Annotated in this window: 108 protein-coding genes, 1 tRNA gene and 1 riboswitch (2 of these 110 cut by a window edge); of the genes, 46 read left to right on the forward strand and 63 right to left on the reverse strand. The window is 49.6% G+C overall.

What is annotated here, in order from left to right; translation table 11 throughout:
* From BMW93_RS09305 to kduD, 4 genes are all read right to left on the reverse strand, one after another.
* On the reverse strand, positions 1-565 hold the start of the coding sequence (locus BMW93_RS09305) for a glycoside hydrolase family 88 protein (RefSeq protein ID WP_090375090.1). Its footprint begins 1,274 nt before the window's first position; only the first 565 of its 1,839 coding nucleotides appear in the window; it begins with the start codon at positions 563-565; the stop codon falls past the left edge of the window.
* 109 nt (positions 566-674) lie between these two features.
* A complete protein-coding gene (locus BMW93_RS09310) occupies positions 675-1,031 on the reverse strand; it encodes a cupin domain-containing protein (protein WP_090374934.1) in 357 nt (118 codons plus the stop codon).
* On the reverse strand, positions 1,031-1,861 hold the full coding sequence (gene kduI, locus BMW93_RS09315) for a 5-dehydro-4-deoxy-D-glucuronate isomerase (RefSeq protein ID WP_090374935.1): 831 nt from the start codon (positions 1,859-1,861) through the stop codon (positions 1,031-1,033). The genes BMW93_RS09310 and kduI overlap by 1 nt, the downstream gene beginning before the upstream one ends.
* Before the next feature lie 42 nt (positions 1,862-1,903).
* Complete coding sequence (gene kduD, locus BMW93_RS09320; RefSeq protein WP_090374936.1) at positions 1,904-2,674, reverse strand: 2-dehydro-3-deoxy-D-gluconate 5-dehydrogenase KduD; 771 nt, start codon at positions 2,672-2,674, stop codon at positions 1,904-1,906.
* 265 nt (positions 2,675-2,939) lie between these two features.
* Between kduD and BMW93_RS09325 the strand changes: the two genes are divergently transcribed.
* Together BMW93_RS09325 and BMW93_RS09330 are read left to right on the forward strand one after the other, a co-directional pair.
* Positions 2,940-3,974 (forward strand): LacI family DNA-binding transcriptional regulator, encoded by a 1,035-nt coding sequence (locus BMW93_RS09325; RefSeq protein ID WP_090374937.1) that lies wholly within the window; start codon positions 2,940-2,942, stop codon positions 3,972-3,974.
* 19 nt (positions 3,975-3,993) lie between these two features.
* Entirely contained in the window at positions 3,994-4,470 is a 477-nt protein-coding gene (locus BMW93_RS09330; protein ID WP_090374938.1) for an NUDIX hydrolase, read from the forward strand.
* Positions 4,471-4,473: 3 nt separating this feature from the next.
* Here BMW93_RS09330 and BMW93_RS09335 read toward each other — a convergent pair whose 3' ends face one another.
* Entirely contained in the window at positions 4,474-6,615 is a 2,142-nt protein-coding gene (locus BMW93_RS09335) for a TIM-barrel domain-containing protein (RefSeq protein ID WP_090374939.1), read from the reverse strand.
* A gap of 148 nt (positions 6,616-6,763) precedes the next feature.
* Here BMW93_RS09335 and BMW93_RS09340 point away from each other — a divergent pair, with 148 nt between their 5' ends.
* The 4 genes from BMW93_RS09340 (at position 6,764) to BMW93_RS09355 (ending at position 9,625) form a co-directional block, all read left to right on the forward strand.
* Positions 6,764-7,372 (forward strand): peroxiredoxin, encoded by a 609-nt coding sequence (locus BMW93_RS09340; RefSeq protein WP_090374940.1) that lies wholly within the window; start codon positions 6,764-6,766, stop codon positions 7,370-7,372.
* Positions 7,373-7,474: 102 nt separating this feature from the next.
* Positions 7,475-8,635: a methionine aminotransferase gene (locus BMW93_RS09345; protein ID WP_090374941.1), complete on the forward strand. Its 1,161-nt coding sequence runs from the start codon at positions 7,475-7,477 to the stop codon at positions 8,633-8,635.
* A 76-nt stretch (positions 8,636-8,711) separates the two neighbouring features.
* The gene (locus tag BMW93_RS09350) at positions 8,712-9,146 is read left to right on the forward strand and encodes an antitoxin Xre/MbcA/ParS toxin-binding domain-containing protein (protein WP_090374942.1); all 435 of its coding nucleotides are present in this window, start codon (positions 8,712-8,714) and stop codon (positions 9,144-9,146) included.
* A complete protein-coding gene (locus BMW93_RS09355) occupies positions 9,143-9,625 on the forward strand; it encodes an RES family NAD+ phosphorylase (protein WP_090374943.1) in 483 nt (160 codons plus the stop codon). The genes BMW93_RS09350 and BMW93_RS09355 overlap by 4 nt, the downstream gene beginning before the upstream one ends.
* On the opposite strand, the gene BMW93_RS09360 is transcribed toward BMW93_RS09355, so the two are convergent.
* Positions 9,615-10,850, reverse strand: a complete 1,236-nt coding sequence (locus BMW93_RS09360; RefSeq protein WP_090374944.1) for an FtsX-like permease family protein — start codon at positions 10,848-10,850, stop codon at positions 9,615-9,617. The genes BMW93_RS09355 and BMW93_RS09360 overlap by 11 nt on opposite strands.
* Before the next feature lie 136 nt (positions 10,851-10,986).
* Here BMW93_RS09360 and nadE point away from each other — a divergent pair, with 136 nt between their 5' ends.
* The gene (nadE, locus tag BMW93_RS09365; protein ID WP_090374945.1) at positions 10,987-13,047 is read left to right on the forward strand and encodes an NAD(+) synthase; all 2,061 of its coding nucleotides are present in this window, start codon (positions 10,987-10,989) and stop codon (positions 13,045-13,047) included.
* A gap of 3 nt (positions 13,048-13,050) precedes the next feature.
* Here the strand turns inward: nadE and BMW93_RS09370 are convergent, their stop codons facing one another.
* Genes BMW93_RS09370 through BMW93_RS09380 form a run of 3 tightly spaced genes read right to left on the reverse strand, consistent with a single transcriptional unit; the run spans position 13,051 to position 16,549 of the window.
* Complete coding sequence (locus BMW93_RS09370) at positions 13,051-14,868, reverse strand: hypothetical protein (protein ID WP_090374946.1); 1,818 nt, start codon at positions 14,866-14,868, stop codon at positions 13,051-13,053.
* A 20-nt stretch (positions 14,869-14,888) separates the two neighbouring features.
* Entirely contained in the window at positions 14,889-15,926 is a 1,038-nt protein-coding gene (locus tag BMW93_RS09375) for a FecR domain-containing protein (protein ID WP_090374947.1), read from the reverse strand.
* 2 nt (positions 15,927-15,928) lie between these two features.
* Positions 15,929-16,549 (reverse strand): RNA polymerase sigma-70 factor, encoded by a 621-nt coding sequence (locus tag BMW93_RS09380; protein ID WP_090375091.1) that lies wholly within the window; start codon positions 16,547-16,549, stop codon positions 15,929-15,931.
* 172 nt (positions 16,550-16,721) lie between these two features.
* On the opposite strand from BMW93_RS09380, the gene BMW93_RS09385 reads away from it, so the two are divergent.
* A complete protein-coding gene (locus BMW93_RS09385; RefSeq protein WP_090374948.1) occupies positions 16,722-17,441 on the forward strand; it encodes a head GIN domain-containing protein in 720 nt (239 codons plus the stop codon).
* A 5-nt stretch (positions 17,442-17,446) separates the two neighbouring features.
* Here the strand turns inward: BMW93_RS09385 and BMW93_RS09390 are convergent, their stop codons facing one another.
* The 12 genes from BMW93_RS09390 to fumC all read right to left on the reverse strand — a co-directional run bounded on the left by BMW93_RS09390 (position 17,447) and on the right by fumC (position 26,948).
* Positions 17,447-18,142, reverse strand: a complete 696-nt coding sequence (locus BMW93_RS09390) for a M15 family metallopeptidase (RefSeq protein WP_090375092.1) — start codon at positions 18,140-18,142, stop codon at positions 17,447-17,449.
* Between the two features lie 60 nt (positions 18,143-18,202).
* A complete protein-coding gene (locus BMW93_RS09395) occupies positions 18,203-19,240 on the reverse strand; it encodes a LiaF transmembrane domain-containing protein (protein ID WP_090374949.1) in 1,038 nt (345 codons plus the stop codon).
* A 4-nt stretch (positions 19,241-19,244) separates the two neighbouring features.
* On the reverse strand, positions 19,245-19,430 hold the full coding sequence (locus tag BMW93_RS09400) for a LiaI-LiaF-like domain-containing protein (RefSeq protein WP_090374950.1): 186 nt from the start codon (positions 19,428-19,430) through the stop codon (positions 19,245-19,247).
* Positions 19,431-19,463: 33 nt separating this feature from the next.
* Entirely contained in the window at positions 19,464-20,087 is a 624-nt protein-coding gene (locus tag BMW93_RS09405; RefSeq protein WP_090374951.1) for a PspC domain-containing protein, read from the reverse strand.
* Positions 20,088-20,225: 138 nt separating this feature from the next.
* On the reverse strand, positions 20,226-20,849 hold the full coding sequence (locus tag BMW93_RS09410; RefSeq protein ID WP_090374952.1) for a hypothetical protein: 624 nt from the start codon (positions 20,847-20,849) through the stop codon (positions 20,226-20,228).
* A 23-nt stretch (positions 20,850-20,872) separates the two neighbouring features.
* Positions 20,873-21,235 (reverse strand): DUF2442 domain-containing protein, encoded by a 363-nt coding sequence (locus BMW93_RS09415; RefSeq protein WP_229240306.1) that lies wholly within the window; start codon positions 21,233-21,235, stop codon positions 20,873-20,875.
* Complete coding sequence (locus tag BMW93_RS09420) at positions 21,192-21,428, reverse strand: DUF4160 domain-containing protein (RefSeq protein WP_090375094.1); 237 nt, start codon at positions 21,426-21,428, stop codon at positions 21,192-21,194. Before BMW93_RS09420 ends, BMW93_RS09415 begins: the two co-directional genes overlap by 44 nt.
* A 105-nt stretch (positions 21,429-21,533) precedes the next feature.
* Positions 21,534-22,676 (reverse strand): aldose epimerase family protein, encoded by a 1,143-nt coding sequence (locus tag BMW93_RS09425; protein WP_090374953.1) that lies wholly within the window; start codon positions 22,674-22,676, stop codon positions 21,534-21,536.
* Positions 22,677-22,710: 34 nt separating this feature from the next.
* Positions 22,711-23,898 (reverse strand): galactokinase, encoded by a 1,188-nt coding sequence (locus BMW93_RS09430; RefSeq protein ID WP_090374954.1) that lies wholly within the window; start codon positions 23,896-23,898, stop codon positions 22,711-22,713.
* A 16-nt stretch (positions 23,899-23,914) separates the two neighbouring features.
* The gene (locus BMW93_RS09435; protein WP_090374955.1) at positions 23,915-24,856 is read right to left on the reverse strand and encodes a D-2-hydroxyacid dehydrogenase; all 942 of its coding nucleotides are present in this window, start codon (positions 24,854-24,856) and stop codon (positions 23,915-23,917) included.
* A gap of 100 nt (positions 24,857-24,956) precedes the next feature.
* A complete protein-coding gene (locus BMW93_RS09440; RefSeq protein ID WP_090375095.1) occupies positions 24,957-25,472 on the reverse strand; it encodes a hypothetical protein in 516 nt (171 codons plus the stop codon).
* Between the two features lie 75 nt (positions 25,473-25,547).
* Positions 25,548-26,948, reverse strand: a complete 1,401-nt coding sequence (gene fumC, locus BMW93_RS09445; protein WP_090374956.1) for a class II fumarate hydratase — start codon at positions 26,946-26,948, stop codon at positions 25,548-25,550.
* A 147-nt stretch (positions 26,949-27,095) separates the two neighbouring features.
* Between fumC and BMW93_RS09450 the strand changes: the two genes are divergently transcribed.
* The 7 genes from BMW93_RS09450 (at position 27,096) to BMW93_RS09475 (ending at position 35,385) form a co-directional block, all read left to right on the forward strand.
* Positions 27,096-27,827, forward strand: a complete 732-nt coding sequence (locus tag BMW93_RS09450) for a 6-phosphogluconolactonase (RefSeq protein WP_090374957.1) — start codon at positions 27,096-27,098, stop codon at positions 27,825-27,827.
* Between the two features lie 170 nt (positions 27,828-27,997).
* A riboswitch (cobalamin riboswitch) is annotated at positions 27,998-28,221 on the forward strand.
* Positions 28,222-28,441: 220 nt separating this feature from the next.
* Entirely contained in the window at positions 28,442-30,763 is a 2,322-nt protein-coding gene (metE, locus tag BMW93_RS09455; protein ID WP_090374958.1) for a 5-methyltetrahydropteroyltriglutamate--homocysteine S-methyltransferase, read from the forward strand.
* A 214-nt stretch (positions 30,764-30,977) separates the two neighbouring features.
* Positions 30,978-31,361, forward strand: a complete 384-nt coding sequence (locus tag BMW93_RS09460) for an acyl-CoA thioesterase (RefSeq protein ID WP_090374959.1) — start codon at positions 30,978-30,980, stop codon at positions 31,359-31,361.
* Between the two features lie 321 nt (positions 31,362-31,682).
* Entirely contained in the window at positions 31,683-33,545 is a 1,863-nt protein-coding gene (locus tag BMW93_RS09465) for a carbamoyltransferase (RefSeq protein WP_090374960.1), read from the forward strand.
* Between the two features lie 26 nt (positions 33,546-33,571).
* Complete coding sequence (locus BMW93_RS09470) at positions 33,572-34,693, forward strand: SGNH/GDSL hydrolase family protein (RefSeq protein ID WP_090374961.1); 1,122 nt, start codon at positions 33,572-33,574, stop codon at positions 34,691-34,693.
* A 74-nt stretch (positions 34,694-34,767) separates the two neighbouring features.
* Positions 34,768-34,917 (forward strand): DUF5989 family protein, encoded by a 150-nt coding sequence (locus BMW93_RS35395; RefSeq protein WP_015812275.1) that lies wholly within the window; start codon positions 34,768-34,770, stop codon positions 34,915-34,917.
* A 99-nt stretch (positions 34,918-35,016) separates the two neighbouring features.
* Positions 35,017-35,385, forward strand: a complete 369-nt coding sequence (locus tag BMW93_RS09475; RefSeq protein WP_090374962.1) for an SxtJ family membrane protein — start codon at positions 35,017-35,019, stop codon at positions 35,383-35,385.
* 40 nt (positions 35,386-35,425) lie between these two features.
* Here BMW93_RS09475 and BMW93_RS09480 read toward each other — a convergent pair whose 3' ends face one another.
* From BMW93_RS09480 to BMW93_RS09490, 3 genes are all read right to left on the reverse strand, one after another.
* On the reverse strand, positions 35,426-36,310 hold the full coding sequence (locus BMW93_RS09480; RefSeq protein WP_090375096.1) for a Ppx/GppA phosphatase family protein: 885 nt from the start codon (positions 36,308-36,310) through the stop codon (positions 35,426-35,428).
* Between the two features lie 92 nt (positions 36,311-36,402).
* The gene (locus tag BMW93_RS09485) at positions 36,403-37,755 is read right to left on the reverse strand and encodes a hypothetical protein (RefSeq protein ID WP_229240307.1); all 1,353 of its coding nucleotides are present in this window, start codon (positions 37,753-37,755) and stop codon (positions 36,403-36,405) included.
* 85 nt (positions 37,756-37,840) lie between these two features.
* Positions 37,841-38,455 (reverse strand): RNA polymerase sigma factor, encoded by a 615-nt coding sequence (locus BMW93_RS09490; RefSeq protein ID WP_090374964.1) that lies wholly within the window; start codon positions 38,453-38,455, stop codon positions 37,841-37,843.
* A 221-nt stretch (positions 38,456-38,676) separates the two neighbouring features.
* Here BMW93_RS09490 and BMW93_RS09495 point away from each other — a divergent pair, with 221 nt between their 5' ends.
* Positions 38,677-39,294, forward strand: coding sequence for a PepSY-like domain-containing protein (locus tag BMW93_RS09495; protein ID WP_090374965.1), 618 nt, complete (start codon positions 38,677-38,679; stop codon positions 39,292-39,294).
* Positions 39,295-39,368: 74 nt separating this feature from the next.
* On the opposite strand, the gene BMW93_RS09500 is transcribed toward BMW93_RS09495, so the two are convergent.
* A complete protein-coding gene (locus BMW93_RS09500) occupies positions 39,369-39,845 on the reverse strand; it encodes an Lrp/AsnC family transcriptional regulator (protein ID WP_090374966.1) in 477 nt (158 codons plus the stop codon).
* Between the two features lie 188 nt (positions 39,846-40,033).
* Between BMW93_RS09500 and metH the strand changes: the two genes are divergently transcribed.
* The 4 genes from metH (at position 40,034) to BMW93_RS09520 (ending at position 47,029) form a co-directional block, all read left to right on the forward strand.
* Positions 40,034-43,858 (forward strand): methionine synthase, encoded by a 3,825-nt coding sequence (metH, locus tag BMW93_RS09505; protein WP_090374967.1) that lies wholly within the window; start codon positions 40,034-40,036, stop codon positions 43,856-43,858.
* A gap of 199 nt (positions 43,859-44,057) precedes the next feature.
* The gene (locus BMW93_RS09510; RefSeq protein WP_090374968.1) at positions 44,058-44,612 is read left to right on the forward strand and encodes a nuclear transport factor 2 family protein; all 555 of its coding nucleotides are present in this window, start codon (positions 44,058-44,060) and stop codon (positions 44,610-44,612) included.
* A gap of 95 nt (positions 44,613-44,707) precedes the next feature.
* The gene (locus BMW93_RS09515; RefSeq protein ID WP_090374969.1) at positions 44,708-45,946 is read left to right on the forward strand and encodes a NupC/NupG family nucleoside CNT transporter; all 1,239 of its coding nucleotides are present in this window, start codon (positions 44,708-44,710) and stop codon (positions 45,944-45,946) included.
* A gap of 159 nt (positions 45,947-46,105) precedes the next feature.
* A complete protein-coding gene (locus BMW93_RS09520; protein ID WP_090374970.1) occupies positions 46,106-47,029 on the forward strand; it encodes a YihY/virulence factor BrkB family protein in 924 nt (307 codons plus the stop codon).
* Positions 47,030-47,080: 51 nt separating this feature from the next.
* Here the strand turns inward: BMW93_RS09520 and sppA are convergent, their stop codons facing one another.
* Positions 47,081-48,847: a signal peptide peptidase SppA gene (sppA, locus tag BMW93_RS09525; protein WP_090374971.1), complete on the reverse strand. Its 1,767-nt coding sequence runs from the start codon at positions 48,845-48,847 to the stop codon at positions 47,081-47,083.
* A gap of 200 nt (positions 48,848-49,047) precedes the next feature.
* On the opposite strand from sppA, the gene BMW93_RS09530 reads away from it, so the two are divergent.
* Together BMW93_RS09530 and BMW93_RS09535 are read left to right on the forward strand one after the other, a co-directional pair.
* Positions 49,048-49,557: a histidine phosphatase family protein gene (locus tag BMW93_RS09530; protein WP_090375097.1), complete on the forward strand. Its 510-nt coding sequence runs from the start codon at positions 49,048-49,050 to the stop codon at positions 49,555-49,557.
* Between the two features lies 1 nt (position 49,558).
* Entirely contained in the window at positions 49,559-49,765 is a 207-nt protein-coding gene (locus tag BMW93_RS09535) for a hypothetical protein (protein ID WP_090374972.1), read from the forward strand.
* Between the two features lie 4 nt (positions 49,766-49,769).
* On the opposite strand, the gene xerD is transcribed toward BMW93_RS09535, so the two are convergent.
* Positions 49,770-50,666 (reverse strand): site-specific tyrosine recombinase XerD, encoded by an 897-nt coding sequence (gene xerD, locus BMW93_RS09540; RefSeq protein ID WP_090374973.1) that lies wholly within the window; start codon positions 50,664-50,666, stop codon positions 49,770-49,772.
* Positions 50,667-50,700: 34 nt separating this feature from the next.
* On the opposite strand from xerD, the gene aroQ reads away from it, so the two are divergent.
* The gene (aroQ, locus tag BMW93_RS09545) at positions 50,701-51,117 is read left to right on the forward strand and encodes a type II 3-dehydroquinate dehydratase (protein ID WP_090374974.1); all 417 of its coding nucleotides are present in this window, start codon (positions 50,701-50,703) and stop codon (positions 51,115-51,117) included.
* A gap of 196 nt (positions 51,118-51,313) precedes the next feature.
* Here the strand turns inward: aroQ and BMW93_RS09550 are convergent, their stop codons facing one another.
* Entirely contained in the window at positions 51,314-53,812 is a 2,499-nt protein-coding gene (locus BMW93_RS09550) for a M14 family zinc carboxypeptidase (protein ID WP_090374975.1), read from the reverse strand.
* A gap of 254 nt (positions 53,813-54,066) precedes the next feature.
* Between BMW93_RS09550 and BMW93_RS09555 the strand changes: the two genes are divergently transcribed.
* The 3 genes from BMW93_RS09555 (at position 54,067) to BMW93_RS09565 (ending at position 57,850) form a co-directional block, all read left to right on the forward strand.
* Positions 54,067-54,138: transfer RNA gene (locus BMW93_RS09555), tRNA-Glu, on the forward strand.
* Positions 54,139-54,339: 201 nt separating this feature from the next.
* A complete protein-coding gene (locus BMW93_RS09560) occupies positions 54,340-55,317 on the forward strand; it encodes an NAD-dependent epimerase/dehydratase family protein (RefSeq protein ID WP_310590233.1) in 978 nt (325 codons plus the stop codon).
* A 361-nt stretch (positions 55,318-55,678) separates the two neighbouring features.
* A complete protein-coding gene (locus tag BMW93_RS09565) occupies positions 55,679-57,850 on the forward strand; it encodes a T9SS type A sorting domain-containing protein (protein WP_090374976.1) in 2,172 nt (723 codons plus the stop codon).
* 93 nt (positions 57,851-57,943) lie between these two features.
* Here the strand turns inward: BMW93_RS09565 and BMW93_RS09570 are convergent, their stop codons facing one another.
* Positions 57,944-58,216 (reverse strand): hypothetical protein, encoded by a 273-nt coding sequence (locus tag BMW93_RS09570; protein WP_090374977.1) that lies wholly within the window; start codon positions 58,214-58,216, stop codon positions 57,944-57,946.
* Positions 58,217-58,315: 99 nt separating this feature from the next.
* On the opposite strand from BMW93_RS09570, the gene BMW93_RS09575 reads away from it, so the two are divergent.
* The 4 genes from BMW93_RS09575 (at position 58,316) to BMW93_RS09590 (ending at position 59,673) form a co-directional block, all read left to right on the forward strand.
* Positions 58,316-58,651 (forward strand): helix-turn-helix domain-containing protein, encoded by a 336-nt coding sequence (locus BMW93_RS09575; protein WP_090374978.1) that lies wholly within the window; start codon positions 58,316-58,318, stop codon positions 58,649-58,651.
* Positions 58,652-58,722: 71 nt separating this feature from the next.
* Positions 58,723-58,908 (forward strand): type II toxin-antitoxin system HicA family toxin, encoded by a 186-nt coding sequence (locus BMW93_RS09580; RefSeq protein ID WP_090375098.1) that lies wholly within the window; start codon positions 58,723-58,725, stop codon positions 58,906-58,908.
* A gap of 7 nt (positions 58,909-58,915) precedes the next feature.
* Positions 58,916-59,323 carry a hypothetical protein gene (locus tag BMW93_RS09585; RefSeq protein ID WP_090374979.1) on the forward strand — a complete coding sequence of 136 codons (408 nt, stop codon included), beginning with the start codon at positions 58,916-58,918 and terminating at the stop codon, positions 59,321-59,323.
* A gap of 14 nt (positions 59,324-59,337) precedes the next feature.
* Positions 59,338-59,673 (forward strand): HigA family addiction module antitoxin, encoded by a 336-nt coding sequence (locus BMW93_RS09590; RefSeq protein ID WP_090374980.1) that lies wholly within the window; start codon positions 59,338-59,340, stop codon positions 59,671-59,673.
* Between the two features lie 6 nt (positions 59,674-59,679).
* Here the strand turns inward: BMW93_RS09590 and BMW93_RS09595 are convergent, their stop codons facing one another.
* The 5 genes from BMW93_RS09595 to BMW93_RS09615 form a co-directional block, all read right to left on the reverse strand.
* Positions 59,680-59,874, reverse strand: coding sequence for a hypothetical protein (locus BMW93_RS09595; RefSeq protein WP_090374981.1), 195 nt, complete (start codon positions 59,872-59,874; stop codon positions 59,680-59,682).
* A 27-nt stretch (positions 59,875-59,901) separates the two neighbouring features.
* On the reverse strand, positions 59,902-60,099 hold the full coding sequence (locus BMW93_RS09600) for a hypothetical protein (protein ID WP_090374982.1): 198 nt from the start codon (positions 60,097-60,099) through the stop codon (positions 59,902-59,904).
* Positions 60,100-60,171: 72 nt separating this feature from the next.
* Positions 60,172-60,543, reverse strand: a complete 372-nt coding sequence (locus tag BMW93_RS09605; RefSeq protein ID WP_090374983.1) for a hypothetical protein — start codon at positions 60,541-60,543, stop codon at positions 60,172-60,174.
* Between the two features lie 7 nt (positions 60,544-60,550).
* Positions 60,551-60,736 carry a type II toxin-antitoxin system HicA family toxin gene (locus BMW93_RS09610; RefSeq protein WP_090374984.1) on the reverse strand — a complete coding sequence of 62 codons (186 nt, stop codon included), beginning with the start codon at positions 60,734-60,736 and terminating at the stop codon, positions 60,551-60,553.
* Between the two features lie 69 nt (positions 60,737-60,805).
* Positions 60,806-61,912, reverse strand: a complete 1,107-nt coding sequence (locus BMW93_RS09615) for an MBL fold metallo-hydrolase (RefSeq protein ID WP_090375099.1) — start codon at positions 61,910-61,912, stop codon at positions 60,806-60,808.
* Between the two features lie 123 nt (positions 61,913-62,035).
* Here BMW93_RS09615 and BMW93_RS09620 point away from each other — a divergent pair, with 123 nt between their 5' ends.
* Genes BMW93_RS09620 through BMW93_RS09630 form a run of 3 tightly spaced genes read left to right on the forward strand, consistent with a single transcriptional unit; the run spans position 62,036 to position 67,748 of the window.
* Complete coding sequence (locus BMW93_RS09620) at positions 62,036-63,943, forward strand: CocE/NonD family hydrolase (protein WP_090374985.1); 1,908 nt, start codon at positions 62,036-62,038, stop codon at positions 63,941-63,943.
* A 37-nt stretch (positions 63,944-63,980) separates the two neighbouring features.
* Positions 63,981-64,757, forward strand: a complete 777-nt coding sequence (locus BMW93_RS09625) for a ThuA domain-containing protein (RefSeq protein ID WP_090374986.1) — start codon at positions 63,981-63,983, stop codon at positions 64,755-64,757.
* A gap of 6 nt (positions 64,758-64,763) precedes the next feature.
* Positions 64,764-67,748: a glycosyl hydrolase family 28-related protein gene (locus BMW93_RS09630; RefSeq protein WP_090374987.1), complete on the forward strand. Its 2,985-nt coding sequence runs from the start codon at positions 64,764-64,766 to the stop codon at positions 67,746-67,748.
* A 55-nt stretch (positions 67,749-67,803) separates the two neighbouring features.
* On the opposite strand, the gene BMW93_RS09635 is transcribed toward BMW93_RS09630, so the two are convergent.
* Positions 67,804-69,207, reverse strand: coding sequence for a metallophosphoesterase family protein (locus BMW93_RS09635; RefSeq protein WP_090374988.1), 1,404 nt, complete (start codon positions 69,205-69,207; stop codon positions 67,804-67,806).
* A gap of 96 nt (positions 69,208-69,303) precedes the next feature.
* Here BMW93_RS09635 and BMW93_RS09640 point away from each other — a divergent pair, with 96 nt between their 5' ends.
* A complete protein-coding gene (locus BMW93_RS09640; protein ID WP_090374989.1) occupies positions 69,304-70,554 on the forward strand; it encodes a serine hydrolase in 1,251 nt (416 codons plus the stop codon).
* A gap of 5 nt (positions 70,555-70,559) precedes the next feature.
* Here the strand turns inward: BMW93_RS09640 and BMW93_RS35400 are convergent, their stop codons facing one another.
* From BMW93_RS35400 to BMW93_RS09650, 3 genes are all read right to left on the reverse strand, one after another.
* A complete protein-coding gene (locus tag BMW93_RS35400; protein ID WP_177194053.1) occupies positions 70,560-70,706 on the reverse strand; it encodes a hypothetical protein in 147 nt (48 codons plus the stop codon).
* Positions 70,703-71,179 (reverse strand): hypothetical protein, encoded by a 477-nt coding sequence (locus tag BMW93_RS09645; RefSeq protein ID WP_218147681.1) that lies wholly within the window; start codon positions 71,177-71,179, stop codon positions 70,703-70,705. The genes BMW93_RS35400 and BMW93_RS09645 overlap by 4 nt, the downstream gene beginning before the upstream one ends.
* Positions 71,180-71,250: 71 nt before the next feature.
* Positions 71,251-72,024, reverse strand: a complete 774-nt coding sequence (locus tag BMW93_RS09650) for a Fic family protein (RefSeq protein WP_090374990.1) — start codon at positions 72,022-72,024, stop codon at positions 71,251-71,253.
* A 93-nt stretch (positions 72,025-72,117) separates the two neighbouring features.
* On the opposite strand from BMW93_RS09650, the gene BMW93_RS09655 reads away from it, so the two are divergent.
* Positions 72,118-74,316, forward strand: coding sequence for a radical SAM protein (locus BMW93_RS09655; protein WP_090375101.1), 2,199 nt, complete (start codon positions 72,118-72,120; stop codon positions 74,314-74,316).
* A 3-nt stretch (positions 74,317-74,319) separates the two neighbouring features.
* On the opposite strand, the gene nagA is transcribed toward BMW93_RS09655, so the two are convergent.
* The 18 genes from nagA to BMW93_RS09745 form a co-directional block, all read right to left on the reverse strand.
* On the reverse strand, positions 74,320-75,429 hold the full coding sequence (gene nagA, locus BMW93_RS09660) for an N-acetylglucosamine-6-phosphate deacetylase (RefSeq protein WP_090374991.1): 1,110 nt from the start codon (positions 75,427-75,429) through the stop codon (positions 74,320-74,322).
* A 59-nt stretch (positions 75,430-75,488) separates the two neighbouring features.
* On the reverse strand, positions 75,489-76,052 hold the full coding sequence (locus BMW93_RS09665) for a pentapeptide repeat-containing protein (RefSeq protein ID WP_090374992.1): 564 nt from the start codon (positions 76,050-76,052) through the stop codon (positions 75,489-75,491).
* 16 nt (positions 76,053-76,068) lie between these two features.
* Positions 76,069-76,365: a thioredoxin gene (trxA, locus tag BMW93_RS09670; protein WP_090375102.1), complete on the reverse strand. Its 297-nt coding sequence runs from the start codon at positions 76,363-76,365 to the stop codon at positions 76,069-76,071.
* A gap of 91 nt (positions 76,366-76,456) precedes the next feature.
* Positions 76,457-77,506: an acyltransferase gene (locus BMW93_RS09675; RefSeq protein WP_090375103.1), complete on the reverse strand. Its 1,050-nt coding sequence runs from the start codon at positions 77,504-77,506 to the stop codon at positions 76,457-76,459.
* 52 nt (positions 77,507-77,558) lie between these two features.
* Complete coding sequence (locus tag BMW93_RS09680; protein WP_090374993.1) at positions 77,559-78,905, reverse strand: hypothetical protein; 1,347 nt, start codon at positions 78,903-78,905, stop codon at positions 77,559-77,561.
* Complete coding sequence (locus BMW93_RS09685; protein WP_090374994.1) at positions 78,902-79,780, reverse strand: glycosyltransferase family 2 protein; 879 nt, start codon at positions 79,778-79,780, stop codon at positions 78,902-78,904. The genes BMW93_RS09680 and BMW93_RS09685 overlap by 4 nt, the downstream gene beginning before the upstream one ends.
* An 18-nt stretch (positions 79,781-79,798) precedes the next feature.
* Positions 79,799-80,752 carry a hypothetical protein gene (locus BMW93_RS09690; protein WP_090374995.1) on the reverse strand — a complete coding sequence of 318 codons (954 nt, stop codon included), beginning with the start codon at positions 80,750-80,752 and terminating at the stop codon, positions 79,799-79,801.
* Positions 80,753-80,758: 6 nt separating this feature from the next.
* On the reverse strand, positions 80,759-81,514 hold the full coding sequence (locus BMW93_RS09695) for a DUF5672 family protein (protein WP_090374996.1): 756 nt from the start codon (positions 81,512-81,514) through the stop codon (positions 80,759-80,761).
* Positions 81,514-82,497 (reverse strand): glycosyl transferase, encoded by a 984-nt coding sequence (locus tag BMW93_RS09700; protein WP_090374997.1) that lies wholly within the window; start codon positions 82,495-82,497, stop codon positions 81,514-81,516. Before BMW93_RS09700 ends, BMW93_RS09695 begins: the two co-directional genes overlap by 1 nt.
* Positions 82,494-83,717, reverse strand: a complete 1,224-nt coding sequence (locus BMW93_RS09705) for a glycosyltransferase family 4 protein (protein ID WP_090374998.1) — start codon at positions 83,715-83,717, stop codon at positions 82,494-82,496. Before BMW93_RS09705 ends, BMW93_RS09700 begins: the two co-directional genes overlap by 4 nt.
* 41 nt (positions 83,718-83,758) lie before the next feature.
* Entirely contained in the window at positions 83,759-84,415 is a 657-nt protein-coding gene (locus BMW93_RS09710) for an acetyltransferase (RefSeq protein ID WP_090374999.1), read from the reverse strand.
* Positions 84,416-84,417: 2 nt separating this feature from the next.
* Positions 84,418-85,116, reverse strand: coding sequence for a WbqC family protein (locus BMW93_RS09715; RefSeq protein ID WP_090375000.1), 699 nt, complete (start codon positions 85,114-85,116; stop codon positions 84,418-84,420).
* 8 nt (positions 85,117-85,124) lie between these two features.
* Positions 85,125-87,182 carry a glycosyltransferase family 39 protein gene (locus BMW93_RS09720; RefSeq protein ID WP_090375001.1) on the reverse strand — a complete coding sequence of 686 codons (2,058 nt, stop codon included), beginning with the start codon at positions 87,180-87,182 and terminating at the stop codon, positions 85,125-85,127.
* A 4-nt stretch (positions 87,183-87,186) separates the two neighbouring features.
* A complete protein-coding gene (locus BMW93_RS09725) occupies positions 87,187-88,269 on the reverse strand; it encodes a DegT/DnrJ/EryC1/StrS aminotransferase family protein (protein WP_090375002.1) in 1,083 nt (360 codons plus the stop codon).
* Positions 88,262-89,518, reverse strand: coding sequence for an ABC transporter ATP-binding protein (locus tag BMW93_RS09730; RefSeq protein ID WP_090375003.1), 1,257 nt, complete (start codon positions 89,516-89,518; stop codon positions 88,262-88,264). The genes BMW93_RS09725 and BMW93_RS09730 overlap by 8 nt, the downstream gene beginning before the upstream one ends.
* Before the next feature lie 17 nt (positions 89,519-89,535).
* Positions 89,536-90,369, reverse strand: coding sequence for an ABC transporter permease (locus BMW93_RS09735; RefSeq protein ID WP_090375004.1), 834 nt, complete (start codon positions 90,367-90,369; stop codon positions 89,536-89,538).
* 2 nt (positions 90,370-90,371) lie between these two features.
* Entirely contained in the window at positions 90,372-91,460 is a 1,089-nt protein-coding gene (locus BMW93_RS09740; RefSeq protein WP_090375005.1) for a hypothetical protein, read from the reverse strand.
* A gap of 2 nt (positions 91,461-91,462) precedes the next feature.
* Positions 91,463-94,012, reverse strand: coding sequence for an SLBB domain-containing protein (locus BMW93_RS09745; RefSeq protein ID WP_090375104.1), 2,550 nt, complete (start codon positions 94,010-94,012; stop codon positions 91,463-91,465).
* 274 nt (positions 94,013-94,286) lie between these two features.
* On the opposite strand from BMW93_RS09745, the gene BMW93_RS09750 reads away from it, so the two are divergent.
* Both BMW93_RS09750 and pheA read left to right on the forward strand, forming a co-directional pair.
* Positions 94,287-96,158: a DNA topoisomerase IV subunit B gene (locus BMW93_RS09750; protein WP_090375006.1), complete on the forward strand. Its 1,872-nt coding sequence runs from the start codon at positions 94,287-94,289 to the stop codon at positions 96,156-96,158.
* 109 nt (positions 96,159-96,267) lie between these two features.
* Positions 96,268-97,341 carry a prephenate dehydratase gene (gene pheA / locus BMW93_RS09755; protein ID WP_090375007.1) on the forward strand — a complete coding sequence of 358 codons (1,074 nt, stop codon included), beginning with the start codon at positions 96,268-96,270 and terminating at the stop codon, positions 97,339-97,341.
* A gap of 70 nt (positions 97,342-97,411) precedes the next feature.
* On the opposite strand, the gene BMW93_RS09760 is transcribed toward pheA, so the two are convergent.
* Genes BMW93_RS09760 through BMW93_RS09770 form a run of 3 tightly spaced genes read right to left on the reverse strand, consistent with a single transcriptional unit; the run spans position 97,412 to position 100,865 of the window.
* The gene (locus BMW93_RS09760) at positions 97,412-99,580 is read right to left on the reverse strand and encodes a hypothetical protein (RefSeq protein ID WP_090375008.1); all 2,169 of its coding nucleotides are present in this window, start codon (positions 99,578-99,580) and stop codon (positions 97,412-97,414) included.
* Between the two features lie 10 nt (positions 99,581-99,590).
* Positions 99,591-100,250, reverse strand: a complete 660-nt coding sequence (locus BMW93_RS09765; RefSeq protein WP_090375009.1) for an OmpW family outer membrane protein — start codon at positions 100,248-100,250, stop codon at positions 99,591-99,593.
* A 3-nt stretch (positions 100,251-100,253) separates the two neighbouring features.
* Positions 100,254-100,865 carry a DUF4136 domain-containing protein gene (locus tag BMW93_RS09770; protein WP_090375010.1) on the reverse strand — a complete coding sequence of 204 codons (612 nt, stop codon included), beginning with the start codon at positions 100,863-100,865 and terminating at the stop codon, positions 100,254-100,256.
* Positions 100,866-101,151: 286 nt separating this feature from the next.
* On the opposite strand from BMW93_RS09770, the gene BMW93_RS09775 reads away from it, so the two are divergent.
* The 3 genes from BMW93_RS09775 to BMW93_RS09785 all read left to right on the forward strand — a co-directional run bounded on the left by BMW93_RS09775 (position 101,152) and on the right by BMW93_RS09785 (position 103,967).
* Positions 101,152-101,712 (forward strand): DinB family protein, encoded by a 561-nt coding sequence (locus BMW93_RS09775; RefSeq protein WP_090375011.1) that lies wholly within the window; start codon positions 101,152-101,154, stop codon positions 101,710-101,712.
* Between the two features lie 210 nt (positions 101,713-101,922).
* Positions 101,923-102,600 (forward strand): response regulator transcription factor, encoded by a 678-nt coding sequence (locus tag BMW93_RS09780; protein ID WP_090375012.1) that lies wholly within the window; start codon positions 101,923-101,925, stop codon positions 102,598-102,600.
* Positions 102,597-103,967, forward strand: coding sequence for a HAMP domain-containing sensor histidine kinase (locus BMW93_RS09785; protein WP_090375013.1), 1,371 nt, complete (start codon positions 102,597-102,599; stop codon positions 103,965-103,967). Before BMW93_RS09780 ends, BMW93_RS09785 begins: the two co-directional genes overlap by 4 nt.
* A 289-nt stretch (positions 103,968-104,256) precedes the next feature.
* Here BMW93_RS09785 and BMW93_RS09790 read toward each other — a convergent pair whose 3' ends face one another.
* The 3 genes from BMW93_RS09790 to BMW93_RS09800 form a co-directional block, all read right to left on the reverse strand.
* A complete protein-coding gene (locus BMW93_RS09790; RefSeq protein WP_090375014.1) occupies positions 104,257-105,336 on the reverse strand; it encodes a mechanosensitive ion channel family protein in 1,080 nt (359 codons plus the stop codon).
* A gap of 7 nt (positions 105,337-105,343) precedes the next feature.
* A complete protein-coding gene (locus tag BMW93_RS09795) occupies positions 105,344-106,162 on the reverse strand; it encodes an N-acetylmuramoyl-L-alanine amidase-like domain-containing protein (protein WP_090375015.1) in 819 nt (272 codons plus the stop codon).
* A 132-nt stretch (positions 106,163-106,294) separates the two neighbouring features.
* On the reverse strand, positions 106,295-108,034 hold the full coding sequence (locus BMW93_RS09800) for an alpha-amylase family protein (RefSeq protein ID WP_090375105.1): 1,740 nt from the start codon (positions 108,032-108,034) through the stop codon (positions 106,295-106,297).
* Positions 108,035-108,166: 132 nt separating this feature from the next.
* Here BMW93_RS09800 and pgmB point away from each other — a divergent pair, with 132 nt between their 5' ends.
* The 3 genes from pgmB to BMW93_RS09815 all read left to right on the forward strand — a co-directional run bounded on the left by pgmB (position 108,167) and on the right by BMW93_RS09815 (position 113,547).
* Entirely contained in the window at positions 108,167-108,817 is a 651-nt protein-coding gene (gene pgmB, locus BMW93_RS09805; RefSeq protein ID WP_090375016.1) for a beta-phosphoglucomutase, read from the forward strand.
* Positions 108,814-111,129: a glycoside hydrolase family 65 protein gene (locus BMW93_RS09810; protein WP_090375017.1), complete on the forward strand. Its 2,316-nt coding sequence runs from the start codon at positions 108,814-108,816 to the stop codon at positions 111,127-111,129. The genes pgmB and BMW93_RS09810 overlap by 4 nt, the downstream gene beginning before the upstream one ends.
* A 306-nt stretch (positions 111,130-111,435) precedes the next feature.
* Positions 111,436-113,547 (forward strand): tetratricopeptide repeat protein, encoded by a 2,112-nt coding sequence (locus BMW93_RS09815; RefSeq protein ID WP_229240309.1) that lies wholly within the window; start codon positions 111,436-111,438, stop codon positions 113,545-113,547.
* A 126-nt stretch (positions 113,548-113,673) separates the two neighbouring features.
* On the opposite strand, the gene BMW93_RS09820 is transcribed toward BMW93_RS09815, so the two are convergent.
* On the reverse strand, positions 113,674-114,051 hold the full coding sequence (locus BMW93_RS09820) for a response regulator (RefSeq protein WP_090375019.1): 378 nt from the start codon (positions 114,049-114,051) through the stop codon (positions 113,674-113,676).
* A gap of 208 nt (positions 114,052-114,259) precedes the next feature.
* Here BMW93_RS09820 and BMW93_RS09825 point away from each other — a divergent pair, with 208 nt between their 5' ends.
* From BMW93_RS09825 to rpoN, 3 genes are all read left to right on the forward strand, one after another.
* Positions 114,260-114,547 carry a YtxH domain-containing protein gene (locus BMW93_RS09825; RefSeq protein WP_090375020.1) on the forward strand — a complete coding sequence of 96 codons (288 nt, stop codon included), beginning with the start codon at positions 114,260-114,262 and terminating at the stop codon, positions 114,545-114,547.
* A gap of 11 nt (positions 114,548-114,558) precedes the next feature.
* Positions 114,559-114,870 carry a hypothetical protein gene (locus BMW93_RS09830; RefSeq protein WP_090375021.1) on the forward strand — a complete coding sequence of 104 codons (312 nt, stop codon included), beginning with the start codon at positions 114,559-114,561 and terminating at the stop codon, positions 114,868-114,870.
* A 461-nt stretch (positions 114,871-115,331) separates the two neighbouring features.
* Positions 115,332-115,343, forward strand: partial view of an RNA polymerase factor sigma-54 gene (gene rpoN / locus BMW93_RS09835; protein WP_090375022.1) — the beginning only. Its footprint extends 1,431 nt past the window's final position; the window shows 12 of its 1,443 coding nt (coding positions 1-12); its start codon is at positions 115,332-115,334; its stop codon lies beyond the right edge, outside the window.

Genomic DNA, 115,343 nt, shown 5'->3' on the forward strand with positions numbered 1-115,343 from the left:
CCCATTTCTGCTCGCGGCTTTCGTCATAGGCGTGGTAAACGAGCCCTGTTTTTTCGTCGACGGCATATTTTTCAATTAATGCAAATTGCCTGACGATGTCGTCGAAATGCTCGGGATGGTGGAAAATGGCGCTATACTCGGCGGCGAATGGCTCGCCCATGAAAAGGCCGTCCAGCCACATTTGGTTGGGGTAGCGCTTTTTGTGCCAGTAACCGCCTTCTTTCGTGCGGGGCTGCTCTTCGAGTTGCTTCCAGAGCAGGTCGGCGGCTTTTTTGTACTTCTCCTTGTCGGGCTGGGATTGCTGGTACAAGGTCAGCAATGCACGACCGGGCGGGATGTTGTCGATGTTGTATTCGTCGGAGCGGTAAGTGCGGATGCTGCCGTCGGGGCGCACGTATTGGTCGATGTCCTTACGGATGTATTCGAAATATTTGCCTTCACCCGTCCGGTACCACACTTTTTCAATAGCTTTCAGCATCAGCCCCTGCTCATAGTCCCATTTCGTCGCCGTGTTTTTGCCGACGAGGATCGAATCCTTATGATTAGCCATAAAGGAATCCGCCATTTGCCGGGAAAGCGGCAATTCCTGGGCTGTCGACCAGGTAGTTGCGAGGCAGGCGATCCAGAGTGGAAAAGAGCGGGTACGGGGTAGCGAAATGGCCATCTGGAACAGTTTATACCTTTGGAATATTGACAAAATCTTCCCGCATTGGGGTAAAAATATCGACCAGCATGCCGGCCGAAAGGCACAATGCACCATGCACGACATGGGGAGGAATGTGATAGACATCGCCCTGCCGCAAAACCTGCTTCCGCTCACCGATTGTTATCTCGAATTCGCCGCTTTCGACATAGCTCATCTGGGTATGGAAATGGCTGTGCAAGGTCCCGATCCCGCCTTTTTCAAATGCGACTTTCACCATCATCAGGTTGTCGTCATAGGCCATGATCTTGCGTTTCAGGCCGCCTCCAAGGTCTTCCCAGGCGATTTCGCCGTCGGCGATGAATTCTTTTTCTTTGAATGCTTCCATTATCTGAGATCGCCGATCAATACCGGGTCCATGTCTGTATAATCCTTATTTTCACCCGCCATTCCCCAAATGAATGCGTAGTTGGACGTGCCGCAGCCGGAATGGACCGACCACGGTGGCGAAATAACCGCCTGCCGATTAGCCACCCACAAATGCCGGGTTTCCGAAGGTTCGCCCATTAAATGCAATACCCTTTGATTTTCAGGGACATCGAAATAGCAATAGGCTTCCATGCGCCTGTCGTGTACGTGTGAAGGCATGGTATTCCAAACGCTACCCGTTTGTAATACCGTAAGGCCCATTACCAGCTGGCAGCTCTGAATGCCGTCCAAATGAATGTATTTGTAAATGGTACGGTGGTTCGAAGTCTCCATACTGCCCACGGTGGCCGGCGTCGCGTCTTCCTTTGTGAATAACCGGGTCGGGTGCGTGTGGTGCGCGGGCGAGGACAGCAGGTAGTAAGCGGCTGGTTCCGAAGGATTTTTGCTGGTAAGCAACACCTCTTTTGTGCCTTTTCCAATATAGACACAACCCAGCTTGCTGATTGCGAAATGCTCTCCGTCGGCAATGACTTCGCCGTCGCCACCGATATTGATAATGCCTATTTCGCGCCTTTCGAGGAAATAGGAGGCTTTCAATGCATCGAATACGGGGATTGCCAGCGGCGTGGCCAATGGAATGGCGCCGCCGATGATCACGCGGTCGTAATGGCTGTATACGAAATGGATTTCGCCTTCCTGGAAAATATCTTTAACAAGGAAATTGTCGCGCAGGGCATCGGTGTCCATTTGCGCTACTTCTTTCCGGCTGCTTTCAAATCTGATTTGCATGTTATGCGGCTACTTTTGAATTTCTTTGGATTAATAGTTTGGTTAACGGCCCATCCAGCCGCCATCGACGACCAATGTGGTTCCATGCACGTAACTCGCGGCTTCGGAAGCCAGGAACAGCGTCGGACCTTTGAAATCTTCCGGCAATCCCCAGCGCCCCGCCGGAATGCGGTCGAGGATCGACTTGCTGCGTACCGGGTCGTTGCGTAATGCCTCGGTATTGTCGGTGTTAATGTAACCCGGCGCGATGGCGTTCACATTCACGCCTTTACCGGCCCATTCGTTGGCCAAAGCCTTCACCAGGCCACCGATAGCACTTTTCGAAGCGGTATATCCGGGCACATTAATGCCTCCCTGAAAAGTCAGGAGCGATGCTGTAAATATGATTTTGCCCGACCCGCGCGCGATCATTTCCCTGCCCAGCTCGCGGGCGAGTATATATGGCGCGTCCAGGTTGATGTTCAGTACCTTATCCCAATATTCGTCGGGGTGTTCGGCTGCTGGCTCGCGTAGGATAATTCCCGCGTTATTGACAAGAATGTCGATGACCGGGTGATCCTTTTTGACCTGGTCGATGAACTGGTAAAGCTTTGCGCGATCGCCCAGATCGGCCTGGTAGGGATAAAATTTCCGGCCGGTTTGCCGAATTGCGCGTTCTGTTTCGCTACCTTCCCTGAATTCAGAAGAGGCTACGCCGATAATATCCGCACCGGCTTCGGCGAGCGCTTCGGCCATGGCTTTCCCAATGCCGCGATTGCAGCCGGTTACCAAAGCGGTCTTTCCGGTCAGATCAAATAAATTAACGGTATTCATTAATGGGTTTGTGATTTGTCTTTTTCGGGGTATCCGATAATTTTAGCGTCGGTAGTAAATAGACCCCAGCCAAACGATGTTAGACTGAATAATCAGAAAAATCAAATAACGAATTGTCTTTTTTTGTGCAATCGTTATCGGGAACGTTGTCAGTTGAGCCGGATGATTGTAAATTTTAAGATAAATTGGCAGTCCGGCAGCGCAGGGAAGAAAGGCGGGGGATATTTTGAAACGAATAATAAGTTGGAATAAACCAATTTTTCCATTGGAAACCATCACCATCAAGGATATTGCAAAAGCACTGAACCTGTCGACCTCGACGGTTTCACGTGCATTGAGAAATAGTTACGAGATTAACCCTGAGACTAAAAAACTGGTCATGGAGTACGCCGAGCGGATGAATTACCGCCCGAATCCCATTGCATTGAGTTTGAAGGACAGTAAAAGCAAGTCGATAGGCGTCATCATCCCCGAAATTGCGAACCACTTTTTCTCGCAGCTTATTAACGGAATCGAATCCATTGCCTATAACCTGGGCTATCACGTCGTGATTTTTCAAAGCCATGATTCCTATGAAAGGGAAGTGGCAAATACCAACTATCTGGTTTCCAGGCGTGTGGATGGGTTGCTGGTGTCGCTGGCGAGCCTTACGACGAATCTCGTGCATTTTCAGGAGCTAATGGAAAAAGGGCTGCCGATCGTGTTCCTCGACCGCGTACCTAACGATATCGAGACGCACAAGGTGGTGGCCGACAATTTCACCGGAAGTTACGAGGCTACCGAGCATCTGATCCTTTCCGGCCGCAGGCGTATCGCGCATTTGACGAGCCCTATTTATTTATCAATTACAACGGAACGGCTCGCCGGTTACAAGAAGGCATTGGAAGATTACGGCATTCCATTTGATGAGTCGTATGTTAAATACTGTTTGTACGGAGGGAAAATAGAGGCGGAGAACGAAGCCGCGATCGATGAACTGCTCACGCTGCCGGAGCCACCCGATGCCATATTTACTGCCAGCGACCGCCTTACGACCGGGTGCATGTCGGTATTTCAAAGAAAAGGCATCCGCGTGCCCGATGAAGTTGCGATCGTCGGTTTTACCAACATCAGCGTGGCCAATTTGCTCAATCCGCCATTGACGACCGTCATGCAGCCTGCTATGGAAATGGGACAACAGGCCGTCGAACTGCTGATCCGGTTGATAGAACATCCCCAAAAGGACGAGAAATTCGAAACGCGCTCACTCAAAACTGCATTGACAATACGGGAATCGTCTGTGGGAAAAACCGTAGTTTAGCGGAAAAACCACATTACTAATGATCAGCCTGCGTATCGATGGAGCATTGTTCAATTACAGGGTCGCCGGCGTGGCGGTGCTGAATGGCAAGGTGCTTCTGCATAAAGCCCCTTCCGACAATTTCTGGACGCTCCCAGGCGGACGCTGCGAATTGTTTGAGTTTTCCAAAGACACTTTACAACGTGAAATGCAGGAAGAAACCAGCCTGAACGCCGAGGCCGGTGAAATGCTGTGGGTTTCCGAGAATTTCTTCCTTTACAATGGCGATAAGTACCACGAAATAGGTTTCTATTTTGAAATGCAGATCAAGGACCTGCCCGATCAGGAAGATTTCCTGGGCGTCGAAGGGCAGGATGAGCTGCTTTTTCACTGGCATGCCGTCACCGACCTGCATTCGATCCGTGTCTATCCCGAGTTCCTGGCCGATGCTTTGGCGAAAAAGCCGCTTGAAAAGGGGCATTTCAGCTCCCCATTCCGCGATCTCGACGCCGGGTAGCTGCTATTCCGTCATAAACCGCCAGGTAACTTGGCCGATCGTATTCGGCTTGCCGGTTTCAGGCTGAGATATGCTGCCGGTCAGTTTTCCTCCCTGCCGTTCGACTTTGACTGTACGCCAGGAGAATGTGCCTTTTTCGTATGCAAATGTCTCGCCATCATCATCGTAGAGGTTATAGGTCGCGTTCTTTTCGCCATAATGCCGGATTTCAATAGCGGTTTTCGCGCCTGAACGCGGCGCGTGGAGCATGGCAGGCATCATGGGAATAATGCCCCCGTCTTTGACGAAAACCGGGATCTGGTCCATTCCTGGATTAATGGTGATCACTTCGCCGTCGCCTGCCAGTTTGCCGGTGTAGAAATCGTACCATTTGCCTTTGGGTAAAATAACTTTCCGGGAAGTTTGTCCCGTGAACAGCGGAGCCACCAGCAGGTATTCGCCGGCCATGTACTGATCTTTCACCTCGCGGGTAACAGCTTCCTCATACGGGTTTTCTTCCAGGTTGGTCGCCGTTTTCTCTTTTTTCATATTGATTCCAAAACCTTCTTCGAGGTTCATCCCGCGGAATGGTGGCGTGCCATTGTAATGATATTTGGCGAATTCGGAATACCAATAGGGCATCATGCGCATCCGCAGCTCGGCCAATGCCTTGATTTGCGGCGCTACCTCGGGGAATGTCCACGGCTGCATGCTGCTCGACCAGGCATTGATCATCGCCATGGGAGAGAAGCAAACCGTCTGGAAACGTCGGAGCCATTCTTCGGCGGTTTTCGATGCGCGTACTTCGGGCGTCCACAGCACACCGGCATAGCCACTGTTGATCAGCGCGGTAATGAAATCTTCGTGGCTGTAATTATCATTGTAAATCACATAAGGAAACGGCGCTCCGCCCGCGTTGGATGCGCGCACGAGCCCGTAAGTACGCATGTTGTTGCGGCGGAACATTTCGAAGCTGTGTTTCTGTACGAGCAGCCCGTAAGTCTGGCGGATCTGCTCCGACGAACGGCCGGACGGAAATGTGGCCACGTCGGGCCACAGGTATGAGTCGAAGCCATCCACTTCATCGATCTTGTAGCCGCTGACGCCGATTTTAACATGTTCCTTTTCGAACTGATCGAATAATATTTTGCGTGCTTGCGGCATGGATAGGTCCGGTACAATGCCGTTCCAGACCGTGTGCGTGCCGGTATAAGGGGCTATTGCCTTGTAAATCGAAGCATCGGGGGAGACGTACGGGTTTGTCCAGAGATTGATTTTGACACCCATTTGATCCATATCCTTTACAAAAGCCGCCGGATCGGGGAAGCGGGAGCGGTCCCATTCGAATGTGCAGGGGTAGGATTTTGTTTGCCAACCGGGTTCAAGACCGATGAAATCGAGCGGGAAGCCTTTTTCTTCAAATGCCTTCGCTTCCTGCTTCACCTGATCGGCCGTATAGAGGCGGTGGACGCGCTGCGTGAAGCCCAGTCCCCATCGCGGCGGCAGGCAGCCCCCACCGCTCAGCAAATTGAAACGCTCGATCGCATTGACTGATTTCGGGCCTGCAAAAACATATATTTCAATGCCTTCGGCCGGAATCAGCATTTCGACCGCGTCGGAATAGGGGTGTGCTTCCCAGTTTTTATCGGTATTGCGGTCCATGACCTTCGGTGGGTTTTGGCTGTCCTTGCGTACGCCCGAGCCTGCATACACGTCGATGTATTTGGCAGAGTTTACAAAAACACCATAACCCAGCGACGATACATAAAACGGCACCGGCGCGTGTGTTCGCCCATTGTCCGACTTGCCGTAATGATCGGCGTGGAGCTGCATAATGCGGCCGCGCTGGTGAATGGTCTGGAAATTCAGCCCGAAGCCGTAGAGTTGCTCGTTTCTTTGCAAGGGCAGTCTCAGGTAGGATTTACCATTGTTCAGCTGAAACGAAATCGCCGATTTATCGAGCGGGAAATCCTGTTTGGGTAGTTTCGCAAGCGCGGGCGAGGCAGTAGTTTCTGCCGCTTTAAGCAGATCGTAAGCATCGGGTTTACCCGCAGTGCCTTTCCAGACGCCCGGATGAATCTCCTTCCAGGTGATAATTTGCCCGAAAAGCAGGGCGGGAACGAGGAATAAAAAAAAGGTCGAAAGGACTGGTTTTAAGTGGCGCATGTGGTTCTAGGGCTCTGGGATCGATATAATAAGCGTTTAATCAAATTTTATACTAAAAACCGATGGTGGTAAAATAAGTCTATTAAATTTGTAGGATATATAGATTATTGATAATTTTGAGCTTCGAAATCAGAAGACCCCTGGCATTATGTACTACGAAATTGAAGACGAACTGGGCAACGTGTCCACCTTACAACTCAAACAACGGGTAGCGGAAGAGCAGATCGAGCCACCGAAGAAGGATGAACCGGCGCCGCTATTCTATCTCCGCAATGAGGAAGGGTTTCCCGTGACGTCACTTACGAGTACCACTTCGGACAGCGAATCACGATCGATCCTCGACCTGGTGCGTTTCAAGCCGCTTGTTCTCAGTTTTTATTGCAATTGCTGGGGCAGCTACGCGCCGCGACACCTCGAAGCATTAAAATCACTTGCGCCGCAGGTGGAGGCTCTGGGCGGACAGCTGCTGGTATTGACCAATGAATCTCAAAAGGAAATCGGGCGCATTGCCAGGAAATTGGACGCCGGAGCGCTGATTTACCACGATAAGAATTACAACGTCGCACGCTCCTATGGCGTGTTTTCGGAAACTTCGCCGATCTGGGACCGCATTGCCGGTATTTCGGAGGAGGTTTTCACACCGTCGCTCTTTGTGTTCGGTCGTGACCGGAGGGTGGGTTATGCGTTTGTCGACGAGAATTTTGACGATACACCGGATGTTAAAGCTGTTTTGAAGGCGATTTACGACGGCCGTTAGCGGAAATTATATATTTGGCATTCATACCGTGTCAGCGAGGCAGCCATGCATTATCTTTGGTTTTGCCGCTGACACGGTATTTGTTTAATACGATTTTTGGATATGTTGTTGAAAAACCCGTTGCAATCGAAGCTTCCCAACGTCGGGACTACCATTTTTACCAAAATGTCGGCGCTGGCCGAAGAGCATAAGGCGCTAAACCTGGCGCAGGGTTTCCCGGAATTCGATTGCTCACCTGACTTGCAAGCGCTGGTGGACAAATATGTGCGGTCGGGCAAGAACCAGTATGCGCCTATGCCGGGTGCATTGCCATTACGCGAGGCCATTGCGAAGAAGACTTTCGAAGGTTCGGGTCGTGAATATCATCCTGTAACGGAAATTACCATCACCAGCGGCGCTACCGAAGCATTATTCGTGGCGATCAGCACCGTGGTGCATCCGGGCGACGAGGTGATCGTCTTCGAACCGGCCTATGACAGCTACGTTCCGGCCATCGAGCTCAGTGGTGGAATCCCGGTTTTTGTGACCCTCGATCCGCAATATGATTCCATCGATTGGGAAGCCGTGAAGGCACGCATTACGGGCAAGACGCGGGCGATCATCATCAACACACCGCATAACCCGACCGGCAAAGTCTGGGCGGCTTCCGATTTACAGGCGCTTGCCACCCTCGCAGAAGAGCAAGACCTGATCGTGATCAGTGATGAAGTTTATGAATACATTGTTTTTGACGGACGTGACCATATTTCGGCGGCGTCTGTTCCTTCGCTGGCTGAACGTAGCTTTGTTTGCGGCTCGTTTGGGAAAACGTTCCATACAACCGGCTGGAAACTCGGGTATTGCCTGGCGCCTGGCTACCTTACCGCCGAGTTCCGGAAAATTCATCAGTTTTTGGTATTCAGCGTCGTAACGCCCTTTCAATTTGCCGTGGCCGAATACCTCAACGAGCCTGAGCATTACCTGACGCTTTCTGCATTCTACGAACGGAAGCGGGATTTGTTTAACGAAGCCATTAAGGGTATTGGTTTTGTTCTGAAACCTTCCGAAGGTAGTTTTTTTCAGAACGTATCATATGCTAATCTATCCGAAGAAAATGACGCGGCACTCGCCGAGCGGCTCACTCGGGAAGTGGGTGTCGCTTCCATTCCGGTTTCAGCATTTTATGCCAGGAAAACTGACTTCAAAACACTCAGATTTTGCTTTGCGAAGCATGATGAGACCTTGCTGAAAGCCGCAGAATTGTTGAACCGGGCACTTTGGTAAAAAGATTTGGAGAAACCGAAGAATCTTGTCTAGTTTCGAAAAAAGTCGTAACTTAATCTGACAAATTTCGGACGGTATGAAAACGATTCATTATCAAAAGTACGAGGAAACGACTCCGTTGCGGATCGCACAGGAGCCCGAAGTATTGTATGTTGCCCGTAAAACCGTTGACATCTTCCCTGTGGAGCGTTTTCGGGAGCTTTCTGCAAAGTTACCCTTCACGCAGCTGGAATGGGCGGAGATATTGCACGTGAGCGACAGGACTTTACACCGGTATCTGAAAGAAGAAAGGTCTTTTGAGGGGCTTTATGCCGAGCATTTATACCAGCTCGAAAACATGACGGAGCTTGGCATTGAAGTATTCGGTGATTTGAAAGCTTTCGAAAGATGGCTCCGTACGCCACGGGAGGTTCTTGGAGAAACGCAGGACTTTTCGACGCTGCGCTCTTTCTGGGGTGTGAAGCTGATCTGCAATGAGCTCGGGCGCATGGAGCATGGCGTATACATATGATCGCGTATCGCCTTGCCGCAAAGGCGTACATCGATGATCTGTCCGGTTCGGGTGCCAAGCTGTATGGCGGGCGCTGGAATCCGGAGGGTTGCCCCTGTATCTACGCCAGTCAGAACCTTTCGCTCGCATTATTGGAAAAGTACGTTCATGCCGAATTCCGGGAAGTTATGGAGCGTCTTGCATTGCTTCGGATCGACATCCCTGACGATGAAAACCTCGTTTTCCATGTCGACGACCAGCGATTGAAGAAAAGCTGGATGGACGATATTTCCTATTCCCAATGGATCGGTGAGCAAATTCTGAGCGACCCTGAAATCATCGCTTTCACTACGCCATCGGCCATTGTGCCCCAGGAAAGAAATGTGATATTGAACCCTGCTGCTAAAAACTTCGGGGATATTCAGTTTTTGCCGGCCGTTGATTTTTCAACCGACCTGCGGTTGCTTGCCAAACTTCTCGCAAGAAAACCTACTTCTTAAACAACAATGCCTTAATCGGCTGGATTCGCGTGATAATAAGCGTCGGAATGAGCAGGATCGCAGCTGTGATGATGACGGTCACGACGTTCACTATCGCGAAAATTCCCCAATCGAATACGATGGGGACCGTATCCATATAGTAATTGACCGGATCTAGCGGGATGAGTTTGAACTGGTATTGCAGCCAGCAAAGCAGTAACCCGACCACGTTACCGATGACGATGCCCTTGCGGACCATATCGAGGCCGACCCGGAAAAAGATCATCCTGATTTGCCGGTTAGGACTTCCGAGCGTTTTGAGCAAACCGATCAGCGGCGTCCGTTCCATGATCATGACCAGCAGGATCGAGATCATATTAAAGCAGGCCACGAAAAGGATCAGTACGAGAAAAACGGCCGTATTGCGGTCGAGCAGGACGAGCCAGTCGAATATTTGCGGAAAAAGGCTGGTGACTTTTTGCAGGAACAGGCCCGGCGGAAGTTCGCGGCGGAGCTTGTGGGTGACCGCGTCGAGGTCATAGAAATCTTTGAGGTAGATTTCATAAGTGCCGACGGAATCGGCACCCCAGCCATTCAGCCGCTGTACCAGACCGATGTCCCCGATAATCAGGTTATTGTCAAACTCCTCCATTTCGGTTTCATAAATACCGGCAATTTCCAGCTTACGAGGCCTGGGCGGATTTTGAAGCGAGTACATGATCACATCGTCGCCGATTTTGAGGCGCATTTGCGTCGCTATTTTCCGGCTGATCAGGATCTGGGACGAATAGCCATATTTAACCGACGAAGAATCGGTGCGGTCGATCAGCTTGCCTTCCCGGAGGTTGGGTTTGAAAGTTTCCCAATCGTAGTCCTTGCCGACGCCTTTCAGGATAATCCCCTTGATTTCATCCGGCGTTTTCAGAATGCCCGATTTATGCGCCACGGCCTGCCATCGCTTGATTTCCGGGATGGTCGGCAGTATTTGCGACACCGCATTCCTGATGGGCAGCGGCGCTTCTTCGTAAGTATTACCCTGCGAAAAGGCGTTTACATTGATATGCGCGCTAAAAAGGAATATTTTTTGCTGGATGGTTTGCTTAAAACCCAGTAGCACCGCAAAAGCGATGATCCCTACCGCAACGCCAATGGCAATACTGGCCACGCCGATCCGCGAAACTGTGGCAGAAAACGATCCTGCTTCGTTATGGCGTATCCGTTTGGCGATGAATGAGGGGAATTGCAAGAGGAATCTGTTCTTTAAATTAGTTGTTGACAAAAATAGGAAAAAACCTTAGCGGTTCGAAAAAGGCATTTTTTTATTAAGTTGCCTGCCTTGATTTAGCACAAACACATACCGAGTCGAAAACATACCATCGTCCATGCCATTGATCAAAGTTGCTTCCGGAGTTGTAAACCAGACACCCATGGCCTGGGAGGCCAATACCCGAAACATTATCGACGCGATCAGGGAGGCCCGGAAGCAGGAGGTAAGCCTGCTGTGCCTGCCCGAGTTATGCATTTCGGGTTACGGCTGTGACGATTATTTTTTTGCACCCGACCTGGTGGAGCAAGCGCAGCGTTGCCTGCTGGAAATAGCGGAAGAAACATCGGGAATGATCGTAGCCGTGGGTTTGCCATTACGTCATAATGGAAGTTTGTACAATGCGGCCTGCCTGATTTCCAATAAACAAATCGCCGGTTTTTACTGCAAACAGAACCTTGCGAACAATGGTATTCATTACGAAGCACGCTGGTTCAGGCCATGGCAGCCGGGCGCGGTGGAAAGCATCGAGGTGAACCAGATGTTCTACCCGATCGGGGATGTGATTTTTGACGTTGCATCAGGCCCGATCCTCGGCGGTTCACATGGCGTGAAGATCGCATTCGAGATTTGCGAGGACGGCTGGGTGGCCAACCGTCCCGCGCGCAGGCATTACGAGCGGGGTGTTGATATTATCCTCAACCCAAGTGCCAGCCATTTTGCATTCAACAAGTTTATGGTGCGTGAGAAGCTGGTGGTCGATGCATCCAGGTCGTTCTCATGCAGTTATATTTATACAAATCTCCTTGGTAATGAGGCTGGAAGAGCTGTTTATGATGGCGATGCGATGATCGCTTCGAATGGCGACTTGCTGGCGTCCAGCCCGCGGTTCAGCTACGAGGATTATGTGATTACGACGGCAGTTATCGATACGGAATATACCCGTTTAAGTCAGGTTCAGAGCAAAATAGCCGCCACAACCAAAGAGCGGACGTGGAGAATCCCCGCCCGTTTCGACTTCCCGGATATCGAGCCGGTACTGACGCAAACGCCGGAGATCGAGCCGTTTGAAAAAGGCGGTGCATTGAAGGAGGAAGAGTTTGCCCGGGCCGAATGCCTCGCATTGTTCGATTACCTGCGAAAGAGCCGTTCGAATGGCTTCACGATATCGCTTTCGGGCGGGGCAGATTCCTGTGCCTGTACGGCATTAGGCGGGTTAATGATCCGTCTGGCCGATGAGAGTATCGGAATGGAGCGTTTCAAGCAGAAATTGTCCTACATCAAGGATATTCAATCTGCCAAAACGGAGGAAGATCTTGCCCGAGTTTTGATCCACAATATTTATCAGGGAACCGAAAATAGCTCTTCCGACACGCTGGACTCCGCCCAATCGTTGGCGGAATCGATCGGTTCGACCTTTTATAATGTGAATATCAATGGCCTGGTAGAGACTTATAAAGGCCTGATCGAAGACCAGATCGGCCGTAAACTGACCTGGGAGCAGGACGATATCGCATTGCAGAACATCCAGGCACGCGTGCGCGCCCCGGGTGTGTGGTTGCTGACCAACTTGTCGAACCACCTTTTGCTCGCTACTTCGAACCGATCGGAAGCTGCCGTTGGGTATGCTACCATGGATGGCGATACTTCCGGCAGCATTAGTCCGCTGGCGGGCATCGACAAGCATTACCTGCGCCAATGGCTCCGCTGGCTCGAAACGGTAGGTTGCGAAGTGAAAGGGAAACACATCCGGATCGAAGGTTTGAAAAAAGTAAATAGTCTGCAACCTACCGCCGAGCTCCGGCCGCTGGCGCAGACGCAGACCGACGAAGCCGATCTGATGCCCTACGAGTTTTTAAATGACCTGGAAGGGCTCGCGATCAGGGACAAAAAGTCGCCATTGGAATCGTACAGGAACCTTTATGTACGTTACAAAGGCATTTATAGCGTTGAGCAACTTCTCGGCTGGACAGAGCGGTTCTTTAAACTTTGGAGCCGCAATCAATGGAAGCGCGAGCGTTACGCCCCGTCTTTCCACCTCGATGACCGCAACCTCGATCCGCGCTCATGGTGCCGTTTCCCGATTTTGTCGGGTGGATTTGAAAAAGAGCTCGCGGAACTGCGCGCTTATGTGAATGGGGCAGCCGTGCAGAACGGAAGGAAGCGGATTGGGTTTTGATCATCAAATCTTATTCAAAAACCGTATCCCTGCCTGAAATCCAACCCAGCCGTAATTCCTTGTGGAACTATCAGGCTTTTTCCCTAACCAAACGGGAGAAAGCCCTTTTTTTGCTTCCGCATTGATTAATCCTGAATCTTTGGCAAAAAAAGTGTTGAGCGAGGGGCCAGCGAATAATGCGAATCGGGACCCGATTTTCTTTTCGATCGCTAATGCGAATTTTACGATTCCCTGGTTGATGTCGTCGTTTCTGTCAGTGTTTAGCCATACTATGCTACCGGTAAGATCCGCGTTGGCGCTCCAACCTTTACCCAGTCGTTGTGCGGTACCGAACCCATAACCGAGGGTAAACAGCGGCTTGTCTTTCGTATCTCCGTTGAAACCGAGGTTGAAAATGTTGTAAAACCGCTCTACGCCCGTTTTGAATGCAGTATTGAAATAATTGAACTCGTCCGTCGAGAACTCGTAACGACGGTAGCCATTGCTGTGTACCCAGCTAAACAGCCCGAAAGGTACCTTTCCCGTGGAGTCCGCATAGTTAATGAAGCCGATCTGATGGCCTTTTCGCACGGTATGCGCATAATTATAACCGGCAGAAAACTGGTAGCCCTCCAAAACTCCCACAACCACGTTACCAACGCCCGCAACCTGGAAGCCCGAAAAATTCTTTCCGGTATAGTTGATGAAATTGGTGCCCTGAAAGCCGGTGAAATTACCAAGGGTCATGTTAAGGAAGTTGGCGTACTGGAACCCTGTCACATTGTTGCCCACGACATTGGCTACACCGCCGAGTTGGAAACCCGTAACATTGCCTCTTACAACATTGATCAAGCTGCCGATCTCGAATTTGGACACACCCAGCGAATAGCCGGCAATGAGGTTAATGGAATACTCATTTACAATATTCCCGCTCAGCCCATGATTGGTACCCAGAAATGGCAAAATGGATGCCTGAAAGGGCGCATACAGCGTGTCTTCGATGTTGCGGGTGTGCACGGCTTGTTTGGCGGATGCGAATGCGCCTACAAACTTGTTCTGAACCCGCCGGTATTTCTTGCGCAGCGACTCGTAATCGGCCCAGGTAATGGCTTTGCCGCTGGCCGAACTGTCGATAAATATGGTGTCGCGCGGCAAATCGACCTTCGCGGTTTCAAATTGCGGGATAGCCACGCGCGTGTGCAGCGAATCCACCTGTACGGGCGTGTGGGTGGCCATTTTGCCTGAAATAGGTTTTAGCGTATCAGGGTTGAGCGAAATTTGTAAATAAGTGTCCTTGCGGGTCGGAACGGGAATAGATTTGCCTATATAATCCTCTCGCCGGACTTCCAGCCGGAGCGAGGGGCGGGTTGCCGAAAGGCGGATTTTGTAATATCCGTATTGGTTACTGACCGCCGAGGCTAAGGTTGCCGCCTCATAAATACTTGCGTTAGCCAGCTTTTTACCGGTTTTATTGTCGATGATATAACCGTTAAGGTCAAAGTCTTCCGGTTCTTCCGGCTTTTCGGTTTCCGGTTTTTTTTGAAGGATAATATAACGGCGCCGCTCCTTGAATGTGACTTTGTCTTTAAAAATGGCCACCAATATTTCCCTTACACTCAGGTTGACTGCCTGGAACGAGACACGGCTTTTGACGTCGATCATATCGGGGCTGTACGAGAAACTGAAACCGCCGATATTGCCGATTTTTTGCAGCGTTTCGTCGAGCGGCAGGTTGGTGACCTTTAATGATATGCGCTTTTCCAGCAAATCCTGGGCCGAAATGTGGCCTGGGAGAAGGCAAACGCAGATACACCAGAAAGTAATTCTGTAAAATAGTTTCAAAGCAGGATAACTTGAAGTTTCTATTGGCAACCGTTTCCTTCGAGCCAGTATACTTTTCCTTCTTTCCGAAGACTCAGGTCGAGGGTTTCGGCGATCACGGACAATGTGGCGTCCACGGGTTCTTTTTCGAAGCGGATCGTTAGCCTGCATTGCGCAATCTTCTCATTGGACAGCCGCACGTCCACGTGGTAACCGTCGCGGATCGAGCTGACGACATCTTGCAGGTCGGCCGCGTTGAATTCGTACACCTGCGTCCGGTAGCCCATCAGGTTCAAGTTGGCTTGCAGGCTGCGGATCGAGTCTTTCAGTACTTCCGCGCTTTGCCCTTTTACGAGCTCGACGCGATGCGCGTCTTTACTTACCCGCACTTTTCCGGTGGCAACATCTACTCGTACAGGAGCTTTATTGTAGGCTTTTACATTGAAAGACGTTCCCAAAACGCGGATTTCTGTCCCATTTGCCTGAATCACAAACGGGTGCGCTGCGTCAGGCTTTACATCAAAGAATGCTTCTCCCTGCAAAGAGACGGTCCGCAGATCACCTTCGAAGTTTTCAGGGTAGGTCAATTTTGAATTATAATTCAGGAAAACTTTGGTGCCGTCCGGGAGAATCTGCTCGGTTGTATTATTAGCAGTGGCTACATTCAGCGACTCCGGTGTTTTGTCGGCAAGCAGGAAGAACCATCCGAATGCCATCACCAGAATGGCGATCATCGCAGCGGCCCAGACCGTTACCGGTAGCCGGCGTTTCTGCACCTCGGGCCGGAATTCGATCGTCTTTGCTTCCCTGGTGGGGACTTCCTGCGCGGGGACAGCCGTCTTGCCGGCCGCCATTTTACCCTTCATTCTAGTCCAGGCAGCATCGGTATCCACGGTCATGCTGCTTTTTTTCATCGCAGCCGTGTGGTCCCAGATCAGCCGGTAAGTTGCGAGTTCCCGGGCATTGGCTTCCGATTCGGCGAGCCAGGCTTCGACTTCATTTCTTTCCGAATCCGAGGCGGTGTCGGCCAGGTAACGTGCTAACAGCTCCTCCGATATGTTTGCATGAGATGAGTTCATGGTTACGATCCGATTAACTGTTCAACAATGCTACCAACCAACCAAAGCGTAACCGGCAGATAATCCGCCAGTTCCGCGCGCAGAATTTTCAATGCTTTCCCTATCTGATTTTCCACCGTTTTAATGGATATTCCCAACTGATCTGCTATTTCCTGATACTTCAATTCCTCAAAACGGCTCAGCCTGAATGCTTTTTGGCACTGCTCCGGCAACGTACTTACTGCCTTTTCAATGCGCTCTTCCAGCTCTCCGGCATGAATTACCTCCGTCACGGAATCATAAGAACCACTGGAAAAGTACATCGTATAATCCTTGTGCGCCTCACGTACTGTCGCGTGTTTGAAGCGATTGAGGCAATGGTTATGTACGGCGCGGTATAAATAGGATTTCAGCGAAAGCGTGATTTCGAGGTCTTCCCGCTTTTCCCAGATCGTCAAAAACACCGTTTGTACGACTTCTTCCGACTCTTCTTCATCTTTCAGCATGGTACAAGCATAGTTGCACAGCCTCGGATAATAGGTCCGGAAGGTCTGCTCAAAGGCCTGTTCATCGCCCCGCCTTATCGCGCTGACTATTTCTGGGTCGGAAGAGTGCACCGTTATCTGTTTTTGATTTTCGGTCAAAAATAGATAATCTCTTTCGATTAGCGGTTCCTGATATAGAAGAGCGGTCATATTGAATGTCCTTTGGAAAGAGACAACTTACCCGCCGCGTACCCCTATGAGAAATTTTATTTTTTTAAATAGGGGGAAACAGGGAGCCACTTGTCCTACCGTTAAACAACATCTTTTAGCCATGAAACAAATTTTTCTTAAACTGTCTGTTGCCCTTAGTATCGCCTCTGTTTTCCAATCCTGCGTTTACATTAACAAGGATGAAGACATTCCACCACGCGGCGAAACCACACGCACTTATGATTTTCGCAACTTCGATGAACTGGAAGTAAGCGATGCAATCCGCGTGCACGTCGTTGGAGGCTCGTCGTTCAGCGTAGAAGCCACCGGAGAACGCAATGACCTCGACGACCTCAACATTTTCGTACAAGACGGCAAGCTGACGGCCCGCTACAATAATTCGTGGAGAAAACGGCAGCGAATGGATATTGACATTACGATGCCCGATCTGGCCGGCGTAGATTTTTCGGGGGCGGTCGACGCGGAGATCAATGACTTTGAAAACCTGCCCAGCATTGAAATCGACCTTTCAGGCGCTTCTCAATGCGATTTTGAAGGTAGTGGTACTACATTGAAATTTGACATCAACGGCGTTTCCCAGCTGAATGCATTCGGTAAAATAAAGTTTCTGGACGGCGACGCTTCCGGCGCATCGCAGCTCAATGCATTCGAACTGGAAACGGAAGAGTCGGATCTGGACATTTCAGGCGCCAGCAATGCGAAAGTTTGGGTGACGCGCTTGCTCGACGTGAAAGCTTCGGGCGCGAGCAATGTACGTTACCGCGGTAACCCGAAAGTGGCAAAGGAAGTAACTGGTGGGAGTAGCGTTCGTGCTGAATAATATTTTCAGGGGATCATTCCGTATTTAGCCCGGGCCTGCGCTTTCGACATGCCGTCGAAATGCCACCATTCCGTGGTATTGACCTTGAATCCCACCTGGGTCATCACTTTTCGTAAAAGCTGGCGGTTTTCAACTTGTTTGACCGTCAGCTTTCCTTTTTTCAGCATTTCCTGCTCGGAGCGCGGATAAGCCAGCGGTCCGAAAAAATCGAATTTCGTGCCCATATCGAGTGGAATGCCTTTTTCGTCAACCACGGTAAGGTCGATAGCGCACCCGAAATTGTGGTTTGAACCGATCCTGGGATCAGCTACATATTGTGTTTTGCTGCGTGCAGGGATTTTTAAGTGATCCAGCGCATCCCAAAGATCGTACTGGGCGGAATTAGGACGTGCGGCGTCGTAGACCAGCAAGCGGTATCCCGGCTTTTCCTTTTGGAGTAATGCATTGGCTTTGGCAAGTCGTCTGGCCATTTCAGGTTGCAGGTACGCACGCGTAAGCTCGCCGTACACATCACGCCCGATGAAGTTGTCGGTAGTCGAGTATTTCAGTTCAACCAAAATTTTCGGGTCCGCTTTTTGAACATCTACCAGGCCCCGCTCAATCATTTTTTGCTCGATAAGCGGCAGTGATTTAGATGATTGGGAGGTAGTTTCAAATGCCGGGAGGGCGGCTAGCAGCAGATAAAAGGCAGTTTTGAGCATAAAAAAATATCCTTGCAAAGGCTGCAAAGATATTCTTTTTGCTGAATCGGGAAGAATGGCCTAGTATCGTTTGATATTGATGCTGGTCAGCCCGCCTTCGTAATGCACAATCACTTTTTTCGTTGCGGTGTCGAAGTTGGAGCTTCTATAATGTCCGTCCCCGATTTTGCTCAAACCCTCTATGTTTTTGGCGTTTAGCGCGCCGTCCATCCGCATTTCACAACCGACGGATTCTGGAATTTCGAGCGTTACCGAAGCTACGCCGGCTTCGATTTCGATGATCGCCACAGGCAGTTTATCGCCAACGCGGATGTCCATATCGGCAACGCCGGTGCTCACTTTCAGCTTTTCAACTTTATAGTTACTGAAATCGAAGTCACCTTTTCCGGCGCCTATGCCCAGGTCGACATTCCAAATGGGTTTTTCATTCAGCTGAATTTTTGCCTGATTCGAAACTTCCCCGTTTTTGATCTTAACATTACCGTCTTCCATTTTCAAAGTAACGGAAGCGGAATTATCCAGCTTGTTAACTGACGTATTGGATTTGAAACCAACTATTGTACTGGTAGTGGCGGCTTCGAAGAGCTTGGCAGTATTACCATTTAATGAAAAGGAACCTGCACCCCCTTCGAGGTTGAAATTGGCTTTTTGGATAAAATCCTCCATTTCGTGGTTGTAGGAGCCGTTGATCGGATGGTCGCCTTCTTTCCAATGCTCTTTTTGATAATCACTGTCTTTCTCGTCGTCGCCATCATCATCATCATTATCATCGTCATCATGGTGGTAGCCGTACTCATGGTCGTCGTCGTCATCGTCCCAGCCGAAATGCCAGTTATCGCCATGGTTATCGAATGCCTGGTGCGTTTTGTTGACGACCCCGCCAAAAACGGCAAGCGTGATAAGCAACGCAACGATGCCTCCGGAGCCACGCTCCCGGCCGGCCGCCATCAGGATCGCCCCGGCCAAAATGAGCAGTACAGGCCAGTAGGGCAGCACCAGGTCCCAATCGATATTCAACAGGTTCATGCTTCGAAGCAGCCAGATCACCCCAAGAATGACGAGCAAGCCACCCCAAACAATGCCACGTGAGTTTTTCATGATCTTATATGTTTGATCGGTTAGTATTGTCAGTATTCAGGAAGTTGCGCAACAGCAGCAGCCCGCCGGTAACGATCAGTATAATGGGCCAGAAGAAGCGGCCGAAATCGAAGGCGGTCAGTTCTTCCACCAGGAATAGTGACCCGATGACAATGAGGATCACTCCCCAGAAAATGTTTTTGAAATTCATGGCTTATATGGTTTATGGTACGATTCAGGAAGGTTAATTGACTTTAATGACGTCGTCGTCATTCTGATCAGGCTTTTTCGATTCGGGATCTTCGGGAAAATGTGTCTCCGGCGAAGAGCTGGGCGAAAAAGGCGTGTAGGGCTGCGGATCGGGGCCCGGGTCTACCGGCTCGACCGGCGGGGGCGTCGTAGGATACACGGTCGATTTATTTTCGGCCTCCTTGTCACGCTGGCGCAGGATCAGGAACGCACCCACGGCGATTAAGACGACGGGCCAGAAGTATTTTTTAAACGACCACCAGAAGGGCAGATCGTCCACCAGCATTAATCCACCGAAAAAGATCAGCACGCCACCCAGGATCATCATTGTCTGATCGGACCGCTTTTTGTCGGAGACCGGGTCGGACGGTTTGGAAGGTTCGGAGCCGAACACATTGTGGGTGGTGTAAACCTCGCCGGCAGGGCCGGTCGGCAGTACTGCCCACAGGATAATGTAGAGTAATCCGGTCATCCCAAAGCCGGGAGGCAATATCGGCAGCGCCATTACGACGAAGATCACGCGGACGATCACTACGTCAATTTGCAGATACTGAGCGACTCCCGCACAAACTCCCCCGAAAACTGCCTGGTCAGGTATACGATGCAATTTCTTTTCCATGATTAGTTTAGTGTTTATTTGTAATCAAAGGTAGTAGGTAATGCAAGATACTGTAAACCGGAAAATTATTATCGGCGAAAGGGCGTGTTAAGCGGATATTTTTAGTGAGAATGTGATTTAAATGGGCGAAAAGCGGCGTTATTGCTCTTCGAGCGCTTCCAGGATGTCCATCATCGAGCCAAAATCCTTATAACCGGGACGGATTTCTTCGCTCCCACGCAATGCGATACCGATGCCTGGCAGTAGCTCGGTAAGGGCGCTTACCGTAAATTCATTGTCGAGCCCGAAGCCGACGAGTATAGGATAATCTGCTTCGACGGTGCCTAAAACCTGCATCCAGGATTCGGATAGCTCTGCTTCGTCGTCGCTTTCCAGCAGGAAATGTGTCACCTCACCTTCATAACGGCTCAGGATCGGCACAATTTCGCCGGAATCATAGAGGTCGACACTGACGCGTAGCAGCAACGGTAATGCAAGCTCGGAGCGGAGATAATTAAGCAAGCCGGGGTCATTCACCTGTACGGCATGCACGGGATAGTCGGCCAATGCACTCAAAATGGCATCCGGATCGGATTTGGCCGTCTCAGCAACGAGCGTCACACCGGCCAGCCAGGAACAGATATCCTCGAATTTTTTGGGAGAAATATAATTGGGAGAATCTTCGTCAATAGAAAAACCAAGCATTTCAACGCCCATTCCCGCACAGTAACGCGCGTCGGAGAGGTTGGTAACATTGCTGATTTTTACGGTTTTAGTAAGCATTGAAATGGTACTATGTATGTCAATTATTTAGTTAAAACTTCCTCTTCTTGTAGTAAGCCCCGAAGACTTATGTCTGCGTCAAGAATTGTCCAATGAATGCCCGATTGAGATATGGTATATTGGTCCAGATCCCAATCCTCAGCTTTTTCCAAAAATGGGAAAGAGGATAATGGTCTGGTAATTACTCTCTTATCGTTTAGGATGAAAAGTGCCAGATCTAGATCTCTCGCGAAACCAAAGTGGCGGATCTGTAATCCGCTATCCAGTATCATACGATCCATATCATCCGCAATGTCAATTACGTCATCGTCGCCAGCCTCGCTAAGAAGAGTTTGAAGCTGTTTACTTATTGAAGGCGTGATGCCAGGCTTGAATGATTTTTTCATAGTTGCAGACGATTATATCCAAAATGGCTCTCATTTCATTTTTCTTGAAACCATGGTTATAGGAAACTTCAATATCCGGAACCAAGACAACTCTCGCATTACATTTGCCTTTTTCAACGTGAATATGAACCGGTTCGTGCTCATTCATCCAGAAGAAGAAGCGGAAACCATTAATGTATAATACCGTTGGCATATCAAAATTAGCTAAAAAGTGGCAGAAATGAACAAAGGCGAAGACGGGGCGCTTACGCGGCCTGTTCTTCGCCAAGGTCGTAATGAGGAATGTTGAGTCTGCTACTTACTTCGCCGAAAACTTATACTTCGTAGTAGTCTTATAAGTCTCGCCCGGGTTCAATGTTGTGGTCGGGAACTGAGGTTGGTTCGGTGAATCGGGATAATGCTCGGTTTCGAGGCATAGGCCGAAACGTTTGGAATAGGTAGCGCCTTTGCCGGTCAGTTTGCCGTCGAGGAAGTTACCGGTGTAGAACTGAACGCCCGGTTCCGTGGTGAATACTTCCATGACGCGGCCGCTTTCGGGATCTTTCACGGTTGCAAACTGTACCAGACCGTCGCCGCTGCGTTTCAACACCCAGCAATGGTCGTAGCCGCCGCCGGCTTTGATCTGCTCGTCATCGGTTTTATCAATTCCGGCACCTACTTTGGTGGCTTTGCGGAAATCGAATGGCGTTCCTTCCACGGCGCGGAGTTTGCCCGTCGGGATCAATGTCGTATCCACAGGGACGATGCTATCCGATTCAATGGTCACTTCGTGGTCGAGAATGTCGCGTTTCAGGCCGGTAAGGTTGAAGTACGAGTGGTTGGTCAGGTTCACGACGGTTGGCTTGTCGGTAGTCGCGGTGTAGTCGATCGTCAATGCGTTTTCATTATCGAGCGTGTAAACCACTTTCACGGTCAGATTGCCCGGATAACCTTCTTCCATGTCCTTACTGGTGTATTCCAGTTGCAGCCCTACCACCGAATCCTGCTTGATTTCGGTCGCTTTCCAAATTACTTTATCGAAACCTTTTGTACCGCCATGCAATGCATTCGGGCCATTATTGATCGCGAGCGAGTACTCCTGTCCATTCAGTTTGAATTTTCCTTTCGCAATACGGTTGCCGTAACGACCTACCAGCGCACCAAAGAACGGGTGGCCGCTCAAATAGGGAGCCAACGAGTCGAAGCCCAGCACTACATCCGCCCATTGGCCGTCTTTGTCCGGTGCGGTAAGTTTGGTGATGATCCCGCCGTAGTTGGTAATGTTGACGGTCATGCCGTTGGCGTTGGTCAGTGTGTAAAGGTCAGCCTGCTGGCCGTCGGGGAGCTGGCCGAAAGCCTCTTTGGAGATAGTACTGATCATTTTTTCTTCATTCTTGGTTTTTGAGCAGCTGAAAATGGCCAGGCCAACCAGCGCGGTGAGTAAAAAAGGGATTCTTCTCATAGTCAAAGGTTAAGAGTTTGTGTAAATGGTCAGATTATGCGAGCGCAACTTCCTCGGTACCGTCGGTGATTTTCACCCGGTAGCAAGGCAAGTCGATTTTGTATTTTTCAAGATAAGCCTGCTTCATTTTGGCTTCAAAAGCCTCCACAGCCTCCTTTTTAACCAGATTGATCGTGCAACCTCCGAAACCGCCGCCCATCATGCGCGCGCCGAGTACCGAATCGTCGTCTAATGTCTGGGCAACAAGGAAGTCAAGTTCCGGGCAGCTCACTTCATATTCATTTTGCAGTCCGAAATGGGTAGCATACATTTTTTTACCAAAATCTGGGAGGTTACCCTGCACAAGCAGGTCGCAGGCATCCTGCACGCGCTGGATTTCTTCGGTCATAAACTTGGCCCTGCGGTACACCACATCGCCCATTTCTTCCTTATGCGCTTCCACCAATGCAGGTGTAGCGTCGCGGAGGCTCAGCACTTTCGGGTCGTATTGTTGCAAAATGGCGGTCGCTTTTTCACACTCCTGCCGGCGGGTGTTGTATTCCGAGCTCGCGAGCGAATGTTTCACGAGTGTATCACAAAGCACGATCAGGTAGTCGTTCATCGGGAACGGAAAGTACTCGTATTCCAGCGAGCGGCAATCGAGACGGATCACCGATTCTTCCTTGCCAAATGCCGAAGCGAACTGGTCCATAATGCCGCATTGAACGCCTACATACTCATTTTCGGCCTTCTGTGACATTTTTACAATGCTGAAACGGTCGAGGTTCAGCCCGTAAATTTCGTTCAGTGCAAACAACAGACAGCATTCCAGTGCCGCCGACGACGAAAGTCCGGCGCCTACCGGTACATTACCGCCAAATGCCGCCTGAAAACCACCGATTTTCAATCCCTTCTTCTGGATTTGCTCTACAATACCAAGCTGGTAATGCGGCCACGACTTTTCCGGTTTGGAAAGATCGTCCAGTGAAAACGAATAGGTCTGATCGAGGTCCGCGGCGTAGAGGATCACCTGGTCATCTTCCCGCGGAGCGATGACGAAATACACGGCCTTATCCACGGCGGCGGGCAGTACGAAGCCATTGTTGTAGTCGGTATGCTCGCCGATGAGGTTAATGCGGCCCGGTGAGCGGAACACGCGCACGGTTTCGCGGGTGGCAGTCCCAAATTTCAAAAAATACTTATCCTGGATACCCTCTGCGATATCGGTTTCTGTGAGTAACATTTCAGTTTCGGTCGGTTTAATAGCCTTTTACAAGGTTCACTTCATTGGCGATGGCCGCGCCGTTTTCTATTGCCAAAATATTGTTCAGAAATAAATCTACTTTGCCCATGTGCTCATTTTTGTGCCCGCCACCGGTGTGTTGGGTGAGAACCACATTGTCCATTTGCCAAAGCGGGCTGTCGGCGGGCAGTGGTTCAAGCTCGGTCACGTCGAGGACGGCACCGTCCAGTTTCCCGGATTTCAACGCGTCGATCAATGCATTTTCATCGGTAGTGCTGCCCCGTCCCACGCTGGCGTAAACGCTCCCGTCTTTCATGGCCGAGATAAATTCCGCATTCACAAAATGCTGGGCAGTCCCCGGTAGCGTATTGATCACCAGATCGGCGTACGGCAGTTCATTGAAAAGATCTTCTTTACTGCGGAGATCGGCCTCCTGGGAGGTACGCGCCATTAAATGCGTAGTACAGCCCAGTCCTTTCAAGATCGCATTCACCGATTGTCCGATCGTTCCGGCGCCCAGTACGATTACATTCTGTTTGTACAAAATCTTCAATTCGGCGCGCAGCGGCGTTCCGATCCACTCGTTTTTCTGCTTCAAAAGCGTCAAGCGATCGATCCCGCGATATAATGCGAGTACGCCACCCACGATCGACTCGGCGCACGGGCGCGCAAACCAGTCGCCCATATTGGCCGTTTTGATGTGCTCGGGAATCGCCACGGAGGCGTATTGATCAAACCCGGCGGAGTCAAGTTGCCAGAATTTCAGATTGGCGGGGATGTTTTCAAACCAGGCTACCGGCGGGTTGCCGAGGATGTAGTCGGCGCTGGCAAACCAGGATTTAAGCTCTTCATTACTGGCCGCCTCGGTGCGGAAGTGGATCTGGTGCTGCGGGGTAAGCGCTTCGCTCAGTTTGGCATTGAGCGAGCCGTCGAGTAAGGCGTGGCAGTATATGATCATCTATTGTTTTTGTTTAAAGAAGCAAGGTAAAATGATTTACCTGTAATATCTGCTTATCAGATGGTGAAATGGGGCCTTATCCTCGACAGTCGGGACGGTTTCAAATCTTTTTCAGGATTTTCCGGGCCCTCGACTGAAATGCGGCCTGCTCATATTCAACCGATTCTTCCAAAAATACCCGCAGCTCTTTCTGGATTTCCGGGTAAATTTTAGAAAGGTTAAATAGAATAGTCAGGCAAAATGTGCGGATAGCAATGGCTAGCTGGCGGTTGGCGATAATGCTAAATGCTGCGTCCATCAACTCACCGTGGAACTCGTCGGGAATGCTGATTTCCTGCAAAATGCGTGCGCTGTTACGGATCACTGCATCATGAATATCTGTCCGTTTCAATTGGCTCACCAGCACGCCTATGTACGGGCGGATCAGCTCCGGGTGCTCGCGCGTGGCTATGCTCACGCTGTATGCGGAGCGTTGCGCGAGACGGACTTCATCGGATTCGAAGCAATGCATCAGCTGCCTGAATGCGTCCTCCGAGGTGCAGGCGTACATCGCCACTTCCGTAGCTTTCCGCTTCGACTGGTAGGGATCGGCGAGCAATTCTTCCTTGATATTCATGATATTGAGCGGTCTAAATGCAAATGCCCCACGTTTCGGCAGGGCATTCGCAGACATTAATGTAAGTCAGATCAATTATTTAATCTCACCCACCATGTCTTCCGGTTTAACCCATGCGTCAAACTCTTCCGGCGTCAGGTAACCCAGCGCAACTGCAGTCTCTTTCAGTGTAGAGCCGTTTTTATGAGCAGTCTGCGCGATTTCGGCAGCTTTATAGTAACCGATTTTGGTATTCAATGCGGTCACCAGCATCAACGAGTTGTTCACGTGCTTCTTGATATTCTCATGCAAAGGCTCGATACCCACCGCGCAGTTATCGTTGAACGACACGCACACATCGCCGATCAAACGGGCCGAATGCAGGAAGTTGTAAGCCATCAACGGTTTGAAAACGTTCAGCTCGAAATGGCCGTTGGAACCGCCGATGCCGATCGCTACGTCGTTACCCATTACCTGTGCCGCTACCATGGTCATGGCTTCGCATTGGGTAGGGTTCACCTTACCTGGCATGATAGAGCTTCCCGGCTCATTGTCAGGGATATGGATTTCGCCGATACCCGAGCGCGGGCCCGACGACAGCATGCGGATGTCATTACCGATCTTCATCAGGCTTACCGCAACGGTTTTCAATGCGCCGTGCGCCTCCACGATCGCGTCGTGTGCGGCTAATGCTTCGAATTTGTTTTCGGCCGTAATAAATGGCAGGCCGGTCAATGCGGCTATGTGGCGCGCTACATTTTCGGAATATCCCGCCGGCGTGTTAATACCTGTTCCCACGGCGGTACCGCCCAATGCGAGTTCCGAAAGGTGTGCCAATGTGTTGTGAATGGCTCTCAAACCATGATCCAGCTGCGAAACGTAACCTGAAAACTCCTGGCCTAAGGTCAGCGGCGTAGCGTCCATGAAGTGCGTACGGCCGATTTTAACGACATTTTTAAATGCTTCGGATTTTGCTTTCAGCGTGTCGCGCAGTTTTGCAATACCCGGAATGGTCACGTCCACCAGGATTTTGTAGGCCGCAATGTGCATCGCGGTAGGGTAGGTGTCGTTCGATGACTGCGATTTGTTCACATCGTCGTTCGGGTGCAAAACCTTGGTTTTATCCGCCAGCTCGCCACCTTGCAGCACGTGCCCGCGGTAGGCGATCACCTCGTTGCAGTTCATGTTCGACTGTGTTCCCGAACCGGTTTGCCACACTACTAATGGAAACTGGTCGTCGAGCTGATCAGTGAGGATCTCGTCGCAAACTTTACCGATGAGGTCACTTTTTTCCTGTGGAAGAATGCCGGCTTCGAAGTTGGTGATGGCAGCCGCTTTTTTAAGGTATGCGAAGGCCTTGATGATTTCCTTCGGCATTTTATTGATATCCTGTGCGATAGGAAAGTTCTGGATCGAGCGTTGCGTTTGGGCGCCCCAGTATACATGCGCAGGCACCTGCACCTCGCCCATCGTGTCTTTTTCTATACGGTATTCCATTTTTGAAGCAGAATGATAATGTAATTGAACAATGTGCGGTAAAGTTAGGATCGGGTTTGCAGTTTCTGGAGTTTTTTGTGGATAAATGTTCATGTCTGAAAAAAGAATGTTTAGATTGACCGACCTGTATCCTAAACACCGCTTTTCATGACACCTAAAATCAGTATTTATCCCGACTACGCGCTCATGAGTTCCGCCGCCGCCGAGCGCGTGATCGACCTGATGAACCACAAACCCGGGTCGGTGATCTGCTTCCCGTCGGGTAGCAGCCCGAAAGGCATGTTCGACGCATTGGTAACCGCCAACCAGAACGGCCGCGTCGATTTCTCCAAATGCGTTTTCATCGGCCTCGACGAATGGATAGGCCTCGGCGCCGGCGACGACGGCAGCTGCCGCGACCTTCTCGACCGCGATTTCCTCAAACCGATTGGCCTCCGCCCGGATCAGATCGTCTTTTTCGACGGCAAAGCATTCGATCCTCAGGCCGAATGCGACCGCGTCAACAAAATCGTGGAAAGCCTCGGCGGGCTGGATCTCATCATATTAGGTGTGGGCATGAACGGTCACCTCGCCCTCAATGAGCCGGGCACATCCTGGGATACTTACGCCCACATTTCCGAGCTCGATACGATTACAGTAGAAGTAGGTCAAAAGTATTTCAAACAACCTACCACACTTACACGCGGCATTACCGTCGGTATCCGGCACATTCTCGAAGCCCGCTCCGCTATTTTGCTCGCATCAGGTGCATCCAAAGCCCCCGTAATCCAGCGAGCGCTTGCATTTCCTGTTTCGAAGGATTTCCCGGCGACGGTTTTGCAGAATCATTTGAATGCGGAGTTTATACTGGATGCGGATGCTGGTGAGTTGATTTCGTAGATCAAAAAATGCGTTTTACAAATTCACTTTTTAGGCTATTATTTCAAGCAGAAAACAGATATTTTATCCTACTGAGCCACTAATTCCTTCCTGCTTCACTGAATTCGCGGCTTCATTTCCCACCGAATGCCCTTCCCGCCTAAATTTGACGCAGTTCTTTGTGAACGCCCGTCAATCGGGTTGGTGGTTTTTGCGTTTGGTGCCCTCAGCCAAAATCGAGCAAAACAAAAAGGAACCGTGTGCAATTCACGGGCAGTCGTGCTACTGTAAGTATCCGCTCTGAGCATTCAGGGCCAATTTTTACCCTCGCGTCCCATTGCAGCGCCCCGGCGCGGCGAGAAGGGCGGTAAAAATGATACGAGCCAGGAGACTTGCCATCATCCTCAATGGCTTTTCCCTCACGGGTGGGGAGCAGTCAAGTATTGATTTACCACATTTTATTGCAGTGCCACAGCTTCCCGGCAGGTTCGGGGAAACTGTATGGGTTCGTTTCGCAGGGTAGCCGCGTGTTGCTGCGATGGGATGAAGTACCGGCCAGCGTCCGAAAGAGACGTTCGCAGGGATGGGAGGGTGTTTTCACAGGGTTTTTATTAACTCTTTAAACACAAAAAATTATGTTGTCACACAACCTCGGCTACCCGCGTGTGGGAAGCCTTCGTGAGCTCAAAAAGGCCAACGAGCAATTCTGGGCGGGTACGATCGACCGCGATGCATTGCAGAAGATTGCCCGCAAAATCCGCCACCAGAACTGGGAAACCCAGCAGAATGCAGGCATTACCCTAGTTCCCTCCAATGATTTTTCGCTTTACGATCATGTGCTCGACACGTCGCTGATGACAGGCGCCATTCCGGAGCGTTACCACCAGTTGCTCGATGGCAAATCGAACAAGGAGCTCGATCTCTATTTCGCAATGGCCCGCGGTTACCAGAAGAACGGGCTGGATATCAACGCGATGGAAATGACCAAATGGTTTGATACGAACTACCATTACCTCGTTCCTGAGTTTGTGAAAGACCAGAAGTTCAAGCGGTATTCGGAGAAGGTGTTGCTGGAATTTGAAGATGCATTGCAAAAAGGTATTGTCACTAAACCGGTATTGCTGGGGCCGGTTACCTATTTGCTTTTGGGTAAAGAAAAGGAAGAAGGGTTTGACAGGATCGACTTGATAGATAGTCTTCTGCCTGTTTATATATCCATATTAAAAGAACTTTCCGCAAGAGGTGCCGAATGGGTACAGCTTGACGAGCCTGGGTTGGTGCTGGATTTAAATGAAAAAGAGAAACTGGCGTTTTTGAGTGCATATAGCCAGATCAGGGAAGCGTTGCCGAAGCTGCGCATTCTGGTAACCACCTATTTCGGGCCGTTGGAAGATAACCTTGCCATTGCCACCGCTTTGCCGGTTGACGCATTGCATATCGACCTGACGCGCGGCGCGGAGACATTTCCGCAAATCCTGGCCGATGAAGCGTTTGTTGCTTCTGCTAAAAAACTTTCGCTGGGCGTTGTCGACGGCAGGAATATCTGGAAAAATGACTACCGCAAGTCGCTGGAATGGATCGTGGCGGCGGTAAATGTGCTGGGCGAAGAGCGGGTTTGGGTCGCACCGTCGTCGTCGCTGCTGCATAGCCCTTATGATCTTGACCTCGAAAAGAATGAAGCGGTACTGACGCAGGAAATCAAAAACTGGCTGGCATTTGCCAGGCAGAAACTGGGGGAAGTGGCCACTTTGGCGAGGCTGGCTACGCTGTATTATGCTGAGGATGCGGATTACCTGGTCAACCAGGAAGCAATCGATAGCCGCCGCACCTCCGCATTGATCCATAAACCGGCTGTTAAGGCAAGGGTCGGCCAAGTGGATGATCGAGATTTCGAAAGACAGAATGCATTTTCGGTCCGGCAGGCCATTCAACTGGAAAAACTGAAATTGCCAATGTTCCCCTCGACAACTATCGGTTCATTCCCGCAGACGGACGAGGTAAGGCAGCTCCGTGCGCAGTTCAAAAAGGGCAGTTTAACATGGGAAGAATATGAAACCCGCATTCGGGCAGAGATCGTAGATTCGTTGCGTTGGCAGGAAGAACTGGGTATCGATGTACTGGTGCATGGGGAGTTTGAGCGGAATGATATGGTGGAGTATTTCGGCGAGCAGCTCTCGGGGTTTGTTTTTACCCAAAACGGCTGGGTGCAGAGCTATGGTAGCCGGTGTGTAAAGCCGCCGATCATTTATGGAGATGTGGAACGAGAGGAACCGATGACGGTGAAATGGTCGGCATTTGCGCAGGCTAATTCTGAAAAACTGGTGAAAGGAATGCTGACGGGCCCCGTGACGATCCTGCAATGGTCGTTCGTGCGCGATGATCAGCCGAGGAAGGACACTACATTCCAGATTGCGCTGGCGATCCGCGATGAAGTGGTGGATTTGGAAAAAGCGGGTATTAAAGTGATTCAGATCGATGAGCCCGCTATCCGGGAAGGGCTGCCGTTGCGGAAGCACGCATGGAAATCCTATTTGAAATGGGCCGTCGACGCATTTCGCCTGAGCGCCGCAGGCGTGGCCGATCAGACGCAGATCCACACGCATATGTGCTACTCGGAGTTCAATGACATTATCGATTCCATCGCAACGATGGATGCCGACGTGATCACGATCGAAACGTCACGGTCGCAGATGGAGTTGCTCGATGCATTTGCGCAGTTCAATTATCCGAACGAAATCGGCCCGGGCGTGTACGATATCCACTCGCCGCGGGTACCGACCGTGGACGAGATGATCCTCCTGCTCGAAAAGGCGTTAAAGGTAATCCCGGCGCGAAACTTGTGGGTTAACCCCGACTGCGGCTTGAAGACCCGAAAGTGGCCGGAAACCGAAGCCGCTTTGCGTAACATGATTTCTGCGGCTAACTTGCTGCGCGAATCGGTCGCGGTCGCAGGGTAGCGACCGCGGCCATTTAGGGTCAGGTGTGGTCAGGAATGGTCATTTGTTGTAAAGTGTTTTCAGGGATAGCCAGGTATTGTTATGTATAATAGGAATGTCAGTGCTGACCCGGACCTTTTGACCATACCTGACCATACCTGACTACACCTGACTACACTTGACTACACTTGACAATGCCTGACCCGACTGTTACGATACCATAAACCGTTATATTTTGACATTAGAAGAAAGAATTTCCGCCTCGGAAACCCGCGTTTTTAAAACTGTTTTTCCAAATAATACCAATCATTACGATACGCTTTTCGGCGGTACCGCGCTGTCGATGATGGACGAGGTCGCTTTCATTGCCGCTACAAGGTTTTCCAGGCTGCGCTGCGTGACGGTATCATCCGACAGAATCGATTTTACGCACCCCATTCCCGCGGGGACTATCATCGAGCTGGTGGGGCGCGTCGAGACCGTCGGGAATACCAGTATGAAAGTTCGCGTCGATATTTTCGTAGAGAAAATGTACGAGGTAAACCGTGAAAAGGCGGTGACGGGGATTTTTACATTTGTGGCGCTCGATGAGCACCATAAGCCTACCAAAATTCTGTGAATTCCGGTCATCGAAAGTTGAATCCGGTTACAAAGAACTGTCGAGGAAATTGTACAATTTATCATACGGCATTAAATAATGTAATGAAAAATGCAGGCATTCGAAGTCGTTCATAATTAGTGAATTAGAATTCGTTCGTACAGCGGATCTGTTAACATTTCGTTATCGCGGCTTTTTATTTGACTGATTCCGAACCGTTTAATAGCATTATGTCGGGAATTAGCTGGCTTCGTCGCGTTGCAGCATTGCTCAAAATGCTTATCTTGCACGCTTTTGAACGGTGTATGCCAAAACTGTACACATTATTCTAACCACGCTTTAATGAAAATTTTAGGTATCTCGGCTTTCTATCATGACTCGGCCGCAGCGCTCATTGATAATGGTGAAATTGTTGCCGCAGCACAGGAAGAGCGTTTTACACGCAAAAAGCACGACCCGGGTTTCCCCTCCAACGCAGTTGCCTTTTGCCTCGAATACGGCGGATTATCTATCAACGAACTCGATGCAATTGTCTTTTACGACAAGCCGCTGCTCAAATTTGAAAGACTACTAGAAACCTACTATGCATTTGCGCCCAAAGGCGTTCGGTCGTTCCTGACCGCGATGCCGGTGTGGATCAAGGAAAAAATGTTCCTGAAACGGCTCATCAACGAAGAGCTGGAAAAGTTGGGTTACGATAAGAAGAAAAAAGTCAAAATGCTCTTCCCCGAGCACCACCTCTCGCACGCGGCGAGTGCATATTACCCATCTCCGTACGAAAAATCGGCTATCCTGACGATCGATGGGGTGGGCGAATGGGCAACGGCGTCGATCTGTCTGGGTGAAGGGAAAGACATCAGCATTCTCAAAGAGCTGCGTTTCCCGCATTCGCTTGGGTTGCTTTACTCCGCATTTACTTACTTCCTGGGTTTCCGTGTGAATTCGGGAGAATATAAGCTGATGGGCCTCGCGCCCTATGGCGATCCATCTTCACCGGACATTAAGCGTTATGAAGATATTATCCTGAAAGAACTCATCGACCTGAAAGAGGACGGATCGGTTTGGCTCAACCAGGAATATTTCGACTATGCTACCGGGCTGAAAATGGTGAACGAGCACAAATGGGAGGCACTTTTCGGGTTTAAAACCCGCAGGCCGGAAGACGCGCTCGAAGCGATCCATTGTAATTTGGGCCTCGCGATCCAGAATATTACCGAAGAAGCGGTAGTAAGGATGGCCAAAGAAGCCAAACGCCTTACTGGCGCCGATTACCTGTGTATGGCTGGCGGTGTTGCATTGAACTGTGTATCAAACGGTAAGCTGCAAAAAGCCAATGTTTTCAAAGATATTTTCATCCAACCCGCGGCGGGCGACGCAGGCGGTGCGTTAGGTGCGGCCCAGGCGGCATATCATATTTATTTTGGTCAGGAAAGAAACATTACCTGGAAGGCCGACGCCATGCGCGGGTCTTATCTGGGGCCTACTTTCTCCGACCTCGACGTGGCATTGACCGCCAAGAAATACAAGGCGCATTACACTTACTACGAGAATTTCAAAGACCTGACCCAGGAAGCAGCAAGGCTCTTATCGGAAGGCAATGTAGTAGGCTGGGTGCAGGGCCGGATGGAATTCGGGCCGCGCGCATTGGGCGGACGCAGTATTTTGGGCGACCCGCGTAATGCCGAAATGCAGAAAAAACTGAATTTGAAGATCAAATACCGCGAATCTTTCCGGCCTTTTGCGCCATCGGTACTGGCGGAGGATTGCCAGGATTACTTCGATTACGACGGTATCTCACCTTATATGCTGCTGGTTCACCCGGTGGCGGAAAGCCGCAGGAAGCCGGTTCCCGCGAATTACGGTTCGCTGGATCTGCGCGAAAAACTCTACTTCGAGCGCTCAGACCTGCCTTCGATCACGCACATCGATTATTCGGCGCGTATCCAGACGGTACACAAGGAAACCAATCCGCGCTACTACGACCTGATTGATTCCTTCAAGGCATTGACGGGCTACGCGGTGATCGTGAATACGAGCTTTAACGTACGCGGGGAGCCCATCGTTAATACGCCTAATGACGCCTATCGCTGCTTCATGCGTACGGAAATGGATTACCTGGTAGTAGGCAACTATATTTTTGACAAAAAGCAGCAGCCCGAATGGCTGGAAAAAGATAACTGGAAGGAAGAATTCGTCCTTGACTAATCCACTTTCATTGAGCGCTCAATATAATGGCATCTAAAATTGTTACCAGCATTATCCGCATTCTTTTCCTGGGATTGCTGTTTGTGTTCCTGTTTTATCCTGACAAGTTTCACATCAAATTCGATTACCCGGGATATCCTCAGAGCGATAGCTGGCATGTCCGGCTTGCCAAGTTTGCATTCTGGTTTCTGCTGATCATCGAGATCCTGCGTATTTTCTATTACGGTGTAGTTAAAAGCAAATCCAAGGGGCTCATTGCCAATGTTGTAACGATCATTACGCCACTGGTTGTCGTGCTGATTTTCCTTGAAATCGTATTTATGTACGTGCCGCAAAGCCACGAAGGCGTGCTTTCGAAAGCATCGCAGATCTGGTGGGAAAAGTACTGGCATCCGGTGAATTCGCTGGGGTATCACGATAAGGAGGTGCAAAACGAGCCAGGCAAGAAGAAAGTACTCGTAATCGGCGATTCCTTTGCGGCGGGCCACGGTTTGAAAGATGTAAACGAGCGTTTTTCGAATATGCTGGAAAGCAAACTCGGGCCGGACAAATATACGATCTACAACCTCGGAATGTCGGGCGCGGACACGCGTGACGAAGTGAAACGCCTGAAAGATTTCCCCGTTAAACCGGATATTATCATTCTCGAATACTTTCCGAACGATATCGAGAAAGTAGGTCGCGAAAAAGGCCTGACCCTCACCGGTGCCGAGCCGTATGCCGATCTAAAAGGCCCGACAGCGACCGTCGTGAAGCGTTTTTATTTACCGAACTTCATTTACTGGCAATTGCCGCACACCGGTTTCAGCACCTTTGAGAAATTTGTTCAAACGGCTTACACCGATACCACCGTTCTGAATGCGCATTTGAGAGATCTTTCGGGAATGCTCGCTTACCGCGACAGTACGAAAGCACAGATGTATGCCGTTTTTATTCCGTTCCTGTTCCAGGTCGATAAGAGCGCAGGGTATACCAAACCGGTTGAAGACTACTTGAAAGCCAACAATGTAACGGTGGTAGGTATCAATGATGGTGTAGTTAAAATACCTGAAAAAGAGCGGGTTGTGGGTAAAAATGACGGTCACGGAAGTGCATCTCTGAACCAGTTGATCGCCGACAGGCTTTACCAGGCGCTGGGCAAACGATAACTCAGATTTAATGAGTCGGAAGTGGTAAAAAAGTAATTAAGTTCTAAATTTGAATTTTTAAACGCTATATAAACATGGATTTTTTGACAGATTTATTTGCATTTATGAAGGAGCGTAAGAAGTGGTGGCTTGCTCCTGTGATCATCGTTCTGCTCCTGATTGGTGTCCTGATCGTGATCGGTGGTGGTTCGGCTGTCGCACCTTTCATTTACACCCTGTTCTGATTTTCAGTACAACGCAGATTAATCCAGTTCCTATCTGAAACTTTCGCCCGGTAGCCATGCACGCTGCATAGCTACCGACAACAATATTTCTATATCAAAATGAGTGAATCAGAAAAAGTCAAAGCGCAGTTGGTGATCGTCACCGGGCTGGTGGTGCTATACTTTATTTTCAAATCACAATATCCCTATTTCCTGATCGCGGCGGCGGTAATCGGCGTATTCAGTCTGGCGATTCCGGTTTTCGGTGACCTGGTCGTGAAGGGCTGGTACAAGATCGCGGAAGTGCTGGGGGCAATTAATGGTAAAATCCTTTTGTCGCTGGTATTCTTCGTCGTATTGTTCCCTGTGGCTGTAATCGCAAAGTTGAGCAAGAAAAACCCGTTGAATTTGAAGAAGGAAGAAACCGATAGCGTCTTCACGGAAAGGAACCATAAATATTCGGCGAAGGACCTTGAGCAGGTCTGGTAATGCCGAAAAAAGAAATAATAAAATGTAAAAAGGCCTGGTTTCAGGCCTTTTTTTTGCGGCATGCACGTTCGTAGAGCAATTGAAGCATTCCGTCTTTCAGGCCCACATCGGGCACATGAATGACGTTTGCTCCTGCCCAGCGCATGGCGGATGTGTATATGTCGCCCGCCGGTACGATCACGTCCGCGCGGTCGGGGTTAAGTTGCAATTTGTTAATGCGGTCGGCGAGTGAGAAATGGTCGATGTAATCGCGCATCCGCTGGATCTCGTCGAGGCTGGTCGAGCTTTCGGTGAGTTTAGACGAAAGGTCGAACAGCTTGTTGATGTTACCGCCCGTGCCTACTGCTTGAATCGGCCGGCTGTAATCGACATTCTGCTCAATCCACTCCTTGATCTTCAACCAGGAGTTTTTAGATTCTTTTCCTTCCAAAAGACGTACGGAACCCAGTTTGAACGATTTCGCTTTGATCTTCTGCCTGTCCTGGTACAAGTTCAGCTCGGTACTGCCGCCGCCTACGTCGATGTGGATGTATTGGCCGTCGCTCAGGGATTGCACGACAACATTATTCACCAGTTCGGCTTCTTTCTGCCCGTCGATGATCTGGATATGGATGCCGGTTCGTTGTTCGATATGATCGCGGACTTCCTGCCCGTTTGCGGCTTCCCGCATGGCGGAGGTGGAGCAGGCCATAAGGTCGTCGACCTCATGGAGTTCCATGAGCAGTTGGTAGGCCAGCATGAGCTTCATCATGCGGTCCTCGCTTTGCGGGCTGATGCGTCCCTGCGTAAAAACATCGTGTCCGAGGCGAAGCGGGAACCGGACATATTCGACCTTCTTAAAACGGGAAATGCCTTCGTCATGCAAGACGGATGAGATCTGCATACGGGCACCGTTGGAACCGATATCTATTGCTGCGAATTTCAAAAGTTCGACAAATAGGGGAGTTAATAAAGGCCAAAAATAGAATTTCGCGGACAAGTTTCAATACCCTGCCCGCGAAACTTAATATGTAAAAGCTACATTTGACGGCCTATCTGATACAATAGCTTCACTTTCACGCCCGGCCCGGCCCCTTGCCGGAGTGGAGTGAGCGGTTTGAAATAATTGACCCAGTAACCTTCGGCCTGCACCACGATCGGGTGCCACGATTTCTCGATACCCACCGCGAAGTTCATCGAAGTGATCGGAGATACGTCTCCTTTTTTGGTAAAGCTCTGGTTGAAAAATTCATTTTTTGGTCCGCGGCAATCATATGAAATGGTCTCTTTGGACGAAACCTTGAAGTTCGTGCCCAGGCTGGCATAGTATCCCCAATCGTCTTTCAGCGTATTGCGGAATGCCAGCGTAAGCGGTATCTGAACTACATTCTGGTCAATTTTAATATTATACAGTTGGAAAATGAGCGGTACCTGCCCCGGATGTGTTTCCTTGAAATCCGCACGGGCTTTGGTCCTGAAAACCGTTTCGGTAAAGAACTCGGCTGGTTTTACTTTCAGCCAGGTTATACCCGCCGCGATCGAGAATTTTTTCTTGATAATTACTTCACCCAATACCGTTTTTCCCTGACCATTGCCCTCGATCTGATACCCTGCGCCGAAACGGTACGGCGTTTTCAAAGGCAGTTTTGGAATTACACTTTCTGTTTGAGCAACTTGTTCAGCTTTTTTACCGCTCACAGGCGCTTTCGCGATCTGCATATTATTGGCAATTAATGCCTTTTGTACCTGCCTTGCCGTAAGCTTGCTTGCCAGCTCGTAATGCATTTTCCTTTGCAGCGAAATGCTGGTATGCATTTCCACCGGGTTGTTAATAGCGGTTATGCTGAATTCGTTACCGAAAGTCCTGCTTACCTCACCCGCCGCAATCGACTCTTTTTGAATCGCTTCATTCGGAGGTTGAACAGCGGCAAGCGTTTCACGCGATTTTTCGGGAAGCGGGCGCGTTGATTTTTGAGTGGCATCAGCCTGAGCAGGCACATTATGAGCGCTTTCGACCGCTTCCGGCTGCGATCCCGGGGTTTCGCCTACCGGTTCCGCATTGGCCAATGCTTCCTGTCCCAAATCCGGTTCTACACGTCTTTGTGCCGCACCCTGGCGGTAATCCCGCGGTTGCAACGTCGCTTGCAGGCTCCGGCCGTCCGGTGCGGTTTGCAGCACATACACCGTATCGGCTTTCGCTACCGGCGCAGGCTGGTTACGGATCAGCTCGATCTGGCTCTGGAGATTTTTGACGTCTCGCACCAGATGATCGTTCTGCGAGAGCTGGTTGACGTACATATACGCCATCACCGACGTTACCGAGGCGGCGGCGGCGTACCCGATCCAGGATCCGTATTGTTGGAGGAACGTCGGCGGCGTGTGGGTCTGCATATAATTTTGCATACGGGCCCAGTCCTGCTCTTGAAAGTCCGGTTCAATACTCTCTAATTTTCGGCGTATAGTATTTTCAAATCTATTAGTTTTCATTGCCTCTGAATGACTTAACAGCCCAATCACTTGGGAAGAGATGTGGGTAATATTGTTTGATCAAATGCTGCAAGCGAGCCCGGGCACGCACATAATGCGATCTTACCGTTGCCTCGTTGATTTGCAGCAGGTCTGCTATTTCACGATGATTGTAGCCATCCACCACGTATAATAAAAATACATTCTTGTAAACCGGTTTGATCCGTTGGATCAATTCCAGTATTTCATCAGCAGTGATCTGGCTTATGACATCTTCATCGAATTTGGGATAAGGGGCATCTTCCAGGGCGATCACATCCTCCGTGTGCTTCTTATGCTTGCGGTAATAGCTAATCGCCGTGTTCACCATGATCGTCCGCAGCCAGGCCTTGAAAGGGTGGTTGGCGTCGTACTTTCCCAGATTGTTAAATACTTTTAAAAAACCTTCATTTAAAACCTCCTCTGCTTCCTCCGTCGACGATGTGTACCGCAGGCAAATGCTTTTGGAATAGCCGAAGAACTGTTTATATAAATGCCTCTGTGCCTGGTTATCCCCGGCAATACACGCCGCTACCACCGACTCAAAGTCGTTTTCGTTAAAAGATATTTTTCTTTTAAAAAGCAAAGTCAGGGTATCAAATTGTCAGGGATAGAATTTCTCTCATTCGAATACGTCCCTGGTCGCCATTCTGTTGCAAAAAAATACGAAAAGTTTTGATGCTTCGGAAATGCAGGTAGTCGCGAAAAAAAACATAAAAAAATGCGTCAGGCATGCAACATGGGTATTGTAGGGGGCGTAAAGGCGGATAACAGTTTGATACTTTCACAAAAACCCGTGGGTATATCATGAAAAAAGTTTCACTTTTACTGGTGGTGCTGGCAGGCATCTGGTTTATAGCCTGTCAGAAGAACAGCGAGTCGTTGAGCCCTGAAAATGAGGCGAGTGATTTCGAAAGCGTGGTCGAATCAGCCGCGAGGCTTGCGGTAGAGACGGACTCGGTGACGTTGGGAAGATGTAAAGGAAGACTAACGGAGGTTGCGACCGCAGATTTACCCGCAGCGGTGACTGCCTACATCGACAGTGCCTACGCGGGTTCCGAGATCAAATACGCGGCAAAAGATCAATCAGGAAAAATCGTAGTGGCTATTGCGCTTGCCGACGGCTCGGTGAAAGGCTTGCTTTTCGATGCAGACGGTACATTTAAAGCGGAGCTGAAACAGCATGTAAAGAAAGCGAAACTGACCAGGATCGAAGTAAGTGCGTTGCCTGCTAATGTGAGTTCCTATATCACTTCCAACTATACCGGAGCGGAAATTAAACTGGCTGCGACGAACGATGCCGGCGAATACTATGTAGGTATTCTGGTGGATAAGAAAGTGAAAATATTGCTTTTTAATGCCGACGGATCATTCAATAAGGAATTGGAAAAGCCTGCTTTCGGGCGTCCGCGTAAGAGACATTAACTGATCATCACGATCGTAAAGATATTTTGTTAGGGGTGAGTTGGAATACGGTGCTGGATTTTCCGGGGCCGTATTTATTTTTTTGAGGGTATCATTTCCAGCGCCGACGAGTTTTTGATCTCACCCATAACAAACAAGCTGTGCGTGCTGCCGATGTTTTCCAGCGAGCCCAGCTTTTGCATTAAAAACTGCTGGTACTGCGACATATCGTCAACCACCACTTTCAGTAGGAAATCATAGTCGCCGGAGATATTGAAGCATTCCATTACCTCGCCCATCGCCGACACGGCTTTCACGAATTTTTCGCCCATTACCTTCGAATGCTCTTTCAGGGCAATGTTGCAGAAGGCCATCAGTTTCTTGCCTACCTTCTCGCGGTCAACCAGCGCTACGTATTTCTTGATGATTCCTTCCTTTTCCAGCCTTCGTACCCGCTCATATACGGGTGTGTAGGAAAGGTTCAACTTTTCCGACAGTTCGCGTGTTTTCAAAGTGGCGTCCTGTTGCAGCAAATGCAGGATTTTGGCGTCAATATCGTCCAGATTATGCATAGATAGAATATCTTTATTCACTCCGAGATGGCTTCGAATATAGATAAATAATTTAGGTTTGATAAAAGTGTCAGACTATTAATCTGAATTTTTTGATTTTATTGAACAAAACATCTATTGGGTTAAATTTGCTGATTCAAAAAGCATGTGCTTTTCCGGCGAAATGATAATCAGACATTTAAAACACTATGGTAGCAACTCAAAAAGCAGATATCCGCGAAATTCTTAAAAACCGTATTCTGGTACTGGATGGCGCTATGGGTACGATGATCCAGCGGTATAAATTGGAGGATCACGACTACCGGGGAGAACGATTCGCCGACTGGCCGCACGATGTGAAGGGGAATAACGACCTGCTTTCACTGACGCGTCCGGACATTATCAAAGAAATTCACGCCGCCTATTTCGCGGCAGGGGCAGATATTGCCGAAACCAATACATTTTCAGGTACGACCATCGCCATGGCCGATTACGGCATGGAGGAGATCGTGTATGAGCTCAATTATGAGTCGGCGCGGCTGGCACGCGAGGTGGCCGACGAGTTTACCGAGCGCGAGCCGCACAAGCCGCGTTTTGTGGCCGGTTCCATTGGCCCGACCAACCGCACCGCATCGCTTTCGCCGGACGTGAACAATCCCGGTTTCCGGGCGATCAGCTTCGATCAGTTAGTAACAGCTTACTACGAGCAAATAAAGGGCCTGACCGACGGCGGTTGCGACCTGCTTCTCGTTGAAACCATTTTTGATACATTGAATGCCAAAGCGGCGCTTTTCGCGATCGACCAGTTCTTCGTGGATGCTAAGGCAGGTAAGGTGCCGCATTTGCCATCATGGCGGATCGAGCCGGGGCAGGCGTTACCGATCATGATTTCGGGAACGATTACCGATGCTTCCGGACGTACTCTTTCAGGACAAACCACCGAGGCATTCCTGACTTCCGTATCCCATTTACCATTATTATCAGTGGGTTTGAACTGTGCATTAGGAGCGGATTTGATGCGTCCTTATGTGCAGATCATGGCCAAGGAATCGCCTTTTTACACCTCGGCGCACCCTAACGCGGGCTTGCCAAACGAAATGGGCGAATACGACGAGACTCCCGAGCAAATGGGCGAAGTTATCGACGGGTTTTTGAGGGATAACCTGATCAATATCATCGGAGGTTGCTGTGGAACAACGCCTGACCACATTCGCGTAATCGCCGACATCGCAGGCAAGCATAGCCCGCGTCCGTTGCCGGTATCGGAAACTGTCATGAAGCTCTCGGGCCTCGAACCGGTGAAGATCAATTCGCTGACCAATTTTGTGAACATCGGCGAGCGCTGTAATGTAACCGGCTCCAAGAAATTTGCCCGCCTGATCCGTGAAAGCAAATACGACGAAGCGCTGACCATCGCGCGTGAGCAGGTCGAAAGCGGCGCGCAGGTGATCGATGTGAACCTCGACGAAGGTATGATCGACGGCGTGGAAGCCATGAAGACGTTTGTAAACCTGATCGCATCCGAGCCGGACATTTCCAAGGTGCCTTTGATGATCGACTCTTCCAAATGGGAGGTGATCGAATCGGGTTTGAAATGCGTGCAGGGAAAATCCATTGTGAACTCGATTTCGCTCAAAGAGGGCGAAGAGAAATTCAAGGAATCGGCGCGGACGGTGCTTCGCTATGGTGCTGCCACGGTAGTAATGGCTTTTGATGAAAAAGGTCAGGCCGATAACTATGAGCGCCGGATCGAAATCTGCGAACGTGCTTACCGCATTCTCGTAGATGAAGTGGGTTTCCCGGCCGAGGACATCATTTTTGACCCCAACATCCTGACCGTCGCGACGGGAATGGAAGAGCATAATAATTACGCGGTTGACTTTATCAATGCCGTACGGTGGATTAAGGAAAATCTTCCCCATGCGAAAGTTTCGGGCGGTGTTTCGAACGTTTCGTTCAGTTTCCGCGGTAATGAGCCGGTGCGCGAGGCAATCCACACGGCATTCCTCTACCACGCGATCAAGGCTGGAATGGATATGGGTATTGTGAATGCAGGCCAGATCGGCATTTATGATGAAATTCCGAAAGATGTTTTGGAACTGGTGGAAGATGTGTTGCTTAACCGCCGTCCGGATTCGACCGAACGTCTGGTGAGCTATGCAGAGACCGTCAAAGATAAAGGCAAGACGCAAACCGGTCCTGACCTTTCATGGAGAGAGCTCCCTGTCAAAGAACGCATTTCCCATGCATTGGTAAAAGGTATTGCCGACTACGTAGATGAAGATACAGAGGAATGCCGCCTCCTGTTCGACCGTCCGCTGGAAGTAATCGAAGGGCCTTTAATGGATGGTATGAGCATTGTAGGCGACTTGTTTGGAGAAGGTAAAATGTTCCTTCCGCAGGTTGTGAAATCGGCGCGCGTGATGAAAAAGGCCGTAGCCTATTTGCAGCCATTTATTGAGGCTGAAAAACAGGAAGGTAATTCTTCGGCAGGTAAGATCCTGATGGCGACCGTAAAAGGCGACGTACATGACATTGGGAAAAACATTGTCGGTGTGGTGCTGGGTTGTAATAATTACGAGATCATCGACCTCGGTGTGATGGTGCCGACGGATAAGATACTGGCGGCTGCGCTGGAACATAATGTAGATATCATCGGTCTCTCCGGCCTGATTACGCCGTCGCTCGACGAGATGGTAGGTGTAGCCAAGGAAATGGAGCGTCGCGGCATGAAAATGCCGTTGCTGATCGGTGGCGCAACTACTTCCCGCATTCACACGGCTGTGAAAATCGATCCGAACTACTCGGGACCTGTTATTCACGTACTCGATGCGTCGCGTTCAGTGCCTGTTGCCGGAAAGCTGATCCAAAGCGAACAAAGCCAGGCCGAAGTGTTGAAGGACATTAAAGCAGAATATGCGAAGCTGCGCGACGATCACTCGAAACGTGGTGGCGAAAAGGCGCATGTGCCGATTGGTAAAGCCAGGGATAACAAAGCTAAAATCGACTGGACAAGCTTCCAGGCCGTAAAGCCGCAGTTCCTGGGCACGCGCGTGTACGACGATTACGACCTGGCAGACATTGCGAAGTACATCGACTGGACGCCGTTCTTCCAGACCTGGCAGCTGCACGGAAAATACCCGAAAATCTTCGATGACGCTGTCGTGGGCAAAGAGGCCATGAAGCTGTATGAAGATGCTGCTGTTCTTTTGGGAGAAATCATTCGAGATAAAACCTTAAAAGCACGCGCTGTGATAGGTTTCTGGCCGGCCAACTCGATACAGGACGACATCGTATTGCACCATTTCGACGAAGAAACGCGAGAGGTGCCTTGCGAACGCCACGGCACACATCAGCATATCGAGTACAAAATCAGCCAGCAAGGCGTCGAAAACCTGAATGCCGGTGAGCTGGTTGCCGATACAGCGGCAGTATTGCACCATTTGCGTCAGCAAAGCCAGAAAGCGGCTAATCTGCCCAATTATTGCTTGTCCGATTTCGTAGCGCCGCTGGAATCCGGTCATACCGACTACATTGGCGGTTTCGCGGTAACGGCAGGCGTGGGTATCGAAGCATTGCTGGAAAAATATGAAAGAGATCATGACGACTACAATAGTATCATGGTCAAGGCACTGGCCGACCGTCTGGTAGAAGCGCTCGCGGAATTGATGCACGAGAAGGTGCGTAAGGAGCTATGGGGTTATGCCAAAACGGAAAGCCTTACAAATGAGGAGTTGATCAAAGAAGATTACAAGGGGATTCGTCCGGCCCCTGGTTATCCTGCCTGCCCGGATCATACCGAAAAACGCGGTCTGTTCGATTTGCTGGGCGCGGAAGAACTCGGTATTACGCTTACGGAAAGCTTCGCCATGTATCCTGCAAGCAGCGTTAGTGGTTGGTACTTCTCGCATCCCGACAGCCGTTATTTCCCGGTTGGAAAGATCCATAAAGACCAGGTGGAGGACTATGCGCGGCGTAAAAACATGCTGGTAGAAGAAATCGAAAAGTGGCTTTCGCCGGTGCTCGCTTATTAAGATCGTATTATTTAAAAAGTGCAAAAAGAGAATAGTTCGTTACTATTCTCTTTTTTTGTGCCCAAAACATACTAATTTTCGCAAAAGGGCGTAATTAGGTGGTATGCCGTGTCGTAATCAGGTATTTATACGCTATTTTTTTGTAGTTAAGCGCCAGATATTTGCATCACTTAAGTGAGAACTTAATAGTTTATTAGCCATGAAAAGAAATATCTCAGTCTTTATCCTTCTCATCCTGCTGGCATCTTCTTTCAAATACAGGAGCATGACAAGAGAAAGCGCTCTGCCAGTCATCACCGCCGGAGCCGGATTTGACAGCAGACCATCACCTAAGGCCGTTACAGTATCCTCCTGGGATGCTGCAGTTGCCGACCTTCACAAAGCCAATGTTGAAATGGCAAAGGGGAATCCGGCCATGTTCAAGTCACTGTGGTCACGTCAGGATGATGTTACAATATTTGAAGGTGCAGAGAATGTCGATTCGAAGGGCTGGAAAGCGGTTGAAGCGAGTCTTAGCAATACCGTCGCTACTCCTCCGAAAGATGTGACATATACCTACGAAAAAGTGGCGAGCCAGGAAAGCGCTACACAAGGCTTCCTAATTCAAAAAGAGCATTACCGCTTCGCGGATGGCCGTAAAGCCGATTTGCATGTGACAGTCCTTTTCCGGAAGGAAAACAATGTCTGGAAAATCGCTCACCGTCAGGCCGACTCCATGACAACTGATGGAAAATCAGACAAAACTTCTAAATAATTGCCTCTGTTCCTGATATTTTAAGTTAGTTGCCACCAAGCGACCAATTTGTTGTTATTTTGCACCTTTGGTTAAAAAGTGACAACAAACTACGCATGGAGAGATTTACAGGATTGCTGGGTATCGTATTGATCCTGGGCATTGCATTTGCGATGTCGAACAACAGAAAGGCCATTAATTACCGTACAGTCGCCGTGGGCCTGGGCCTGCAATTCGGGCTCGCTGTATTTATCCTCCGCACCGACATTGGCCAGTCGATCTTCCAATGGCTCGGCGACAAAGTTCAAAAGTTGCTTTCCTTTTCTGATAAGGGTGCCGATTTTGTCTTCGGTACATTGGTAAGGCCCGAGCTTATGCAGCGCGCATTCGGGCCGGGCAACGATTTCGTATTCTTCTTCAAAGTTATCCCAACGATTATTTTCGTAGCGGTGCTGGTGAATATGCTCTACCATCTGGGCATTATGCAGCGCGTCGTGTCGGTTATCGCGCGGGCCGTGTACTGGCTTATGGGTGTAAGCGGCGCAGAAGCGCTCTCGAACGTGGCGAGTACGTTCGTGGGGCAGGTGGAGGCGCAGATCATGATCAAGCCTTATCTGAAAAACATGACCAACTCCGAGCTCATGGCATCCATGACCGGTAGCTTCGCCTGCATTGCCGGTGGGGTAATGGCCGTGTATATTTCATTAGGTGTGCCGGCGCCTTACCTGATCGCAGCCAGCCTCATGGCCGCTCCCGGTGCATTGGTCATTTCTAAAATTGTATTTCCCGAAACGGATAAGTCGGATACCAAAGGAATGGTGAAGCTGGAAATACAGAAAACACACGCTAATTTGCTGGACGCGATTGCCGCAGGCGCGGGAGAGGGCCTTAAAGTAGGTTTCAATGTAATTGCAATGCTGATCGGTTTTATTGCGCTCGTTGCACTACTCGATTATTTGCTGGGATATGTCGGTGGGATTTTTGCATTTCCTCAGCTAAGCTTCAATTTCGTTCTGGGCAAGGTATTCTCCATTTTCGCATGGGCTATGGGCGTTCCGGCAAAGGACATTGAGGCGGCAGGCTCGTTAATGGGCACTAAAATGGTAATCAACGAATTTGTGGCTTACCTGGACATGGTGAAATTGAGAGATACCCTGGACCATAAAACGGTCGTAATCACCAGCTTCGCATTGTGCGGTTTTGCCAATTTCAGTTCCATCGCCATTCAGGTTGGAGGGATTGGGGAGTTGGCTCCTTCACGGCGGGCGGATCTGGCGCGGCTCGGTTTTAAAGCATTGATTTCCGGTACATTGGCGTCTTACATGTCGGCTACGCTTGCCGGCTTGCTTTTGTAGAAAGTCATAAAAAAGTATTGAAACAAACATGAAAAGAGCACATAGTTGCTCTTTTTGCGTTTTTAGCGGTTTCTTCGTGAAAACAGCCTGCCCGCTTGGCATGGAAGTTTTTACCAACCATCCGTCAACATCCGGAAAACCGTATCAACACATTATACTATGAAACGAATCAAACTCTTCTGGTCTCTGCTCAAAGACAGTTTCAATGAATTTCTCAATGACAATGGAATGAAACTTGCCGCCGCGCTGTCGTACTACACGATATTTTCACTGGCGCCGATGCTGCTGGTCATTATCTCGGTGTTCAGCATATTTTTTGGCAGGGACGCGATCCAGGGTGAGTTGTTTGATCAAATCAGTGGCCTGGTAGGGGCTTCCGCCGCTTCTCAATTACAGGAAATTCTTAAAAATGCGGAGCTGTCCAATAAATCGGGAGTGGCTGCTGCGATCGGTATAGGTACCTTGCTGGTGGGTGCAACGGGGGTTTTTGCGGAAATGCAGGACTCTATCAATTTTATTTGGGCAATTAAATCCAAACCCAAAAAGGGCTGGCTTCAATACCTCAGGAATCGGCTCATATCCTTTTCGCTTATTCTCACCCTCGGGTTTTTGCTGGTAGTTTCACTAGGCGCCAGTGCGCTGGTCGATTTGCTCAGCAGTCGCCTCGAAGCGTTGTTTTCCGAGGCATCGGTGGTCGTATTTTACATTGTCAATCTCGCATTGGTACTTTCGATTATCACCTCATTATTTACGGTAATATTCAAAGTGCTGCCTGATGGCGATCTTCGCTGGAAGGAATGCGTGGTAGGGGCCGCATTTACGGCAGTTTTATTCCTGGTCGGGAAATTTGTCATCAGTTTTTACCTCGGGAAGTCCGACCTGGGTGCGGCTTACGGTACCTCGGCTTCGATCGTGATCCTGCTGACCTGGATTTACTATTCTTCGATCATCCTCTATTTCGGGGCAGAGTTTACCAAAGTATATGCGCGCCTGGACGGCATAGCCATTGCACCCAATAAGCACGCCGTGTTGATCGTCCGGCAGGAGCTAGATCGGAAAACCGGTGCGAAGATCACGGAATAAAAATGGCCTGCACTAAATGCAGGCCCAAACTTTTGTATTTGAATTACCAGACTAGCGTATCACCAGCTCGAAAGGCATGCGTGTCTGCATTCCGCCCATATTCATTAGTTTCTTGTACATTTTCACATAAGGAGCGAGATCGCCGAGGGCTTTGTTGCTAGCCTTTTCTTCGCTGTCTCCGAGTAACTTATCGATCATTTCATCGAATGGGCGCTTTTTCTCAGGGAAGTATCTGACACGGTAGTCTCCTTCGCCCAGTTTGGCAGCCTTTGCGGCAATTTTAATCGCGTCGTCTACACCTCCGAGCACGTCCACGAGTCCGTTCTGCTTCGCTTCAACGCCTGACCATACGCGGCCCTGCGCGAGGCTTTTCAGTTTTTCAACCGGCATTTTGCGGCCTTCGGCTGCTTTCCGGGTGAAGGTTTCGTAGCCTTCGTTCACGCTTTTCTGGATCATCGATTTTTCGAATTCGGTCATTTCACGGGTAGCGGTCGGCCAATCGGCGTGCGGGCTGGTGCCTACACCGTCGAAGGTAATGCCCAGTTTATTGTTCATGAAGTCGGTCACATTGAAGATCAGCCCGAAAATACCGATCGAACCGGTGATCGTATTAGGTTGGGCCACAATGGTATCACAACCCATTGCCATGTAGTAGCCGCCGGAAGCCGCTACGTCAGACATTGAGGCGATAACCGGCTTCTTTTTCGCGGTAATCTGGATCTCGCGCCACATTACATCCGACGCCAACGCGCTGCCGCCCGGCGAGTTAATGCGTATCACTACCGCTTTGATTTTGTCGTTTTCACGGATTTCTTTCAGTTCTTTTACAAACTTGTCGGAACCGATGTTTTCATCGCCGCCGTCGCCGCTCGTAATTTCTCCTTCCGCCACGAGTACAGCCACACGTTTGTTGAAATCGCCTTTTTCGGCCGAGTTGGACCCTTCCAGGTATTTTCTCACGCCTACATATGAAATGCCTTTGTCAGCATCGACTTTGAGCTGTTTTTTCAAAGCAGTTTCAAGCTCGTCCTGGTAGCCGAGGTGGGTAATGAATTTGTATTTCAATGCGGATTTCGGATTCTCGACGGCCAGCGAATCTGCCAGGTTTTTCAGTTCCTCGACGGGAATGCTGCGGGAGGCCGAAATGTTTTTCAGGAAATTGTTATTAATAGCGCCGATCAGTTCGGTGGATTGTTTTTTGCTCGCCTCGCTCATATCCTGGCGCGAGAACATCTCAATAGCGCTTTTGAACTCGCCCACACGGAATACGAGCGGTTTGATTTCCAGTTTGTCGAATGTGCCTTTGAAGAAACTGTATTCGGCCGAAAGCCCGTTCCATTCAATGCCGCCGGCAGGGTTAAGGTAAATTTTATCGGCTACCGAAGCAATGTAATAGCCTTTTTCAGAATAGCTTTCGCCATAGGTAACTACGAATTTCCTCGATTTTTTAAATTCCAGCAGCTGGTTTCGGATTTCTTCCAAAGTCGCCCATCCGGCTTCCGGGCCTTCTGTTTTGAGGTAAATGCCTTTGATCTTGTCGTCGGTTTGCGCGCTTTTCAATGCGTCCAGAATGTCTTTCAAACCCACCACCGTTTCTTCGCCGGTAAACGGCAATCCGAATTCGGAGAGGGGATTATCGACGCCTACTTCCTGGATCGGCTGGTTCAAATCGAGTTTCAGTACTGATTTATCGTCAAGCACTACTTTTTCTTCGGAAGAAAAAACGGAACCGATGCCAACAAGGAGGATAAACGAGAGGAACAGAAAGAGGATAAGGCCTACGAACGTCGCCAGGACATATTTAAGGAATTGTAACATAATCTATTGCTAATGGATTTCTTCTCTATAAGTTGATCAAGGAACAAAATTACGTATTAATTGTCGCGGTTTGTGGACGAAATAATGTCAAAAGGTAGTTTACGACCATTAAGTGGTTGAAAATTACCGTTCCAATTTTTCAGCGCAGAGCAGCAGTTTTAGAAAAGCAGATTATTTACTTTTGGAGAAAAAACCAGCACATGAAAAAGACCCTCATTTTAGTACGGCACGCGACTGCCGAAGACCAGAGTTTCAGGATCAGGGATTTCGACAGGAATCTCAACAGTAAAGGTCTGTCGGAGTCGCTCGCGATGGGGAAATGGCTGGTTCAGGAGGGTGTGAAGCCCGATATCTTCGTGTCGAGCCCGGCATCTCGCGCATTCAAGACCGCCGAGATCATCGCGGGGCAATACAAAGTGTCCGTCGACGCGATCGAGAAACAGGACGGCATTTACGACGGCGGCCCGCGGGCATACCTGCAAGCGGTAACGACGGTTTCAGAGCAGCATTCGACGCTGATATTGTTCGGCCATAATCCGGACATTACCTATTTCGCGGAATACCTGTCCGGGGCCAGCATTGGTTCCATGAAAAAGGGAAGCGCAGCGTTTATCGAGTTTAAAAATCAGAAATGGGAAGAAATATCTGCCAAAACAGGTGAGTTGGTGCTTTACAAAACACCCAAGCAGGTAAGAGAAGAGGAGCAGTAAAATGGAGCAGCCAAACCGTAACAGGAAAATATTCGTTTTCGTTTTTATCGCATTCGTAGCGCTATTTGCCTACATTTCCTACGACATGTCGAGCCGTACCACAGCGCCGTGGAACAAGCCCAAACAGCTGAAAAGGGCATTGCCAGGCGCTACGCCGGACGCGGATTCGCTGAAACTGGATTCGTTGCTGAAAGAAGTGGAAAAGTAATCGCTCAGCTTCTCGGATGGAACTCGGTGATGATCTGGCGCAGGTAGTCGCGGTCGAGGTGCGTGTAAATTTCCGTGGTAGTAATGGACTCGTGCCCAAGCATTTCCTGCACCGCACGCAAGCTCGCCCCGCCTTCGATGAGGTGGGTAGCGAATGAATGTCGGAACGTATGCGGACTGACGTTTTTGTGGATACCGGCTTTCTCGGCCGTGTCCTTGATCATCAGAAAAATCATCACCCGCGAAAGCTGGCCACCGCGCCGGTTCAGGAATACAATATCTTCACTGCCCTTTTGGGGCGCAATATCACCGCGTACGTGGTCGAGGTAGATTTGTGTGTACTTAATAGCCTCTCTCCCGATCGGCACGAGCCGCATTTTGTCGCCTTTCCCGATAATGCGCAGGAAGCCGATATCGAAATGGCAGTTGGTTAATTGCAAATCCGTCAGTTCCGAAACGCGTAAGCCCGAGCTGTACAAAACCTCCATGATGGCACGGTTACGCGTGCCTTCCGGCGTGGAATGGTCGATCGCGCTGAGCATGGTTTCGATCTCTTCATAAGACAGCACATCGGGGAGCTTGCGGGGCAGGCGAGGGGATTCGAGCAGTTCGGTCGGGTCTTCGGTAATCTCGTTTTCGAGCAGCAAATATTTGAAAAATGCCTTGATCCCCGACAGCATACGCGCCTGCGAATGCGCTGCTAGGCCCAGCTCGGCAATGTATTTGAGGAATGCCGAAAGGTGTTCTTCCTGTATGCGTGCGGGCGCAAGATCGATTTTGCTCAGTTCGAGAAACTCTTCCAGTTTTTCCACATCCCGCACATAGGCTTCCACCGAATTGCCCGACAGAGAGCGTTCCAGACGGAGGTAATTTTTAAAATGTTTGATGTAGCTTTGCCACATAGCGAAGGAAGAATTTAATAATGCTACAAAGCAAATGAAAAAGATATTGATCCTGAACGGCCCGAACCTGAATCTTTTGGGCAAAAGAGAGCCCGGTGTGTACGGAAACCAGTCATTTGAGGACTATTTCAAAACGCTGAAAGGGCTTTTTCCCGACGTGGAGCTGCATTATTTCCAATCGAACCACGAAGGCGCGTTGATCGACAAAATCCATGAAGTAGGCTTCTCATTCGACGGGATCGTGATCAATGCGGGCGGTTATACGCATACCTCCGTGGCCCTGGCGGATGCATTATCGTCCGTCACGACGCCGGCTGTCGAAGTCCATATTTCCAATATCCACGCACGCGAACCGTTCCGGCACCATAGCTACCTGACGTCGCGCTGCAAAGGGATAATCGCGGGGCTGGGGCTGAGGGGGTATGAGTTGGCGGTGCGGTACTTTCTTTAATTTTGAATGATTGAATGATTGAATGAGTGAATGAATTTTGAATGACTGAGTGACCGAATACTTTTTTGTGATTTAATGAGGCAAGTCGTGGTTTATTGGATCTCAGGTTAAAGACTCCATCAAAATTCACTCATTCACTCATTCAATCATTCAATCATTCAGTCATTCAGTCATTCAGTCATTCACTCATTCAAAATTACCGAAACACCGCATTCCCAAACAGCAGCTTTCCCTTTTCCAACATTTCGCGGAATACGGGGTCGTCCATGAGGTAGATCACCTGTCCGCGGCCCATTTCCTGGGCGCCGATAATGAGCGTGTTTTTCAGTCTGCCCGCCATTTTGGTGCCTACGAATCCAGCTTTGTAGTTGTCTTCTTTCAGGTAGCCCACATTCCAGCCGTCTTTGAGGTAGTCGCGTTCGTAGGCGTCGCGTACAATGGTAAAATACGCGTCGCCGCACCCGAATGCGAGTGGGTGGGTGCGGTCCATCGTGATCTGGAACATGCTTCCGGGCGAGGAGTCGCTGGCGTCCTCGCGTTGTTGTTCGCCGTACTTTTTGAATGTATCGTCGTCCCTTCTTTTTTCAGAGAATTTTTTTGTTAAACCAAACCCCACTTTGTTGACCAAAGCGTCGGTCGCATGCTCCATGGCAATCAGTTTGCCGCCGTTTTTCACCCAGCTTTGAATGACTTCGAGCTGCTTATCCGGAATAATGTCACCATAACGACCGTCGGGCAGGATCAAAACGTCGATCTCGTTCCAAGGCAGTGTAGCCAGTTTAGCCGCATTAACAACCGTTACCGGGTATTTGATCTGCTGTTCGAAGTAATGCCATACAGCGCCAAATGCGGTAGCTGAAATGCCATCGCCGGCCAATGCAACCACTTTCGGCGCTTTGAGCGCGACCACATTATCATTCCCGAAATCGGGACCGGAGCTTACGAAGCCGGTTTTAACAGGCGTTAGCCTTACAAAATGCTTGTTAGCAAGTGATGTAACCAGTTTATCGAACGGAATGCGCTCGTTGCCTTTCCGGGTAATGATCAACGTTCCGGCCGGGTAATTTTTGTCCATTTCAAACGGCGTGTTGGAAGTTTTGACCAGCACCCCATTCTTCAAAAGTTCAGCAAGAAATGCCACATCTTCTGCACCCGACCAGTTGGCAAGATATGCATAGGGTAATGCAGCAGGAATAGCATTATCTATTGTAGCAGTTTGCGTAGTAACAGGCGTCAGTTTTTCCTTCAAACCATAAGCCTTCAACCCAAAAATATAAGCCAGGCCCCAGCTGGTAACATCGTAGGTCACCGAATCTTCCAGCGACGGCATAGGGTCAAAAAGAATGCGTAACAAATTGGATTTGGGTTGATAGGCGCTGATGAGCAAGTCATTATCGCTTATTTTGACACTCTGCTCCGTCGAAGTGGTAAGCTCCGTCCCCTTCGCTGATGATGACTTTCCGGCAATTCCGTAACTGAACCCCTGCCGGTCGAGCCACTGGCTGAACGACCGGATGTTCTCGCCGTCGCCCGCTTTGACTAAATAGGTTTTGAAATTCCCGGTCGGTGCATTGGCGGCATCCTGATGAAACCTGACAAACTCCGTAACGATCTTTTCCTTTTGCGACAATACCGCTTCCAAAGTCGCCAGGGTTGTGGCATAATGATGCGCTATGCGTGTATGGAGCGTGAGTGTGTCGTGCTCGTTCGCGCGCTCGAATGCAAGGCCTGCGCGCCCACCCCCGCCTTGCTCGTACGTGACCCCGATGGCGCCGTTAGCCGTAGGCCAGGTGTCGCCGTAACTGGGATAAAACAAGTCGTAATCGTTCCGCGTGAAGTATGCCCAGTTATTTTTATCAAAATACTTGCGGCAATACTCGCCGACGAGCTCGTTGAACTGCCTTTGCCAGGCTGTCACGTCCTTATTGTAAGGCTTTGCAGCCGGAGGAAAGTAATAGCTCCGTGCTGGGCTCATTTCGTGAAAATCGGCGTGGAAATGGGGCATCCATTGGTTATACAGCGCCACGCGCTCCTGCGTCTCCTTTTGCGTTTGCCATGCCCAGTCGCGGTTGAGGTCGAAAAGATAATGGTTGAAACGCCCGCCGGGCCAAGGCTCGTCGTGTTCGAGTGCAAACGGCGTTACATCGGGCGTTGCGTTCTGGACACGGTTGTACCATTGCGTGTAGCGCTCATAACCGTCGGGATTAATGCAAGGGTCGACGAGGATCACCATGTTTTTGAGAAAATCCTGCGTAAGCGCATTATCCTTGTTGAGCAGTTCATAAAGCACTTTCATACTCGTATTGGCCGACACCGCCTCATTGCCGTGCACATTATAGCTCAGCCACACAATCGGCGGCACGCTCGCATCCGCCTTTCCCGGCAGCAGTCCGATACTTTTCAGGTGATTAGTCCGGATCGTTTCCAGCTTCGAGATGTTTTCCGGCGACGACACGAATGCAAGCATCAGCGGCCGCCCCTCGTTTGTAGTACCGTATTGGACAAGCTTCATCCGGTCGGCATTCCGCGACTGCGTGAATTTGAAATAGTCGACGATCAGGTGGTGATACGCGAATTTCGAACCGAGCGGGAAGCCCAGGAACTGATCGGGCGTCTGATTTTGTGCAAATGCAGTTTGTGCAAATACGGGTTGAATGGAGAGCAGAAGGAGAACGAAGCGGGTCAGTCTGGTCATTGGAAGCGAAACGGCGTAAGTAGGTAAACCCAAAGTTAAAAAGTTACCGGAATTACCAATGCGGCGCGAAGTGATAAAAAAAGTTTGTGTTAAATGTTGTTGAAAATGAGTTAACTAAAAATTAATTGATTTTTATTTGCCGTCAGGAGTTGCTTTTTTAAATCTGACCCTGCATCTTTGCACCACGTTACGGAAACGCAAACGGAAAAAGTGAAAGAAAGTGTTGAAAAAACGCACGAAGTAGGAGACCAGTCGGCCCATTCGTCTAGCGGTTAGGACACGACCCTTTCACGGTTGAAACAGGGGTTCGATTCCCCTATGGGTCACAAAACCGTGCGAAGTTAGCACTTTCAATCACTGCAAAAACCGCTCATAACCTGAGCGGTTTTTTGTTTTTGTGCCCTGCCGGCATGTAAACAATTCGTTAAATCTGCCCTCCGCATTTACTTCAAATCCACTCAATCGGTATCTTTCTTTATGAAAGTATTGGTAACCGGCAGTGCGGGTTTATCGGGTTTCATACCGTGATGAAGCTGCTGCAAGAGGGTTTTGAAGTAGTAGGCCTCGACAATATCAACGACTATTATTCGCCCCAGCTCAAATATGCGCGGCTCCGGGAGGCGGGTATCCGCAAGGAATTGATCAAATGGTACCAGCTCGTGCAAAGCTCGGCCAGTAGCCGTTACCGGTTCGTGCGGATGAACCTGGAAGACAAGCAGCAACTTTTCAGTCTGTTCCAATCGGAGCGGTTCGACTATGTGATCAATCTTGCTGCGCAAGCGGGCGTACGGTATTCGATCGAGAACCCGGATGTGTATGTGCAATCGAATATCATCGGGTTTCATTATGTGCTCGAAGCCTGCCGCTATTTCCCGCCAAGGCATCTGGTGCATGCATCGTCGTCGTCGGTGTATGGTGCCAATGCAAAAATCCCTTTCCTGGAAGAGGATAAGGCCGATTCGCCGATGAGCCTTTATGCGGCCACGAAAAAAGGGAACGAGCTGATGGCGCACGCTTACAGCCATCTTTATAATATACCCATCACCTGCCTGCGATTCTTCACGGTTTACGGCCCCTGGGGGCGTCCCGATATGGCCCCGATGCTCTTTGCCCGCGCGATTCACGAAGGTGAGCCTATCCAGGTTTTCAACAATGGCGATATGGAGCGGGATTTTACGTTCGTTGGCGACATTGTGGAAGGCGTAGCGCAGACGATGCTGGCCGGTTTCGAACAAGAGCCGCAGTACCGGGTGCTGAACATCGGCAACGGTTCGCCCGTCAATCTGATGAAGTTCATCGAAGAGCTCGAAGTGAGTATGGGCGCGCGGGCCATTAAACATTTCCTTCCTATGCAGGCGGGCGACGTTCCCAGGACGTGGGCAAGCCGCAAGAACCTTGAAAAGATCACCCACTACAAACCGCAGGTGGCATTGAGCGCCGGGATCAGGGAATTTGCCCGGTGGTACCTCGAATACAGTAGCCAGCTGGCCGCTTTTCATGCCTAATCATCCTACAATACCAGAATTTTTCTGTCCGAATTTTTAAACTAGTTCTATGAACATTAGATCTAGTTCTCTCTTAGTATCAATCATTTGCAAATCTTGCGCTCCTGGAAATTTATTTTTCTCATTAAATTTTAGGGGTACTTGTCACAAAAATTGTGGCTAGAAGTTTCCCAGACGCCGTTTTGTCGTTTTTCTGCTTTTTTAGTGAGGCATTTTAAAGAATTTGTGAGCAATATTATTCTACAAGTATAAAATATTTTCTAGGTCTTTGTAGTATATTTGGAAACGAACGAAACAACCGGTTTCAAATTGTATTGCAGCCGATTACTTGTTCATATCGCCCACTTATTTTTTATGCTCTATGAAATTTTTACTGAAACTTGTTTTTGCGGGAGGAGTGATAAGCTCGGTGGCAGCGGCTCCTAACAACGACACTGGAAGCATGGGAATGCCTGTGGACAGTGTGAATGTGGAAAGCAGTATTGCAAGCGACCTGAACGGCTCTTACGAGATCAGGAATCCCTATGCAGAGTCTGCGGACGAATCCTTCACCATTGCGGCCAAAACGGCTGCTCCCTTGGCCACCAGGGTTTCCTGCGGCGGCCGGACGTGGACACACGGTGAACTTTTGGGACACACGGGTGATGGTCAGCCTGTGTACACCCGTATCACGGACAACAGGATTTATCTCAACTGGAATGGCCGGGTACCCGACAACATCTGGATCCTTTATCACCTTCAGGAAGGTACTTTCCCAATAAACGGTGCGAACGATGCGCTCATCGATGGCTGTGTGAACCCGGTTGACCCAAGCACGGGGCCGGTGAACCTGCTGGGCACGAACGGAAGCGGCCAGATCACCTGTAACGGCGTAGCTATGCCAAATGGCAACAGACTGGGTGTTTTTGTAGGAAGCACCGGAAATACCTACCAGTTTATCAAATATGTGAACGGTCTTCTGCGTGTGATGATCAAGCAGGGAGAAAACGATAGTCGCGAGGACAACTATTACATGGGCCTGCTCAACGAGACGATCCAGGGTAAAGACGGAAGCTACCTCGATCCTCAATGGAGAGGCGTACTGACCACCGACATGGTAAATGGCTGTTTCTGGCCTACTGCTCCCAAAATGGCAACACCGCTGCCTGATAACACCTGTGCATCAGGTCCGGCTATTAGCAATGTTACCAACATCAGCCAGACTGCCCTGACGGTTTCCTTCACCGGTTCCGGTGTGACGAGCCTCAAATGGCGTATCAAATCCAATGGTTCGGAAGTAAGGTCGGGCACGACGAACGATTTCGGCGGTGCTACCTCGACAAACCTGTCCTATTCTTTACTGGCTCCGGGTAACTACACGCTGGAAATTGAAGGAAACAATTGTTCTTCGGGAGTGAGCAGCCGTGCATTTACGATCAACGAGCCTGTGGTAGTCATTCCTGATTGCCAGAACGGCCCTTCGGTGTCGAGCGTAACTTCCATCACGCCGACCAGCGCGACGGTTAATTTTGGAGGCACCAACCTGCACGTGTTCTCATGGAGAATCCTGAGTGGCAGCAATGCGGTAGCAAGCGGAAAAACAGGCACGCTTACTTCGAATTCGGCGAATTTGTCATTCAACTTCCTACAAAACGGTACCTATACTTTCGAGCTGAAAGCGGAGGATTGTAAAGCACCGTCCGTGGTGACAAGAAATTTCACTGTGGCTGCGACAGAAGTGCCTTGTACGCGCGGGCCGAGTCTGCAATCGATTATATCTGCGAATGAAACGAGCCTTCAATTCCTTTTCGACGGCGAGAATGTTTTTGCTATCGACTGGCGGGTTAAAAAAGATGGTGTGGTGATTCGTCAAAACCGCGTTTCACCGACCAGCAACAGGCCAGTTATTAACTATAATACTTTGGCAAACGGTGCATATATTCTTGAAATTGAGGGAGGAAGCTGTAAATCGACCCCTGTTGCATCTGCATTTGGTGTGAACGTTGCACTACCTATTTACATCTCGAATTTTGAAGGAAAAACCGTTGAAAACGGCGTTGAGCTAAGCTGGAATGTGGTGGAGGAAAAAGACGGAAAAGAATTCGAAGTGTTGCGTTACGACGACCGCATGCAGAATGAGGAAGTTTTGGGTAAAGTAGCCCTTACGGATCAGCGTATCGGCAAATACACCTTCCTGGACAAAAATCCGTTGCTGGGCACGAATTACTATCAGTTGAAGCAGATTGATATTGACGGTACTTACACCAAAAGCAAGATCGTTGCCGTGAAACCGGAGCTGCTTTCGGCCACCGTTATCGCACCGAACCCGGCTGAGGACTTCGTAAATGTACGGTTCTCGTCGCGTACTGCCGGAACTTCGGAAGTAACGATCTACAACATTGCCGGCCAACCGGTGAGCGCGTCTACGATCCGCATTTCGGAAGGCCAGAACAATCACCGCATTAATGTGAGGAAACTGGGTGGAGGGCATTACTTTATGAAGATTAACCACGGTGGCGAAGCGACGAAGCTCCGCTTCATCAAGGCTGATTGATCAGAAAATAGTTTAATAATATGCAGAAACGGCCGGGTTGCGAAACCCGGCCGTTTTTTGTTGGAAAGTGCGCCAGCATTTTAAATAGGGCTGCTAAATAGGATTAGCGTTGATCCCGGCAATTCTCTCTAATGCCAGGGTAACCTGCTCAATGCGATCAACATGCCCGCGTTTCGGATCGGAGAATGCCTGCGCGACCGAGCGCATATACGCCTCACCCGTACGCGTGTCGAAGAAAGCATCATTTTGCGCCAGCATTTCGCGCCATTTCGGACCGACGACCGTTTTCGCTTTTGCAAAGCGGATCAATAACCTTTGCTTGATCGGCAGGACAGGCCCATCCGCCGGACTTGTTTCGATGTGCATAATGTGTAATTTGCGGTTAACAGATTGTGTTTAGCAAATTTAATTCAATTTGATTTAAATACAATTCAAAATGGGTAATTTTTTACTGTTTTTGAATTAATGTTTGACTATCAAAGAGTTCGTAAGCTTCGTGAGCATTTGCAATTGAGTGAAAGTCAGTTCGCTAAAAAAATTGGCGTGGCTCAAAGCACCTATAATAGGTTTGAAAAGGGCTCGGCAAGTTTGACGGCAGAAGCGATTAGCGAAATTGTGGGCCTATTCGATGTGAATCCATACTGGCTGCTGCTTGGACGCGGCGGCAATGACCCGGAATTTATCAATAATGCTGAACTCATCACCGTAAGTAAAGACGAATACATTGATTTACAGCGGAAGGCTTTGCAGAACCAGGACGAGCGGATAGCGGAATTGGAGCGGGAGTTGGGGAAGAAATAAAATGTATTTAACACTTGTATAAAGGTCGCATTTTTGCGACCTTTATTTTTTCCACACCACACTATATCAAGATGAATGCAAAGGAGTTGATCAGATTGCTTGAACGCAACGGCTGGCGAGAAGTGAGATGCCGAGGTAGTCATCGTATTTTCAAACATCCGGAGATGCCACAGGCGGTTCCGGTTGCGTACCACGGAAGTAAGGATATTCCGCCAGGGACACTCAATAGAATTTTAAAGGAAGCCGGTCTTAAATAGCATCGTGATGAAACTGACCATAATTATCGAGAAAAGCGAGGGCGAGCTTTGGGGACGCATAGAGAATGTGCCGGATTACTTGCCCGTGACATCGGGAGCGACGATCGAAGAAATCGAGCAAAATTTACGTGCATTACTTGACGACTATGTCGAAAATGAAGGCAGCGCTTACAATGAATGGAAATCGGTAAAATCTTCGGATGTTCAATTCGATCACGTCTATGATCTGAGCGCGTTTTTCGAAGTTTTCGATGACGTGAAAGTCGTAGGCATCGCCCGTCGTGCGGGGATTAACCCTTCGTTGGTAAGGCATTATGTAGCCGGAACGAAATACCCTTCACCACAACAAGCCAAGCGATTGGAAATGGCGATTCATGAGCTAGGAGACAAGTTAAGGGAGGTTGTCTTGGCTTGAATAATTGTAATTTTATGAAGGAAAACGGAATGCGCCCGAGTCATCCGGGCGCGATATTAACGGGAATGATTGAAGGGCTGCGTGAAGAAACCGGGAAAGACTATCCTGTTGCAGAAATAGCTTCCGGCCTTGGAGTAAGCGATGAAACGCTTTCGTCGCTATTGAATCAAAAGTCGGCCATTGATGCAGAAATGGCCGTGAAGCTGTCCGAAGCATTCAATACCAGTGCAGACCTTTGGCTGAACTTACAGCGGAATTATGACTTGTGGGAAGCGGAAAATAAAGTTAATCGCCACGAAATCAAGTATTTTGTTGTGAATGACGGGGAAACTGGGCTGCTTTCGGCGTAAATGTATTTATCGGCAATTTACCGGCTTCCTGCCTTCGGGGATTCCTTGCCAATACTGTTCCGCTATCTCTCCGTTTTCGTCTAAATAGCCTAATTCTTGTAGCCGCTTTCTGGCCAGTTCTTCGGCATTTGCCGATGTTTCGAGTTCTCTTCTGCGCTCGGCTACATAAGCCCGTACTTTATTAACCAGTTCCTGAGTCATTTAGCAGTGTGTTATGAAAAATTAAGATCACGCAGTATGCTTGACCGGTTGATGATGATTGGGAATACCACCTCGATATCTTTCAGTTACTTTTCCACTCTCATCGAAATAGCCTATTTCCTTCAAATGATCAATTGAAGCTTGCCGGGAATCTTCCGATTCGTCAATCTGGCTCCTGCGCTCGGCCACGTAAGCCCGCACCTTATCAACCAGTTCCTGTGTCATTTTCGTAGTGTGTTAAGAATTAATTCTTTGAATGAGACAATTCTAATGTGCGTAAATATGTACCTCAGCCAGCTAATTTGCTAATTCTTTAATCACACTTTCAATCTTGGCTGCTTGCTTTGCTGACGGATGTTTTTTTCCGGTCGCATATTGCCGGAGCAGGCTGCCGTTGATTTCAGAAAGCTCGGCTACCTTCGTGATTTTAAGGAAATTGAACCTTTCAAAAAACACTGTGAGATCATATTCAATCCGGAAATCATATGATTTGGGATCTAAATCATGAAAGTCAAGAAGAAGTGTTCTCATTTTGGACTGTAATTCTTCAATTGAGCTTGCCTCATCTATTATCAGGTTGTCTTCATAATGGACGCGCCCCCAAAGTGATGATTCACCGGTTTCCACAATCAACTTGATCACCTTATTTTCCGTTGTTTTGGTATTCATAGCTTTCTCAATCTTTTAACCCAGCCTGTTTTAAAATACTATTCAATGTAGCCAGACTTAAATCGCCGTTATGCATTGGAATAGTGACCTTTCCTTTCTTTAAATCATGGATTAGCTGTAAATGACTGCCTTTCTGTGCCTTTTCACACCAGCCATCCTGCCTTAACAGCTTTAAAACTTCTTTTGAAGTCATAAGTCAGCAATTTAGTGTGTGGATAATAAAGGTAACAAATTTGTTACCTTTTGTCAAATTTATAGGATATCACCCCTCCGGCTGCAACCGCGCCTCCTTCCACCATTGCGTAAATACCTGATTTCCTTTTAATTCCACTTTCTGGCCGATGAGCGGGGTTACTAGGGGCATGCCTTGCTTTTGCGCTTCGGCGATCGCGCGGAGGATGGGTTCGTTCCAGTCGTGGATGGAAAGGGCGAATTTGGCCCAGTGGACGGGCATCAGCTTTTTGGCGCCGAGTTCACGGGCCGCCGTTACGGTTTCTTCGGGCATCATGTGGATGTATTTCCAGGCTTCGTTGTACTGGCCGCATTCGAGTAATGCGAGGTCGAACGGGCCGAATTGGGCGCCGATCCTTTTGAAATGGTTATCATAACCCGAATCGCCGCCGATGAAGATTTTCAAGGTCGGGGTTTGCAGCACGAATGACACCCATAATGCACGGTTGCGGCTGAAATCGCGGCCGGAGAAATGCCTTCCGGGCGTTACATTCACTTTGAAGCCATCACCGAGGTCGGCGCTTTCGTTCCAGTCTTTTTCGATGATATTGGCCGCGTCATAGCCCCAATATTCAAAGTGCTCGCCGGTTCCGAGGCCGGTTATGACCTTGCCGACTTTGGGTTTCAGTTTCAAAATGGTCTCATAATCGAGGTGATCCCAATGGTCGTGGGAAAGGAAGAGGTAATCGATAGCGGGGAGGTCTTCGACATCGTACACATCACTGCCTTTGAAACTCGGCGTGGTGAATTTGATGGGCGACGCGCTGCCGCTGAAAACCGGGTCGACGAGGATCGTTTTGCCGTCGATCTGCATGAAATACGACGAGTGACCAAACCATACCAGCACATTTTCTTCCGGTTTCAAATGCAGCAGGTCTGTCTTTTGCGAAGGGATCAATGCACCGGGAATATTGTATTTGCTCTTACCGAAAAAAAACTTCGTGAACACCTTAAAATAACTGTTGCCTTCGGCGAGGTCGGGGGTGAAGCTTTCGTTCTGAAATTTCCCGTCGCGGTAATGCGGTGACTTTTGGATTCTTTCGAGCCGTGCGCCCGAGGGGTGTCTTCCGAACAACGGCTGCTGCATGAAAGCATACGTGGCAATGGCGATCAATGCCAGAAAAATGAAGAATATCATGAAGGAAAATTTAATGATCCGTTTACGCATAGCATGTGGAGGAGGTGTGAAAGTTTAAACTGGACGAATGTACGGTTTCTTACGTATTTTTGAATTTACTAATACAAACAAAACCAAAGAGTCATGAAGAGAAATGTATTGCTCTATTTGCTATGCCTTTTATCATGGGCGGCCGTCGCCCAGAATACAGCGCCCGACACGAGCTGGGTCAAAGCCAACTACACCAAAACAGAGCAATACATTACCATGCGGGACGGTGTGAAACTCTTCACCGCCATTTATACCCCCAAAGACGATTCGCAGGCTTACCCGATTATCATGCAGCGCACGCCGTATTCCGTGCGGCCATATGGCGAGAACAACTACCGCCGCAACCTCGGGCCTAATGCGCTCCTGATGCGCGAGAAGTACATTTTTGTGTACCAGGACGCCCGCGGACGCTACAAAAGCGAAGGCAATTTCCGCGAAATGACGCCGGCGATCGCGAACAAAAAGAGCAATAAGGATGTGGACGAGTCGAGCGACACTTATGATACGGTTGAATGGCTTTTGAAAAACACCAAAAACAATGGCAAGGTAGGGCAATGGGGCATTTCGTTTCCGGGTTACTATTCGTCTGCCGGGCTACCGAACGCGCACCCCGCCATGGCTGCCGTTTCACCGCAAGCGCCGATGTCCGACGAGTTTATCGGCGACGATTGCTACCACAACGGGGCATTCTTTTTAATGGATAACTTCGGTTTTTACAGCGGTTTCGATGGTCCGAAAAGCAAAGACGGTATCAATTACCAAAGCCATTTTAATGCAGAATACAAAGATGCTTACAAGTATTTCCTCGATTTCGGCCCATTGAAAAAGAGTAATGCGGCACCTTACTTTGCTGAGCCGAACTGCATTTGGCGGCAGACTACCGCGCACCCCGTGTACGACGAGTTCTGGCAGTCGCGGAATATCAAAAACCATTTGAAAAACATTAAACCCGCCGTGCTGGTGGTAGGAGGCTGGTTCGATGCGGAGGATTTGTATGGTGCATTGAAAACTTACGCGGCGATTGAAAAACAGAGTCCGGGTAACAACAATCGGCTGGTCATGGGGCCGTGGACGCACGGCGGTTGGGCGGCACCTGCGTGGAAAGGTTTTGCGCAATATCAGTTTGGCGAGGATGTGAACAAATACTATCAGGAAGAGATCGAAACAAAGTTTTTTAATTTTTATCTGAAAGGAAAGGGCACGTTTGAGCAGTCGGAAGTGACTGTTTTTGAAACAGGTACCAATCAATGGAAGCATTACGACACGTGGCCACCGGCAAATAGCCAGCCAGAAACGTATTATTTTGGGCCAAATGGAAAAATGGCCGTTGCACGACTCACATCCGATGCAGGCTCGACCAGCTATGAAAGCGATCCGGCGAATCCGGTGCCCTACACAAGCGTTACAAGCGGTCACCGCAATAATGAGTACATGGCCGAAGACCAGCGTTTTGCGTCCAAACGGCCGGATGTTCTGAGTTTTCAAACGGATTCACTGACGGAAGATCTGACATTGACCGGCGAAATAGCAGCCAATCTGATGGTTTCCATGACAGGCTCGGACGCCGATTTCATCGTGAAAGTAATAGACGTTTGGCCGGCCGGATCGACTGTACGAGCGGCGAAGGATGGTGAGAAACCGGTTGACATGAGTGGTTACCAGCAAATGGTACGTGCGGAAGTGCTGCGCGGCAAGTTTAGAAACAGCTTTTCAAAGCCCGAACCATTTGTAAAGGACAAAATCGAGAAAGTGACGGTAAAACTGAACGAGGTAGCACACACTTTTAAAAAGGGACACCGCGTGATGGTGCAGATCCAAAGCAGCTGGTTTCCGCTGGTAGATCGTAATCCGCAGAAATTCATCAACATTTTCGAAGCGAGTGAGACTGATTTCCAGAAATCGAACATTACCATTTACCATAATGCAAAGAACCACAGCAGCATTACTTTACCAGTAGTTCGGGGACTAGCTGTTAAAATAATAAATCCGGCGAACCACTAAATTCCTTTAAATCCTAAATCCCTTAATCCTAAATCCAATGAAAAATGTATTCCGGAAAATTCCGGTTTGTTGTGTCGTGCTGTGGCTCGCTGCGGGCACGACGGTCGCCTGGGCGCAGGTAAAGCCCAGGTTTCACGTTCTCGCCATGGCCGAACCCGGTGGCCACCACATCGCTTACTCCAAAGCCGCGCGCCCGTGGCTGGATTCGCTGGCTGCCAAAGAGCAGTTTAGTATTGATTACATTGATAAAACAGACCCCGTTAATGAGGCCTTTTTGTCTAAATATCAGCTCATTATCCAGCTCGATTATGTGCCTTACGCGTGGAAACCGGAAGCGGCAGCGGCATTTGAGAAATACATCGATGAGGGTAAGGGCGGCTGGATCGGTTTTCACCATGCCACATTGCTCGGGGAATTTGACGGCTATAAAATCTGGCCGTGGTTTCAGGATTTTATGGGCGGTATCCGCTATAAAAACTACATCGCCGATTTTGCAGCCGCAACTGTGAAAGTGGAAAATAGCAAGCACCCGATTATGAAAGGTGTACCGGCATCGTTTCCCGTGCAAAAAGAGGAATGGTATATCTACGACAAAAGTCCGCGGCCGAATGTGGACGTGATCGCGAGCGTCGACGAATCGACCTACCAGCCAGATTCGAAGGTCAAAATGGGCGATCACCCGGTCGTTTGGTCGAATCCCAAAAAGAAGGCGAAGAATGTCTACATTTTTATGGGCCATTCGCCGGTGCTGTTCGAAAGCGCTGTATATAAAACGATTTTCAAAAACGCCATTCTCTGGGCTGCGAAAAAATAACCGGATATGCTACATAGAATTTTAATGCTTGCACTGATCGTTTCGGTGCAGCACATCGCCTTTGCGCAAAAGAAAAAGCCGAAGGTTAGCGTTGTCCCCGAAAGCAGTTCGTTTTACCAAACGCGGCTGAACGACGAGGACGCCATTTACTTTACGCCTGAAAACTTTAAAATCACCAACGACGGCAAAACCGACGTCTCCGACGAATTACAACGGGCGATCAATGAGGTGAAGACCAGTTTCAATTTCGGGGTCGTGTTTATTCCCGACGGGACTTACAAGATCAGCAAAACGATCTACATTCCGACGGCCGTCCGTGTGATCGGCTATGGCAAAAAGCGACCGCTGATCGTACTGGCCGACAATGCCCCGGGCTTTCAGGAGGAATACCCCCAGGATAAGGGCAATGCGAAATACATGTTCTGGTTCACATCATCTATTCCGAAAGACGGCCAGCCCATCCCGGACGCGGGCGCGAGTACGTTTTACAGCGCCATGTCCAACGTAGACTTGCGAATAGGTGCTGGTAACCCTTCGGCGGTGGCATTACGGACGCATTTCGCACAGCATAGCTTTATTTCGCACGTGGATATTCACGCAGGTACAGGCAAGGCGGGGATGTTCGATGTGGGGAATGAAATGGAGGACGTACGCTTTTTCGGCGGTGATTATGGTATTTATACCTTCAAACCATCGCCGGGTTGGCAGTTTATGATGGTGGACACCTGGTTCGAAGGACAGCGGAAAGCGGCGATCCGCTCGCAGGAATCGGGACTGACCATTGTGCGAATGACCGTTAAGAATGTGCCGACGGTGCTGGAAATCAATCCCAATTTCTATGAAAAGCTGTTCATGGAAGATAGCCGATTTGAAAACGTGAGCGGCCCAGCATTGGTGATCAGCAATGAAAGCAATGCGTATACCCAGATCAGTTTACGGAACATTACCTGCAAAAAGGTGCCCATACTGGCTAATTTCCGCATGAGCGGAAAGCAAATTACGGAGCAGGGCGACTTGTATCGGATAAAAAGCCTGAACCACGGTTTGCAAATGGAGGCTATCGATGCAAAACCGGTACATACAACCGTTCAGGACATTGAAACACTCAAAGCTGAACCCGCGCCGGTTGCGAAAGACATTCCGGCATTCCCGGACATCACTACCTGGGCAAATCTCAAAGCGCTGGGAGCGAAGGGGGATGGCATTACGGACGATACCAAAGCCATTCAGGCAGCTATCGACCAGCATGAGGCGATCTACGTTCCGCAAGGCTGGTACCGCATTACGGAAACCCTGAAACTGAAAGAAAAAACGGTGCTGATCGGCCTTAACCCGGTTTCTACGCAGTTTATTTTGCAGGATAATACGGAAGCCTTCGGCAGTTTCGGGCCGCCGAAGCCGATGGTAGAATCGCCGCAGGGCGGGAAGAATATTCTTTCAGGCATCGGTATTTCAACCGCGGCGAGCAATACGCGGGCGGTGGGTTTGAAATGGATGGCAGGGGCGGATTCGTATGTGAATGACGTGAAGTTCCTGGGCGGCCATGGTAACATCACCCGGAAACGTCCCGGGCAGGAGGCTTTGAACAACGCCTCGCATGTGGGCAATGAGCAGCATTGGGATACCCAGTATTGGAGCCTTTGGATAACCAATAACGGCGGTGGCACATTTAAAAACATCTGGACTGCGAATACCTTCGCATCCGCGGGCGCGTACGTGTCGAACACATCCACGCCCGGGCGCGTGTATGCGATGTCGGTGGAGCACCATGTGCGGAATGAGGTGCGGTTTAAAAATGTCTCAAATTGGAAGGTGTATGCATTGCAGCTGGAAGAGGAGAGTAAGGAAAGCTCGGGTTGCCAGCCGTTGGAAATCGAATCTTGCGACAATATGGTTTTTGCAAACCTGTACATGTTCCGGGTGATCCGCGTCAGCACGCCTTACCCGCATTCGGTCCGATCGTGGAACAACCGGAAGCTGGAATTCCTGAATGTGCATAATTATAGCCAGACGAAATACCCCTCGACGGTGCCGTTGTATGACGTGAATTCAGGCATCGAAGTGCGCCCGTGGGAGTTCAACCGGCTGGTGATCGATAACCCAAAGTCGCGCGCGATTGATTTGCAGGTTGGAAAAGCTGTGCAACTGGCCAAAGGTTTTGAGTTTGCGGACGGCATTTGCCACGATAGCAAGGGCAATGTGTATTTCAGTGAATCGCGTGCGCGACGGATTTACAAATGGTCGGCATCGACGAATGCATTAAGCCTCGTGGCGGATTTCCCTTGGGAGCCGCTTTCGTTGGGCGTCGATACGAAGGATAATTTGTTGGTAGTTTTCAAATATGCTCCCAAACCGGGCTACCTGATCAACGGCAAAGCAGAGACGTTCCCGAACCCGCCGGATGCCGCGGGGACCTCGTTCAGCGGATGGGGGAACAGCGGTTTCGGTACATTGGTATATGCCATGAATCCCGATCAGTCGGAAGAAACCATGCATTTGCTTCAAAAAGTACCTTTGGAAAAGGTTACAGGCATTGTTAAAACGCTCAACCCATCCAACCGCCGCCGCGATTCGGGCGATTTTTTGAAAGTGAGTACCAATCAATTCAAAGAATGCTGGCTAGCGCCTGATGGCGTGACGATCGTTCCTGTGGTTTACGATCTCGCGCGTTCGAATGCATTGGTGGAAGGCTATCCTGGTAAGGTGCTTTACGGTGCCGATGAGTATTTAAAAAGAACTGTGAGGTTCAATGTAGGGCCGCAAGGCCATTTATCGGAACCGCAATTGTTTACTGAAAAAGGGGAGTTCAGCTCCGCGGTGGATAGCGAGGGTAATGTTTACATTACCGACGGCCAGGTTTATGTATTCGATGCTTCGGGCAAGGAGATACGCATGGTCGAAACACCGGAAAGGCCCTCGACCATTACGGTGTCCGGCGATACGCTTTTCATTACCGGTCGCAATGCATTGTATGCGGTTGAATTGAAATAAATGTAAAAAGGCTGGCATTCGTATGGAGTGCCGGCCCTTTCTGTATCTGATTGATCTACTTGATGCCTTTGCGTTTTTTATACTCCTGATAACGCTGGTTATATTCTTTGAGCTCTTCTTCCTTAAACGATTTTAAATAGCCCGCAGGCAAATCGAGCCGTTCTTTCATTTTTAATGTATTCGAAAGTTCTACCAGTGTATTGACGCCCGCCTTATCCTTATTCAAATCAAATGCGTCGTACAAATCGCCGTTTACGGTAAATGCTTTGAATGAAAGTTTATTCTGGTCGACCGTAATGGCCTGGTACAACTGCGTATTCGAAGCGGCGCGGTCCATCCAGTTTTGCAAGCCGATGTCGTACATTTTCGGACCACTCACGGATACCACGTAAATCGGGCCGTTGGGCTTTTTGCGGCTTTGGCCGACAGGGATATTCAATCCGCGCCCATAAGTGTGGTCGTGGCCTTGCAGCACAATATCGACCTTGTGCTTCTTGTACAGCGGCTCCATTTTGGCCCGCCAATCATCGTTATCCCGACCGTTTTTGGTGGAATAGATAGGGTGGTGATGAACGACGATCGTCCAGCGGTTTGGGTTGTTGGTAGTAACCTGTTCAAACCATGCTGCTTGCTTGTTCATAGTCGTCGAATCAAGGATCGCAGCCTGCGAATCGAGCGAGATGAATCGTATGCCCTGGTAATCAATGTAATATGCGGTTTCGGAAAGGCCTTCCGGACCGTTTTCAGGTAATGCAAACTGTGGTTTCCAGTGTTTTGAAACGAAGAGGTTCTTTTTTTCGTCGCGGAAATACTCGTGGTTACCCGGCGTCGGCAGGTTGGGCACCATACCATTGACCCAGCCACCCGCTTCGAACCATTCGCCCCATTGGTAATCGACATTGGAGTTGTTGATCAAATCGCCTGCGTGGATCATCAGATTGGCCTTGGGCATGTTGGCGAATGCGCCCCGCACCGCCCGCGACCATAGCGAACGGATGTCGTTTTGAGCATCCCCGAAATAGAGGAACGAAACCGGCTCCGGCTTATCAGAGGCTGTTTTGAAATGGAACCACTCACTCCACGCCTTCCCGTCGCCGACGCGGTATGCGTATTGCGTGGACGGTTTCAGGTCGCCGAAGTTGGCTTCGTGGTAATGTATCGTTTTGCCGTCGATCACCACTTTTTGTGTAGCGGCCTGCACGGTGCGGGCCTTCGACGGGAAATCGGGCGATGGGTCGGCTTCGTGAATGGCGGCAATGGCCGTCGTTACCGTCGAGTCGGTGCGCCAGTTGACAGCCTGGGAAATGGCAGGGTTACCTTTGTAACCCAATATGATGCGATCCGGAAACTGTGACGGCGGATAAGTTTTATTCTGCTGTGCGAGACCAGGCACGGCTCCGGCGGTTAGTAGAATTCCCGCAAAGAGGATTTTGGAATATAAATGACTAAAAGTTTGCATATTGACTTGTGGCGATTTTGGTCACAATATTACCCGTTTGGAGAACAATCGGGCTAGTTGCGATCTTCATTTTACATTTTGATAATATTACTGGCCATGAAACCCTATCTGTCACCGATTTTTAGCTTCTGTCTGCTCTTAGCGACTGTTTTAGCCTGTAAAAAAGATAAAGATCCGGGCCCGGTAACCGAAGAAGAGCCCGCGAAGAAGTTTGTTGAAATCCTCGACGATTCGCTGAAAGGGAAGGGCTTCGGTTACAGCTTCGCGGTTTATAAAAAAGATCAGTTAATAGGCACCGGGGCCGGTGGTTTTCACGCCAGAAAGGTGGAGATACGGGAGGACAAGCCAGTGACGCCCGACACCAAAATGCAGATTGCGAGCATGACCAAGACTATTACGTCGGCCGCTTTCCTTAGACTGGCCAACGAAAAGGGCATCAAAACCACCGACAAGATCATCGATTATCTGCCCAAAACCTGGGTAAAAGGCCCCAATATCGACCTCATAACATTCAAGGATTTACTCACGCATACGAGCGGGATCACAGGCATGAGCGAAAATTGCCGGAACGGGGCATTCACCGAGAATGTATGGTATGGTTTGAAACTGCTGGTAGAAAATGGTATCCGAAAAGAAAATCATGGATCGAGCTGTTACCAGAATGCCAATTTCGGGCTTTTCAGGGTGCTGATACCAGCTATCAATGGGTTGAAATTTAGCGGTAACGATGAAAATGATGCATTGTTTGCATTCAGGGGATATGAAGAATATGTGCAGAAGAGCATTTTCGAAAAGGCGGGTGTAACTGCCGAAGCGCTTTTTTCCAACGGCTTCCCTGAGCCTACTTTCGGCTATGATTATCCCTATTCCGAAGAGTATGGTTTTGATCCGGGCGATTTCAGTTCGACCACCGGCGGCTACGGCATTTACCTCACCGCCAACCAGGGCGTAAAGCTTTATGCGGCACTTTTCTCGCCCGAAAACAATGCAGTTCTCACGCAGGGCATGCGTGATGAAATTGTGAATAACGGCCTGGGCAGTTACAGCGCCGTGATGCCTGAGGGAAAATTCAGCTACCACGACGGCTGGTGGTATTCGGGCCTCGGAATTCCGAATCCGAAGGGTTTCCGTAGCGTTTGGATGCATTGCCCGGAAGACATTACCGTCGTCCTCTTCACCAACGCATTGCGCAACGGCGACGGCCTGTTCCCGATCCGTTCGGATTTTTATCAGGATATTACCTCGTATGTGCTCTGGGCGTTTTCAAAGTATAAGGACCCCGGCAGAGGTAAGCGTATGCGGCAGGTTGATTTTCATGAGTATCTGGAAGATCCGGAGCCGCATTAAGGGGGTTAGTGGCCTGAATACAGCTTCGCTCTTTTTTTTGCAAAGTAAGCTTGAAGCTGCTCGAACGTCATTCCTTCAATTTCACGTGATATTTTTTCTTTGATGTCGCGTGTCATTTTGATTGCGTCAAACTCCTTTTCTTTCGTTTTCATAATTGTAAGGCTGTTTTGGGTGAGACAATCTCTAACTCATCATATCCTAAACGTAAATTTATGTAATTATATCCTTTGATCCTGTGCTCATTAACGATGTGTTTGAAGTTCCAGCTCACCAGGACATCTGCTTTAACGATTGTGGCTATGGCGATGTGCAAACAGTCATCGCGACTAGTTGGGCCCACTACATTTTCATTTAGGTAAATTTCAGCCAGATCAGCGGATTCTTGGGTTAGGAGAACCCGTTCGATGTTGCGGTTGTCAATTTTTTCGAAAAAATGCCTTACTCTTTCGGGAGCGTCGGCCAATTCTCCTTCTGTGATATTTGAAACAATACAGCGTATCGCGCCGGATTTAACCAACTCAAAAATTCGTAAACTTTCAATTTTAAATTCGGTATCAAAAACGCCGCCAAATACCGACGTGTCGAAATAGTAACGAGGGGGCATAAAGTTTGTAAGAAGGTTCATTGTTTTGAAATTGCATCGAACTTAAACAAGGGGGACTGTCCCACCTACACAAAGTACCCCAACGACACTTCTCAATGAGCCAACGCCTCCGGTAACATCTTCAGAAACGATTCTGCCCTCAAATAATCCAGCTGTTCATAAAACATCCCCAGCCTGTTCAAATTTTGATAGTATGCCTCAACGTGCTGATAATAATACTGCTCCGATTGAATGTACCAGGCAACATGCCCAAGCTTGTCAGAAAGAAACCACTTTTCAAGCAGTCGTGCTGCCCGGCCGTTGCCGTCGTTGAAGGGATGAATGCAAACGAAAACCAAATGAATAAACGACGCGTAATAGAAGATTTCTTCAAATGACAAGTCGCGATGCAACAACTCTGTAATATCCTCCCAAAGTCTGCCCATTTCTGTTTCCAGTAAATGCGCGGGTGCCGCCTCGAACTGGATGCGACCTGTTTTATGCTCCATGACGACCATCGGATTCCGCCTGTAAACACCCCGCCAGTGCCCAGGTAAAAGGTGTTCGGTAAGCAGGCGGTGTGCATGTAAAAAATGATCTTCCGTGAGCCGGTTTTCCTTCGCATAAATGTACGCGCGGAAAAGATCGTTGGGCTTCTGTGTGAGCTCGGGAAGGTATTCTATCTGCTGGATTTTGTGTTTGATATAACTATCGACTTCCATCGGTTCGCCTTCGATTTTCGAGGAAGTAATTACGGCCACAGAGGTGTAAAAGTTGAAAGAATCCGCTCTTACGAACGATTCACGGAGTTTTTGTAGTGCCGCATCGGGATCGAGCCCAAGCTGGTTCCGGTAGTTTTCCAGTAAAGTATCCGATACAATGTTCATGGGCGACGTGGCGTGTGTAAGGCAACCAACCAAGTTACCAGTATTCTTTCAAATCCAAAACCCCTACCTTTGCACCGTAGAAAACGTGCATCCGTGAAAAAGAAGACACTCCTGGTTACCCCGCCATTTACCCAACTCAATACGCCTTATCCCGCGACCGCTTACCTCAAAGGGTTTTTGAATACCCTGGGACGGGAGTCGTATCAGGCAGACCTGGGTATCGATGTGATCCTCGAATTGTTTTCTTCCAAAGGGCTGAAAAAGCTGTTTGCTACGCTGGAAGCGTCTGATATTGAGCTGACGGACAATAGTTTCCGCATTTACGCGCTCCGGGACGAGTACATTTCGACGATCGATCCGGTGATCCGTTTTCTGAAAAACAGCAATCCTACACTAGCCCATAGCATTTGTGACCGCACCTATCTGCCGGAAGCCAGCCGTTTCCAGCAACTCGAAGACCTCGACTGGGCATTCGGGACGATGGGTATCCACGATAAGGCCCGGCATTTGGCAACATTATATCTCGAAGACCTCGGCGACCTGATCCAGGAGGCCGTGGACCCGCATTTCGGTTTCAGTCGGTATGCGGAGCGCCTGGGGCGTTCGGCGACGAGTTTTGATGAAATGGAAGCCGCGCTGGAAACGCCGGATACTTTGCTTTCGCAGACTTTGAAGGATGTTTTGGAACGGAAGGTGAAGCTGTTCCAACCAGATATTGTGTGTATTTCGGTGCCATTTCCCGGTAATTTGTACGGTGGTTTCAAATGCGGGCAGTACCTGAAAGCGCATTATCCGCATATCAAAATCGTGATGGGCGGCGGCTTTGCCAATACCGAACTGCGTTCGCTGGAAGAGCCGCGGGTTTTTAATTATATTGATTTTGTGTGCCTCGACGACGGTGAGGCGCCGCTGCAATCGCTTTTGGAGCATCTGGATGGAGCGCGCGACCTGACTAGTCTGAAACGGGTGTTTTCGCGAGTCGATGGCAAAGTGGTGTACCACAATGGCGCGAAGGAAAAGGATGTGCCGCAACGCGAAACAGGCACGCCGGATTACAGCGACCTTCCGTTGCACGATTACCTTTCGGTGATCGAGATCGTGAACCCGATGCACCGCCTTTGGAGCGACGGCCGCTGGAACAAACTCACGCTCGCACACGGCTGCTACTGGGGCAAATGCTCGTTTTGTGATATTTCACTGGATTATATCCGTCGCTATGAGCCGATGACGGCTTCGCTGCTCTGTGATCGCATTGAAGAAATTATAGCGCAAACCCAGCAGAACGGCTTCCATTTTGTAGACGAGGCCGCGCCGCCTGCATTGCTGCGTGATCTGGCGCTGGAAATTATCCGCCGGAAGCTTACAGTGGTTTGGTGGACGAATATCCGTTTTGAGAAGAACTTCACCCATGACCTTTGCCTGTTACTGAAAGCCTCGGGCTGCATTGCCATTTCCGGCGGGCTCGAAGTGGCATCCGACCGCTTGCTCGATCGTATGAAAAAGGGCGTAACCGTCGCACAGGTAGCACGCGTCGCGGATGCGTTCACACAGGCAGGCATTATGGTACACGCGTATCTGATGTACGGGTTTCCAACGCAAACAGCGCAAGAGACAATAGATTCCCTGGAAATGGTTCGGCAAATGTTCCAGTTGGGCATTGTGCAGTCGGGTTTCTGGCACCGGTTTGCGATGACGGCGCATAGCCCGGTCGGTTTGCATCCGGAGGAGTTCGATGTAATGCGATTAGGACCGGATACCGGCAAGTTTGCGAATAATGACCTGGAACACGACGACCCATCGGGTGCCGATCACGACCGGTTTGCAGAGGGTTTGCGCAAGTCGCTTTTCAATTATATGCACGGCGTTTGCCTCGATTTTCCATTGTCCGAATGGTTTGATTTCAGAACGCCGCCGACTGCCATTCCACCGAATTACCTGGAAAAAAGCATTCATGAGCCGGCCGAACTTGCGGCCAGACCCAATGCAGTGATCGTCTGGACGGGTAGCTTGCCCGAAATGGCGGTTTTTGAAGAGAAGCGAGGCAAGAAGGTTGTTGAAATAGCCGAACTCGTTTTTTATAACAAAAAGAAAGAATGGGCTGTGGAAGCGGAGGTAGAAGTAGGCGAGTGGCTTACCGGAATACTGCCCGCGCTGCTGATCGCTAACCCGGAGCCTTACGCATTCGAGCAGTTCAAAAATGACTTCGAAACGGCTGGGTTAGGCCCTTTTGAAACATTTCTCAGCTCCCGCACGTGGCAGGAGCTGAAAAATGGTGGTATGCTGGTGTTGTAATGCTTAGTAACGCAGCACTTCGAAGGTTTCGAGGTTGTCGTCGAATGTCGTGAAAACGGCCGGGTAACCTGGCGCAATGCTGCCGATCTTGTCCTGGATTCCTAACGCCGTAGCCGGACGAATGGTCGCCATTTCAACCGCTTCCTGAACGGGTATTCCAATGATCTCCACTGCATTTCGTACCGCGTCGCCGAGCGAAATAGTGGCGCCCGCGAGGTTACCATCCGAGTTGATATATTTCCCGTCCTTCAAATAAGCATCAAATTCTCCCCATTTGAACTGGGTAACCTTCTGACCTAAAAACAATGCATCGGAAATCAGGAACAGCTTGTCGCGCTTGATTTTGTAAGCCACGCTCGCCGCACCAAAATCGCAATGGGTACCATCGATAATAATGGGTGCGTAAACCGATTCGGTTTCGAAAGTCGCGCCTACGAGCCCGGGCGCGCGATGGCCGAAGGCCGACATGGCGTTGTACAAATGCGTTACCAGTTGAATACCCTGGTCGAACGCCGTCATCGCCTCGGCGTAGGTGGCATTGGAGTGTCCTGCCGATACGGTAATGCCCGATTCGAGCAGCATTTGAAGCTGATCTTCGGTGAACATTTCCGGGGCGATCGTGATCAGGCGGATCACGTCTTGGCCGTATTGAATGATTTCTTCAAGTTCCGCATTGGTCGGTTTGCGCACGAATGCCGTTAAATGCGCGCCGCGTTTAATCGGGTTGAGGAACGGGCCTTCCAGGTGCATGCCCAGCACGCCCGAATCCGGGTTTTTGGCCATGTAGCTGCGGGTGGCTTCGATGCCTTTCAAAATGTTGTCGTGCGGGGACGTAATGAGGGTAGGGAGCACGTAAGCGGTACCGGTGCGGACGCTCGCCTGGTAGATGTCGTCGATCGTTTCCTCGTCGGCGCGCTCGGTGAAATAGAACTGCTCGCCGCCGTTAATGTGGCTGTCGAATAGCCCCGGCGCGAGGTTGGTTACCTGCGGCATGCCGGTTTTGGGTGTACCGCTCTCGACGCTGCGAATGCGGCCGTTTTCGGTGACGATAATCTGGTTAAATAGGACTTCCTTTCCTGTAAAAACTTTCTCTGCGAAGAACTGGGTGGACATAATCAAAGGCTTGGTTTAGAAGCGCCCAAGAAACAAAAAACGCAGAGCGCTTCAAAGCACTATTTGATAATTATGTCAAATTTGGTCAACAGCCCGGCCAGGTCCGACGAGAGGAATTTCGCTTTGCGAACATTGTTGGCCGTGGGATCGATCGTGAAGTTTTTGCTGGTCGAAAAATCGACCCCGGCGAGGTTGGTACCATCGAAAACCGCATCCCAAAAATCGCAGTTATGCACTTTGCATTTGGAAAGGTCGGTTTGGGTGAAATCGGCGTTGTGAATTTTGCAGCTGTTGAAAACGGTTTTATTCAGCTTCTTCCGTTCGAAAATGGCGTAATCGAGAATGCAGTTCTCGAAAACTGCCGCGAAAGCGAAGTCTTTGCTCTCCGAAAAATTGACGCCCGTGAGTTTGCAATTGACAAATTCGATATCGGAAATTTTACAATTCTTGACCGATGCATTGCTCAGGTTGCATTCCTCGAATACGCAGTCGATGAAGTCGATACCGGTCAGGTCCGGAATGTTGCATTGCACAAACCGGACCTGCTCGTAGCTACTTTCCAGCAGTGGCTCAATGTTAAAATCTTTGTTTTCAATAGTGTCGAAACTGCTGGTACTGCGCATTGAACCACGAAGGATATTAAATGTATTGCTTGATAACGGATTTGAGCTGGTCGGCCTGCACTACACCCGACTGGCGCCAGAGCGGCTTACCGTTTTTGAAAACGATCAATGTAGGAACACCCTGAATGCGGTATGCCTGTGCTGCCGACTGGTTTTTATCCACATCGACTTTGATGATCGTCGCTGAATCGCCCAGATCGGCCTTTACTTTTTCAAGGATCGGTTTCATCATTTTACACGGGCCGCACCATTCGGCCGAGAAGTCCACCAAAACCGGTTTATCGCTGTTGATCAATTCTGAGAATGTTGCCATGACTACAATGTTTTGTCTGTATTGATAACCCATCCCGGCCTCGAAAGGTTTAATCCGTGCCGGCAGAAAAACCGGGGTAAAGATCATGCCATTAGTCCCAATTGTCTCTCAGAAACTTACCCACGCGTTTTTCCACAAATTCATAGGTGAAATGCGAGTAAAGGATCGTCAGCGCGATCGAACTAAGCAGGGAAATGGCGAACATCGCTTCATTTTCCGGGGATTTTAAGAACCTGAATAATACGATGTTGACAAATATCAGCACGATCGCGTGGTTCAGGTAAATAGAATAGGAGATTTTGCCCAGATACTGAAAGGGTTTGCTGTTGAGCATTTGCGTAACAACACCCGCAGAGCTGGCGAAAATGACGATCCCGACCGAGAAAATGAATGGGAATACGAGCTTCCAGAGATTGAGCTCCCAATGGTGCACGAAATACATCGCGGCGACCAGAAAAAGCAGGAATGGAATTTCGAATGCAGAAAGCTGAAATGTTTTTTGCCTTAACAGCCTTTGCGTGAATATGCCCAGCGCGAAACAGAGCAATCCGCGCACGTAACCGTAATCGTATGCCAGCAGATATTCGCCCCTTGAACAGATGAAAATGGCGGATAGGAGGCCGATAACCGCAAATGCGGCATATTTGAACCGCGGCAGTGTCAATACGACCAGCCCGAATACGACGTAGGAAATCATTTCAGCAGAAATTGACCACGAGGGATAATTATTGCTGATCCAACCGCCCAATATCGTGCTGGAACCCATAAATGTAAGGGCGTCCAGGGATGTGTAAAAGTAATAACTCAGACCCATTCCTGCGACATTCTTCAACGCGCTGTGCTCACCGAGCAGGTTGGCTGCCACAAAAACGACTTCCGTGTAAAACAGGAGCGGGTACAACCTGATAAAACGCTTTTTGAGGAAAGTCAGGAAATCGCTGGTGCTGTGAATGCGGTCGACATAGTTAAGTGCAATGACGAAACCACTGAGCACGAAGAAGAAATCGACAAACAGGCTCGCGTTGATGACGAAAAAGTTGTTGTAAAGAATCGATTCCTTGAATGCATTGTGGTGGTGGGCAATGACCAGGACAGCGAATATGCCCCTTAACCCATCCAGTTGTTCAACTCTGTTCTTCATGCGCGAAATGCTGGAAACCATTCGGGACGGTTCCGCGGCTCGGGGGAGTATATCAGGTGGTTACGGGGCTAACTGGTTGTGCTTCGGGCCTGGATACCTTTCTCATTCTCGGGATTGTATCCAGGTATTTGATACCGAGGAAGCGGATCATGACGGCAAACGGGAACCAGAATGCGATATCGTACGGACGCCCGCCGGTGAAGAGCAATACCATCATCGACAGGAAGAAATAGGCCAGGAATGTCGTCAGCGGATTGGTGTGGCGGCGCACCTCGCGTATCACGTACAGGAACAGGAAGAAGCAAAAGCTCGTAAAGAAAATAAAGCCGAATATCCCGTGATTCACCCACGATTCGAGGATCGGGACGTCGAGATAATCATTCTTATATCCCCTGCCCAGGAAGATATCCCACGAGAATAGTGTTTCCATAAATTCTCCAAAACCACTCACGCGCCCCATGGCAGAATAGTCGATATCAGCCTCTTCGGAAAGCCTCACCCCCGTGGATGTAAAGATTACGTTCAGGATCCGGTCCTGGAACACATCCCAATACCCCAAAAGTATATTCAAAACGTCACCATAGCGCGAGAGGAAATAGTTGATTCCCAATAATATCAATATGAGAAACACCATATTTTTAAACTTGAACGCGCTGCCGATGGCCGAAGTAATGTTCGAAAATTTGAAATGAAAGAGGAAGTAAGCCCCGAATGCAATCCCAAGACCCAAATAGCTGGATTTTGCCAATGACAATACCACCACGCCCAGTCCAAACAAAATCGAGAAGAACAGGAAGAGCCTGGTGAGCAGGTGCCTGGTGCTACCCAGCAAAACCATCGCAGAAATGACGGTAATGACCCCGTTGCGGGCTGTAATGTGCGGGTTACCACCCGGTTGGGCACCCTCGTTGGCGAAACTTACGGCTGCCCGCATCCCGGGCGTCCAGTTCGGGTCGGTGAGGAGGCCGTAGACGAGGGTAATGTTGGTAAAAAATGAAAATAGGAAAAGTACCTGTATCAGCGTGTCTTTCACGTCGTTGGGCACGTGCATGAGCAATGCCAGAAACCCGAATGTGAATACGAAGTTACCGATGTCGGCAATGGATTTGCCCTGATGGTTCATAAACATGAAGTACCAGAGCGTGAGCAGCAAAAAGCCCAGGGCCAGGTTGATCAGGATGACATTCGGCTTGTAAAGTCGCTTGAAAAGTGTCTCCGGAACCATGAGTAACAGTGCCAGCGAGAAGAAAATAGCGGTAAAAACACTGCTCGCCGGTCCGATACCGAGGGTGTCGCGAATAAAAAATATCAGCGGAAACCCGTTGAACATCATCGCGATGCCCATCGAATACCGGAGATAGTTAAAATTATTGGCTATATTAAATAAGCTCCAATTCATCTGGAAAGCCGGAATCTGATGTACTGAATATCGAATCGCAGAATGAAATAGGCGATTTTACGGACGCGGCACCAAAGATACTTCATTTTGTTGAGTCCGGTGTTCGTTGAAATGTACAATTTTTGCACCCTCGCGTGTTCCTCCCGACCGATCGTCGTGGCGATGGTCGACGACTTCGCCTCCGCGTGTACGCGCAATGCACCCCCGAGGCCGTCGATTTTTTTGGTCGTCGTCGATGGATGCGACGTATACCTTGTAATGAAGTCGTAATCGAATGCAAAACGGAACGATTCGTCGAACATGCCGTATTTCTCCACCAGCGAACGCTTGAAAAACAGCGACTGGTTATGGATCTGCATCCCTTCCAGTATCTGGCTATCGAAGTCGTAGGAAGTCGTTTTGAGTATTTCGGTCACTTCGTCGTCGGTGGTGATCATGTACAGGTCGCCATACAGGATATCGACCGGATATTTCAAAGCTGCTTCTCCAAAACGTGTGAAAGTGCCGGGGAAATACACATCGTCCGAATTTTGGAAGCTGATATATTCGCCGGTAGCCCGTTCCAGGGCCTTGTTAATGGCATGTACCTGTCCGCGGTCCTTTTCGGAAACCCACCAGGAAAGGTATTGTTCATATTTTTTGATGACTTCCACGCTGCCGTCATTCGAGCCTCCGTCGACGATGATGTATTCGAGGTTCGGGTAGCCCTGGTTGAGCACGCTCAGGATCGTTCTTTCGAGGAATGCAGCCTGGTTGTAAGAAGGTGTGATGACCGTCAGTTTGGGGTACCGTGGCGCATTGCCGGTTGCTGAGGCCGGTTTTAATGCCGATAGGAAGTTTCGCAGGTCCTGTGTGGTTTGTTCTAAAAAATGCATGGAATCCTGTTTCGCTGATTAAAACTGATCGATGTAATTGTTCAACTCTTTTAATTTGGCTGCAATGCCTTTTCGCATCAACCGGTTGGGAAGGATATTGGCATACTTTCCGAAAGCCGGTTCACCGCTGATTTCCAGTTCTTGTTTCTTTCTGATCACAATGCGCTGGTATTGCATAAATAATTCCTGGAAAGCCTTGTTTTCGGTCACTAACGCCGCATGATCCGACCAGATCGGGTCGAAATGCCCAAGCCCGGCGAATTCGAGCGAGATCAGCGGCTGGCCGTCCGCTTCATAGTCGTTACCATTTAGAACGAGGTTTTTATTCAAAACCGCATTCAAACCATAATGCCAGCCGGAATTGTGTAATGTAGTTGTTGCAGGAATCCAGATCGGCATATAATTCAGCCAGAGCTGGTCGGTGTTCATACCATTGCAAAGGTCGAAACGGGCGCGGTCGATGGTACGGTGCGCCCACCATTCCAGCGCGGCAATGGTTTTATCAGAAGGCCGCAAAGTCCAGCTTCCCGAATGGTACATGCCTGCATTCAGAATGCGCTTATCGTCCAGGATCGGCGATTTTTTTAATGGAGTTGAAATATTCGGTGTTAAATAGAATTCCGAATCTGTATTCAACAAACTATCGAAAGACTTTTTAAGTATTACCGTAGGGCTTAAAAAGCTTAGCTGGCGGCATTCAGGGTGTTTTTTCAACAAACCTAGTCCAAACCACGGGCGGACCGCATGCAATAGCTCGAAATCGTAATATTCCGCGGACATTCTGCCGAAATCGGGAATAGCCAGCTCCGAAACCGGAAACAGTTTTACGTGCGCCGGGAGCTTGTCAATGCTGAGGGTGTCAGCCAGTCCGATGTAAAAAACGTCCTCGGGCTGGTGTTGTAACACAGAATCGGCCAGAGCCAGTGCATGCGCCAGGTTGGTTCGATTACAAACTGTGTATATTATATTCATGAACGATTATTCCGTTTCAGGCAAGTTTTTAAAGTAGGGTATTTCGTGGATATTATCCCGTGAAATGCCCGTTAATGCAAAAGGTGATGTTGCTGCATTGTCGTATTGAACACCAAATTGCGCAAAATGGCTGCGTACAATGTCGGTGGGTTTTCTCAAATGCGACAAAAACCTGTTCGCTTCGAGGTGCCAGAACACAGAGTCGGCGTTGGGAATGTCGGCATTATGGCGGTATTGATGGGCGACACTTTTCTTGCCTTTCAAAGTGGCCGTCATCCGCTCGATGCGGCAAAGGTAAAGCCCGTTATCGGCATAACCCGCCCCGTATACTCGTTTTTCCTCCTCCGAAAGCCCTGTGATACGTTTCAGAATGCCCGGTGTTTTATCCGGATCGGCTAATACAGGCCCGGCTTTGATGTAGTCATAGCCTTGTTTACACCAGTAGTGCAGCTCGTCTTTCACTACCCAGCTGTTCAGTTCGTGGATCAGTAAAAAGTCGCACCAGTTGAAATGCTCGTAAAAATCGGCCATCAGTAAAAGCTGCCCGAAATGTTGTCGCGATTCGAAATAGCGTTTTGGAAAATGCACGACATCGATATTTTCCGCATGTTCGCGCACTACCGAAAGATCGGCGCCTTCTCCCGCGACAAAAATGAACTGGTAATCCGAAAGGATTTGCAGCGCGTGATGCAGCAGCTTTTCCTCCGTTGGATTGATCTGAGGTTCGAGAATAGGAACAATTACGGTAACCAGCTCTTTCATCAGATCGTTTGCAGCTTGCCGATCAGATAGTTGACGGGCATTTTCAGGAATTTCCTCACGCGCAGATAGCGGCGCACGGGTGCGGGCTTGATGTATGCGCAGGGGTATTTGCGGTAATAAGCATTCCCGTTGCCAATGAGGCTGTTTTTGTATAATGCAAAAAGCGCCGTCAGGTCAGGACGTGCATTCAGTTCGAAACGGTCCTGGTATTTCGACAGAATATCAGGTTTCGCAGGGTCGTAGCCGCTGTAATGGAAGAATATCAATGGTTTCTCTTCATTCACATACCAATGGCCGTCGCGTTGCGAAAATGTACGCTCGTGTAAATTCCAGTAGGCCGCATTGTAGCCCGGACTTCTTTCGATGTATGTATCCGGTACAAAAACCGGGAGGAAATTCATCCAGTTCTGATCTACAAAAAGCCCGTTACAGAGGTCGATCAGACATTCGTACCGCAATTTTTCTTCCCACCATTCGATAAACCGGTAGTTCTCTTCCGAACGGCTGAATGCCACAAAGCCGAGGTTGTAGACGCCGGTATTGAGATGGTGCAGTTCGTTGGGCGTCAGCTGGTCGTTGATCGGCGTGTTGATATGCGGCGTAAGCACGGCATTGTGCTTTGCCAATGCGTTTTTCAGTTCTGTTAACGGCTGAAAAACGATGATATCCGGGTCGAAATAGATGACATTGTCCGCCTCGGGATAATGTTTGAAAAAATAGGTGAAATAGAATGGTTTCACCGCGGTATTCAGCTCGGTGATATTATAGCGCGCGCACATTTCCTGAAAATCGCGGATTTCGATCTTGTCGATCTCAATCATCGGGTACGTGGGCGCATACGAATCTTCAAATGCAACCCCCTGGAGCTTGTCCACCAATCCAATGAAAAACCGGACATCCGGGTTGGTCGCTTTGAGCGAGTCTCCTAATGTCCGGGCTTGCGCGAGGTAATTGATGGAGCAAATGGTAAAGGCAATAGTCATTGATTGTGCTGTTCCGAAACCTGCAAAGGTAAATACTTCTGAATAATGGCTTCGACGCTCGCTACGCTTTTGTCTGTGTTATGCCTTTCCAATACTTTTTTACGTGCATTCTGGCCCAGCGTATTCCGTAGCGACGGATCGAGGATCAGCTGAATGATCGCATCCGAAGCCGCCGAAATATCCATGTACGGTACTACAAACCCGGCATCACCCTCGATGAGTTCCGGCGCACCGCCCGCACCTTCGAAACATACCACGGGAATTTCCTGCAATGCGGCTTCCATCACCACCAACGGATAAGGGTCCTCGCGGGAGCTCAGTAGCAACACATCGAACCGATTAATGTAATCCAGCGCGCGCGGGGTCGGCGGAATGAGGATGATCTTGTCGCATAGGCCCATGAGCCGGATGTCGTTTTCGATCAGCTCGTAAATCTCGTGCTGCGGGCCTGCGCCTACCCACACGAAGTAGACGGGCAGCGGCTGCGTTTTGCGGATAACCCTGCTGGCAATCCAGTTGAAAATATCGTTACCTTTACGCCATTCGGCATTGCCGCAGCCACCGATCACAATGGCGTCGTCGGGGATTTTATAGGTTTTTTCCAGAATATCGTGCTGAACCCCGGCCAGGCGCTGGTCGATATGCTCGTGGTCGATGAGCGTAAATGTGCTGACGTGCGCAGCCGGGAAATCGTATTTACGGATATAATGATCGGCTACGGCATTCGAAACGGCGATCAGGTGATCCGTTTTTTTCAGCAGGAAAGAAAGTTGTTGTTCCTGTGTATAAATCTTGACAGACATGGCCAGCTCATGTACAAAAAGTACAAGGGGCAAATCGTGAAAGGACTTCAGGAAATCGTAGTAAACTTCGGCGTTGGCAATGGAATTGATGAAAATGAGACCGATATTCTGCTGTTCCAGCTCTGCCAGCACCCTTTCGTTGCCTTTATGCAGCGAGTGTTCTTCGTAAAATTTGAGCAGATTGGTTTTGCGGAGCAGTTTGCCGGTAAATGGGGGAGTGGTGATTTTTTTGGTTTGATAAAGACGCGTAATGCTCACTACCTCCTCGAATTCCGCTTCCAGATCGCCTCCGTTACAGAGCAGCAGGTGCATCGGAACGCCCCGTTCTTTCAATAGCCGCAACAACTGAAGGAGCAGCAGCTGGCTGCCTGCCCTGTTCGCATCGTGACTTACAAAAAGTATTTTCTTCTGCTCCATTACCGATATTAACTAGCTCAAACTTTCGTCACCGGATTCACTTAATAAGCTTCGTAGCTCATCTTTCCGGGTACTTTTTTCGCAGGGTTTCCAATATAGACACCCCATTCCTCGGTTTCCTTCATGATGGCCGTTGCCATTCCCACGAGTGTGCCCTGCGCAATGGTCGTGTAGTCGCGGATGGTGCTGTTCACGCCAAAGAAAGAGTACGATTCTACCACACAATGCCCCGAAAGCACCACATGCGAAGTAAAGAAAACGTGGTCTTTGATCTGGCCATGGTGGCCGATATGGTTGCCGCTCCACAGTACCACGTTGTTTCCGATGGTCGTGAAGGGCTGGATTGTATTGTCTTCCAGAATAAAGCAGTTATCTCCGATCTCGTTACCGAAGAGCGTCGCACGGGAACTGATATAGGAAATAAACTGGTAGCCTTTCGCTTTGGCGTGGTTGTAAATCGCCTCGCGGTTCCGGTTCATATTGCGGCCGGTCATAGGCGCAAAGAACTTGTAATCCGAAGGCGGGAAAAGCGTTTCCACGTCCTCGAATGCCACCACGGGCAAGCCGTGAAAATTGTCGTGTTCGATGTATTGGCGATTGACGGTGAATGCAATAACCTCATGATCAGAGTCATGGGTTAAATAATAGTGCGCTAATTCTGCTGTGTCGAGTACTCCAAAAACGATAACTTTCGCCATTACTAAATCAGTTCGTATGCCTCTAATTGTTTCCTGATATCGTCGAGACCGTTAAACATCAGAATGTCTATAACAGACAACCAAGGTACGAAAGCATTTTTAAATTGGGGGTACGGGCTGGATATACTTTTTATGAAGTCCAGTCTGATTCCCTCGTTTTCAAATTTCCCTTTATCGTACAATTCCACTCCGCCAATCGGATTGATGTAGTGGCTTGCCTGTTCCTGTTTACAGATATCCAGAATCCGGTCCTGTCCTTTCAGGTCTTTATTATTATATATCGTTGAAGAGGGAACAATCTCCGTGCCTATGCCCATGTACGCACAAGTTTTTTTCAATGCGTATATACATAAGTCGTTAATTGATTCAACTTCTAAATTTACGATTTCTTCTATCAGTTCAAAAACCTTTTGATAACCGGGAGCTTTCTGATATGATTGCTGAATGGTTTTCAATAACTTTTTCTGCCACTGCTCGTGCCTGGCAAGTTCCACTTCGAAGATGAGTTTGTTCTGGCTGGCGTCTTTCAACGGAATGGTAAACATATGTGCCTTTCCGCCTACCAAAAGGTTGTTCCGGTTGATCCAGCCCTTGTTGATAAAGTTCACATCGTCGTAGATAATGAACTTGTCCACGGCATTGATCAGCTGGAAATAGCCGATATATGGAAAAATATACGGCTGCATGATAGCAATAGTCATGGCTTGGGCTATTTGAGTTTTCGCAGATAATAATCTTCGCCCCGCTCGCTCAGGAACATGCGGCGGTATAAAGTCGTGTCGGAACCGAGCCGGATGTCGGTCGGTAACGCGCGGATCTTGCTCGTGTCGTTGATCACTTTGCGGGCATAGAAAAGGTAATCCGCATCTTTCGGGATCGGGCGCAGGCCTTCTTCGAACGGATTAATGGAAATCAGTCTCCGTGTCAGGTCTTTTCCGTAAAGTGGATATTCGAAATCGCTGTTCACGGTTGCGAGCGCCACGGTAGCGTTCTCGGGAACGATGGAGTCGAAACGAACATAGGCTTTTGTAATATCGGGTCTTGCGAAAGTCTGGTAAGGAATACGGTCCATCGTCAACGCCGACTCCATTCCAAAAGACGCGAGCGGGAGACAGCGGATGTTCAGGTAAACGGCCATTATCCCCGAAATGCAGGCGAGGCCGACAACTACCATAATGTAGCCTTTCCAGACATTCCTGCGTGGCTTGATGATCGACAACCGGTGATGGGAAAAAAGCAGCAGCAGGAAAAGCACACCGAAAAGCCCCGCTTCCATAAAGTACCGGCCTTTAAACGGGTCATAAGCCGCGGAATAGGAGATGGTGGCGAGGTTCAGGCAGAATGCGATCACCAGGAAAAAGTGGACGCGCGATCTGAAAACGCGAATCAGCACCAGGAACATCAGCGGCAGGATCAAAGCAAATCCGAACACACCCCAGTACGGGTTCGCATTGTAATAGTAAAATCCGCGCTGAAAGGAGAATGGGACGATGGTAAAATCGGTCTCCTCATCGAGGCGCATCCGTAGTTTATCTTCCAATACTACCAATGGTTTTCTAATGGCGGTATTCAGGTCATAACCCCATTGCGCATTGCGGATGCCGTCGAGGTTGCAGAAATCGTAGGTATAACGGATCACATTCCGGCTGCCTTGCTCGAACAGGTTCGCCGCGCCGCCCGCACGCTCGTACGACTGGTGGTACCGTGCCGTAGGAGGACCGATCGGGTGCCCGAAAACCTGGATATTGCGGATATAGCCCGTTGGAATGGTGTAAATCAATGCGAAGAATGCGATCGCGAGACCGAGCCTTAAAGTTCTTTCAAAAAACACTTTAAAATCCGGAGCCAGGAAAACGGTGTAGATCATGATCACGAACACCGATGGCATTAGCAATGCGAACGTCGCCTTATGCCCGGTAACAATCGCGAACGTGATTCCTGCGAGGTAGAGGTAGCGGTTGTCGCGGCTGGTGAAATAAGCGAACAGAAAATACAGCAGACAGCTCAGATAGGCCGTCAGTACAATGTCGGTTTCCGTGGTGACGGCCTGCATGAGGAAGTCGAGGAACAGGCTGTACGCCAATGCGCAGAAAAAGCTGGCCGACAGGTTCCTGCCGATTCTCTGGGCAATACCAAATACCGAGGCCACAGTCACGTAGTATGCCAGCTGGTGAATGAGTTTAAATGCATTCTCAATGTCCCCGCTGATCAGGTACGAATAAATATGGATCGTCGTGAGGCTCTTTGGATAGGTATCCATATTCCAGTTGGCACCGCCGAAATGCTCCATCGTACCACGCTGAATATAGCGTATCGCACGGTTGAGGTGCCCGGTCATGCTGTCCCATTCATTAGGAGCGGTGAACAGCACGAGTATCAGGTTGGTTATTCCGATGATCGCAAATGTAAGGAACAGTGCCCCGAAGATTACTTTCAGATATACCGATAACTCCCTCGTCCAAAGCCGGAAAGTGCCCATCCGGTTGGCGATCAGTCCGCGAATGGTGTAATGCGCTTGCTGCGGTACCAGCCGCGTCCAGAGCAGGTACTGTAATGCAAGAATGATGAAAGTGCCGCCAATCCACGCGAAAACGTTCGCCGTGAGGTCCAGCGCCGACAAAATAAAGCCGGTAGGGATAATACTACCGACGAAAAGAATGAAGAAGGTGATAATCAGCTCTGTAAGCGAGGGTTGAGCAATCTTTTTTGCAACAAAGCTGATACCGTATAAAAACAGGAAAAAACTTAGCCAATAAAAAATGACCATGCGATTATGGTGATAGATGACCGTTGATAATGCGGGAAATTCTTTCAATATCTTCGAAAGGAAGCCCTACATATAATGGCAAACTTAACACTCTTGCCGCGATATCCTCAGAAACAGGGCAGGCAATTTGCCTCGGCATGAAGGAAAGCGTGTTAAGCGACGGGTAAAAATATCTCCTGGGAATGATTTCTTCCACTTTCAATGCTTCCATTACCTTGAACATGATCGCTTCCGATGGAAACACCACAGGGTAATAAGCATAGTTATATTCAATGTCGGTGCTCAGTGTGGGTTTAAATAAAATGTCCCAGTTGAGCAGGCTGTCGTAAGCAGCAAAAACTTCCTTGCGCGCCTGGATGATCGCGGGTACCTGCGGGAGGTTCACCAAACCCATAGCCGCATGAAATTCCGAGTTCTTTCCGTTAATCCCGGCGAATTCATAATGCTCGTCGCCCTGGTGTCCGAATGCCCGCAACAAATGCAGTTTGCGGTCGAGTTCGGGGTGGTTGGAGATCAATGCGCCTCCTTCGACGGTATGGAAAACTTTCGTGGCATGGAAGCTGCAAGTGCTCAGGTCGCCGTACGAAAGCAATGATTTTCCTTTATAAGTAACGCCAAATGCATGTGCGGCGTCGTAAATAACTTTCAGGTTATGTTTTTGTGCAATGGTCTCGATCGCTTCGATATCGCAGGGGTTACCGTACACGTGCGTCGCGAGGATCGCCGATGTCGCAGGCGTGATAGCCGCTTCGATCAATTCCGGATTGATATTGAATGTCGCGCGATCGATGTCTACGAAAACCGGCGTGCAGTTTTCCCACAGGATCGCATTGGAGGTGGCCACGTAAGAGAACGGCGTCGTGATGATTTCGCCTTTCAGTTCCAGCGCCTTGATCGCTATTTGCAGAACGATCGTTCCATTACCGCAAAAGTAAAGGTGATCGACATTCAGGTATTCTTTAAGTTGTCCTTCGAGCTGTTGCAGAAGCGGGCCGTTGTTGGTAAGATAACCACGTTCCCAGATTCCACGGACATATTGCAGATATTCTTCCTGGTCAGGTAGAAAGGTTTTAGTGACGTTAATCATTCACTACGTGTTCAGATTGGCGAATGGAAAAATTGAGTTGAGGGCGAATATATCCGGGCCATTTGCCATACCAGGTCACATTTTCACGGTAATCCTCAATATCAAAAACAAGGGCTTCTTCCATGTTGTAAAGTACGGTGCTCGTATCTTTCACGATCATCATCGAAACCACGTACGAACCGTCGTTCAGGAAGTTGCCGGGAATCTCGCATGTACCCCTTACCAGGCCTTTTCCGAAGTTTTCAGCCGGTGTGCCTACATTGAAAATACATTCGCCCGTAAACGTGTACAAGTGCATGCTCAGGTTCAGGGAAGCACCTTCCACCAGGTTCCAGAACTCGAACTGGAAGTTGATCGGCGTGCGGACGTCGATATGGTTGAGGTCGTCCTGGTATTCCGGGAAAAGTTTGAAGCTCTTTACGCGCACCTGGTCATTTCCGGGAGCCGATTCAATATTATCCCAGTGCTTTTCCAGCGATTTTTGCGAAACCTTGCTGAGGTAATTAGTAACAATGTGCGTTGTGTCGCCCTGGTCTATCAAGCGGCCTTTCTCAAAATAAAACGACTTGTTGCAAAGTGCCTGAATGGCGGTAAGGTTGTGGCTTACGAAAAGCAGCGTGCGGCCACTTTCCGAAACATCCCGCATTTTACCGAGACATTTTTTCTGAAACTCGGTATCACCCACGGCAAGTACTTCGTCCACGATCAGGATTTCCGGGTTAAGGTGCGCCGCGATCGCGAAACCAAGGCGGACGTACATCCCGGACGAATATCTTTTTACAGGTGTATCCAGAAATTTTTCTACTCCCGCAAAGTCGACGATTGCATCAAATGATTCGCGGATCTCACCCTTTGACATCCCGAGAATGGCCCCGTTAAGGAAAATATTCTCGCGTCCGGTCAGTTCCGGGTGAAAGCCCGTTCCTACTTCCAGCAAGCTGGCAATGCGGCCGTCGATCTTGATCTGGCCGGTGGTAGGTTCGGTAATGCGGCTCATGATTTTCAGCAATGTTGATTTGCCTGCACCATTGTGGCCTACGATACCAATGCGATCCCCTTTATCAATACTAAAATTCACATCCTGCAACGCCCAGAACTCCTCTTTCTCGGCGAAACCGTTCTTTTCCTGCTTGCGGAACAGCTTGTCAACCGTGTCGGTAACAATGTCACGCAATCCGGAAGACCCGTTTTTACGCTGATGGTCGATGATATATTTTTTGCTGATGTTTTCAGCTACAATTACAGACATGCCCAAGAGTAGTTATTTCAGATATGGTCAACGAAAGTATTCTCTTTTTTGCGGAAATAGATCAGCGAAATAACCAAAATGATCGATGATGTAATAACCGTTGAATACAAACTCTGCGGGTTGAAATAGGATTTGCTTCCCAGGAGGCACCAGCGAAAACCGTCGATAATCCCTACCAGCGGGTTCAGATTATAGTATTTCTCATACCAGGTACCTTTTACAAGGCTGCTGGGATAAGCCACAGGGCATACATACATGCCCACCTGAACCATAAAGGGAATCAACTGCCCAATGTCCCGGAAGCGTACATTCAGCACAGCAAAAAACAGACCGAAGCCCATTGATGTAATAAATGTAAGCAAAATGAAGCAGGGAAGAAAAACGACCTGCCAGCTGATGGGCGTTTGAAAGATGACCGTAACCACCAGATAAATGCCGAAAGTGATCAGGAAATCCACAAAACCAACGGCAACGGAGCTCAGCGGCATGAGCAAACGCGGGAAATATACCTTCGAAACGAGATTGTGGTTGATCAGGATACTGTTGCTGATCTGGGTAAAAGTGTTGGCAAAGAATGTCCAGATTGTAAGTCCTCCGAGCACCATCAACGGGTATGGAATGCCGGGGTCTGCTTTCAGTTTAGCGACATAACTGTAAACAAACACCATGACGGTCATCGTCATGAGCGGGCGCAATACGCTCCACGCTACGCCCAGGAGTGTCTGTTTGTACCGAACGGAAAGATCTCTTTTGGAAAGGATCCAGAGCAGTTGTTTATTCAGCCAGAGGTCTTTCCAATAATCTTTTTCAGACCCGCCGGCCTTGATTGTAATAGAGTGTTGAGTTGCCATGATTACGCCGTTACTGCTTCCTTACGCTCGGTAATGGTGGTGGTAGGGGAGGAAAACACTGTTTTGAAATAAACGAATATCAGTGCGATCATCAGACCTGCCAATGCCCCGATTTTGGCATTACGCTTATCTTCATATTTCACGTCCAGAGGCACTTTGATACCTTCGATTTCTGTGAAAAGCGGGGCTTCCTTCACGAGGGAAACGCGCATTTTTTCGGCGTTGGCCATTGCCTCGTAATATAACTGTTGCAGGAAGGATGATTTTCTTTCCATGCTGGTCGCCGACACTTTGGCTTCCGGCATCATAATCTGTGCACTGTAATCGAGCTGTTTCGCCAGTTTATGTTCTGCGATGCCCAATACCGCCGCCAGCGAGTCGGCACGGCTTTGAAGCAGACGGAGCGTCTTGCGTGTTTTTTGCGTCTGGTTTTCGGTATACATTTCTTCTACCGTTTCCAGCAGGGTGGTTACCCACAAACCCGCGAGGTGCTCGTTCTCCATCTTGGTAGTGATCTGCGTAAACGATGACTTGCGGTCGAGGGACGCAATCTCGGTTGCCTCAGCGGTACGTTTCACGATTGCGTTGAGGTTCATCCGGGCATTGAGGTCCATTTTCTTGACGTCACTGGTCGTGAAATGGAACTTCTGCAAGTCGGGATAATCCGCCCAATCGGAGGTTTTGATACCGCTCGAATCGATGTAAAAGTTTGCAAGAAGTTGCTTTTTCCCGTTGATTTCGATCTCTTTCAACAGGTTTCGCTCCAATACCGGGCGGGACTTGATGAAATAGAAGAAGTTCTCTCCGGTAAAGATATTCGCGTCCGGTTGCGAGCCGATACCCAGCAGGCCGGCTACGTCGCCGAAGCCTGAGCTTGCACCTGCCGCACCGAGGTTAAATACCACCGTGGCCTCGTAGGTAGGAGGCTTGTTCTGGTAAGTATCCATGGCATAGCCGATACCGAAGCCCACCAAAGGCAGGAGCAGCAGCCATTTCCAGTTACGGATCAATGCATCTTTAACTACTATTACTTTTTCGACGACTTCCTTTGGAGATAGCTCGTCTTCCGGGATTTGGTGTGTTGTCGCCATAGTTAGTTAAGTGAACGGAATGCCAGTACTGTTACAATTAGTCCCATGATTGAGCTCAACAATGTTGTAGCCGTTGAAATAGTTTGCTGCGTGCTAAGTGCGGGAGCGGTTCTTGTCGGAACAAAGATCTCCGATCCTGGTTGTACTTTCGGATACACGTTAAAGAAAAGGTACCTTCTAGTACGATCGATATTACCGTTTGGATATTTGATGTAAGAGCTCTTTCTGAGTGACTGCACCGTGAAACCTCCCGATTGTGAAATGTAATCCGAGAAGTTCATACCCTTGCCATATTTCACCGTGGTAGGGTAAAGCACCGAGCCAGTCACCTGAACGGTTTCCAGACGCTTCGGAATGCGGATTATGTCACCTTCCTGCACGACCAGGTCCTCGAATGAGCCAGGGTTTTTCAGGATGTTTTTAAGCACAATGCCGATTTTCTCTTCCTTCACGTTCGGCAGGTCACCGGTGAGGGTTCCTTGCTTGATACGCTTCTCGTTGAGTTCTACCTGCTCGTAATCCACCGCTTCGTCGAGGTTTTTCACCACCGTACGACGTAAAAGGGTTGCACCTTCCGGATACGCAAGCTCGGTCAGGCCGCCCGCTCTTTTGATGATGTCGCTGATCTTGTCGTTTTTATTGATGATCGTATACGGACCGGTTACCAGCACTTCGCCTTCTACGAATACAGTCTGCTGCTCAACGTAGTTAGGCGATTTGCGAACGATCACCTGGTCGAATGGGAACAACACGAAATTGGTCGCTTTGGCATTCAGTGACAGGTCGCGGTTTACATTGAACTTGTACACCTCGGAAATCTGCGCATTCGCAGCACCGGCAATCGAGTTTCTTTTTCTTCTGACCACTTCGATTTCCGATGTATAAGCCGATTCTTTCAAACCGCCTGCCTGAACTAACACATCTTCGAGTGTCATATCGGTCGTGTAGGGGAATTTACCTTCATTCTCACCGATTTTGGTATTGTTCACTTCCCCTTCGACGCTCACAAAGGCAGTTTCGGCCATTTCAAATTTGGATGGAACGATAACTTCGTCGAGGCGCGTAAGGACGAGATCCGGAGTGGTGCCGTTAAGGACGTCGGTATAGTTGAGCGGGATGGTCTGGATCGTGAGGTCCTCGCGGGTGCGTAACACATTCACACGGCCCACGAACGCGTCTTCCCGCATTCCCTGTGCGTTATCGATCAGCGCTTTAAGAGTCGGGCTGTTGTCGAGCGAGTATTCACCCGGGCGCATTACCGCACCTTGAACTCTCACAATGTTCTCGAAGCGGTCGAGCACTGTTTCGACGTTAATAGAATCGCCTGTCGCCATTTCGAATGAGTCATACTGACTTTCAGGCACGTCCAGGATTTTACGTTCCTTGGAAGTAATGCGTTGTACTTTCAATCTCGCACGGTAAGCCTTATCACTGAAACCACCTGCATAACGGAGCACGTCGCCCAGTTTTTCTTCCGGTGTCAATTCATAGATACCCGGACGCTTCACCATTCCGGCGATTTCGGTGCGTTTCAGATAGTAGCCTACCACCACATTGTCGTTTTCCTGGACGCGGATGTCGCCGTCGATCTTACCATTTACCAGGTAATCATATATATCCAGTTTTGACACAACCTTGCCTTGGCGAACCACGCGTACTTCGCGGAAAGATCCAATTTCATTAGGTCCGCCGGCCTGGTACAATGCATTGAATGCCGACGACAGAGAGGATACCGTATAGGTTCCCGGATTGATCACTTCCCCGGTCACAAAAACTTTCACGGAACGTACTTCTCCGAGCGTAACCATCAGTTTGGTACGGGCTCCTTCGCCACCTGTACCGATCATTCCCGGTACGAATTTGGCAAATTTATCGATCAGGATTTTCTTGATTTCTTCAATCGTGCGACCGGCCACCATCACATTTCCGACACGGGGAATGCTGATGAAACCATCTTTGTTGACGATCGTTTCGTAAGTGCTTTCTGCGTAGTTATAAAGGTAGATTTTCAATTCGTCACCAGGGCCTACAACGTAAGTAGTTGGTGTAACAATCTGTAAATCAGGTATCAACCCAAGTTTTTTGTCTGCGAAAATCGAATATCCGTAAATCTTCTGCCGAAATGCTTCTTTCGCTTGTTCTTCCGGAGTCAGCTTGGTACTGGTGTTGGTGTTGATCTTGCTCTGGTCACCGCCTTCGGCATTCTGGCCGTTCTGACCGTTCTGGTTAGTGGCGTTTTTGCCCTTATCACCTCCCTGGCCGTCGTTTCCTTGCTGTTGGTTACCCGATTGCTGGTTGCCTCCCTGCTGATTTGCGCCCTGCTGACCTGTACCTTGCTGGCCGCCTGGCCCCGATTGGGTATTACCTCCTGTCGTGCCTGTATTACCTCTCGGGCCCGATTGCGTTGTGCCTTGAGCACCGTTGGACGTCGGGGCAGTTCCGGAAGGAGCTGTTGGAGCGGTAACCTGTGAGAAAGCGGGTAACGAGATGATTAAACTCAGGAAATAGGGAAGTATAGATTTATAACTTTTAGCCAACCTGGATCTGTTCATAAGAAGAATTATTGTACTATTGAAAGTCTGAAAATTCATTAAAACTATGTGTAAGACTAGTATTTTTGAATTTGGGATTCGAGTACACGGAATATTGAGGTAGTGTATATCATGGCAAAGTAAATTAGATTTTTCCTATTTTTAAAGAATTTCTATTAATCGGGCTCCCCTGCCGGGAACCCCGCAAAGTTATAACAGGGTAACGAGAAAAGATTCAAAATATTAAAATACCACCTCCAAAAGCGACAATACTCCTAAAAGAATAGTTATAAATATGGAAAGTACAAATGTTCAATACGACGAGAGCAGTATCCGGTCGCTTGACTGGAAAGAACATATCCGCCTCAGGCCCGGGATGTACATCGGAAAGCTCGGCGACGGCTCGTCGGTGGACGATGGAATCTACGTGCTCGTGAAAGAAGTGGTCGACAACTCGATCGACGAACACATGATGGGCAACGGCAAAACGATCGAAATCAAAATATCCGAACACCGTGTGGAAGTGCGCGATTATGGCCGCGGTATTCCGTTGGGCAAAGTCGTGGATTGCGTTTCGAAGATTAATACCGGTGGTAAATACGATTCCGGCGCGTTCCAGAAATCGGTCGGGCTGAATGGCGTTGGTACCAAGGCTGTGAATGCGCTTTCCGCTCATTTTAAGGTGCAATCCTTCCGCGACGGCAAGACCAAAAGTGCGGAATTTAACCAGGGAGCACTTTTGAATGAATCGCCGGAAGGCACTACCAGCCAGCGTAACGGCACGCACGTGGCGTTTGAGCCGGACGGTACTATTTTCAAGAACTTCCGGTACATCCCGCAGTACCTTGATAATATGATCTGGAACTACTGCTATCTTAATGCAGGATTGACGATCAATTTCAACGGGCAGAAATACTTCTCGCAGAATGGCCTGCTCGACCTTCTGAAAAGCAAATCCGACGCGGAAACGCTGCGTTATCCGATCATTCATTTGAAGGGTGAGGATATTGAACTGGCGATGACTCATGGTAACCAATATGGTGAGGAATACTACTCTTTTGTGAATGGTCAGTATACGACACAAGGAGGTACCCATCTCGCTGCATTCAGGGAAGCAGTTGTTAAAGCAGTGCGCGAACATTTCGGTAAAGATTACGCTCCGGAAGACATTCGTTCGTCGATTATCGGCGCCATTGCGATCCGTGTCCAGGAGCCGGTTTTCGAATCTCAAACCAAAACGAAGCTCGGTTCCAACACCATTACGCCCGACCCTAACAGCACGACGGTAAGGACATTTGTGAATGATTTCGTCAAAGAAAGGCTTGACAACTTCCTGCACATGAACCCCGAGGCGCGGGACGCATTGAAAAAGCGCATCGAACAATCGGAGCGGGAACGGAAGGAACTGGCGGGTATTAAAAAACTGGCCAACGACCGGGCGAAAAAAGCCAATTTGCATAATAAAAAACTCCGCGATTGCCGCCTGCACCTCACCGACCTGAAAAGCGAACAGCGTTACGAAACCACGCTTTTCATTACCGAAGGAGATTCAGCGAGCGGTTCTATCACCAAATCGCGGGATATTCAGACACAGGCCGTATTCAGTTTGCGTGGCAAGCCTTTGAATTCATTCGGGCTTACGAAGAAGATCGTTTACGAAAATGAGGAGTTTAACCTGCTCCAACATGCGCTGGATGTGGAGAATGGTGTGGAAAACCTGCGTTTCAACCGCATAATCATTGCTACCGACGCCGATGTGGACGGGATGCACATCCGCTTGCTATTGATGACCTTCTTCCTGCAATTCTTCCCGGATCTGGTCCGGAACGGGCATTTGTTTGTGCTTGAAACGCCATTGTTCCGCGTCCGCAACAAGAAGGAAACCATTTACTGTTACAGCGAGGAAGAAAAGCAGGCGGCTATCGAAAAGCTGGGTAGCAAGCCGGAAATCACTCGTTTTAAAGGGCTGGGAGAAATTTCACCGGAGGAATTTGGCCGGTTTATCGGCGAAGATATGCGCGTCGAACCGGTGATATTGCAAAAGGAAACGTCGATCCAGAAACTGTTGAGTTATTTTATGGGTAAGAATACGCCTGAAAGACAGCGGTTTATCATCGATAACCTCAAAGTGGAGAAGAACGTCGAAGAGCTCGCGCTGGCGGGCTAGGTGTGCGATGCATTATCTTTGGCGTGGTCAAGTAATATCGGGTCGGGAAGTCCTTTATTCAAAAGTGAAAACGCATCTCCCGGTTCGAACAACTATTTAAAGTGTCTTTGTGGAATTACAGGATTTAAGAAACAGGATCGATGGGCTGGACGACCAGCTGCTGAGCATTTTGAACGAGCGCATGGAGCTCGTCAAAAAGGTAGGTGAGTGGAAACGATCTTCCCAGTCGATTATTTACCGCCCCGAAAGAGAAAAGCAGATTCTCGACCGGCTGGCGGAACGTAACAACGGGTTGCTCACCCGCCAGGCGATCGACGCCATTTTCTTCGAAATTTTTGCCGTATCCCGTAACCTGGAATTGCCCGAGCGGGTGTCCTATCTTGGCCCGGAAGGAAGTTTTACCCACCAGGCCGCAGAAGGTCGGTTCGGGGCGATGAGCGAGTACCTCGTATTGCCTACGATCCATTCGGTATTTGAGAGTGTCGAAACCGGTCGTGCCAAGTTCGGCGTGGTGCCTATCGAGAATAATCAGGAGGGGATCGTGGTTGAAACAGTGGATTTCCTGCGCGAAAAGGACCTTTCGATCGTGGCTGAGGTACTTTTGAAAGTGCATTTTACCTTCGCTTCACAATCGGATACCCTGAAATCGATCAAAAGGATTTATTCCAAAGACATTGCATTCCGGCAATGCGGGAAGTTTATCAGTGAATATCTGGAAGGTATGGGTATCGAACTCATAGCGGTGGATTCTACTTCGAAAGCGGCCAAACTCGCTTCCGAAGAGCCGGATGCCGCTGCCATATGTTCGTCTATTTCGGCAAGACTGTTTGGAGTGCCTATTCTTTTCGATAATATCGAAGACAGCGACCAGAACCAGACACGCTTCCTGATCCTGGCGAAGGATTTTACCAATGTGAAAAGTGCAGACGACAAGACGACGATCATTGCCAATCTGCCCAATACCAACCGTCCCGGCGTATTGTACGAGTTCCTGAAAGATTTCAACGACCGTGGTATTAACCTTACCAAGATTGAAAGCCGGCCGTTGCGCGGGGAGGCGTCGTTCCGCGCGTGGTTCCTGGTAGAATTTCTCGGGCATATGGACGACCCGCAGGTTCAGGAGATCATGCACAAGTACGGGACGCATTTGAAATGGCTCGGAAGTTATGTGAAAGTGGCCTGATATTTGGTTTAGATAAAAAGCAGCAAGCTCGCTTCAACGGCGAGCTTGCTGCTTTTTATGTATTTTAAACCTATTTCTTCAATTTCCCGCGGTACAAGGCCGGCCAGTTGCCGAACAGCTCTATTTCTGTTTCCACACCATCGGGTAATCGCACCTTCATTTTTCGTTGGGCCGAAGGCTGCTGGAACGAATCGACTGCCAACACGACAATCTGGTTCCCTTTTACAATGGATGTAACGAATGGCTGCTTGCCATCGATTGCCAGCAAAGCCTGTTCCTTTTTGGGCTGTACCCATTGGCCATTCAGCTGGAATGCCAGATCCTGGTTTTGCCCACCGACAATTACGTCCTCAACCTGCTTGGCCATCCAGTTGCCCAGTACATAATATTCCGTCGGGAAATCCCAGTAGGGAGCGGCGGTTCCGCCGGAAGTATTGCGGCCTACCTGACTTTCGGGCGTTTTGCCGTCGGCCGGATACCATTCGTAACCCCAGCCCCACATGTCTTTCGATAATTTGTAGGCATTCGGGTTTTGGGCGTTCGCGCCGCCGTCGTGCCAGAGGTAATAGCCGTCGAAAAGGATTAATGAAAACAGCGAAAAGCTCAGCGCCTGGCTGGCGGGCATCATTTCGAGCTGGTTCATGATAAGTTCGCCTTTCGGATCGGTGAGCTGGTAGTTCCAGGGCACAATGGGGTCTTTGTACAAAGGCATGTACCGGTTCCAGCCATAGAAAATGAACTTGTTGTTTTTCTGATAAGGCAGGAGCTTGTTGATGCGAAGCGAATGAATCGCCGACAGCAAAACAAAGTTATTAGGAGAATTACCCGCATTGTCGATCGCAAACATCGGTTTGGGATACACATCGATCGGGACGGTATTGAATATCTCCCGGAAGCTATCGCCGTTCTGCAGCGGCTCGAAGTTCGGGTTGTTGGCCTTGGGTTCGCTGTAATCCTTCATCAGGTCTTTTGGGTTAACCCCGCCCACCGTGTTGATATGCGGATTGGTATAAGCCCCGCCACCCCAGTAGTCCAGCAGATGCATATCGGGATGGTTCTTTTTGATCACCCTCGAAAACCATATCAACCGCTGAATGACTTCTTTGGAATACTTCTGGTTCCAGAATTCAAAATCATACGCATAAACCCCGAAACCCGGTACGCCGGCCAATGCCTCCACTTGCTCTTTGGAAAGACTGGAAAACCATTTCTCGTCCTTATCACCAAAATAATTGGGAGTGGCCGTATAATGCAGCTTTTTCGCAGGGTATTCCTTTTCGGTATTGGCCATGTAACCAATGCCCCGTTTGTAATAATTATCGGAAGAAACATAGTTGTTCAGCCGGTACTGCATGACAAGTTTGCCCTTGATCGGTTCAAATTCGGGGAAACGCGTATCGAAATCGACGTTAGTGGTGCGCGAAGGAGAAAACCAGTCCGGGATGCCGATACGCGTCAATGCATTGGCAGCCGGCTGATCGGGCTTGCCGGCGATGTAGATATTCTGCTGACGGACGGTGCGGTTTTTGGCTGCATTCCACCAGTCGTTATAAGGAGCGTCGATCCAGCGGGCTGTTATGGAGTACAAATAGCCCGGTTTTACTTCGATACCATTTTCCAGGCCCTGCACCACAATGCCGTCGATCATGACGACCCTCGTGCGGTTGTCGTTGTAGTTGGCAAAGTCCCGGAGGAAAAGCTTGCCGTTTTTGCGAACAGGCCGCACGTCGAGCCAGTTGTCCTTGCTCCCCTGACGGACCCATTGCCTGGCATCCATAATATCATTGGCCACCGCAGCTTCGAAATTGAATGCGGCTGTTGTCTGGCAACCCTGCTGGCCGAGGCTCGAAACACTGATTTGAGCCTCGCCGCCGTTCACCTGTACATCGGGGACCGTAAGCCACACGCCATAGCGGTGCGGTACGGCCTGGAAGGTTTGTGTTTTGCCGTTCTGGGTGATTTTTACGTCATAAGGCGAAAGCCCGCCTGCATTGGCAGCGAGTTCGAACTGCATTTCGCGGCCGATCTGGCGGTACCGGCGGATCGTCAGGTCGCATGCATTGGACGCCGAGTCTAGCGTCCGCGCCATGGGGAGACCCTCTGTAACCTGAATGTAAGTTTTGTCGTGGCTGGGACCAAAACGGTTCCAGGCCCAAAGCCCGGAACCGATCAGGAATGCGAGAATGCCACTAAGCCAGATAAGCGATGTTTTGGTCAAAACCTTCTTTTTATGTGTCACGATGCGTTGTTTACCACCAACGATAGAACAGGCCTATCGAGCCGTTCACGGACGAAATGCCCTTGTCGATGTAGTCATATTTGTAAGCGGTCGCGTCATATTTGACACGCACGTCGAGACCAAATGTACCGTCCTTTTTGAACAAAAACTTGGAACCGGCACCTATGCCGTACTTGAAGCGTACTTTCTGGTCCTGCACCGACAATGTACCGTAATATACCGTATAATCGAGAATGCTCGCGCCCATACTTGCCTGCACGTATGGCTGTACCTGCGAATTACGTGGCAGGAAGTGGTAGTTCGCAAACAATTCCACGGGATATTGCGAAACGGTGCGTGTCTGCACGGCGGAAATGGTGCCGTCCGAACCTTCGTACAATGCGCGCGGCACTCGTTTCTCGAAATACGTCGAACCGATTTCGCCGCCGACGGAAACCGGCGAGTTCCTTAAAACCCATTCGATCGAGATCGAGGCGTTCTGAAATGAGGCTTTATCGATATAGTTGTCCTTGAAAGAGCCCATCGGCACGGCGCCCATGTAGCGCACGGTAGCCAGGTAATAGGTGTATCGTTCAAATGGCGAAGCAATGGTGTATAACTTGGGTTTCTCCTGTGCCAATGTGGGCAGAACACTTCCAAGAAAAAGGGCAATGATGAGGAATCGTTTCATTTGTTACTTGATTTTGAGATAACCGGATTGACCGAAAATGGAATCCGCCATTTTTTCTACGAGTTTTTGGTCGCCGATGGCCGCACCGCGGATTTGCGCATCCCAGATCACATTGAAGGTCTTGCCGGATGGCGTCGTCTGCGGGTTTTTGAAATCGAGCATCGAGATCAGCCAGGAGCTTTCGCTGGTTTCGTAGTAGCTGTAATAGCTTGGGTAGCCGTAGCCGTAACCGCCCCAGTAGCCACCGTAGTAGGAGGAAAGCGGTTGAGACACCACATTGAGATAGGTGTTAGTGATCCAGGAAACATTGATACCGACGTCCGGATTTTCCTTGCGGCCTACGTATTTGTATCCCGCCGCTTCCATATTCTTGATAAGGCTTTGCAACATGGCGCGGTCAATGTCGTCCAGGGAAGCACCGGCGCGGTTATTTTCGACGATCAGCACCGAATCTACAATGCTGAATGTTTTGTACTGACTGAAATTGGCGGATTGATCGTGATTTGTAATGTATACCAACGACTCCTCATTGGAAAGGTCGCTGATCGGGTCTTTCGAACACGACATCAACCCGAGGCCGACGATCAGTAAGAGGAAAGAGGCTTTTTTGAACATTTGAGTATGACTTTTAAAATTTGTTAAATAAACGAAAATTGAAATGCTTAAAGTTTACGAGGCTGTGAGTTCATGAGCTTAAAGTTTATGATTCCACACAGCACACTTTAAACTATAAACTCATAAACTCTGACCGTATCGTTTGCAGATTGGTTGGAACGTTAAGTTTTCTCGCAGAATGTCAGGAGAGTATGGAAGCCGGCAAAATGTCTCTTTAATATTGAAAACGCATTTGGATAATCTTCGTCCGATTCCCCGTAAATTTGCAGCTGTTTAATCTAATCATATGGAAGCAAAAGAAGAGATTTTAAGAATCATAGATGTACTCAACGACACGTACGAAAGCGAAGAAGCATGGTACGGACCGTCGGTAGTGGAAGCGCTGCGCGATGTAACGCCGAAAATCGCGGAGACGCGCCTGAGCAGCAATACGCACTCGATCGCCGAAATCGTGTACCACATGACTACCTGGCGCATTTTCGCCGTTCGCAAGTTGCAGGGCGATGCAGAGTTTGATATTAAAACACAGGATAAAGACTGGAAGAAGTTTCCGGTGGTGGATGAGTTTGAATGGGAGGCGATCCAGATGGAGCTGAGCCTTTCTCAGGAAGAGCTGGTTTCGGAACTCGAAAAGATCGAAGACGACAGCTTCCTGGAAGAATTCGTGCCCGGCCGCGATTATTCCTATTATACATTAATACACGGCGTGATCCAGCACGACGTCTACCACGCAGGGCAGATCGGACTCATTAAAAAAGCAGCGAAAGCCATGCGCCTGGAAGACGACGACGACTATGGCGCTTTCGGCGATCGTTCGGACTACGACAATTCCGCGGATTATTACTGATACTTACATGAAATTTTGTAAAAATAGGCAACTACCTATTGTTTATAATTTAAATTTTATATTTTGCATTATAATAGAACGTGGGATGTTGAGAAATACCAACGTTCTAATGGTGTGGATATAGACGAAAAGGCTGTCCGATATTTCGGGCAGCCTTTTTTTAAGCAAAAATCTGTGCAACATTTGGCACTTTAAACCGCTTGATCATCTATGAAAATACTAATCGTTGAAGACGAACCGAAACTCGCAGGTTTTCTCAAAAGAGGTCTCGAAGAACAGTCGTGGGAAGTGGAATTGGCTTACGACGGACAAGTCGGTAAGAAAATGGCTTCCAACTACCGGTTCGACGTGATCATTCTGGATGTAAACCTGCCGCTCCTCAACGGCTACGACCTCGCCAAGCAGCTCCGCGCCGACGGCCTGACGACACCGATCCTGTTCCTGACCGCATTAGGAACGATCGACGACAAGCTCGACGGTTTCGAAGCCGGTGGCGACGATTATCTGGTAAAACCATTCGAATTCCGCGAACTCATTGCGCGCATTAAGGTGCTTTCGCAGCGCAACAGCGCCCGCGAGCAATCCAGCCAGGTACTTACCCTCGCCGATCTCGAACTGAACCTCGACGAAAAGGTGGCCAGAAGAGGCGGTAACCGCATCGATCTCACGGCCAAAGAATTCGCATTGCTAGAATACCTCATGCGCAACCGCGGGCGCGTGGTCTCGCGCGTGGACATTGCGGAGCAGGTGTGGGATATCCGCTTCGATACCGGTACCAATGTGATCGACGTGTACATCAATTTTCTTCGTAAAAAAGTCGATAAAGACTATCCTTCCAAGCTGATCCACACCGTGGTAGGCATGGGCTACATTTTCAAGGAAGAATGAATATCAAAACCCGCCTGACGTTGTTGTTTACCCTGCTGGTAGGCTCTATCATGGCGCTGTTTTGTCTTGCTATTTACTTTTTCTACGACCAATACCGCGAAAAGCAGTTCTACTCCTTCCTCAACGAGCGCGGCCAGACAGTCGCCCAGCTGGTGGAAGCAAGCCACGGCATCAGCAAAGCGGACATCGAAAAGATCGAAAAAGAAAACAAAACGGTCCTGCTCGACGAGGAAATCACGATTTACGATGGTTCCGATTCGATTATATTCGTAAGCGGGAAGGAAAATCTCACCCTTTCCAAACCCATGCTTACCGAAGCGCGGGCCGGGAAGGAGATCCATACCAAGCACCAGAAGAAAGAGGTAATCATTATCCGCCACATTTTGCAGGATCACCGGAAACCGTGGGTCGTGGCGGTGATCGCGAAAGATCACCTGGGAGTGAACCAATTGAACCGCCTGCGCGAAATCCTGCTGATCGGCTGGTTGCTGTCCATGGTATTGGTAGGTGTGGCCGGCTGGCAATTCTCGAACGACGCTATCAAGCCTGTGGCTGACATTATCGACCAGGTGAACAACATATCGGCTGGTAATTTGCATGAAAAAGTGCGGGTAGGCCGGGAAAAAGACGAGCTTGCATTGCTCGCAGAAACATTTAACCAAATGCTTACCCGGCTTGAAATCGCGTTCGTGGCGCAGAAAAACTTTGTCTCGCACGCGTCGCACGAGTTGCGCACGCCGCTGGCGCTCATTATGAGCGAGGCAGAGCTGAGTTTGATGAAAGAGCGCTCGCCAGCCGATTACCAGGACGCGTTAAAGGGAATCTGGTCCGAAGCGAAGGAAATGAACGAGCTCGTAAGCCGCCTGCTGGAACTCGCCCGGACAGAAGAGAATGCATTCCGCGTCACTTTCTCGAAAATCAGGATCGACGAGGTGCTGTGGCAGGCGAAAGGCTCCGTGCAGCAGAAGAACCCGGGTTACCAGGTACATATTCATTACGATAAAATCCCCGAGGACGAGGAGCAACTGAAACGTTTTGGCGACGAAAGCCTGCTGCGGACCGCATTCCTCAACCTGATGGATAATGCGTGTAAATACTCGCCTGATAAAACCTGCAATGTCTTCCTGGAAATCAAAAACAGGCTGATTATCATTTACTTCCGCGATATGGGTATCGGCATCGCGCAGGAAGAGTTGCCTTATATTTTCGATACCTTTTACCGCAGCCAGTCTACGATCAGCAAGGCCGGGTATGGCATCGGCCTCGCACTCACCAAACGCATTATCAATATGCAGGGTGCCAGCATCGAAGTAGAATCTGCATTAGGCTCCGGTACGACCTTTATTTTGAAGTTCCCACCTTTTTAATTCCTTTTTAATTCAGCGTTAATGCCTCTTTAACAACGGAAAAGCTCCTTTGTAGTGTAAATCGCACGTTCTGATTTACATATGCCGTGAGGCATTTTCCAGTAGCTTTCACCCGTTGGTTTTCGCCCTTTTTTGCAGGCCGTCCTTCATCTATTTTCGAACAAAGCGGCGCCTGTGACGATGCGGGGACAACGGATTAAAATATCAAAGAAAAACTGTATTGAGTTAAATTGAGTTAGGTGAGTAGTAAGAAAAGACTGGCCTTCGGATCTTCCGGAGGCCAATTTTTTTATATGCCGGTTTCCGATATTCTGAATTTCGACTCGGCAGGCTCTTCGACCCGCGTCGCAGGCAAGGCTTCCGGGTGCTCTTTGGCAATAAATTCAATGAGCTTTTCGCGTACCAGGCAGCGCAAATCGAAGGTTTCGCTGGAATTGCGTGCGGACATCAATGCGCGTACCACCATCAGTTGCCCCTGCGTATCAGTTACCTGTAATGCCCACGCGCGACCGTCCCAAAGTGGGGTAGCATCGAGGATCTCTTTCAGTTTCGTACGCAGCTTGTCGACGGGCGTATGGTAGTTGAGGTAAAAGAATGCCGCTCCCGTCAGTGCGCTTTCGTTGCGTGTCCAGTTCTGGAAGGGTGTTTCGATGAAATAGGTAATCGGCAGTACAATGCGCCGCAAGTCCCAGATATTCACCACCACATAGGTCAGGTTGATCTCTTCGATACGGCCCCATTCGCCTTCCACGATCACCACATCGTCGATTTTGATCGGCTGGGTGAATGCGATCTGAATTCCAGCCATCAGGTTAGCGAGCGACTTCTGTGCCGCGAAACCGATGATTACCGAGGCAATACCGGCCGAGGTAAGTATTCCCACGCCATATTGCCGCACGCTGTCGAAACTGAGCAGTAATATTGAAACGCCGACGGTAATAACCATAATCACGACAATGCGTTTCACGAACTTGATCTTCGTGAACAGCCGCCTGGCCTGGTTATTGTCGGGCGAATTGAAATCCAGCTTGTCGATCAGGATCTTCTCTACGATGATCACGATCCGGGCCATGAGCCACGTCGTGATTCCGATGAGCGTTGTTTTGCTCAATGCGAAAACCCAGTCGTACTGCGGATTCGAGTAAGAGTAAGTCTTGGCCGCCGCGGTAATCAGTACAATCGGTATGAAAAAATGCAGTACGCTGGTGAGGTTTTCACGGACCGCGCGCACGGAGGTCCATTCTTTCCTCGAAGCCGTTATTTTAATAAGGCTGATAATGAGAATGCTGATGACCAATCCGATCGCACCGGCAAGCAACAGCAACAGCCAGGGGGAATTCCGGTAATTAATCAGGTCGGTTAAATCCATTCAGGGGTCAGATATCGTTGAGACGGGCCACGATCATCCCCGTATGTTTTGGGACGGAAGCCACATATTCGGCCAGGGGAACGTTCGTCATGATCACCTTTTTGCCCGTCAGCGAGGCGTGGATCAGGTAAGCGCGGCTGCCTACCTTCGAAATAATGCCCATATGGTTCACATCCAGCCCTTCCACCGACGACGTAAATGCGACAATGTCGCCGTCATGCAGCATCGGCTCGGCTTTCTGAATGCTGCTTTTGGGAATGTAGCTATGCTCCCGCGAATTGATCACCGCCTCCTGCTCTTTCAATTTTTCATATACTTCACTGGCTGCCAGCGAAGGGTACAGGTTGGCGTGGGTGGTCATGAAATTGATTTCCTTGTTGAAAGGCACGCCGCCTACCTTCGAAGTAATGTCTTCCAGGCGCCCGCGTTTCTGGTTCTCGTACATCCAGTCGAGGATATAATGCAGCCGCGAAGGATAGCCGTCGATCTGGCCGTCGCGGTACCGGAGCCGGGTAAGTTCGTTTTTATACTCTTCAAAAGTCGAACTCTCGGTTTTGGCAACCGCCAGCGCGATCACGCTTTCCACCAATGTAGTACAATCCAGCCCGTCGAACTTGCAGACCAACCGCTCGGTAGGGTTGCCTTCCAGCGAGCCCGCGACGTAAGGCGTGCCCAGGAACGACTCGCTGATCCGTAAAACCTGTGTGCCGATATCCGGACTGGCAGGAAGCTCCATTTTCTGCACGAAAGTCTTTTGCAGACCGGCCTGCCCGAAAGAGGCAACAGAACCCAGCAACAAAATGGAAAGCACTACAAATCTGATCATACTTGAATTTCTTTAAACCAGGGTACGTAAACGACAAAACACTTGCCAGAACAAAAAGCCACGAATTCGTGCGCAATGTAAAATTAACGATCAGAAACCCCTTTTGCAACGGCAGGCCGAGAGTCGGCCGCGCTACTTCGGCACGATCTCGAACGCGAATGCCGAAATCGGTGGAAGTTCGATTTGCACGCCCGTCGAAGTTATGTCGGCCGTGCGCAGCTGTACGTGAGGCACTTCGAGCGGAAATACGGGTTTCATTTTATAGGATGCGGTGTTGCCTAGTTTCAGTACATTCGTCCACACGTCCTGCGGTACTTTGATCAGCGTTTCTACGGTGTGTGACTCGTGAAAATTGTATACAAACAATATTTTTTGCTCGTCGGTATGCCGTAGATAGCAGTAAATGATGTTTCCATCGTAATTGAACGACTGCCCGTTGGCGTTCACATATTGCAAATCATAGAATCCCCCCGCATATACCGCCTCGTTTTTGAGCACGAATGCATTCAGGTTTCCGTAAAATTCCCGCAGCGTCTTTTGCTCGGTGGTAAGTAGCTCGTCATTGAATTTTCCGCCATTCACCCATTGCTGAAACTCGGGCACACCCCAGTAATCAAAGATAGTGGTACGGCCGTCCTCTCCTTGGAAACCTTCCTGCTGGGTGGGATCTACACCTAGTTCCTGCCCGAAATAGAGCATCAGCGGGCCGGTATGCAGCGTAGCGCTCAGCACCATGGCGGGCAATGCGGTCCATGGGTTTCCCGCAAAATACCGTGAGGCAATGCGCTGCTCATCGTGGTTTTCGAGAAAACGGAGCATATGCTCGCTGAAATCGCCCGACTCATGCTGCCAGATCCGTGTAATGTCCGCGGCGCTTCCATTTCCTTCGATGATCCGCCGCAGCGAATTGTACAGTCCTACCTTATCGTACAGGTAATCGAATTGACCGGTATTAATGTAGTTGCGGTATTCGAACGGATTATAGATTTCCGCGATAAAAATCACTGCGGGATTCTCCTTTTTCACTTCCGGGATCACCCAGCCCCAGAACTCGACGGGCACCATTTCGGCCATGTCGCACCGGAAACCGTCCACCCCTTTCCCCGTCCAGTACAGGAGAATGTCGCGCATTTTGAGCCAGGTAGACGGAATAGGGTCAAAATGCCGGGAGCGGCCGTCGAGGTAATCGACGCCGTAGTTCAGTTTTACCGTTTCGTACCAGTCGAACTGGCTGGGCTGGGCCTGGAAAACGTCGTTTCCCGTCGCCTTGGCAGGTCGCTCGTGGTAGGGCGATGTGACGGGCAATGGCGGCGTGTGGCCTTCCGGTACCACGAAATCGTGGTTGGGGATGTAGTAAAAGTTGTTGTTGGGATTGAAAGTGACTGTATTGTCGTCATCCTCGCCAAAATCTCTGATGCCTTCCGGCCGGACATCCGAATGATACTGCCGCGCTACGTGATTGGGAATGAAGTCGATGATCACTTTCAGCTCGTGCGCGTGTGTACGTGCTACGAGACTTTCAAATTCGTGCATCCGGTTCGGTACATCCACGGCCAGGTCGGGGTCCACATCGTAATAGTCTTTTACCGCGTAAGGAGAGCCTGCAATGCCTTTGACGATCAACGGATGGTCGGGATTAATGCCGAATTGCGAATAATCGGTCAGCGTGGCATGTTCGATCACGCCGGTATACCAAAGGTGCGTCACCCCGAAATCCTTCAATGCGGCCAGCGCGGTATCGTCGATGTCGTTGAATTTTCCGGACCCGTTTTCATCGATCGTACCGTAAACTTTGTTGGTCGTTTTCCGGTTGCCGAAGAGGCGTGTAAACAGTTGGTATATAACGAATTTATCCTTGTTAATGGCGGACATTTCTTTCGGTTTTATGAATGTAACAGGAAAGCTGCCAGTGCGCTCCGACGGGCCGGAATAGCCCGCATTTCGGCCGTGCCGCAGCAAATTGCTATTTTTTACTATTTTGCAAGATATTAAATTTGAAATGATATGCCCTCAATACAAGCCTGCCTTTTTGACCTCGACGGGGTAATCGTCGACACCGCCCAGTTCCATTACATCGCCTGGCGCGAAATGGCGCAAGACCTCGGTTTCGACCTCACCCGTGAAGAAAACGAACGCCTGAAAGGCATTAGCCGGATGGAATCGCTCGAAATCGTGCTGTCGATCGGCGGCGTTCAGTTGTCCGACGAAGAAAAGCTTCGCAGAGCTGCCGCCAAGAATACCCGTTACCTCGAACTTTGCATGCAAATGACACCCGACGACGCGTTGCCCGGTGTGCGCCATTTCCTCGACGAGCTGAAACAAAACGGCATCCCGAGCGGTCTGGGCTCGGCGAGCAAAAATGCCAAAGCCATCCTCGAAAGGATCGATATGCTGCATTATTTCGATACGATCGTCGACGGTAACCGCATTACGAAAGGCAAGCCCGACCCGCAGGTATTCCTCATGGGAGCGGCCGATTTGAGTGTTCCCGCTGCGCATTGCGCGGTATTCGAGGATGCTGTGGCTGGTATCCAGTCGGCGAAAGCGGCCGGCATGCTGGCGGTCGGTATAGGAGAAGCATCGGTACTCACCGAAGCCGATATTGTGATCCCCGGTTTTGAAAATTTTGGTTTGCCGCAATTGGAAAACATATGAAGAATTACATCACGCACGACGAATGGTGCATCGTAGAAGAAGGTTTTCACCCCGAACACAATGAAATTACCGAAAGCCTCATGAGCCTCGGCAATGGCCGTATGGGCCAGCGGGGCAATTTCGAGGAAGGATATTCGGGCAAAACATTGCTCGGGAACTATGTTGCCGGCGTTTATTTTCCTGATAAAACAAGGGTAGGCTGGTGGAAGAACGGCTATCCCAACTATTTCGCCAAAGTACTCAACGCCTGTAACTGGACCGGCATCGAAATCCGCGTCGGTGCCGAACTGCTGGATTTGAATACCTGTAAAATCGACGAATTCCGCCGTGTGCTGAATATGAAAGAGGGCGTGCTCGAACGCACCGCGACGGTGACGCTCTCCGGCGGCAGGAAGCTGCGCATTCACTCCAAACGCTTTTGCAGCATGGCCGACGATGAAGCCGGCGCGATTCGTTACAGCATGGTGCCGCTCAATTTTACCGACCATTTCAGCATTACCCCATTCCTCGACGGCAACATTCGCAACCGGGATTCCAACTACGACGAGTCGTTCTGGAACGGCATTGCACATGAGGCGTACGGGCAGGAGGGTTACCTGGTACTCGAAACGAAAGGCAACCCGTACCAGGTAGAGCAGTTCCGCGTGGCGACGGGGATGAAGTTCGATGTCAAAATCGATGGAGCGTCCCTGACGACAACCGTCAATATCGCTTCAAGGGAAAAATATGTGGCCGGTACGGTGCAGACCGAAGTGCGGGAAGGGCAGGAGATTACCATTTATAAATATGCTGTAAACCTCTCGTCGGCCAATTACGCGCACGACGAACTCATTCCGAAAGCCAAAGCCTACATAACCCGCATCACCGAAAAGGGCTTCGATCGCATGTACGCGGAGCAGGTGCAGGCGTGGGCGGGCAAGTGGGAGAAGAATGACATCACTATTGCCGGTGATGTGGCCGCGCAGCAGGGTATCCGGTTCAATATCTTCCATTTGGGACAAACCTATACCGGCGAGGACGAGCGCCTGAACATCGGACCCAAAGGCTTTACCGGCGAAAAATACGGCGGAAGTACCTACTGGGATACCGAGGCCTACTGCATCCCGTTCTACCTCTCCACGGCCGACCAAAAAGTGGCGCGCAACCTGCTCGTTTACCGCTACAAGCATTTGCAGAAAGCCGTCGAGAATGCGGCCAAGCTAGGCTTCACGGACGGAGCGGCCCTCTATCCGATGGTGACCATGAACGGTGAAGAATGCCATAACGAATGGGAGATCACTTTTGAGGAAATCCACCGGAATGGCGCTATTGCCTACGCGATTTACGATTATACCCGCTACACCGGCGACGAAAGCTACGTCACCGACCGGGGCCTGGAAGTGCTGATCGGCATTTCTCGGTTTTGGAAGCAGCGGATCAACTGGTCGGAAGACAAAGGGCAGTATGTGATGCTGGGCGTGACGGGGCCGAACGAGTACGAAAACAACGTCAATAACAACTGGTATACCAACTACATCGCCTGCTGGACGCTGCGTTACACGCTGGAAGTGATCGATAAGCTGTGGAAGGAAGATTCGCGGAAGCTGAACGAGATCATTTTTAAAACCAATCTGGAACTCAATACCGAGCTTGCCGAATGGAAGCACATTGTCGATAATATGCATTACCCGTTCGATGAGAACAGGCAGGTGTATTTGCAGCAGCAAGGCTTCCTCGACAAGCAGTTGCTGACCGTCGCCGATATTGCAGCGCAACGGCCTATCAACCAGAGGTGGTCGTGGGACAGGATTTTGCGGTCGTGTTTCATCAAGCAGGCAGATGTTTTGCAGGGGCTCTACTTCTTCGAACATGAATTCGATGCGGCGACGATCCGTCGTAACTTCGAGTTTTATGAGCCCATGACCGTCCACGAATCGTCGTTGTCGCCCTGCGTGCATTCGATCCTTGCTGCCGGATTGGGCTTGCGGGAGAAAGCGTATGAAATGTACCTGCGGACGGCGCGCCTGGATTTGGACGATTACAATAACGACACCGAGGACGGGCTTCATATTACTTCGATGGCCGGTACCTGGATGAGCGTCGTAAAAGGCTTCGCCGGACAGCGCGTGACGGACGGCTTGTTATCCTTCAAACCTTACATTCCCGAGCAATGGGATGGATATTCTTTCCGGATCGGGTTCCGGGGCACATTGCTGAAAGTAACCGTTTCCAAGCAATCGATTTCCATTGAAAACGCGTCGGAAAGTGCTCTCACTGTTCTGGTTAATGATAAACGGGTATTTATCGACGCTCTGGCTTCCGTGCAACTTTAATCACCGGTGGTTTACTTAAAATGATGTTATTTATTTAAAAAATTACATTTTACCCTAAATTTATCAAACGGTCTTAGCAATAATTGTAATTTTCCCTGATTACTTGTAGGTTAGGGGCTTTTGAGCCATTACGCACCCCCTATGGTACAGAAAATCCGCCTACTTGTAATGACAGGTATGTTGCTGATGTTGACGGTGTTAGCGCCGCAGCAGGTCTCAGCCCAGGATTTTAGTGAGTGCCAACGAATTGTAAAAGAACTTCTACCTGTTTTCAACAAATCATTCGAGGAAAATAATCCAGCGTTATTGCGTGGCGAGGAATACCAGCGCGGTGTCCGCAGCTTACAAGCCGCCTATTCTCTTTATAACAAACAGGCTTTCCAACCTTCCGATTCCGTACAGCGCATGAACAACGAGGCCGTCATCCTCGCGCTCTCGGGTAATTACCAAAAAGCATTGCACATTATGGAAGCGCTCGACCTCGGTGAGCTCGACCCGCATTTGCATTATAACCGCGGCCTTTTTGCATTGCTATCGGGTAAATTTGATGTCGCACGAAAGGATTTCTTCGACGCTCCCGGCGGTACCGCGGCGACGGTGAATACGTTGGTGGCGCTTGGCAAGCAGAAGCGGTACAACGAAGCGGCAAGGTACGCGACCGATAATTCAGCGAAAAATACGGGCGGCAAATGGAATTTTAACCTCGGCATGGTTCATAAGTATGGTGGCCGGATGGAGGAAGCCGTGGAAGAACTCACCACTGCGATCCGTCAGAAGGATGAAATGGCGTATCGCCTGCAACGGGGCGACATTTTAATGCGCACCGGCAATGAAAAGCGGGCGGTGAAGGATTTCGAGAAAGTTGCGCGCACACACCCGAAAGCTCAGATACGCTACGCGAACGCGCTGCTATCGCTCAATCAGTTCGGGATGGCGAAAGCCGTATTTGAAAAATACCTGGAAAGCGACGACCGTACTTTCCGCGGCGATGCCTACCTCGGGATGGCGCATTCGTGCTACGGCCTGCACCAGACCAGCGAGGCGCAGCGGTATTACAAACTTGCGTCGACTTTGAAGCGCGAAACGCCCGCATTGATGTCGGGAATTGCGAATACCCACCTTACCAAACACGAATACCAGACCGCATTCAACCTTTTTGACAGGGCGATCAAAAAGGATTCAACGTATTTACCCGCCTATCTCGGCCGCGCGGTGGCCTATTATGGTCAAAAGAAATATGACCTGGCGCTGAGAGATTTCAAGAAAGGCGAGAAGGCATTGAATGAGGACAACAAGTTCTTCGCCGACCTTTTCGTAACCAAAGCATTTTCGGAATACTACCTGAAAAAAAGTGCACAAGCCCAGGAAGATTTCCAGAAGGCGATCAAGCTCGACCCGGTTCGCTACGAAGCATTGGCGGGACTGAGCGGCATCATGATCGATCTGAAACGGTACTCCGAGGCGGGGCAATACCTGGCGAAAGCATTGCAATATGAGCAGGGGTACGACCTGATGTGGAGTAACTACGGTAACCTGCTGCTGCATTTCGATATGTACAAAAAGGGCTATCAGGTTTTCAAAAAAGCGGTTTCGTTGAATCCGGCAAATGTCAATGCGCAGAATGGATGGGGGATTGTGCTGCTCGAAAACGATCAGCTCGACAGGTCGATGGCGGTATTCGACAGCCTCGTACGCGAGAAACCGGAGCTGCCTTTCTTGCACAACAACCACGGGATCGTGCAGTCGTACATCGGTAACCGGCATGACCAGAAGCACCAGGTGAACGAAGCCAACGCGCGCTACGACGGGGCATTCGAGGATTTTAAACTCGCTATGGCCGCCGCACCCAGCCGGAAGTTCTATAATGTGAACCAGGGGAATGTGTACCGCTATATGGAACGGTACGACGACGCGAAGCTAAGCTACCAGACCTATCAGGACAAAAGCGCATTGAACAATACGGCGGTGATGTACGCGGGTCAGGAGCGGCTCAAAGATGCGAAATACTACCTCGGCATCGCGATCCAGATCGATTCGTTGCACCGCGTTTTTCAATACAATATGTCGGTGCTCGTGAAGGGTAAGCAGAAGGAAATGATGCGGCTTGTGGCGTCGTCCGACGAAAACAGCCCGTTCTCCGACATAGGCATTAAATACAGTCGCGACGGTTTCGTGACCATTTACCTTTACGACTACGAATACGACGTGCTGACCTTCCCCGGCCGACACTACATGCCACTGCCGGTTGCCGAATACAAGGAAGATTATTTTATCCCTGAATATGACTTCAAGCTCGTTGCCTACGAGAAAAAGAAAGCCGACACGGTCAAGAAAAAACATGGCCGCTACCGCAGCCAGAAAGTAAAGATGCCGGGAGGCAGGGGGCGGTCGGGAACGAAATGCCCGGTGTTATTTTAGGAGTTAACGCCCGTTTAACAGAAGGTAACGGCTGGTTTGAGCAATATTTTCCACGACCAACCGGTGCAAATCCCCAGTTGATGTAAGTATTTCCACGATTTTTTGTGATGTCAGCACTCGTAAGGCTCAGATTTCGTTCGCGGGTTTTGTGAAGATATTCTTGACTTCTACAAAGCTTATGGGTTTATCGAGGAAAAAGTCGGCGCCGTTTCTGAACGCTTCCTCTTTGAGGTTGGTCATGGCGCTCATCATCACCACTTTTGGATGTTTGCCAGGATGCACAGCGCGTATTTGCCGGATCGCCTGCACGCCCTTTCCATCGGGTAAGTTGTTGTCTATGAATATCCAATCAGGACTCATATTGCGGACACAATCAAGGCCTTCCGTTAATGAGGCCACCACCGTGACGTTGCCCTCGGGGTTTTTAATATTCAGTTGCCTTACTAGAAAATTGCGCATCAACACTCCCAAATCTCTTTCATCTTCAATAATAACAATTTTCATAGCGCTGTGTGAGATGTAATAATTTCAGTCATCGGTAGTGGAGGTGTTTGCCGAGGTTATTTGCATAGCCTCCGGGTTACGAACTATCCTTTGCCGTTGCATAAAGCAATAATCCTGCCATTCAGCGGCTGACGGGAGTATTGCCGATTGGTACAGTTTTGGGACGTTTCTAATTGAAATCAAATGATCCACAGTAAACAAGTGTGCTATGTCAACAACGAACAAAATCATTTTAGGGATAGTAAGTGCGGCAGTTGCGGGCGCGGTAATCGGCCTGCTGCTGGCACCGGAGGATAGCAAGAAGACGATCAAAAAGTTGAAAAAGAAAACCAACGACCTGGCGGGTGACCTGATTGCCGCATTGGAAAAAAGCAAGGCAAAGGCGGCCGATGCCGCCACTCAGCTCAAAAAGGAGGGGGAGACGTACGCCGACGAGGCAGCCGGAAAAGCCGGGGAGTACGTTGATGCCGCCCATGAACAGGTAAGAAACCTTTGATAGAAAAAGTTATGGAAGCAACCGGCGATCCGACAAAGTCGCGGAAGATAAAGGAAACCGTCTGCGAGACGGTCGACTACTTTAAAGAACTGATGGCAGCCGGCCCCGAGGGTATTGCGGGGCGCGGCATGGAAATCGGATTGGGCGCCCTGCTGGGAAAAACGGTCCTGAGGCGGCTCCCCGTGCCGTTCAACCTGATCGCGCCGCTGCTGATCGAGAAGGTCATTATGAAGCATGGCGTAGAGGAAGGGCGGGAGTTACTGCTGAAAGGCCTGTACTGGGTCAAGAACGCGACCGACGAAAAGCCTTTACGGCCAGCCTGACCATACCGAAAAATCCAGGTTTGCGAAACCCTCCCTTTCCGGAGGGTTTCGACGTTTATGGGTAGGCAAGGGTTTTGCATCTCGTATAGTACCGTTCCGGAATGTTAAATGGTGCGCCCACAGCATTGCAATACCGGAAAAGCGGAAGCCGTGATCCTTTTGAATATACGATATCTTTTGATTTTCAGTCATATGAGGCAACTTGCGGGTGACGACTGCCGGAAGAAGGCCCGGGTGCCCGACCGGATACTATGGGGCCGAAAGCGACTGTAAAAGCCGATAAACGGAACTTCGGGGGCGTTTTCGAATGGGGAGTAGCTCTACATTCTGAAATATTGTACTCAGTATGTGGAAATAACTACGCAATCTTCGGTAACGCACCTCTCTGTTGAGTCGAGATTAGATAAAGAGTCGTAAATTTAAAGCACCAAGACAATGTAAATTTTACCCTTAGTTGCTATATGCAAAGACAG

The sequence above is a fragment of the Dyadobacter sp. SG02 genome, from assembly GCF_900109045.1.
Classification (GTDB): domain Bacteria; phylum Bacteroidota; class Bacteroidia; order Cytophagales; family Spirosomataceae; genus Dyadobacter.

Excerpts from the sequence above, each read along its gene's own strand:
- BMW93_RS09310 (WP_090374934.1), bottom strand. The coding sequence starts at position 1,031 with ATGGAAGCATTCAAAGAAAAAGAATTCATCGCCGACGGCGAAATCGCC.
- kduI (WP_090374935.1), bottom strand. The coding sequence starts at position 1,861 with ATGCAAATCAGATTTGAAAGCAGCCGGAAAGAAGTAGCGCAAATGGAC.
- kduD (WP_090374936.1), bottom strand. The coding sequence starts at position 2,674 with ATGAATACCGTTAATTTATTTGATCTGACCGGAAAGACCGCTTTGGTA.
- BMW93_RS09330 (WP_090374938.1), top strand. The coding sequence starts at position 3,994 with ATGATCAGCCTGCGTATCGATGGAGCATTGTTCAATTACAGGGTCGCC.
- BMW93_RS09335 (WP_090374939.1), bottom strand. The coding sequence starts at position 6,615 with ATGCGCCACTTAAAACCAGTCCTTTCGACCTTTTTTTTATTCCTCGTT.
- BMW93_RS09340 (WP_090374940.1), top strand. The coding sequence starts at position 6,764 with ATGTACTACGAAATTGAAGACGAACTGGGCAACGTGTCCACCTTACAA.
- BMW93_RS09345 (WP_090374941.1), top strand. The coding sequence starts at position 7,475 with ATGTTGTTGAAAAACCCGTTGCAATCGAAGCTTCCCAACGTCGGGACT.
- BMW93_RS09350 (WP_090374942.1), top strand. The coding sequence starts at position 8,712 with ATGAAAACGATTCATTATCAAAAGTACGAGGAAACGACTCCGTTGCGG.
- BMW93_RS09355 (WP_090374943.1), top strand. The coding sequence starts at position 9,143 with ATGATCGCGTATCGCCTTGCCGCAAAGGCGTACATCGATGATCTGTCC.
- nadE (WP_090374945.1), top strand. The coding sequence starts at position 10,987 with ATGCCATTGATCAAAGTTGCTTCCGGAGTTGTAAACCAGACACCCATG.
- BMW93_RS09375 (WP_090374947.1), bottom strand. The coding sequence starts at position 15,926 with ATGAACTCATCTCATGCAAACATATCGGAGGAGCTGTTAGCACGTTAC.
- BMW93_RS09385 (WP_090374948.1), top strand. The coding sequence starts at position 16,722 with ATGAAACAAATTTTTCTTAAACTGTCTGTTGCCCTTAGTATCGCCTCT.
- BMW93_RS09390 (WP_090375092.1), bottom strand. The coding sequence starts at position 18,142 with ATGCTCAAAACTGCCTTTTATCTGCTGCTAGCCGCCCTCCCGGCATTT.
- BMW93_RS09395 (WP_090374949.1), bottom strand. The coding sequence starts at position 19,240 with ATGAAAAACTCACGTGGCATTGTTTGGGGTGGCTTGCTCGTCATTCTT.
- BMW93_RS09400 (WP_090374950.1), bottom strand. The coding sequence starts at position 19,430 with ATGAATTTCAAAAACATTTTCTGGGGAGTGATCCTCATTGTCATCGGG.
- BMW93_RS09405 (WP_090374951.1), bottom strand. The coding sequence starts at position 20,087 with ATGGAAAAGAAATTGCATCGTATACCTGACCAGGCAGTTTTCGGGGGA.
- BMW93_RS09410 (WP_090374952.1), bottom strand. The coding sequence starts at position 20,849 with ATGCTTACTAAAACCGTAAAAATCAGCAATGTTACCAACCTCTCCGAC.
- BMW93_RS09415 (WP_229240306.1), bottom strand. The coding sequence starts at position 21,235 with ATGAAAAAATCATTCAAGCCTGGCATCACGCCTTCAATAAGTAAACAG.
- BMW93_RS09420 (WP_090375094.1), bottom strand. The coding sequence starts at position 21,428 with ATGCCAACGGTATTATACATTAATGGTTTCCGCTTCTTCTTCTGGATG.
- BMW93_RS09425 (WP_090374953.1), bottom strand. The coding sequence starts at position 22,676 with ATGAGAAGAATCCCTTTTTTACTCACCGCGCTGGTTGGCCTGGCCATT.
- BMW93_RS09430 (WP_090374954.1), bottom strand. The coding sequence starts at position 23,898 with ATGTTACTCACAGAAACCGATATCGCAGAGGGTATCCAGGATAAGTAT.
- BMW93_RS09435 (WP_090374955.1), bottom strand. The coding sequence starts at position 24,856 with ATGATCATATACTGCCACGCCTTACTCGACGGCTCGCTCAATGCCAAA.
- BMW93_RS09440 (WP_090375095.1), bottom strand. The coding sequence starts at position 25,472 with ATGAATATCAAGGAAGAATTGCTCGCCGATCCCTACCAGTCGAAGCGG.
- fumC (WP_090374956.1), bottom strand. The coding sequence starts at position 26,948 with ATGGAATACCGTATAGAAAAAGACACGATGGGCGAGGTGCAGGTGCCT.
- BMW93_RS09450 (WP_090374957.1), top strand. The coding sequence starts at position 27,096 with ATGACACCTAAAATCAGTATTTATCCCGACTACGCGCTCATGAGTTCC.
- metE (WP_090374958.1), top strand. The coding sequence starts at position 28,442 with ATGTTGTCACACAACCTCGGCTACCCGCGTGTGGGAAGCCTTCGTGAG.
- BMW93_RS09465 (WP_090374960.1), top strand. The coding sequence starts at position 31,683 with ATGAAAATTTTAGGTATCTCGGCTTTCTATCATGACTCGGCCGCAGCG.
- BMW93_RS09470 (WP_090374961.1), top strand. The coding sequence starts at position 33,572 with ATGGCATCTAAAATTGTTACCAGCATTATCCGCATTCTTTTCCTGGGA.
- BMW93_RS35395 (WP_015812275.1), top strand. The coding sequence starts at position 34,768 with ATGGATTTTTTGACAGATTTATTTGCATTTATGAAGGAGCGTAAGAAG.
- BMW93_RS09475 (WP_090374962.1), top strand. The coding sequence starts at position 35,017 with ATGAGTGAATCAGAAAAAGTCAAAGCGCAGTTGGTGATCGTCACCGGG.
- BMW93_RS09485 (WP_229240307.1), bottom strand. The coding sequence starts at position 37,755 with ATGCAGACCCACACGCCGCCGACGTTCCTCCAACAATACGGATCCTGG.
- BMW93_RS09495 (WP_090374965.1), top strand. The coding sequence starts at position 38,677 with ATGAAAAAAGTTTCACTTTTACTGGTGGTGCTGGCAGGCATCTGGTTT.
- BMW93_RS09500 (WP_090374966.1), bottom strand. The coding sequence starts at position 39,845 with ATGCATAATCTGGACGATATTGACGCCAAAATCCTGCATTTGCTGCAA.
- metH (WP_090374967.1), top strand. The coding sequence starts at position 40,034 with ATGGTAGCAACTCAAAAAGCAGATATCCGCGAAATTCTTAAAAACCGT.
- BMW93_RS09510 (WP_090374968.1), top strand. The coding sequence starts at position 44,058 with ATGAAAAGAAATATCTCAGTCTTTATCCTTCTCATCCTGCTGGCATCT.
- BMW93_RS09515 (WP_090374969.1), top strand. The coding sequence starts at position 44,708 with ATGGAGAGATTTACAGGATTGCTGGGTATCGTATTGATCCTGGGCATT.
- BMW93_RS09520 (WP_090374970.1), top strand. The coding sequence starts at position 46,106 with ATGAAACGAATCAAACTCTTCTGGTCTCTGCTCAAAGACAGTTTCAAT.
- sppA (WP_090374971.1), bottom strand. The coding sequence starts at position 48,847 with ATGTTACAATTCCTTAAATATGTCCTGGCGACGTTCGTAGGCCTTATC.
- BMW93_RS09530 (WP_090375097.1), top strand. The coding sequence starts at position 49,048 with ATGAAAAAGACCCTCATTTTAGTACGGCACGCGACTGCCGAAGACCAG.
- BMW93_RS09535 (WP_090374972.1), top strand. The coding sequence starts at position 49,559 with ATGGAGCAGCCAAACCGTAACAGGAAAATATTCGTTTTCGTTTTTATC.
- xerD (WP_090374973.1), bottom strand. The coding sequence starts at position 50,666 with ATGTGGCAAAGCTACATCAAACATTTTAAAAATTACCTCCGTCTGGAA.
- aroQ (WP_090374974.1), top strand. The coding sequence starts at position 50,701 with ATGAAAAAGATATTGATCCTGAACGGCCCGAACCTGAATCTTTTGGGC.
- BMW93_RS09550 (WP_090374975.1), bottom strand. The coding sequence starts at position 53,812 with ATGACCAGACTGACCCGCTTCGTTCTCCTTCTGCTCTCCATTCAACCC.
- BMW93_RS09560 (WP_310590233.1), top strand. The coding sequence starts at position 54,340 with ATGAAGCTGCTGCAAGAGGGTTTTGAAGTAGTAGGCCTCGACAATATC.
- BMW93_RS09565 (WP_090374976.1), top strand. The coding sequence starts at position 55,679 with ATGAAATTTTTACTGAAACTTGTTTTTGCGGGAGGAGTGATAAGCTCG.
- BMW93_RS09570 (WP_090374977.1), bottom strand. The coding sequence starts at position 58,216 with ATGCACATCGAAACAAGTCCGGCGGATGGGCCTGTCCTGCCGATCAAG.
- BMW93_RS09575 (WP_090374978.1), top strand. The coding sequence starts at position 58,316 with ATGTTTGACTATCAAAGAGTTCGTAAGCTTCGTGAGCATTTGCAATTG.
- BMW93_RS09580 (WP_090375098.1), top strand. The coding sequence starts at position 58,723 with ATGAATGCAAAGGAGTTGATCAGATTGCTTGAACGCAACGGCTGGCGA.
- BMW93_RS09585 (WP_090374979.1), top strand. The coding sequence starts at position 58,916 with ATGAAACTGACCATAATTATCGAGAAAAGCGAGGGCGAGCTTTGGGGA.
- BMW93_RS09590 (WP_090374980.1), top strand. The coding sequence starts at position 59,338 with ATGAAGGAAAACGGAATGCGCCCGAGTCATCCGGGCGCGATATTAACG.
- BMW93_RS09595 (WP_090374981.1), bottom strand. The coding sequence starts at position 59,874 with ATGACTCAGGAACTGGTTAATAAAGTACGGGCTTATGTAGCCGAGCGC.
- BMW93_RS09600 (WP_090374982.1), bottom strand. The coding sequence starts at position 60,099 with ATGACACAGGAACTGGTTGATAAGGTGCGGGCTTACGTGGCCGAGCGC.
- BMW93_RS09605 (WP_090374983.1), bottom strand. The coding sequence starts at position 60,543 with ATGAATACCAAAACAACGGAAAATAAGGTGATCAAGTTGATTGTGGAA.
- BMW93_RS09610 (WP_090374984.1), bottom strand. The coding sequence starts at position 60,736 with ATGACTTCAAAAGAAGTTTTAAAGCTGTTAAGGCAGGATGGCTGGTGT.
- BMW93_RS09615 (WP_090375099.1), bottom strand. The coding sequence starts at position 61,912 with ATGATATTCTTCATTTTTCTGGCATTGATCGCCATTGCCACGTATGCT.
- BMW93_RS09620 (WP_090374985.1), top strand. The coding sequence starts at position 62,036 with ATGAAGAGAAATGTATTGCTCTATTTGCTATGCCTTTTATCATGGGCG.
- BMW93_RS09625 (WP_090374986.1), top strand. The coding sequence starts at position 63,981 with ATGAAAAATGTATTCCGGAAAATTCCGGTTTGTTGTGTCGTGCTGTGG.
- BMW93_RS09630 (WP_090374987.1), top strand. The coding sequence starts at position 64,764 with ATGCTACATAGAATTTTAATGCTTGCACTGATCGTTTCGGTGCAGCAC.
- BMW93_RS09635 (WP_090374988.1), bottom strand. The coding sequence starts at position 69,207 with ATGCAAACTTTTAGTCATTTATATTCCAAAATCCTCTTTGCGGGAATT.
- BMW93_RS09640 (WP_090374989.1), top strand. The coding sequence starts at position 69,304 with ATGAAACCCTATCTGTCACCGATTTTTAGCTTCTGTCTGCTCTTAGCG.
- BMW93_RS35400 (WP_177194053.1), bottom strand. The coding sequence starts at position 70,706 with ATGAAAACGAAAGAAAAGGAGTTTGACGCAATCAAAATGACACGCGAC.
- BMW93_RS09645 (WP_218147681.1), bottom strand. The coding sequence starts at position 71,179 with ATGAACCTTCTTACAAACTTTATGCCCCCTCGTTACTATTTCGACACG.
- BMW93_RS09650 (WP_090374990.1), bottom strand. The coding sequence starts at position 72,024 with ATGAACATTGTATCGGATACTTTACTGGAAAACTACCGGAACCAGCTT.
- nagA (WP_090374991.1), bottom strand. The coding sequence starts at position 75,429 with ATGTCCACCCAGTTCTTCGCAGAGAAAGTTTTTACAGGAAAGGAAGTC.
- BMW93_RS09665 (WP_090374992.1), bottom strand. The coding sequence starts at position 76,052 with ATGCGCAGTACCAGCAGTTTCGACACTATTGAAAACAAAGATTTTAAC.
- trxA (WP_090375102.1), bottom strand. The coding sequence starts at position 76,365 with ATGGCAACATTCTCAGAATTGATCAACAGCGATAAACCGGTTTTGGTG.
- BMW93_RS09675 (WP_090375103.1), bottom strand. The coding sequence starts at position 77,506 with ATGAAGAACAGAGTTGAACAACTGGATGGGTTAAGGGGCATATTCGCT.
- BMW93_RS09680 (WP_090374993.1), bottom strand. The coding sequence starts at position 78,905 with ATGAATTGGAGCTTATTTAATATAGCCAATAATTTTAACTATCTCCGG.
- BMW93_RS09685 (WP_090374994.1), bottom strand. The coding sequence starts at position 79,780 with ATGCATTTTTTAGAACAAACCACACAGGACCTGCGAAACTTCCTATCG.
- BMW93_RS09690 (WP_090374995.1), bottom strand. The coding sequence starts at position 80,752 with ATGAATATAATATACACAGTTTGTAATCGAACCAACCTGGCGCATGCA.
- BMW93_RS09695 (WP_090374996.1), bottom strand. The coding sequence starts at position 81,514 with ATGAAAGAGCTGGTTACCGTAATTGTTCCTATTCTCGAACCTCAGATC.
- BMW93_RS09700 (WP_090374997.1), bottom strand. The coding sequence starts at position 82,497 with ATGACTATTGCCTTTACCATTTGCTCCATCAATTACCTCGCGCAAGCC.
- BMW93_RS09705 (WP_090374998.1), bottom strand. The coding sequence starts at position 83,717 with ATGGAGCAGAAGAAAATACTTTTTGTAAGTCACGATGCGAACAGGGCA.
- BMW93_RS09710 (WP_090374999.1), bottom strand. The coding sequence starts at position 84,415 with ATGGCGAAAGTTATCGTTTTTGGAGTACTCGACACAGCAGAATTAGCG.
- BMW93_RS09715 (WP_090375000.1), bottom strand. The coding sequence starts at position 85,116 with ATGACTATTGCTATCATGCAGCCGTATATTTTTCCATATATCGGCTAT.
- BMW93_RS09720 (WP_090375001.1), bottom strand. The coding sequence starts at position 87,182 with ATGGTCATTTTTTATTGGCTAAGTTTTTTCCTGTTTTTATACGGTATC.
- BMW93_RS09725 (WP_090375002.1), bottom strand. The coding sequence starts at position 88,269 with ATGATTAACGTCACTAAAACCTTTCTACCTGACCAGGAAGAATATCTG.
- BMW93_RS09730 (WP_090375003.1), bottom strand. The coding sequence starts at position 89,518 with ATGTCTGTAATTGTAGCTGAAAACATCAGCAAAAAATATATCATCGAC.
- BMW93_RS09735 (WP_090375004.1), bottom strand. The coding sequence starts at position 90,369 with ATGGCAACTCAACACTCTATTACAATCAAGGCCGGCGGGTCTGAAAAA.
- BMW93_RS09740 (WP_090375005.1), bottom strand. The coding sequence starts at position 91,460 with ATGGCGACAACACACCAAATCCCGGAAGACGAGCTATCTCCAAAGGAA.
- BMW93_RS09745 (WP_090375104.1), bottom strand. The coding sequence starts at position 94,012 with ATGAACAGATCCAGGTTGGCTAAAAGTTATAAATCTATACTTCCCTAT.
- BMW93_RS09750 (WP_090375006.1), top strand. The coding sequence starts at position 94,287 with ATGGAAAGTACAAATGTTCAATACGACGAGAGCAGTATCCGGTCGCTT.
- BMW93_RS09765 (WP_090375009.1), bottom strand. The coding sequence starts at position 100,250 with ATGAAACGATTCCTCATCATTGCCCTTTTTCTTGGAAGTGTTCTGCCC.
- BMW93_RS09770 (WP_090375010.1), bottom strand. The coding sequence starts at position 100,865 with ATGTTCAAAAAAGCCTCTTTCCTCTTACTGATCGTCGGCCTCGGGTTG.
- BMW93_RS09775 (WP_090375011.1), top strand. The coding sequence starts at position 101,152 with ATGGAAGCAAAAGAAGAGATTTTAAGAATCATAGATGTACTCAACGAC.
- BMW93_RS09780 (WP_090375012.1), top strand. The coding sequence starts at position 101,923 with ATGAAAATACTAATCGTTGAAGACGAACCGAAACTCGCAGGTTTTCTC.
- BMW93_RS09785 (WP_090375013.1), top strand. The coding sequence starts at position 102,597 with ATGAATATCAAAACCCGCCTGACGTTGTTGTTTACCCTGCTGGTAGGC.
- BMW93_RS09790 (WP_090375014.1), bottom strand. The coding sequence starts at position 105,336 with ATGGATTTAACCGACCTGATTAATTACCGGAATTCCCCCTGGCTGTTG.
- BMW93_RS09795 (WP_090375015.1), bottom strand. The coding sequence starts at position 106,162 with ATGATCAGATTTGTAGTGCTTTCCATTTTGTTGCTGGGTTCTGTTGCC.
- BMW93_RS09800 (WP_090375105.1), bottom strand. The coding sequence starts at position 108,034 with ATGTCCGCCATTAACAAGGATAAATTCGTTATATACCAACTGTTTACA.
- pgmB (WP_090375016.1), top strand. The coding sequence starts at position 108,167 with ATGCCCTCAATACAAGCCTGCCTTTTTGACCTCGACGGGGTAATCGTC.
- BMW93_RS09810 (WP_090375017.1), top strand. The coding sequence starts at position 108,814 with ATGAAGAATTACATCACGCACGACGAATGGTGCATCGTAGAAGAAGGT.
- BMW93_RS09820 (WP_090375019.1), bottom strand. The coding sequence starts at position 114,051 with ATGAAAATTGTTATTATTGAAGATGAAAGAGATTTGGGAGTGTTGATG.
- BMW93_RS09825 (WP_090375020.1), top strand. The coding sequence starts at position 114,260 with ATGTCAACAACGAACAAAATCATTTTAGGGATAGTAAGTGCGGCAGTT.
- BMW93_RS09830 (WP_090375021.1), top strand. The coding sequence starts at position 114,559 with ATGGAAGCAACCGGCGATCCGACAAAGTCGCGGAAGATAAAGGAAACC.